This window comes from Gimibacter soli, from assembly GCF_028463845.1.
Taxonomy (GTDB): domain Bacteria; phylum Pseudomonadota; class Alphaproteobacteria; order Sphingomonadales; family Kordiimonadaceae; genus Gimibacter; species Gimibacter soli.
The window spans coordinates 3196367-3311709 of the sequence record NZ_CP116805.1; the positions used below are offsets into that span (position 1 = coordinate 3196367).

Genomic DNA, 115343 nt, shown 5'->3' on the forward strand with positions numbered 1-115343 from the left:
GTGATGTCGAGCAGGCGTTGCAGCGCCGGGTCGATGACACCAACCCCGAAGCTCGCGCCCGTGTCGCCGAAATAGCCGTTCTTTTCAGCCGATACGTCGATATTGACCAGCTCGCCTTCCTGCAGCGGCCGGTCATTCGGGATACCGTGCGCCACAGCGTCGCCCACCGAAATGCAGGTGAAGCCGGGGAAATCATAGGCCAGCATCGGGGCCGAGCGCGCACCGGCGGCCTTCAGCAACTGGCCGCCCATGATATCCAGCTCACGCGGGGTGATGCCGGGGCGGATTGCCGCCGCCATGGCATTCAGCACATCGCGGCAGATACCGCCGATTTCCCTGAGGCCCGTCAGGTCGTCGTCATGATCAACCGTCATGGCGTCTCGCCGTCCCTGATCTGCTCGTGGTGGCGGATCACTTCCTTGATGATGAACTGCAAGAACTTTTCGCTGAATTCCGGGTCCAGATTGGCGGAATTGGCGAGCGAGCGCAGGCGTTCGATCTGCAATTGCTCCCGCGCTGGATCGGCCGGTGGCAAGCTGTGCTCTTTCTTGTAGAAGCCCACCTTTTTGGTGATCTTGAAACGCTCGGCCAGCATGAAAACGAGGGCTGCATCGATATTGTCGATGCTTTCCCGATATTCTGTCAGTTTGCGCTGGTGATCTTCCTGCATATAGCCTGCCTTATAGTCCGAACCTGTTCCAGAAAAGCCGTTCCTCGATGGCGGCCAGAAGCCCGCCCGCCCAGTCGGCCGGGGCCGGAGCCTCACCCGACGAGGAACCGAGCCCGAAAAGCGCGCCAAGGCGCGGCTTGCGTTCGCCGATCACGCGGAAACGCACCCGCTTGCCGAAGCGCGTGCGCATCAGGCTCCGCACATCGCCGATCCCGTCGATGAGGCCAAGCTTGACGGCTTCCGCGCCTGTGAACACATCGCCCGAGAAGATTTGCGCCCGTGTGCCCTTCAGCCGCGCGCCGCGCCGGTCGCGCACCATCGCCTTGAAATTCTCGTGGATCGCCGCCTGGATATCCTTCAGCCGCGCCACATCCTCCTCCTTGGTTTCGGAGAAGGTATCGAGCATGGCCTTGCGTTCGCCCGCTGTATAAAGCCGCCGTTCGATCCCGAACCGCTCGATCACCGCTTTCAGCCCGAAGCCCGAGGAAATAACCCCGATGGAGCCGACGATGGACGCTTCGTGCGCGAAAATCTCGTCGCCCGCCAGCGCCAGCATATAGCCGCCGGATGCCGCCACATCTTCAGCAAAGGCAATCACCGGCACATTCTTTTCAACCGCCATGGCACGGATGCGCTGGGCGATGAGCGCCGATTGAACGGGCGAGCCACCGGGCGAATTGATGACGAGCGCCACAGCCGCGAGGCCGGAGGTCGAAAAGGCCTGTTCGATCGGCCCGGCAAGGCCCGCCATATTCAGGGTGCGCTGGAAACGGCCGCCACCGGGCGAGATCACGCCGGTCAGCCGCAGCACCGCCACGCGCGGGCGAGGTTCGCCAAAAAAGCCACGCCACAGGCCTTTCACCGTGTCACGGGCCTTTTCATAAGGGGTTTGCGGCAGATCGGAGCCGCTATCGTCCACATGTTCCTGCATCAGAGTTGATTAACCGCTTTGCCGGCCCTTCGCAAAGGCTTTCAGGTCCAGCGGTTGCATCTGACGCAGGATTGATTCCGCTTCCGGCGTATTCAGCCCGTCGGCGCCGTGCATCACCATGCCGGGCAGCAGGTGCGCCACCCCGCGTGTGCCCTTGCGCGCCTGAATGATCACACGCTTGGCCGGGATACCGACCTTGGGCCACATCGGGAAGATCGTCACGTCCCCCGCCTGCCGGTGAAGGTGCGCGATCACCTCGTCCATCCGGTCGGCGCGGTAAACGATGCTGATGGTGCCTTTCGGCTTCACCTGATGCAGACAGAACCTGATCCAGTCCTTCAGGCTGCCGGTCAGTTCCATATTGGCGAGGCCCTTGTTGACGCCGGGCGAGCGCAGCGCCGTGCCTGCCGCCAGATAGGGCGGATTGACCATCGCATGGTCGTAAGTACCTTCGGGGCCAGCAAGATCGGTGATGCAGCCCTTGCGGACACGCACCTGCGCGCTCAGCCCGTTCAGCTCGATATTGCGGCTGGCGAAGGCGAGCATTTCGTCCTGCAATTCAACGCCTTCCACCATCACGCCCGGCACCCGGCGCGCGAGGCAAAGGGATGCCCCACCCGTGCCGACGCCGCCTTCGATCACCCGTTCGCCGGGCTTCGCGGGCACAGTGGCGGCGAGCATCACCGTATCCATCGAAACGCGATAGCCATCGCGCGGCTGCAGGATGCGGATGGCCCCGCCCAGAAGATAATCGAACGAAGTCCCTGCCTCATCGAGGCCGGGGCGGCTTTCGTCGTCACTTGCGGGCCTTGTATCGGGCACGGGGAAAGGTTCCTCGCGGAAGATTGATGCTGGGCCGGAGTGTAGCCTGAAAGGCGGGCACGTCAAAGCCAACTCGCGTGCGCAGCGGTGAGGTACCCTGCGGCAATGGCGCACATCTTGGCCGCTTATTCTTGCAACGCGCGGGCGGCAGCCTTATTGTCCAGCCCGAAGCCAACCATCCAGTACCGCTTACAAGAGGCCCAACATGCCCGCCAGTCTTGCGCCCGTTCAGAGTGCCGAAAAAGTCAAAGCCGCCGCTGCCGCGATCGATGCGCTGCAAGCCCTGGTGGCTGACGACATGCGCGAGGTGAACAAGACGATCATCGACCGCATGCAAAGCCCGGTCGTGCTGATCCCGCAACTGGCCGGCCACCTGATCGCCTCGGGCGGCAAACGCCTGCGCCCGCTCCTCACCCTCGCCTCCGGCCAGCTGATCGGCTACGAAGGCCGCCGCCATATCAAGCTCGCTGCCTGTGTGGAATTCATCCACACCGCAACGCTGTTGCATGATGACGTGGTGGACGAATCGAAACTGCGCCGGGGCCAGGAAACCGCGAACGAAATCTGGGGCAATCAGGCGAGCGTCCTTGTTGGCGATTTCCTTTTCTCCCGCGCGTTCGAACTGATGGTGGAAGACGGCAATCTCCGCGTCCTCGCCATCCTGTCCCGTGCCTCCTCGATCATCGCCGAAGGCGAGGTGCTGCAGCTGACGACCGCGAATGACCTGTCGACGAGCGAAGACACCTACCTCGAGGTGATTGCGGCCAAAACCGCGGCGCTTTTTGCCGCGGCCTGCGAGGTAACCGGTGTAGTTTCCGAACAGGGCGAAAAAGTCGAGGAAGCCCTTGCCGCCTACGGCCGCTATCTCGGTATCGCTTTCCAGATCGTTGATGACGCGCTTGATTATTCCGCCAAGCAGGCAACGCTCGGCAAAACCGTGGGCGACGACTTCCGCGAGGGCAAGGTGACGCTGCCCGTGCTGCTCGCATGGCGGCGCGGCACCGATGACGAGCGCACCTTCTGGCGCCGCACGATGGAAGACCTTGACCAGCAGCCGGGCGACCTTGAGCGCGCCATTCACCTGATGGGCCAGCACAACGCCCTGACCGATACGCTGGAACGCGCCCGCCACTATGGCGCCATGGCCAAGGATGCACTGGCCATCTTCCCCGCTTCCGACGCCAAGCAGATCCTGATGGGCGTCGTCGATTTCTGCATCGAACGGGGTTATTGAAAAAGCATCACAAGGGGTGAAAAAGCCCCTTGCGCACCCCCGCCCCGGACGTTATACAGACGCCCGCGCTAACACGCACCCTCGTCCCAGTTCGACTATACCATCGGGGAATAGCTCAGCCTGGTAGAGCACTGTGTTCGGGACGCAGGGGCCGGAGGTTCGAATCCTCTTTCCCCGACCAATATGGAAGCCGCTCCTTTTCGAAGGGGCGGCTTTCGTGCTTTAGGGGGCTTCAATCCGTCCCCGGATCGACCACGGTTTCCATCACCGCGAAGGTGGAGGTGTGGGAAACGTGCGGCAGGGACGAGATTTTCTCGCCAAGCACGGTGCGGTACTCGGTCATGTCCTTGGTCCGCACTTTCAGAAGATAATCGAAGCTCGCCGCCATCATGTGGCACTGGGTGACCTCGGGTATCTTGCGGACGGCGTCATTGAAGGCATTCAGGGCTTCGGACCGCGTGTCCGACACGGTCACCTGCACATAGGCGATATGGCCGGCCGCAAGCTTGGTGTGGTTGATCAGCGCCGTATAGCCGAGGATATAGCCGTCCCGTTCCAGCCGTTTCAGGCGGTTCAGGCACGGGGTTTTGGATATCCCCACCTTTTCAGCAAGGTCCGTTACCGTGATCCGCGCATTCTGGCGCATCTGGCGGATGATATTCTGGTCTATCTTGTCGAGTTGCACTGTATTGCCGGCTTTCATGGATCAAAGTATGCATCATGATAACCAATAATAGTCCATTCGTCCATTTTTTGACGCACTATGGCGCAAACGCACCGGAAGGTTTCTGATATGATGACGGCCTGATTTTCCCCTGCCTGCCGGAGACCCTCGCCATGGCCGACAACAACAAGAAGCCGAGCCTTACTGACCGCCGCGCCGCCATCCGCGCCCATTATCTGATGGACGAGGCCGAGATGGTGACGACGCTGCAGTCGATTGCCGATTTCACGCCCGAGATGCGCGGCCGGATCGCAGCCGCCGGCGCCGAGCTTGTCTCGCAGGTGCGGGGCACCACCACACCGGGCCTGATGGAAGCGTTTCTGGCAGAATACGGCCTTTCAACCCGCGAGGGCGTGGCACTGATGTGCCTGTCGGAAGCCCTGCTGCGCGTGCCCGACAGCACCACGATTGACGAACTGATCGAGGACAAAATCGCCGGCGGCGCGTGGGACGACCATCTGGGCCAGTCGATTTCCGGTATCGTCAATCTGTCGAGCTACGGCCTCAAGATCACCGCCGGGCTTTTCGAGGAAGGCACCAGCGACCTGACCGACACCCTGCGCGGCCTTGCGCGGCGCCTCGGTGCGCCTGCCGTGCGGTCGGTCGTGAAACTCATCATGAAAGAACTAGGCCGCCAGTTCGTGCTCGGCGAGACCATCGAAAAGGCCACAACCCGCGCCCGCACGCGGGAGGCCGAAGGCTTCCGCTACAGCTATGACATGCTGGGCGAAGCCGCCAAAACGGCTGCTGACGCCGAAACCTTCTTCAAGGATTATATGAAGGCAATCCGGCACCTGACGCCGATCTGCAAGGGCGATCATGCCTCCAACCCCGGCATTTCAATCAAGCTTTCGGCGCTGCATCCCCGGTATGAATGGGCCCACCGCGAGCGCGTGATGGCTGAACTGGCGCCCAAGGTGCTCGATCTCGCCATCGCCGCCAAGGCCGCCAACATGGGCCTCAATATCGACGCCGAGGAAGCCGACCGGCTCGATCTTTCGCTCGATATTATCGAACACGTGCTGGCGAGCCCTGCGCTGGCCGGGTGGGATGGTTTTGGCATCGTCGTGCAGGCTTACGGCAAGCGCGCGATGTTCGTGCTGGATCACCTGTATGATCTTGCCACGTCGCTCGACCGCAAGATCATGGTGCGGCTGGTGAAGGGCGCCTATTGGGACGCCGAAATCAAGCGCGCACAGGTTCTGGGCCTCACCGGCTATCCCGTTTATACAAGGAAGCCGCATTCGGACATTTCCTATGCCGCCGGTGTCCGCAAGCTCAGGGGCATGCTGGACCGCATCTACCCCCAGTTCGCCACCCACAATGCCCACACGGTCGCGACCGTGCTGGAGCTGTTCGACGGGGTCGACACGGGCAAATACGAATTCCAGCGCCTGCATGGCATGGGCCAGTCGATCTATGACGTGATGCGCCGCGACCGGGGCATCAACTGCCGCATCTATGCGCCCGTCGGCGTGCACCGCGACCTCCTGGCCTATCTTGTCCGCCGCCTCCTTGAAAACGGCGCGAACTCGAGCTTCGTAAACCAGCTGTATGACGACAAGGTCTCGCCCGAAAAGGTGGCAAGCGACCCGTTCGAACTGGCGGCTGTGGCACCGAAGGCAAGCCTGCCGCTGCCGCCGGCGCTGTTCGGCGAAGACCGGGTCAATGCCAAAGGGTTCGATCTCAACGATCCGACCACGCTGGATGCAGTGGAGGCAGCCCGCGGCGCCTTCCGCACCCACCAATGGCAGGCCGGCCCGCTGGTCGCCGAGATGGCGGAGGTGAAGCGCCCGAGCCACCATCTGATCAACCCGGCGGACCCCAAGGATGTGGTCGGCACCGTCACCGATGCCGTGGCCGCCGATATCGACGCTGCCTTCAAGGCCGCAGCGGCTGCCCGCCCCGGCTGGACCGCCCGCCCGCCTGCCGAGCGCGCTGCGCTCCTCGACCGCGCTGCCGACCTGATGGAAGCCCGCTCGGGCGAGATTTTCGCCCTCCTCGCCCGCGAGGCCGGCAAGATCATGCCGGACGCTGTGGCTGAACTCCGCGAAGCCGTCGATTTCCTGCGCTATTACGCCAAGGAAGGCCGCCGCCACCCGAGCTACCGCAAGCCGCGCGGCACCTTCGTCTGCATTTCGCCCTGGAATTTCCCGCTCGCCATCTTCACGGGCCAGATTGCAGCGGCGCTCGCCACTGGCAACACGGTGATCGCGAAACCGGCGGAACAGACGCCGCTCATCGCCTTCCTCGCTGTTTCGCTGATGCATGAAGCCGGCGTGCCGCTTGCGGTGCTGCAACTGCTGCCGGGTGACGGGCCGACCGTTGGCGCGCCGCTTACCTCGCATCCTGACGTGGGCGGGGTTTGCTTCACGGGCTCGACCGATACCGCCCGCGCCATCAACCGCTCGGTCGCTGGCACCCGCGACGGCACAGTGCCGCTCATTGCCGAAACCGGCGGGCTGAATGCGATGATCGTGGATTCGACCGCGCTGCCCGAACAGGCGGTGCGCGATATCCTTGGCTCCGCGTTCCAGAGCGCAGGTCAGCGCTGCTCGGCCCTGCGCATCCTTTACCTGCAGGAAGATATCAAGGACCGCTTCCTGACGATGCTCTACGGCGCGATGGATGAGCTCTCCATCGGCCTGCCGTGGCACCATATCACTGACGTTGGCCCCGTGATCGATGCCGAAGCCTATGAAGGCATCATGGGCTATATCCGCGAACAGGCGGCTGCGCGCCGCGTTGTCCGCTCGCTTGATGTGCCTGACGCCGGCTTCTTCGTGCCGCCAACTGTCGTAAAGGTGAACGGCATCGAGGATATGCCGCGCGAGATTTTCGGCCCCGTCCTCCATATCGCCACCTTCAAGGCCGAAGAGCTGATGGATGTGGTGGAGGCGATCAATGCCAAGGGCTTCGGCCTCACCATGGGCCTGCATTCGCGGATCGATGACCGCGTGGCAGCCGTGAAGGCCGCCGCCCATGTCGGCAACCTCTATATCAACCGCAACCAGATTGGTGCTGTTGTCGGCTCACAGCCTTTCGGCGGTGAGGGCCTTTCGGGCACCGGCCCCAAGGCGGGCGGTCCGAACTATCTGTTCGCCTTCACGACCGACAAGCCGGCCCTGCCCTTTGCGATGCCGAAAGTGGAAGCCCTGCCCCAAGGCGAGCTTCTGAAGGCGATGGAAGCGCTGCTGCGCCGCCGCGTCCAGCGCCGCCCGGACCCCAAGGCACTGCTTGCCGCCTTCGCGTCGGCCTTCCCTGATCACGCCCACGAGCTCGCCTCCGTGGTGTCGGACCTGACCGAAATCTTCCCCGAAAGTGTCAGCCTGCCGGGGCCGGCGGGTGAGGACAATACCCTCACCTATCACGCCCGCGGTCCTGTTGTGGTGTTGGGGCCGGACAGTCGCTCGCTGATCCTGCAGGCCTTCCAGGCCCTGTGGTTCGGCAACCCGCTGCTGGCGGTCGCCAATGAGCTACCGACAGCCACCGGGCTGATGTCGCTGGTGCTAGATTTCCCTGTCGAGGTGCGCCACGGCAAGGCGGACGCGGCGGCTGTCGCCAAGCTCCCCGGCATCACAGCGGTTGCCTATGCCCGCCCGGATGACCAGTCAGCAGCGCTGCGGCTGGCCCTTGCCGACCGTGATGGTGCCCTCGTGCAGCTGATCGACATGCCCTTCATGCCGAACCGCTATGTGCATGAGCGCCACCATTGCACCGACACCACGGCATCGGGCGGCAACGTCACCCTCATCGCGGCTGGCAGCAGCCTATAACAGACGCCGGGGCTTCGGCCCCGGATATCCCCGGACAAGCTGGTTACCGCGCGCGGCGGAAGGTGAGGTTGATCCGCATCTCGCCCGTGCGCGGATGGCTCTCCTGCGCCAGCTTCTTCACGCCGTGATAGACATGCCGCGCCAGCCCACCGAAGACGAGCACATCGCCGTCATACAGCGGGATTTCGGTCGGCGTGCCGCCACGCACATTGCCGTAAAGCTGGAACACCGCCGGGATACCGAGCGACACGGAAACAATCGGCCAGCTTTTGTCGGCCTCATCCTGATCGATATGCGGGCTGAGCCTTGTGCCCGGCAGGTAACGGTTGATAAGGCAGACGTCAGGCTCGAAGGCTGAGAATCCTGCCGCCCCAGCCGCGCGCGCCGCGAGGTCTGCCATCACTGCCGGCATTGCGGGCCACGGTTTGCCGGAAAGCGGATCGGTCGGGCTGTAGCGATATCCCGAAGGCTCGGACACCCAGCCGAGCGCGCCGCAATTGGTCATCGCCACCTGCATCTGCCGCCCGCCGGGTGTCGTCATGTGCCGGAAGGGTGCCGCCGCCACCAACGGGGCAACGGCATCCAGCAGCACCTCGCTGTCGGCAAAACCGGCAAGCAGCACGACACCCTCGCGGATCACCTCGCGCTCTGGGCGAAGGGCTGTGAAAAGATCAGCCATCAATCCTCCTAGCGCGCATCATGGAAGATGATCCCGAGCGTGGCGCGGTGCCCAGAAAGGATATCGCTGACCCCGTGGCGCAGTGTGGCGCGGTGATAGCCCCGGCTGCCAAGGCGCGGGCGCTCGTTCACCGCAAACACCACGGCCTCACCCTGCCGCAAGGGGACGACCGAGGTGCGCGATTGCATGCGCGGGGTATTTTCCACCAGCACAAATTCGCCGCCCTCGAAATCCCGTCCGGGTTCAGACAGAAGCACCGCGACCTGGAAGGGGAAATAGATATCCCCGTAAAGGTCCTGATGCAGCCGGTTATAATCCCCCGCCTTGTAGCGCAGCACGAGCGGCGTGGGCCGCACCTGCCCGTTCGCATGGCAGAGCGCGGCATAGTCCGCATGGCTTGCAGGGTAGGAAGCCTCCACCCCCAACCGTTCAGCCCATGTTTCAGCGGCGGGAACAAGCTGTTCATACAGCCCGGCGCGCAAATCGCCGATCAGGGCAGGCAGCGGATAGGAGTAATATTTGTACTCCCCCATCCCGAAGCCATGCCGGGCCATATGGATATGGCTGCGGAAACCAGCTTCATCGTCAAAGCCCGCCTGCAGCCCCTCGCATTCGGCGCGCGAAACGAGGGGCCCGAGGGGCGCGAAGCCCCGATCAAGCAGCGTCGCGCGGGCAGCCGCCCAGTCGATAGTTTCAATGCGGCTGGCGGGCGTCAGAGCAACAGGCGCGTTCATTGGCCGCCCTCCCGGTCCAGTAGTGTGCGCTTGCGTGCCACGCCCCAGCGGTAACCGCTCAGCCCCCCATCAGCCCGCACCACCCGGTGGCAGGGGATGGCGACGGCGATCCGGTTGCTGGCACAGGCCCGTGCCACAGCGCGGACTGCGGCGGGTTCACCGATCGCTTCGGCCACTTGCTTGTAGCTCACGGTTTCCCCTGCCGGGATCGCCTGCAAGGCAGCCCATACCCGGCGCTGGAAGGCGGTGCCGGCGATATCGAGCGGCAGTTTCGCTGCCCCCTCACCCGTTTCCACAAAGGCGAGTGCGGCCTTCACCCAGTCGCCGAAGCGTTCGGTGGCGCCTTCGAAACGAGCTTCCGGAAATTCCGCCACGAGGGCGGCCTGCAGTGCCTGCTCGTCATCGCCGAACTGGATGGTGCAAACGCCCACATCGGTGGCACCCACGAGCATCAGGCCGAGCGTGCAGGGCAGGATAGTGTAACGGATCGTTTTGCCTACCGCACCACCACGATATTCGCCGGGTGTCATGCCGAGCATGTCTTTCGCCCCTTCATAGAAGCGGCTGCTGGCATTGAAGCCCGCATCATAAAGCGCCTCGGTGACCGTGCGGCTGCCTTTCAGGCTGCCTTTCACGCTTTTCGCCCGGTGGCTGGCGGCATAGGCCTTCGGCGTCACGCCCGTTACCTGTTTGAACAGGCGGTGGAAATGATAGGGGCTGAGGCCCGCGTCCGCCGCGATCATATCAAGCGTTGGCGGTGTCTCGGCATCCTCGATGAAGCGGCAGGCACGGGCGACCATCTTTTCGCGCGCATGCCACGCCGGTGTTTCATCCGGTTTGCAGCGTTTGCAGGCGCGGAAGCCGGCAGCTTCGGCCTCTGCCATCGTCGTGTGGAACGCCACATTCTCGCGGCGTGGCTGGCGGGCAGCGCACGAGGGCCGGCAATAGACGCCCGTCGTCGCGACCGAGAAATAGAAGCGCCCGTCGGCCCGTGCGTCACGCGCCAGCAGCGCCCGCCAGCGGGCGTCGTCCGTCTCATAGTCGGCAGCGGGCACCAGCGGGCTTCCCTTCAGATTGGCCATGTGTTTCATCCTTGTCTCCTCCTATCGGATGTCAAGCAATGCCTGACATCTAACAGGGGGACTGGCACACAGGCGTTCCGATCCTTGCTGCCGAATTCGGAAAGTTCAAAGGCGCCCTTCTGGCTATTTGCAGGCGCCGCCATCCGGCCAGCCGGTCCAGCCCGGCCCACGTACCGCGCGGCCCGGCTTGGCGCCGGTATGGGTGCCGTCTTGCACCACCTGCACGCCGTTCACGAACACGTCGCGCACGCCGGTGGCATATTGGGCGGGTTTGTCATAGGTCGCATGGTCGCTGATCGTTTTGGGGTCAAAAACCACCACATCGGCGAAATAGCCGGGGGTGAGGAGCCCGCGTTCCTTGAGGCCAAGGTTTGCCGCCGGCATGCCGCTCATCCGGTGGATCGCGCTTTCAAGCGTCGTCACGCCCTCGTCCCGCACATAATGGCCGAGCAACCGGGCGACATTGCCATAGGCGCGCGGGTGATTGTTCGATTGCAGGAACACACCTTCGGTCGCGGGGGCCGCCTCATCCGAGCCGAAGCTCATCCAGGGCAGCGCCACGGCGCGCTTCACATTCGCCTCGTCCATCAGGAAATAGATGGTGCCGACGCGGGAATTATCCTCCACAACCAGATCCATCGCCGTTTCCTCGGGGCTTTTGCCGCGCAGGGCTGCAACTTCGGCCAGCGTCTTGCCGGTAAGGGGCTTCAGGTCCGGATTCTTGAACCCGGCAAGCAGCACACGGTCCGCCCCGCCTGCCGAATAATAAAGGTTTTCCCAGCCATCACCCTTGGCCTGCATTTCGGCCGCCACACGCGCACGGATTTCGGGGTCCTGCAGGCGCTTGCGCCATTCCTCCAGCCCGCCGGCTTGCACCCAGGTGGGCATGGCGGCATCAAGGCCGGTGGCGCCTGCCGTGTAATTATACATATCGGCCGTGATGCGCAGGCCCTCGGCACGGGCTTTCTCGACCCGCTCGATTGCCGCATCGATCTTGCCCCAGTTGTCGCGTCCGCCCTGCTTGAAATGATAGATTTCCGCCGGCGCCCCGCTTTCGCGCGAGATGGTGATCAGCTCGTCGATGGCTTCCAGAAGCTGGGTGCCTTCCGACCGCATATGGCTGATATACATGCCGCCGCACGCCGCCGCTTCGGACACAAGCGCCACCAGCTCGTCGGTTTCCGCGAAAGTGCCGGGGGCATAGATGAGCGACGAGCCCACCCCCATCGCGCCTTCCTTCATGGCATCGCGCACCAGCGCGCGCATGGCGGCAAGCTGCTCGGGCGTCGGGTCCACATCACCTTCGCCCAGTTCATGCACCCGCACGGTGGCAGCGCCCACGAACGAGGCGATATTGGGCGAGACGCCGGCCTTTTCCATCCGGCTGAAATAATCCCCAAGCGTCGTCCAGTCGATGTCATACTTGATATCGCCTTGCCGCTCGGTCTCCAGCCGTTTCATCTCGTCACTCAAAGGCCCCATCGAGCTTCCCTCGCCCATGACCTCGAGCGTGACGCCCTGCAGCACGTCCGACATGGCACGCCCATCGGCAATGAGGGATTCGTTCGCCCAGCTGAGCATATTGATAAAGCCCGGCGCCACAACGAGGTCGGTGGCATCGATCTCGCGCTCGCCCTTAGCGGGGCTGGTGCCCTTCACGACCGCAACGACTTTGTCACCGTCGATCACCACATCGCCCACAAAGCCCGCCGCACCCGAACCATCGACAATCTCGCCGCCGCGGATGATGAGGCTATGGCTTTCCGGCGCCTTCTCGCCGCAAGCGGCAAGCGACAGGCCAAACGCAAACAGGAACGGCAAAGGCCGCGCAATCGACATTTTCATGGAAACTCCCCCAATCCACAGAAGCCAAAGGCAATCGCCACAGGCTGCCGCGCGGAGGGCATTGATTGCAATGATTTTCTGGGGAGAAATCCACAAGACACCCCCAAGCCGATTGCTTCAGTAGTGAACCAGCGATACATAACGAACAGCTGAAATTTCTGCAGGTGGCGATGCCCTACTTCAAAGACATGGCAGCGGATATGCTGCGGGAAACCGCCCGGCTTCTGGAACAGGCAAGCTCCAGTGCGGCGGGGGGCAATGCGGCGCTTGCAGAAAATGCCGGGATTTACCGCGACATGGCAGACGCCGTCTCCAACGCCCCGCTTGCCTCCCTTGATGGCACTGATGTCTACAGGATTGCGGCAAGCCTGCTGATCGAAAGCGCCAACTTCGCTGCCCGACTGAAAGCGCAGCCCGGTGGCATTGCCCTTGACCTTGCAGGCTTCGAGGACAATTGCCGCCAGATAGCTGCACTTCTCCTAGCGGACCCGACCGGCCAAACCCGACCCTGACGCCTGCCGGCGGCCTGCCCCAAACAGCAAAAAAGCCGTTGGCGAACCAACGGCTTCATGGGGCGATATTCGGAAGCAGGAGGTGATCTGCTCCAAAACTTCCCGACCTGGGTGTCAGGCGGTCGCCAGTCGTTTGCGGCTTGCTGCTACACCCACGAGGCCAAAGCCCATGATCATCATGAGCCAGGTAGCGGGCTCAGGCACGCCGCCCTCAATTGAATCTACACGGAAGAAGGCCCCGCCACTGCCGTAGGCTGCACCGGAAGCGTCTACCGCAGACTGATAAATGCTGAAGTCGATCAGGTAGGACCCGGCAGACAAATAGAAGGTGCCCTGACTGAAACCATTGGAAATCGCCGACTCCATGTTACTGCCCACATTCGGTTTTCCAGCATCATAGCTAGGCACAATAGAGGTCAGACCAAGGGACGAGCCATCATCAAACACCTCGAAAATGTCGCCGTAACTGTATGCGTCGGTAAGGGTCAGCTCAGCTGCACCCACCACATCGAAGGTAAAACCGCCTTCAGACGTGAAAGTTCCCTCGTTGCCCGACCAGCTGAAAGCGCGCCAGCCACTGTCAACGGTATAGCTGACCGATGCGCTAGCACCCGTCGCAAGGCCCAATGCCAGCCCCAAGCCTACAAGAGCTTTCTTGATCATTTGAAATCTCCATTTTTCTAAATGTGCAATACTCTCCAAACACGACCCAAAGGTCCGTGCATTCAGGCTTCGTGTCAAAACTGGTAAACGATTTATTAACAACCCGGGGACAACCTCCCGGTCGTTCGTGTTTTTGCAGGAAATTTTCGCCTTTTTTCAAAAACGAGAACCAAAGTTCCTGTATAAATTCATTTTTAGCATAAAGATTCCCGAGCGAATCAAATTCCAAAAAAGGTAGAACGAATACAATCATATGTTTCAAGGGGCGTTTTTTGAAAGAATTACGCCCCGTTTCGCCTTATGCGCGATTATCTTAAATGAAAAACAATTTAAAAAGGAAGCGTGGTATCCGGAACCAACTGCGAAGGCAGTTCGTGCATCGATCGTTTTTACGGCGTTCGGGAAAGCCGGGAACGAGCAACAAAAAAGCCGTTGGCGAACCAACGGCTTCTTTAATCATTCCGCTACGAATGGCGGAGAGGACGGGATTCGAACCCGCGAGGGGCGTTAGCCCCAACTCGCTTAGCAGGCGAGCGCCTTAAGCCACTCGGCCACCTCTCCGCCGCCGTGGATACAGAAGGCGAAACCCCAAGTCAACGCCAGAAGCGCGAGGGTGCGACAAATATTTGAAAGGCAGGGTTCGGCTGGCTTGCGAGCAGGTGACATGCCGTAGAAACCCACGGCATGTCACCCGACAGGGACCGAGCGACTAGGGGAAGCTGGTGCGTATTCGGCCCCTGACGTCATCGGGATTTCCGCCAGGAGGACCCCTTTGACCTGCCCACTATGGCGCGGGCCGGGATGCGTTTCTTTGAGCTTTGTCAAATCTTGCCGTCAGGAAGCGACAAAAGCTTCGATCAGGCGGCGGATCACCGGCTGCACCTTTGCGGCCAGTGCGGGGTCGTACGCAAAGGGCTGGCTTTCATCCATATAGGTGCACTGGGCGAGCTCCAGCTGGAAGCTTTCCACCGGGCTTGCCGCGTGCCCATAGCGGCGGGTGATATAGCCGCCCTTGAAGCGACCATTGAGCACGGCGCTATAGCCTTCGGCAGCTTCAGCGGCTGCCGCCACGCGCCGTTCGCGTTCATGCCCGCAAGTGGCGCCAAGGTTGGTGCCAAGGTTGAAATCCGGCAGGCGGCCTTCAAAGAAGCGCGGCACGCGGGAGCGGATCGAATGCGCGTCCCATAGAAGCGCATGGCCGTGGCGCGCCACCACCCGCGCAATCTGGGCCTTCAGCGTTTCATGATAGGGCTTCCAGATCAGGTTCACGCGGCGCTCCACCTCGGCAGCGTCCGGTGCGCGGCCGGGCAGATAGAGTGGTTCTTCGGCGAAGGTCGAAGTCGGGCAAAGCTCGGTCACATTCTGTCCGGGATAGAGGCTGGCACCCGATGGATCACGGTTGAGATCAATCACATAGCGGCTGTAGCGGGCGATAAGGCGGGTCGCCCCCATTTCGGCGGTGAAGTCATAGAGCCGCGGCAGGTGCCAGTCGGTATCGGCCAGCACCGGGGCCGCCGCCGTCATGCCCTCCACGAACTCGCCAAGCTCCGTCCCCACATGGGGGAAGGAGACGATGAGCGGGCTTTCGCCTTCATGGAGTTCAAACGGATCGGTCATCAAAGCGCCTCGCTGCCCATATGGTCGGACGGCAACAGGCCGTCTACCGACAGGTTGAAGCGCCCTTCGGCCACGAGACGACGGACCCCTTCGATGTCGGGCGCGAAATAGCGGTCCTGCTCATAGGTTGCGGCAATCGCCCGCACGGCGGAATAGCCATCTTCAATCGCCGGGCTTGAGGTCAGCGGCCGGTGGAAATCAATGCCCTGGGCGGCTGCCAGCAGCTCGATCGCGATCACGGTATCGCAGTTGAAGGCGATTTCCGCCAGCCGCCGGCCAGCAAAGGTCGCCATCGAGACATGGTCTTCCTGCCCCGCGGATGTCGGGATCGAATCCACGCTTGCCGGATGCGCCAGCGTCTTGTTTTCGGAAACAAGAGCCGCCGCTGTTACCTGCGCGATCATGAAGCCGGAATTGAGCCCGCCTTCCTTCACCAGAAACGCCGGCAGACCGGAAAGTTTGGGATCCACGAGCAGCGAGGTGCGCCGTTCGCTGATGGAAGCGATTTCGGAAGCCGCAATCGCCAGCATGTCGGCGGCCATCGCCACGGGTTCGGCGTGGAAGTTGCCGCCCGAAAGAATGTCCTTTTCATCGGCGAAGATGAGCGGGTTATCGGTCACGGCATTGGCTTCGGTCAGCAGGGTTTCTGCCGCTTGCCGCATCACGGTGAGCGCCGCACCCATCACCTGCGGCTGGCAGCGCAGGCTGTAGGGGTCCTGTACCTTGTCGCAGTCCGCATGGCTTTCGCGGATGGCGCTACCTGCCAGCAAGTCACGGTAGGCTGCTGCCACATCGATCTGTCCTTTCTGGCGGCGCACCGCCTGGATACGCGGATCAAACGGCACGTCGGAGCCCTTCATGGCATCAACCGACATGGCACCCGCCACCATCGCGGCGGCGAACATATTCTCGATCTCGAAAAGGCCGGCAAGGGCAAGGGCTGTGGAGACCTGCGTGCCATTGAGGAGGGCGAGGCCTTCCTTGGCTTCCAGCACCATGGGCTGGAGCCCGGCATCGGCGAGCCCTTCACGGGCGGGTTTGACGCCGCCCTTGGAGCGGACCTCGCCGACGCCGAGAAGAACGGCGCTCAGATGAGCCAGCGGTGCAAGGTCACCCGACGCACCAACCGACCCCTTGGCGGGAATTAGAGGATACACTTCATGCGCCAGCAAGGCCAGAAGCGCATCGATCACGCATTGCCGCACGCCCGAAAAGCCCTGCGCAAGGCTTGCCGCCTTGGTGGCGAGGATGAGGCGTACGACACCGTCATTCAGCGGCTCGCCCACGCCCGTTGCATGGCTGAGGACAAGGTTTTCCTGCAGGCGCTGCACATCTTTGGACGCGATGCGGGTGGACGCCAGAAGCCCGAAGCCGGTGTTGATGCCATAGGCGGTTTCGCCGTTGGCGATCAGTTCCGTCACCGTTTGCCGGGCGGCGTCAAGGGCATCGCTGCCGCCGATCAGGCGAAGCTCGGTCGGGCGTTCATAGATATGGCGCAGGTCCTTCAGGCTGAAGGTGCCGGGGGCGCGGTCCATCACGTGATGTTGCATCATGCTTTCTCCCCGCGTGCCAGCATCGGCAGGTCGAGGCCTTTTTCGGCTGCACAGTCACGCGCGATATCATAGCCCGCATCGGCGTGGCGCATCACGCCGGTCGCCGGATCGTTCCAGAGCACACGACCAATACGCTTCGCGGCCGCTTCGGTGCCATCGCACAGGATGACCACACCCGAATGCTGGCTGAAGCCCATGCCGACCCCGCCGCCATGATGCAGGCTGACCCATGTCGCCCCCGAAGCGGTATTCAGAAGCGCGTTCAGAAGCGGCCAGTCGGAAACGGCGTCCGAGCCGTCCTTCATGGCTTCGGTCTCGCGATTGGGGCTCGCGACCGAGCCACTATCCAGATGGTCGCGGCCGATCACCACCGGGGCTTTCAGCTCGCCGTTCTTGACCATCTCGTTGAAGGCAAGGCCAAGGCGGTGCCGATCCCCGAGCCCGACCCAGCAGATACGCGCCGGCAGCCCTTGGAACTGGATGCGCTCGCGCGCCATATCCAGCCAGTTATGAAGGTGCGGATTATCCGGGATCAGTTCCTTCACTTTCTGGTCGGTTTTGTAGATATCCTCGGGGTCACCGGATAGCGCCACCCAGCGGAAGGGGCCAACGCCACGGCAGAAAAGCGGGCGGATATAGGCGGGCACGAAGCCGGGGAAATCGAAGGCATTCTTGACGCCTTCGTCGAACGCCACCTGCCGGATATTGTTGCCGTAATCCACGGTCGGCACGCCGGCATGATGCCAGTCCAGCATCGCCTGCACATGCACCGCCATCGAGGCTTTCGCGGCCTTGGCAACGCCTGCGGGGTCGGTCTCGCGGCGGCTGACCCATTCGTCGACCGTCCAGCCGATGGGCAGATAGCCGTTCACCGGATCATGCGCCGAGGTCTGGTCGGTCAGCATGTCGGGGCGGATTCCGGCCTTGACCATCGCAGGCAGGATTTCAGCGGCATTGCCAAGCACCCCGACCGAAATGGCCCGGCCTTCGGCGTGCGCGGCCTCGATCATGGCAATCGCGGCCTCGACTGTGTCGGCCTTGGCGTCCAGATAGCCGGTCTTCAGGCGGAAATCGATGCGGCTGGCCTGGCATTCGATGGCAAGGCACGAAGCCCCGGCCATGGTGGCGGCAAGCGGCTGGGCGCCGCCCATCCCGCCAAGGCCGGCGGTGAGGAGCCATTTGCCCTTCAGCGACCCGCCGAAATGCTGGCGGCCCATCTCGACAAAGGTTTCATAGGTGCCCTGAACGATGCCCTGGCTGCCGATATAGATCCACGAGCCCGCCGTCATCTGGCCGTACATCATGAGGCCTTTTTTATCGAGCTCGTTAAAATGTTCCCACGTGGCCCAGTGCGGCACGAGGTTCGAATTGGCGATCAGCACGCGCGGCGCATCCTCATGGGTGCGGAACACACCAACCGGCTTGCCCGACTGAACAAGCAGCGTTTCATCCGCTTCCATGCGCTTCAGCGTATCCACGATGGTATCGAACGATTGCCAGTCGCGCGCGGCCTTGCCGATGCCGCCGTAAACAACAAGGTCTTCGGGGCGTTCGGCCACTGCCGGGTCCAGATTGTTCATCAGCATGCGCAAGGGGGCTTCGGTCGCCCAGCTTTTGGTGTTGAGATCGCTGCCTGTGGGGGCGTGGATATCGGGTCTGTTTTTCATTTTTCTGAACACTCACACTTTGAATTGTTGGCCCGCATTGGTGAATTGGGCGGTCAGTTCGTAACGGTCGCCGGGGTAAAGGAGCCGGGCGAAGCTTGCGGGCACCGCGCCTGTCCAGGTGCGGCGGGTGATTTCAAGGCAAGGGCTGTGGCGGTCGATCTTCAAGGCCACCCGGTCGCCGACAAGCGGCAGCACAGCGCGCACCGTATGCTCCGCCGACAAGACCGGCGCCACGCGCAGAAGGTGATCGGTGCTGGTGGTGTTCCTGTAATCTTCCGTCAGGAAATCGGGGGCAATCGCCGGGTTCACCCAGCGTTCTTCCAGTTCCACCGGTTCGCCGTCGCCGAAATGCACAACGCGCAGGAAGGCGAGCGGCTTTTCGGTTTCCATGAAAGCGGCGATATCGACGGGGGCGGCGATCATGCCCTGCTCCACAACCTCAGCCGACCATGCCCGCCCGCGCGCCGCGAGGTCATCACGGATCGAAACGATATCGATGGCCTTGCCCCGCATGCGGCCGGGCGCCACGAAGCTGCCGAGCCCCGCACGGCGGATCACATAGCCTTCGTCGGCCAGTTCCCGAAGCGCGCGGTTCACTGTCATGCGCGATATCTTCAGGTCGCGGACCAGTTCATGCTCGCTCGGCAGGCGGTCGCCCGCCACATAGTCGCCAGCGCGGATCGCGGTGACGATATGGTTCTTCACGATTTCATAGCGTGACTTGGGTGTGCTCATCCCTCAGTCCTCCAGTTCCAGAAGCGCAGCCAGCCGCTCGAGCGTTGCCCGGAAGCGCCCCATGATTTCGTCTTCGCGTTTGTGCCGGCCCTCGCTGATCAGCCAGTCGCCCGCCCGCATCACATGAGTGATGCCGATGGGCGCACCCCGGAACACGAAGGCATCGGCCACCTGCCCGTAGCGCGGCCCGGCAAGGGCCGGCGCGTCAGCATCGAGCACGATAAGGTCAGCCCGTTTGCCAACCTCGATCTCGCCGCCATTGATACCGAGTGCCGCGGCACCACCCGCCGCCGCCCGCGCCCACAGGCGCTCGCCCGTGTGGCCGCCAGTGCGCGGTGCCAGAACCGTGCGTTCGCGGCGGAACAGGCGCTGGCCATATTCGAGAAGGCGAAGCTCCTCGCGCGGATCGATACTGACATGACTGTCCGACCCGATGGCAAAGCGTCCACCGGCGTTCAGATAGTCAAAGGCCGGGAAAAGCCCATCGCCAAGATTGGCTTCGGTGGTGGGGCAAAGGCCAGCAATCGCGCCGCGCTCGATCATGCCTTTCCACTCCGCCTCCGAAACGTGTGTTGCGTGGATGAGGCACCAGCGGGCATCGACCGGCAGGTGATCGAGCATCCATTCGACCGGACGCTTGCCGGAATATTTGAGACTGGCTTCCACCTCGCGCAGTTGCTCGGCCACATGGATATGCACGGGGGCACCGGGCGAAAGCGCGTCCATCACCGCAATCGTCGGCTCGAAACTGTCGGGCTTCACGGCACGCAGCGAATGGAAGGCAAGGCCGAGCTTCGCCTCTCCGGTCTGCTTGCCCGCCACATGATGCAGAAAGCCCGCGAATTCGGTGGCGCTGTGCAGGAAGGGGCGCTGCCCATCGGTGGGGGCCGCACCGCCAAAGTCGGAGGCTTCGTAAAGAACCGGCATATGCAGCAGCGAGATGCCGGTTTCCGCCGCCGCCGCGAAAATCGCGTCCGACATTTCAGCCGCATGATCGAGGTGGCTGTGGTGCAGATAATGGAATTCGGCAACAGCACCATAGCCCGCCTTCAGCATCTCGAGATAAAGGCCGGCGGCGATATCCTTCAGCGTCGATGGTGTCATCAGGCGGGCGGCCTGATACATCAGCGTCCGCCATGTCCAGAAATCCGAGGTGCCCATCGTGTAATATTCGGTAAGGCCCGCCACAACACGCTGGAACGCATGGCTATGGACGTTCGCCATCGCAGGCAGCACCGGGCCGTAAACCGTTTCGGCAAGCTCCGGCGCCGCGCCCGTTTCGATCATCGAAATACAGCCGGCATCCACATGCAGACGCACATTTTCAGCCCAGTCGCGCCCCAGCAGGGCCGATTTGAAGAAATAGGATGGCATGGGAATCCCTCTTGCTTGTATATACAGGTTTATACAAGGCCTCTTTCCTGTCAAGCCATGTCCATGCTAGGCAGGTGAAAACCGACCGACCGGAGTGACCGATGCCCGTGTTTGACCGCCTGATCCGCGATGTGACCCTTGCCACCATGACCGGGGGCGGCGCGCCTTATGGCCTGATCGAGCAGGCGGCAGTCGGCATCACGGATGGCCGGATCAGCTTTGCGGGACCGGGGTCCGCCGTCCCCAAGGATGCCATCACGCCGGAAACGCAAGTGGAAAGCCAGCCGGGCCATCTTCTGGCCCCCGGCCTGATCGACTGCCACACCCATCTGGTATTTGCGGGCAACCGCGCGAACGAGTTTGAAGCGCGGCTGACGGGCGTCAGCTATGCCGATATCGCCAAGGCGGGCGGCGGCATCAAGGCCAGCGTCGCTGCCACCCGCGCCGCAAGCGAAGACGAGCTTGTCGCACTTGCCCTGCCCCGGCTCGCCCGTCTGAAAGCAGGCGGGGTGACGACGATCGAAATCAAATCCGGCTATGGCCTCACGCTTGAGGACGAACTGAAGATGCTGCGGGCCGCCATCCGGCTGGAGGAAGAAACCGGCGTAACGGTGCTGACCACGCTTCTCGCCGCCCATGCCATGCCGCCCGAATATGCCGACCGCGCCGACGCCTATGTCGATCATATCTGCGCCGAGATCATCCCGGCGGCTGCCGAGCTGGCCGATGCGGTGGACGCTTACTGCGAGACCATCGCCTTCAGCCCCGAACAGGTGAAGCGCATCTTCGCCCACGCCATCGCCGAAGGCATGGATGTGAAACTGCATGCCGACCAGTTGTCGAACCTCGAAGGCGGGGCGCTTGCCGCCGAATATGGCGCGCTTTCAGCCGACCATCTGGAATATCTGAGCGACGCCGGTGTAGCTGCAATGGCGGAAGCCGGCACCGTTGCCGTGCTGCTACCCGGCGCCTTTTATAACCTTCGGGAAAAGACCCTGCCGCCTGTTGAGAAGCTCCGCGCCGCCGGCGTGCCGATGGCAATCGCAACAGATATGAACCCCGGCACCTCGCCAGTTGCCGACCTTGCCCTGATGCCCCACATGGCCTGCACGCTTTTCGGCCTGACGCCCGAAGAAGCCCTCGCTGGTGTCACCATCAACGCCGCCCGCGCGCTCGGGATCGAGGATGATCGTGGCAGTATCGAGGAAGGCAAGGCCGCTGACCTTTGCCTCTATCCCGTATCGCATCCGCGCGATCTTGTTTACTGGATTGGCGGCGTGAAGCCCGTGAAGGTCATCAAGGACGGCGAGGACTTCTAGTTCCGCGCCCACCAGGCGCGCGGCAACGGCCAGTCGCCGATCCGGCCCACGGGTTCGACCCGTGCTTCCACAAACGGCTGCACCGAATATTCGCTGAGGCGCTGGGCAAGCAGCGCCGCCCGCGGTGTTTCCCCGCCGATCTGGTTATAACGATTGAGGGCAGCGAGCGTCTCACTTGCCCCTTCTGCGTCGGCAAGCCCCAGCTGCACGGCGTGATCCAGAAGGGCAGTGTCGTTCAGGCAAAGGGCGGCGCGGCGCACGGCGCGGTAAGCGCGCCCCCCGGAATTGACCAGAATGTCCAGCCGCTGCCGCGCCTCGGTGCCCCGGTTCATTTCCTCAAGCGCACAGATGCCGGTGGCAACCGCGAGTGCCCTGTCAGTCGGCAGGATCATCGCATCCTCAAGCGCTGCCAGCCGGTCGGCCAGTTCAAGCGCTTCCTTGTCTTCCGCCATCAGCCACAGCAGCTGCGTGGCCTCCGCCCCCATGGTGGCGAAAACCCGGCCTTCGGTCATATCGAATTTTGCCAGCGCGCGAACCGTGGCAAGCGCGATATCGGTTTTGCCCGATTGCAGATGCGCCTTGGCATGCAGGATCGCCACTTCAAGCTCCGACCGGGTGAAATCGGCAGTTGGCGACAGGACAGGCAGATAGCCGCTTGTCAGCGACGCTGCATCTTCGGCCATCCCCGCAGCCAGCAGGGCCTCGCCAAGGATCACAACCGGCACCAGATTGCCGTCGGCGCGGCTGGCGTTCCCCATGGCAGAGATAAACTCGAGCGCTGCGCGGCGGGGCATATTCTGGGGCACGAACATATCGGCCAGTTCGCTGTCTGCCCATACGCCGACAAAACGCCGTTCCTGCCAGATGCGCATCACCTGCCGGGACCGCATCACCTGATCCAGAAGGATCGTCTTGGCGTTCGCCAGATCGCGGCGGCGCAGATAATCCGCTGCGAGATCAAGATAGAGCGTATCGATCCGCCCCCCATCCGAGCCGAAGCTGTAGCCGGCTTTCCAAAGCCGGTCGGCGATGGCGAGCGCGTCCTGCGGGAAGCCTGCAGCCACGCGGTCGCGCACCAGCATGGCAAGCGGTACGGCGGCGATGCGGTCGATATATTGCGGCCAGCCATCGATGATCGCGGTGTAGCTGGCGCCGTATTCACCCAGCATCGTCCCGTCACGGGTCAGCATCAGGACAGTGAGATGCGCTTCAAGCGGCGAGCGGACAAGAAGCATGTTCATGTCACGGTGCAGCCGTTCGCTTTGCCCGCTTACCCGCAGGGCATCAAGCCGCACGAAATGCAGAAAAGCCGTATCTTCGGGCGCCAGTTCGATATTGGCGGCAAGCGTGGATTCCGCGAGGCGCGCGGCGCCTTCGAAATCCTCGACATCGCGCAGCGAGCGGATGGCGGCAACGGGATTGTCCGGGGCACGGTGCTCAAATTCGAGCATCGAACTTTCATCATCGGGGCCGGTGATCTGATCGGAACTGGAGTCCTGCGCCGCAACATGCGGAGCTAAAAGCGCCATGGCGATGATCAGACAGCCAAGATTGAGGCGCACGCGATAACCCCTTCAAAATCCCCTCAATTCTGATTAGCCGCTTTGCGTCCGCCGTGCAACTATCAGCATCAATTCACTGGCGGCGGGAAACACACTCTTTTATAACGCCTTCCATGGCTTACGATTCGCTCAGAGACTTTATCGAACGGCTGGAAACCGAGGGCAGGCTTGTCCGGGTGACGGCACCTGTTTCCACCGAACTCGAGATGACCGAGATCCAGACACGGGTGCTGGCCGAAGGCGGCCCTGCGATCCTTTTCGAGAATGTGGTGAACGAAAAAGGCGAGAAGGCTTCGATGCCGGTCCTCGTCAACCTGTTCGGCACTGTCGAACGCGTGGCGTGGGGCATGAACCGTGAGCCCGCGGAGCTTCGCGAGGTTGGCGAAACGCTTGCTTTCCTCCGCCAGCCCGAGCCGCCAAAGGGCGTGAAGCAAGCGCTTGAAATGCTGCCGCTTGCCAAACAGGTCCTTTCGATGCGGCCCAAAACCGTGAAGAAAGCACCGGTGCAGGAAGTGGTGCTGACAGGCGACGATATCGACCTCGACACGCTGCCGATCCAGACCTGCTGGCCGGGAGAACCGGCGCCGCTCATCACCTGGCCGCTTGTTGTCACCAAAGGCCCGTCTGACGCCCGCGAGGATGCCTTCAACCTCGGCATCTACCGGATGCAGAAGCTTTCCAAAAACGAGACCCTGATGCGCTGGCTGAAGCATCGGGGCGGCGCCCAGCAATATGCCCGCTGGAAAAAGGAAAAGCGCGAGCCCGTACCGGCCGCCGTTGTGATCGGCGCTGACCCGGGCACCATCCTTGCCGCCGTCACGCCCGTGCCCGATACCCTCAGCGAATATCACTTCGCCGGACTGCTTCGCGGCAAGCGGGTGGAGCTTGTCGACTGCAAGACCGTGCCCCTGAAGGTGCCGGCCACCGCCGAAATCGTGCTTGAAGGCTATGTCAGCCTTGATGATTACCGCGACGAAGGCCCTTACGGCGATCACACCGGTTATTATAATTCGGTCGAGAAATTCCCGGTCTTCACAATTACCGCCATCACCATGCGGAAAGACCCGATCTATCTTTCGACCTACACGGGCCGCCCGCCGGATGAGCCGAGCGTGCTGGGTGAAGCATTGAACGAAGTCTTCATCCCCTTGCTGCAGCAACAGTTCCCCGAAATCACCGATTTCTGGCTACCACCCGAAGGCTGCAGCTACCGGATTGCCGTGGTTTCGATGAAGAAGGCCTATGCCGGGCACGCCCGCCGCGTGATGATGGGTGTCTGGTCCTTCCTCCGGCAGTTTGTTTACACCAAGTTCGTGATCGTGGTGGACGACGATATCGACGCGCGCGACTGGAAGGATGTGATGTGGGCCATGTCCACCCGCATGGACCCGGTGCGCGATATTGTGACCGTGGAAAACACGCCGATCGACTATCTCGATTTCGCGAGCCCGGTTTCGGGCCTTGGCGGCAAGCTGGGGCTGGATGCCACCAACAAGCTGCCGGGCGAAAGCGACCGCGAATGGGGCCGCGAGATCGCCATGGATGACGCGGTGGTGGACCGGGTCGATTCCCTCTGGTCGTCGCTCGGGCTGCCGGGCAGCGGGCGTTCCATCTGGAAAAAACGCTGAGCAACTGCGGTTCTTTCTTCGCTGGTTGATCCCTTTGCCGGCATATGGTTAGTTTCCCTGTTCCGAATCGCCCCGACCTTTTCTGCCAAAAGGCCGCATCGGGGGACGATGCGTGGCGATTTCAGGAATGGGAAGAGATAGAGCCCGGCGTTAACAGGGCCTTCATGGGGGAATATCGAATGTCCAGTAGAAACGGACATGGAACGCGGTTTCACTGTCCGTATTGGACGGGTGCGTATGCTTCCGCGCTGTTGCCCGCCTCCCGGCAAACGGTTTCAGTGTTCCGAGGACCCGATGTTTTCATTTGATGTTGTGATCAGGAAAATTGCCCTGCTAGCCTGCGTCGGCTGGTCTTTCGCCGCCATGGCGGATGAGCCCCTGGGTGAAAAGCTGCGCGTGCTGCGGCAGGATTCGGTGCCGAAATACGGCCTCTACCCGAGCGAACCCGGCCTTTGCGACGAGATTTACAGCGCCATCGGCGCCGAACTCGCGAGCGAAGGCGTGAATCTGGAAGTCAATCCACAGCGCTTGCCGATCCAGCGGATCGTTGCCCTCCTCTTGCGCGGCGACGCCGATGCCTATTGCGGTGCCGGCACCACCGAGAAGCGCGAAGAGACCTTCACCTATTCCGCCCTGCCCGTTTACCACACCCGCAATGTGCTGGTCGCGCGCGTCAACGACCCGTTGCAGCCGAAGCATCTTGAGGATCTGGTGGGCACCGGCGAGCCTGTGATGGCCTTTTTCGGCACCTCGGCCGCCGCCAAACTGAAGGCGGTGGACGGGCTGATGGTCGATGATGGTTTCTCGGATGTTGCTGCCACGCTGAAGCTGCTGGCATCGAAAAGCCGCTACCGATTCTTCTATTATCACGACCTTGGCGTTGAATATCTGATTCAGGAACACAAGTTGCCGTTGAAGGTCATCTATCTTGACGCGCCCGCGATTCCACAATGGATGATTTATTCGCCCACTCTCGATGCGGGAATTCGATCAAAAGTCGAACAAATTATTGCGAGATTGTCAGAAGACGGTACGCTCGACACAATCAATAAGCGTTATTAGAGCAGCCGGTTACTTCACTGGCCGCTGAAACGGGCCAGGGTTTTCATGTCGTACAAGTTTCGTTTAACCGGGACCGTCTCGCTTTTCGCACTGTTCGCGCCGCTGCCCCATGCAGCCCAGGCGGACGATATAGTCGAGGAAATCGAGATCACCGGCACCCGCCTCAGCCAGATCGGCGCAGGCAAACTGCTTCCCGTGCTGGAAGTGGACCGCGCTGCTATCGAAGCAACTGGTGCCTTTTCCGCCGACGAGGTTTTCCGCACCCTGCCGATGAGCGACTTTGTCGGCTTCCAGAACCAGAATACCGTGGGCGGTGTAAACTCGGTGCGCGGCGATGCGGCATCGGTCAACCTGCGCGGCCTTGGCACCGGCAACACGCTCCTGTTGATGAACGGCCGGCGCATGGTCATGAACCCGACCTTCCAGACGGAAGCGCTGGTCCCCGTTATGACCCCGAACGCCAACAGCCTGCCGCTTGAAGCACTTTCAAGCCTGCGTGTGCTGAAGGATGGCGGCAGCGCCATTTACGGCGCCGATGCGGTGGCAGGCGTCGTGGATGCCCAGTTCACCAACGATGTGGATGGTGTCACCCTCAAGGCGCGCTACGGCCTGTCGGACGGCACCGACTATCACGAGGCCGACTTCAGCGTGAAGGCAGGCGACGATTTCGCCGGCGGGCGCGGGCATGTCAGCCTTTATGCAAGTTACAGCCGCGCCAACAGCGTGCGGACAAGTGCGCGCGACTATGCCGCCTCGTCCGACATGCGGCGCTTCCTTGAAGGCACCCCGTTCGAAGGCGACGGCAGCTTCAACATGACAAACGTTTCAAGCCCGTGGGCGGAGCTTGATATCGTGCAGAATGTGGTGCCGACCCTGAACGGCACGCCGATTGCCAACAGCTCCGGCGTTTTCCACATCCAGCCCGCCACCAACAGCGGCTGCGTCGCGCAGCTTTCGGGCGGCATCTGTATCGACGACGGCACGCTGTCGTCATCCGACAGCGCTGACGGCGACCGCAATCTTTTCTACGACATCATGTCGGGCTGGACGCTGATCCCGAAAGTGGAACGCGTGAATGCGCTGGCGCTTGTTGATTATCAGATCACCGACGAGATCAGCTTCTACGGCGAGGCCGCCTATTATGGATCGAGCTCGGTACGCAACCGCGAGCCTGCCTCGATGCTGTCCACCGCGCGGGTGATCGTGCCGAAGGAAAACTACTGGAACCCGCTTGGCGCCACCACGCTCGCGGATGGCAGCCCGAACCCCAACCGGATCGCCGGCCTTGTGGGCGTACCCGACGAAGGGCTTGATGTCGCGCTCAGGAACTACCGGATCACCGATACGGGTGAGCGCACCATCGATGCCGATGCCGACAGCTACCGCCTGCTGGCGGGCCTCAAGGGCAAGCTCGGCAGCTGGCACTGGGATAGTGCTGCCCTCTATTCCCGCGCGACGACGACCGACATCACCCACAACCGGGTTTCAAACACGCTTTTGCAGGCTGCCCTCGCCGACATCACGCCGAGCGCCTACAACCCGTTCAACGGCGGCAGCCTGACAACCCCTTCCATCGGCGACGACACGCCGAGCCCCGAGGCTGCCCTTGACCGCATCACCATCGATGTGCGCCGCAAGGGTGTCGCCACACTCGCAATGGGCGATATCCACCTGACGAATGACGCGCTCTTCCAGTTGCCGGGTGGCGGCGTGGGCCTTTCGGTCGGCGGTGAAGTGCGCCGGGAAAGCTATTCCGACGACCGCGACGACCGGCTGGATGGCACCGTCATCTTCACCGACATGGTCTCGGGCGCCATCAGCGAATCCGATGTGGTGAGCTCCAGCCCCACCGCAGACACCGGCGGCCACCGCACGGTAACCTCGGCCTACAGCGAGCTTGCCGTTCCGCTTGTCTCGCCCGACATGAACATTCCGTTTGTTGAAGCCGCGACCCTGCAGTTTGCCGGCCGGTTCGAGCATTTCTCGGATGTGGGCGACACCTGGACGCCGAAGGTGGCAGGCGCATGGACGGTCACGCCCGGCCTCACCGTCCGGGCCTCATGGTCCGAAGGCTTCCGCGCACCGAACCTGGTGCAGATCCATGATGCGGGCGTCAGCCGCGTGAACAACCGGCTGGATTATGTGCGCTGCGACGCGCTGGTACAGCAGGGCCAGATCACCGGGATCGACCAATGCGCCGCCACCGGCACGCTTTCCACCCGGTCGGGCTCGGAAACGCTGCAGCCCGAGAAATCGGAAAACACCTCGATCGGGTTGCTGATCGAACCCGTGGCCCTGCCCGGCTTCCGCTTCAGCATCGACCGCTGGACGATCCGCCAGACCGACATCGTTGGCGTGTTCGGGGATCAGAACCATCTGGCGCTGGATTATCTGCGGCGCCAGCAGGGCTCATCGAACCCCGATGTGGTGCGCGCGGCCCCGACGGCGGCCGACATCGCGCTTTTTGCGGGCACCGGCCTGACACCTGCGGGCGAAGTGCTCTCTGTCGCTGACACCTATGTGAATATGGACGCGCGCCGTGTGGCGGGCATCGATATCAGCGCGTCCTACCGCCATGAAATGCAGGACGGCGCGACGCTCGATCTCAGCTTCAATGCCTCGCGCTATACGAAGTTCGAACAGGAAGCGGGCGAGCGCAGCCAGCAGCTTCTGGATGCCGTGGCCGCCGGCGACCTGCCGGGCGATGTGACGCCCACAGGCTTCGGCGATATCCTCGGCCTCGACGGCCGCGCCAAATGGCGCTGGAACGCCAACCTCGCCTATGCGCGTGGGCCCTGGAGCGCCGGGCTTTTCGCCACCTATATCGGCTCCTTCAAGGATACGACTTCGGTGAATGATGAAACCGGCGACTTCTGGAAAGTGGACAGCTGGCTCACCCTCAATGCCTCGCTCGGCTACGCCTTCACCGCCGACAACTGGCTGAAGGACACGGCGGTCAAGCTGTCGGTCACCAACCTCACCGACGAAGCCCCACCCCTCGCCCCTGAATCCTTCGGCTTCCACGGCAGCATGCACAATCCCAAAGGCCGCATGATCTACCTGACCCTGACGAAGGGATTTTGAGGCCTTCAATCTCGTCACCCCGGACCTGATCCGGGGTCCAGAGACTGGCCCACAATCACTGGATGCCGGATAGCGCCGCGCGATGCGCCAGCTGCGCAAACCGGCATGACGCATCGGTCTTGACCAGACCTGCGAGACGCCGCCTAATAAGAGACGAATTGCTATCATCAATTAGGCGCATATGTCAGAAACCGGCACCAAAGAGCCTTCGTTAATTGCCGCGATACTTGTCAGCGGATTGATCTTTCTATCTATCCTTGGCTCTTACAGTGCCGTCCTGACTGTCTGGGATCGCCCTTATTATGCGTTCGGGCATGACGAAACCATACTCTCATTTGTGGCTCGTGGATTTGCGCTGATCGCTGCTTTAACGACCCTGATGCGGTGGTCTGATCGATATACATCAGCATATTCAATCGTATCCTTCCGCGCGGTACTAGTAGGCTTCAATTTCCTATTGTTGTTTCAGGCATTTCTGAACGTCATGGCCTATCTGAACTCGACGGGCACCGAACGGAACTCATGGTCTGTCCCCAGCCAACCAAGCGTGGCCGAACCGCTTATAGCCATCAGCTACACGTTGCTCGTCATCAGCATTTCCCTTCCAGTGTTTTTAGGGCGCAAATCTCTAAAGCTGGTCTTTCTGTTTGTCCTATCGGGTCTGGCCGCGATCGGAATGAGTTTCGAAAAGACCGGCGACCCTGCGGGGCTTGTTTTGCTAATCTTTCTCCTATTGGCCGCCAGCCTTGCCGGGCGCCTCAACAATCAGGACTAGCTCCAGCCCCATCCCCCTTGCCCCCGCCCCCCTTTCTGTGGCTAAAGTAGCGGCAACGCTATTCTCCCGCCTTCAAGGACCCTTCCTTCATGACCGATACGCTGAATATCCTTGCCGACCTGATCGCTGCTGCGAAAAAGGGAGGGGCGGATGCGGCGGATGCCATTGCGGTGGAGGCCACCTCGCGCGGGGTTTCGTGGCGCGAAGGGCGACTTGAGGATGTGGAAGGCTCGGAAGGCGAGGATATCGGCCTCCGCGTGCTGATCGGCCGCCGTCAGGCTATCGTTTCCACCTCCGACCGGCGCCCTGAGAGCCTGAAGGCGATGGTCGCCCGCACGCTCGATATGGCCCGCGCGGTGCCCGAGGATGAATTTTGCGGCCTCGCGCCCGAGGAACTGCTGCTGAAAGGCCCGGCCCCCGCGCTGGACCTTCACGACCCGACCGAAATCTCGGCCGAGCGGCTGGGCGAAATGGCTGCCGAGGCCGAAGCCGCCGCGCGCGGTGTGGCGGGTGTCACGAATTCGGATGGCGGCGGCGCCAGTGCGGGCTCCTATGCCGTCACCCTGATGACAAGCCACGGCTTCGCCGGCGCCTACCGAGGCACCAGTTTTTCGGCTTCCGTATCTGCCGTGGCCGGCACAGGCACCGGCATGGAACGCGACTATGATTTCACCTCCGCCCGGCATTATGCTGACCTCAAAGGCATGGCTGATGTTGGCCGCAAGGCGGGCGAGCAGGCAGTGGCGCGGCTTGGCGCTGCCAAGCTGAAAAGCGGCTCGATGACCATCATCTTCTCGCCGCGCGTATCAAACAGCCTTGTCGGGCACCTTACCGGTGCCATCACCGGCACGGCGGTGGCGCGCGGCACCAGCTTCCTGAAAGACCAGAAAGGCAAGCCGGTTTTTGCACCCGGCGTGAATATCTTCGATGACCCGCTCATCGTGCGCGGCCTCAAATCCCGCCCGTTCGACGGCGAAGGCCTTGCCGTTGGCAAAAAGGCGCTGATCGAGGACGGGGTGCTCACCGGCTGGCTGCATAACGCCGCTTCCGCCCGGCAGCTGAAGGAAAGCCTTACCGGCCATGCCTCGCGCGGCACATCCGGCCCGCCGGGTATCGCCACCAGCAACCTTTACCTCGCCCCCGGCGCCCTGTCGCCCGAGGAACTGATGGCCGACATCACGGACGGCTTCTATGTCACCGAACTGATCGGCATGGGCGTGAACGGCGTGACCGGCGATTACAGCCGCGGTGCATCGGGTTTCCGCATCCGTAACGGGCAGATCGAGGGCGCGGTGAACGAGGTGACGATCGCCTCCAACCTTAAGGAAATGTTCAGGCGTATGGTGGTAGCTTCGGATCTTGAGTTCCGCTATGCGGTGAATGCCCCGACCGTCAGGATTGACGGCATGACAGTGGCCGGGGCCTGAATGCGCCAAGCGGTGAAGCAGAAAGCTTGAGGATCATCCGTCGTGTATCTGCCCGCCCTGCCCTTTGACGATAACAGCTGCCCCTGGAGCCTCGAGGACGATATTCGTCTCGTGCGGCAGGTGACCGAAGAAGCAGGCCGGATCGCCCTTTCCTATTTCGCGCGCGATTGCCGGGCGTGGGACAAGTCCCCCGACAACCCGGTTTCCGAAGCCGATCTGGCGGTAGATGAATTCCTGCGCACCACGCTGATGTCCAACCGCACCGGCTATGGCTGGCTTTCGGAAGAAACCGAGGACCAGCCGGAGCGCCTGCGCTGCGGCCGACTGTGGATCGTCGACCCCATCGATGGCACCCGCGCCTTCCTGCGCGGCGGCGATGACTGGGGGGTATCCGTTGCCCTCATCCAGGACGAACGCCCGGTGATCGCGGCGCTTTATGCGCCCGCCAAGGACGCCTTCTATTTTGCCGAGGCCGGCAAGGGCGCCACCAAGAACGGCAAGCCGATCATGGTGAACGAAACCCGCCACGTCACCGAAGCCCGCATGATGGGCGAGCCCTGCGCCTTCAAATCCGAAAAACTGTGGCCGACGCCGTGGCCCGACAGCATGTATGTGGAACAGGCCAACTCCATCGCGCTGCGCCTGTGCCAGATCGCCGATGGCCAGTTTGACGCCTGCGTCACGCTCCGCCCCAAGAATGACTGGGACATGGCCGCCGCCGACCTGATCTTGCGCGAAGCTGGCGGCACGGTGATGACAGGGCGTGGCAACAGCCTCATCTATAACCGCGAAAAGCCGCTGCATGACCATATCGTCGCGGCCTGCCCGACCCTGATCCCCGAGATCATGGAACGCGTCGAACCCGCCATAAAAGCCTGGTGTCATCTGGCTGCCTGATTAACCATCTTTCGCGCTTCCCATATCTGTACCGACCGGTCTAGGATAGCGACCGGGAGATTGGGAGGTTTTCTTGGAACGGGCAGTCGTTGAACTGGGTGCCGGGGCGCAGGCCCTGATGGCCTTTTCAATCGCTTTCACGATGTTTTCGGTGGCTCTTGGCCTGCGGCTGGCGCATTTCCGGCCGCTGGCAGCGCGTCCGCATGCGCTTCTCGCGGGCTATGCCACACAGCTGATCGGCCTGCCTCTCCTCACCCTTGCCCTCGTGTGGCTCATTCGCCCGGACCCGAGCCTCGCCTTCGGCATGATCCTGGTGGCAAGTTGCCCCGGCGGCAACGTCTCCAACTTCTACACCCTGATGGCGCGCGGCAATGTGGCCTATTCGGTGACGCTGACCGCGCTTTCAAGCGTGCTCGCAGCCCTCACCGTGCCCCTGTCGGTGCTGTTCTGGGGCGGGCTCTACCCGCCGGTTGCTGCTCTTCTCGATGAGATCGATATCAACGGCGCGAGCTTCCTGATGCAGACCGCGCTGATGCTCGGCCTGCCGCTGGTGCTTGGCATGACGCTCGCCGCGCGCTTCCCGAAGGCGACCGAACGCCACCGGCCGCTGGCGCTGCGTATCTCGCTCGCGCTGCTCCTTGGTATCGTCATTTTCGGGCTTTATACAAATGCCGGCCTGCTGGCAGAATACTGGACAGATATCGTGCCGCTGACGGCGGTGCATAACCTGCTGGCCTTCGCGCTTGGCGCCGGTGCGGGTGCCCTGTTCCTGCGCGATGCGGGCGACCGGCGGGCGCTCGCCTTCGAGGTCGGTATTCAAAACAGCGCGCTCGGCCTTGCAATTCTCATGACCCAGTTCGGCGGCATCGGCGGTGCCGTGATGCTGACGGCGACCTGGGGCATCTGGCATTTCATCGGCGGCTTTATCACGCTTGCCCTTTACCGTTTTGCGGATGCGCGCTTCTCGCGCCCGCTACATGCGACCCAAGGAGACTGACCCATGTATGACCTTCTGATCACCGGCGGCACGATTTTCGATGGCACGGGGGCGGCCGGCCGCAAGGCCGACGTTGCCGTGAAGGACGGCAAGATTGCCGCCGTCGGCGAAAATCTGGGCGCGGCCCGCCGCACCATCGATGCCACCGGCCATATCGTCACCCCCGGCTTTCTGGATGTGCATACCCATTATGACGGGCAGGTCTCGTGGGACGACAAGTTTGAACCTTCCTGCTACCACGGCGTGACCACCGCGGTGATGGGCTCGTGTGGTGTCGGCTTCGCGCCCGTGAAACCCACCGATCACCAGAAGCTGATCAGCCTGATGGAAGGCGTGGAGGAAATCCCCGGTGCGGCCCTTGCCGAAGGCCTCACCTGGAACTGGGAATCCGTGCCGGATTATATGAATGCCATCGATTTCCCGCATGCCATCGATTTCGCGGTGCAGGTGGTGCACGACCCTTTGCGCATGTATGTGATGGGCGACCGCGCGGTCGTGAACGAACCGGCGACCCCCGCCGACATTGCCGAGATGAAGCGCCTGACGCGCGAGGCGCTGGAGGCCGGTGCTGTAGGGCTTTCCATCGGCCGGTCGGACGTGCACCGCACATCGGAAGGCCAGTGGACGCCCTCGTCCGAAGCCGGCAAGGATGAACTCGCCGGCCTCGCCGAAGCCTTCCGGGGCCTCGACCACGGCGTGCTGCAGGCGGTGAACGATTTCGATCTGGAACGCGATGACCCGAACGCTTTCGAGTATGAGTTCGACCTTCTCGAGGCCTTTGTCGAGGCGTCGGGCGGCAGGCCCTTCTCGATTTCGCTGATGCAGCGCGATTTTGCCCCCAAACAGTGGAAAGACATCATCGCACGCGGCGAGGCGGCCAAGGCGCGCGGGCTCGATATGCATTTCCAGGTGGCGCCGCGCGGCATTGGCGTGACGCTTGGCCTCACCTGCACCTTCCATCCCTTCATGGGTTTCCCGAGCTACAAGAAGATCAGCCACCTGCCCATCGAAGAACGTGTGAAAGTGATGCGCGACTCCGCCTTCAAGGCGCAGATGCTGTCGGAAAAGCCCGACCAGCTGGCCGGGGACGGCACGCCGATCCCGCCCCTCGCCGACAAGCTCCTCGGCATGATCGATTTTGTCAGCTGCAAGCTTTTCCGGCTGGGTGACAATCCGGACTATGAACAGTCGCCCGAAACCTCGGTTTACAAGCTGGCGGTCGCCGACGGCGTGATGCCCATCGAAAAGATCTATGATCTGCTCCTCGAGGACGACGGCCACGCCTTCCTCTATTTCCCGATCTATAATTACACCGATCTCAACTTCAATGCGGTCGAGACCATGCTGAAGCATCCGCAGTCGATCATGGGGCTTTCGGATGGCGGCGCCCATGTGGGCACGGTGTGCGACAGCAGCTTCCCGAGCTATATGCTGGCCCACTGGTCGCGCGACCGCAGCCGGGGCGGCAAGCTTGAACTTGCGGAAGCCATCCGCAAGCTGACGTCCGAGCTTGCCGACTATATGGGCTTTGCGGATCGCGGCCGGATCGAGGTGGGCAAGAAGGCTGACCTCAATGTCATCGACTATGAGGGCCTTAAGCTTCTGGCCCCGCGCATGGTTCATGACTTGCCTGCAGGCGGCGCACGCCTTATCCAGAAGGCCAAGGGCTACAAGGCAACCATCGTCTCGGGCGAAGTGATCGTCGAGGACGGGGTGCTGACGGATGCCCGGCCAGGCCGTCTGGTACGTGGCGGCGCACAAGGAAAAGAGAAAGCCGCTGCCTGATGCAGGATATGCCGTTCGATGTTGTTTCCGCCGTCTTCATGATGGCGGCTGTGTTCCTTTCGTCCATCCTGCGCGCCTTCACGGGCTTCGGCTTCGCGCTTGCCGCCATCCCGGTGCTGGCGCTTTTCCTGCCGCCGTCGACGACCGTTGCGGTCGTCGCGTCGCTCACGCTTCTTGTCAGCCTGCAAACGGTGAAGGAATTCTGGGACCCGGTGGAGGTAAAACGCTCCGCCGGGATGATCGGCGCCAGCATCCTTGGCACGGCGGCGGGGGCGGTGTTCCTCGGGATGCTGTCCGTGTCGCTGTTCCAGCTGATTGTCGGGGTCACCGTGATCGCGGCAAGCCTGATGCTGAATTTCGCACATCCGAAGGAACGTGAAGTCGGCAGCGGCCTCAAGGCTTTGATCGGCTTCCTGTCGGGCATCATGAACGGGCTGCTGGCCATTCCCGGCCCGCCCGTCATCATCTATGCACTGTCGGCCTACGCGACACCGGCGCGCAGCCGCGGCTTCCTGATGATCTTCTTCCTGTTTTCAGCGGCCTTCGCGCTCACCGGTTTCGGCGTGCAGGGCTTCATCGGGGTGACCGAGCTGATGTATATCGCCGCCGCCTACCCGGCCATGTATGCCGGCAACCGCTTCGGCAACAAATGGTTCCAGACCCACGGCAGCGCCACCTACCGCCGCATCGCCAACGCCACCCTGCTGCTCATCGGCGTCAGCGCGGTGGCGAAGGCATTGGCGGGGTAAGGGTCAGGCTGCAAGCGCCCGACGACGACGGACAGCAAGGCCCGTAAGGCCGAAGCCCATGATCATCATCAGCCATGTGGCGGGTTCAGGGATTGCAGATACATCAGGCAGCCGTTCCATGGAGACGCTCCATAAACGAACTTTGCCGACCGCGTTTCCCTGACCATCTTTAAGATTGATGTACCCTTGGTAGACATTTTCACAGATGCCATTGAGCTTGTTTAAATGGTACGCATCTGCGCTATCAAACGTATCAGGATTGTAATTTGTGCATTCTATAGAAGACGCCGTTACAGTCAGTCCATTGGAGATCTGCTGATCTCCATCCGCATAGATTTGTATAAGATCGGCCGAGGAACTGGTTCCGCTAGTCCCATCATAGATGGCGACGTAAGAGCCAGCCAGCTCAGAAGGAGATGGATATGCCCCCAAATGTGTCCATGTCTGATCACCTACAGTCCACTCAATGGTATCATATAAATAGTGAGCCATAACATAATTATACGCTGAACCAGAGTACCAATTCACATACATCGCATCATCTACCATCTGCGTATCATCGAAGGTGAGAACAGCCCTGAAGGTAGTGTCGTATGGTGTATTGAAAAGTTGAGCCAGCTCCTCCCGATTATCGCCACTGTATGAAGCATCCCCAGTAAACACATAGGTGGCGGCATCCGCTGAAACACTGGCCGCGAGGGCGGTAAACACTGACAATAGTGAGTTCCGAAGCATCAAATTCCCCATGCGAGAAGCCCAGAGCGCTTTTCGCTTAAACTGCCTAACCATTTGAATTGGTGGACGGCTGCGCATCGCACACCGAAGTCACCTTTGCCTGACACAACCTCAAATATCAGTGCAACAATGGGGCGAGCAAGAGTAAATTTAATATATTTTTAATACTTTTCCTTGTCGCGGCGCCGAGGCGAGGGCAGCGCCATGACAAGGCAGACCCTTATGCCGGACCTGATCCGGCATCCATCCTTGCGGCGGCGAACATGGACCCCGGCCCGAAGGCCGGGGTGACGGGAACAGGCGTGGATTACACGCTCAAGAGCAGATGCTCGCGCTCCCAGCTTGAGATCACCTTGTTATAGGCGGCGATTTCGAGCGATTTGACCTCCACGAAGGCGTCCACGAAACGGCTGCCGAGCATGGCGCGGACGGCGTCTGATGCCGCCATGCGGGCCAGCGCTTCCGGCAGGTAGCGCGGCAGGGTGAAAGGCAGCTCGTGCGCGTCGCCCGGCACCACTTCTTCGGGCTCGATCTTTTCGATCAGGCCGATAAGGCCGCAGGCGAGCGTGGCGGCAAACGCGAGATAGGGGTTGCTGTCCACCCCCGGCAGGCGGTTTTCCACCCGGCGGGCATTGGGGCTTGAATGCGGAACCCGAAGCCCGCAGGTGCGGTTGTCACGGCCCCAGTGCAGATTGATCGGTGCGTCGCTCTCCAGCCGCATGCGGCGGAAGCTGTTGACGTTCGGATACATCAGCGGCGTCACCGCAGCCAGATGCTTCTGCAGGCCGCCGATATAGTGGTAAAGCGCCGGCGTATCCTCGCCCTTTTCATCGGCAAAGATGTTGCGTCCGGTTTTGATATCCACCAACGACTGGTGCACATGCATGGCCGAGCCCGGCTCGTCCTGGTGCGGCATCGCCATGAAGGTGGCATACATGCCGTCTTTCATCGCTGCCTGACGCACCATCCGCTTGAAAAGGAAGACCTGATCGGCGAGTTCGAGCGCGTCGCCGTGCGTGCAGTTGATCTCCAGCTGCGCCGGGCCTTGCTCGTGCGCCATTGTGCCGATCTTCTGGTGCATCACCTCGGCATAATCATAGATGCGGTTCACGACGGGGTCGAAATCGTTGGCGGCTTCGATGCCATAGGGCTGGCGGCCTGCTTCGCGGCGGCCCGTCAGGCCCACCGGCGGCACCAGCTTCAGGTCGGGGTCGATATTCTTCTCGACGAGATAAAATTCCAGCTCCGGCGCCACGATGGGCTTCAAGCCAAGGGCTGTGTATTTCGCGAGGATATTTTTCAGAAGGCTGCGGGCCGCGAAATCGACAAGCTCGCCGTCCTTGTTCTTCACGTCGCAGATGATCTGGGCGACCGGCTCGTCATACCAGGGCACCAGCCGCACGCTTGAAGGATCAGGGATCATGCGGACATCGGCATCGATCGTTTGCGCGACGGATTTTTCGTAATCATAGTCCCCGGTCACCGACTGGACGAGGACGGCTTCGGGCATGCGCAGGCCTTCGCTATCAAGGGCGGAGATGAACTCCTCGCGCGGGACGATCTTGCCGCGCATCACGCCATTGAGATCGGGGACAAGGCATTCCACCTCATCAACCCGGTGGCCGCGCAGCCACTGGATCAGGGCGGGGTTGCTGGTTGGGAAAGCCGAGCTATCGGCAGCAGACTGGTCATTCACGGAACACCTCTCGTGTGCGAGCCACCGAGCCATTTCGGCGGCTCCGGGTACGATAGGCGCACCAAATGTGATCACAATCAAGCAAATCCTTCTTAACGATCACCGTGAAAGCCTTGCATCACGGGCTGTTCAAGCCTGCCTTTCCCCGGTATGAAAGGCCAAAGACCCAGAAGGATTTGCACGCCCCATGACCCGTCCGCCCATCCCGTTTCCGCCGGCTCTCACCAGCACCCAGAATGCGCGGGTGAAGCATGCGAAGGAACTGCGGCTGAAGAAATACCGGCAGCGACACGGCGAATTTGTGGTGGAAGGCGAAACCTTCCTGCGGCAGGGCCTGAAGGCCGGCTTTACGCTAAAACAGGCTTTCGTGCTGGATACCGCCTTCGATAACCGCCTGATGGCTGATCTTTTCGAGCAGGCCGTGCTGGCGCCCAGAAACACGGTACTGACCAACAGCCATGTGCAGGCGGCGGTGGCGGGCAAGGATAATCCACAGCCGGTGATCGCCATTTTTGCCGAGCCGAAACCGGTGCTGGATGACCATCCGCTGGAGACCGGCCAGCTGTGGGTTGCCCTACAGGAACCCCGAGACCCCGGCAATGTGGGCACCGTGATCCGCACAGCAGATGCCGTGGGGGCGGACGGTGTGATCCTCCTTGGCCCCAGCGCCGACCCTTGGAGCAGCGACTGCGTGCGCGCTTCGGCGGGGTCGGTCTTCTCGCTGCCCGTCATCGGCGCGAGCCTTGAAGATTTCAACATCTGGCGCGCCGGTGGGCCCGAAAGCCAGTGCCTCGGCCTCGCGCTTGAGGGCAGCGAGCCTTACCAGAAGGCCAGCTACAGCGCGCCCCTCATCCTGATGGTCGGCAGCGAGGGCAGCGGCCTGCCGGACCGTTATATGGAAGCCTGCGACGGCCTTGTGCGCATCCCGATGCCGGGCATGGCAGAATCGCTCAATCTTGCGGTTTCCACCGCCGTGGTGCTTTATCATGCCGCAGGCGCGCTCGGGCGGCTCGACAGCGACGGCGTGAAGCGCTCGCCGCTCGCCTTCAAGAACACCAAATAAACGGGCGGAAACCGGTGGCCATTTAGCGCCTATTAACCGGTTTTCTATATGCTTCGATTCGGACCGGGGGGTCGGGATTGTTGCACATCGTTTGTATGTCCGGTGTTTACCTTGGCCAGTCGTTTCCTGAAGTTCCTCGCCGCATGGCAGAAAGCCCGCAAGGGCAAGATCGCCCCTTATCGTGGCGACCTCAGCGTTCTCAACATGATCGATGAATCGCGCCAGATCATCACGATCGACATGTCGCGCCGCTCTCCCCGCATCATGTTTGCAGGCTCGATTGCCTCGAAGGGGTTCGAGATGGACCCGATTGGCGAAGAGATGCGCAAGGTGATGTCGCCCGCGCTGATCGACCCCATCCTTGCCGACTTTGAAAAGATGCGGGCGGGCGACACCGGCATCGTTGGCACGTTCGGATATGCCAGCGAACAGAAACAGGCGACCATGCATTTCATCGCGCTGCCGCTGATGAACCACAAGGGCGAGACCAACCTTGCCATCGTTTACGGCATCCTGAGTGAAGCCGTCGCCAGCCGTGAAGACCTTTTTCCGCTGATGGCGAAGGCCAATATCTATCAGGCCGAAACCTTCCCGATCGAACCGCCCACGCGCCAGCGCAAGGCAAGTTGATAGGCCTGCCGCCACGCCCCTGTTGACCCGCCCGCCTTCCTGTCAGACGATGCCCCACCTGACAGCAAGGATTCGACTATCATGAGACCCGTTGAAATCGTCGAAGTGGGCGCCCGCGACGGCCTGCAGAACGAAAAAGTCCATTTCACCACCGAACAGAAACTGCAGCTGATCGGTGGTGCACTGAAGGCTGGCGTGAAGCGGCTGGAAGTCGCCAGTTTCGTTCACCCCAAGCTGGTGCCCCAGATGGCCGACGCCGAAGCGGTGATCGCGGCCCTGCCAGACCTCAAGGACGTCACCTATATCGGCCTTGTGCTGAACAAGCGCGGCCTTCTCCGCGCCTTTGACACGCGCGAGGGCAACAAGCGCGGCGTGGATGAAGCCGGCGCCGTTGCCGTGGCGACCGACACGTTCGGCCAGAAAAACCAGGGCCAGACGAGCGCGGAATCGGTGGCTGTGACGAAAGAGATCGTGCGCCTCGCCCGCGAGAATGGCATGGCCGCACAAGTCACCATTTCCACCGCCTTCGGCTGCCCGTTCGAGGGCCGGGTCGATCCCGCCCGGGTGATCGCCATGGCCGAAGATATCGCCGAAGCCGGGCCCCGCGAGATTGCGGTCGCCGACACCATCGGTGTCGCCAACCCGCGGGCCGTGTTTGATATGGTCACCCGCCTCCGCGAGCGCCTGCCGGGCCTGCCGATCCGGGCGCATTTCCACAACACCCGTGGCAGCGGCATCGCCAACGCCTGGGCGGCCTATCAGGCCGGCGCCGAGGTACTGGATGCCTCCATCGGCGGACTTGGCGGCTGCCCGTTTGCGCCAAAGGCCACCGGCAATATCGCCACTGAAGACCTTCTCTACATGCTCGAAGAATGCGGCGTGGATACCGGCGTCACGCTGGAAACACTGATCGAAACCGCGCGCTTTGTGGAAGGCGTGCTTGGCCGCCCGGTGCCCGCAGCCGTCACCCAGGCCGGTGGCTTCCCGGTCCCGCGCACCGAATGACGGGCGTCACCAAACTTTCCTACATGGAAGCGCTGCAGATCATTCGTGCAGCAGCGCGTTCCCTGCCCGCCATCACTGTGCCCCTCGGCCAAGCGACCGGGCTGGTGCTCGCCGCCGACGTGGTGGCGCTGAACGCCAACCCGATGTTCGATAATTCGGCGATGGACGGTTTTGCCCTGCGCGCGGCAGACGCGGCAGGTACTCGCCTCACCATCACCGGCACCATCGCAGCCGGCGACACCACAACACCTGCACCTGTTCGTGCGGGTGAAGCCGCTGCCATCATGACAGGGGCAAGAGTGCCCGAAGGTGCGGATACGGTCGTACCGGTCGAGGATACCGAACGCGACGGCGCCACGCTGATCCTGAAAGCACTGATTGAGGCTGGTCGTCATATCCGCAAGGCGGGATCGGATTTCAAGGAAGGCGATCTGCTGATGCCCATCGGCAGCCGGCTTGCCGCCAGCACCATCCCGGCGCTTGCTGCTGCCGGCATCGGCAAGGTGCAGGTCATCCGCCGCCCGGTGCTTGGCTGGATATCGACGGGCCGTGAGCTGGTGGACGACCCCGATGCCCCCCTCGCCCCCGGCCAGATCCGCAACAGTTCAGGTCCCTACGGCGCCGCGATCACCGCTGCCTTCGGATGTGACCTCGCGGCACAGCGCACCGTCGGCGACGACGGCGACAGCTTCCGCGCAGCGCTCGAGGCCATGCTGGAAGCCGGCATCGACATGGTTGTCTCCACCGGCGCTGTCTCGGTTGGCCAGTTCGATTTCGTGCGCAGCGTGCTTGAGGCCATGGGTGCCGAAATCCTGCTGCACCGGGTGAAGGTTCGCCCGGGCAAGCCCGTCCTGTTCGCGCGCCTGCCCGACGGACGCCCCTTCTTCGGCCTGCCCGGCAACCCGGCATCGACAGCCATGGGCTTCCGCATGTTTGTGGTGCCCTATCTGCGCGCCGCGATGGGGCTGCCTGCCGAGGTGCCCATCGTTGCCCGGCTGGCAGCAGAGGCCGCCGCACCTGAAGGGCTGACCGTTTTCCTGAAAGCCCGGCTTCGGCTTGGCGCCGATGGCGTGCTGGCCGCCACACCGCTTGCCGGCCAGGAATCATACAAGATCGCCCCGATGACCCGCATGAACGCCTGGCTAGTCCACCCCGAAGGCTGCGCCACGCTTGCCCCCGGCACGCTTGTCTCCTGTTATCCCGCAACCCCCGATTGGCTGACAGGGTAAAAAGCCGCTGGCCTTTGCCCTAAGCGCTTACTAGAGTGGACGGAAACCGTTTACCTTGAGGCAGGGACTTGGCCAGTTCAGACGAAAAGCCGGATGATTCCGACACCGGACTAGGGCGCCCCGGCGCGCGCCGCAAGCCCAAGATCACTATCAATGATATCGCCCGCATGGCCGGCGTTTCGAAGAAAACCGTGTCGCGCGTCATCAATGATGCAGCAACGGTAAAGGCCAGCACGCGCGACAAGATCAAGGCGCTGATCAAGGAATATGATTTCTCGCCCGACCCGCAGGCCCGCGCGCTTGCCTTCCGGCGGTCCTTCCTTGTCGCGATGATCTACGATAACCCGAGCCCGCAATATATCGTGAATATGCAGCGCGGCATTCTGGATGCACTGGCAGGATCAAGCTGCCAGCTGGTGATCCGCCCGTGCGACCGGAACGCCCCCGATTTTTACGACATGATCAGCGAGTTTATCGAGCAGCAGCGCTTGTTCGGTGCCGTGCTGCCGCCTTCGGTTTCCGAGGACGATCATATCGCCGAAATGCTGAGGGAGGCAGACTGCCCCTATGTAAGGATTGCCTCGGTGGAGCTTGACGAACCCCACCGCATGATCCGCACGCGGGAAGCGCACGGGGCCGCCGAAGCTGCCCGCCATCTGGCCCGGCTCGGCCACCGGCGCATCGCCCATATCCGGGGCCCGGAAAGCTTCCGGTCCTCGCACGAGCGCCTGCGCGGCTTCCAGGACGGCCTTTCGGAGTTTGGCCTGCACCTCAAGGACGATGACATCGTGTTTGGCGGCTATACCTACGAGACCGGCTATGAATGCGCCCGGCTGCTGCTCGCGAAGCCCGAACGCCCGACCGCGATCTTTGCCGGTAACGACGAAATGGCGCTGGGTGTTTACAAGGCCGCGCGCGAGATCGGCCTTACGGTCCCTGCAGACATTTCCGTTGTGGGCTTCGATGACACGCCGATTGCATCCCGCATTGCGCCTTACCTGACGACTGTTCACTCGCCCATCCGCGATATCGGCTATCTGGCCGGCAAGCTGCTGGTTGAAGGCCCCAAGGGCGCCAAGGGCGGCCTGACCTCGATCACGCCCGAACTTGTCGTCAGGGAATCGACCGCCGCCCCCGCCTTCTGATTTTCAGATCAATCAGCCCTTCAACAGGTGCGGCAGCCACAGGCTGAAGGCCGGCACGAAGGTGACCGCCATGATCGCGCCGAAGTGGGCAAAATAGAAGGGCCACACGCTTTTCACCACCTGTTCGATCCGCACCTTGCCAACCGAGCAGCCGACGAAAAGCGCGGTGCCGACCGGCGGGGTGATGAGGCCGACCCCGAGGTTCATGATCAGCATCACGCCGAACTGCACCGGGTCCATCCCGAACTTCATGGCAATCGGCAGGAAAATCGGCGTAGTGATGATGATCAGCGGCGCCATATCCATCACGGCACCGAGCATCAGAAGCGCGATATTGATCATCAGGAACATGATGATCGGATTATCGGTAATGCCGCCCATCAGGTCGCTGACCATGGTGGGCGCGTCCGATGCCGCGAGCACCCAGCCAAACGCCGAAGCCGCACCGATCAGGAACAGGACCGAAGCCGTGGTGCGCGCTGCATCGCGGGTGGCGGCCATGAAAGCGCGCCAGTCGAGTTCGCGGTACACAAAGGCGGTGATAGCAAGGCCGTAAATCACGGCGACGGCACTCGCCTCGGTCGGTGTGAAGATGCCAAGCCGGATACCGCCGACGATGATCAGGATCATCATCAGGCCGGGCATGGCGGCCACAAAGCAGCGCAGCACATTGCCCCAGCCGCCGAACGGCTTCACCGGATAGCCGCGCTTGACGGCGATCCAGTAGGCCGCAATGGCGAGAAGGGCAGCGGTCAGAATGCCGGGCACGACGCCCGCAAGGAACAGGTCACCGACGCTGAGGCTGCCGCCAGCGGCAATCGCAAAGAGGATCATATTGTGGCTTGGCGGGATGACGAGACCAAGGACGGACGAGGCAACGGTGACGTTGACCGCATAGTCGGCACTGTAGCCTTCCTCCTTCATCTTGGGGATCAGCACACCGCCCACCGCCGAAACACCGGCAATGGCGGACCCCGAAATCCCGCCGAACAGGAGGGACGTCAGCACGTTGACCTGCCCCAGTCCACCACGCTTGTGCCCGACAAGCGACTGCGCAAAGGCGACGATCCGGTCAGCCGCCCCGCCGCGCAGCATGATTTCCCCCGAATAGATGAAGAAGGGGATGGCAATGAGCGCAAAGACGCTGAAGCCCGACGACATGCGCTGCAGCACCACAAGCGGCGACAGGTCCATGAAAAGGATGGCGGCAAGCGACGACAGCGCCAGCGAAAAGGCGATCGGCATCCCGATCACAAGGAACACGACAAAGGCGATGGCCAGAACGACAAGGCTCATGACTGGTTATCCCGGTGCAGATGGGCTGTCAGGAAGCGGCGCGAGGCGATCCGGCGCAGCGTGAAGAAAAGCATCATGGCCCCGGCTATCGGGAAGCCCCAGTAGTTGACGGACCGCGACAGGCCAAGCGTCGGCACCGTCCAGGCTTCCACCAGCATCGCCATGCGGGCACCGTGCACGATCATCAGAATGGCGAAGGCAAGGATCAGCAGCTCGACAATCAGGCGGCAGGCGATCTGCAGCTTCACCGGAAATTTGGCGAGAAAGGCATCGAGCGCAATGAGACCGTCGTTGCGCACCGCCACCGCCGCACCGATGAGGGTCAGATAGACCATCAGGATACCGGCGAGCTGTTCGGACCATTTCGGCGTGTCATTGAGGACGAAGCGCCCGAACACCTGCCAGCCGACGATCACGGTCATGACCACAAGGCAGACAACGGTGATGATCTCGGCGCCTTTCACAATCAGGCGGTCGGCGCCGTCGCCCGGGATGGGCTTCTCGGAAATCTGGTCGCTCATTCGGTTTCCTCCGCGCGGCGCACAAGGTCCGCAAGGCGCGGCGTGCCGGCAAAGCGTTCATAAAGGGGCTGAAGGGCCCGGCGGAAAGCGTCGCGGTCCGGCACGTCATTGATCTTGTTGCCCGCCCCTTCGACGCGTTCGCGGGCTTCCTGCACCTGCGCCTTCCAGAGCGTTGACATATAGCGCGCGCTTTCACGGGCTGCCTCGCGCACGCGCTTCTGGTCCTCGGGCGAAAGCTTGTCCCAGGTCAGCTTCGAAATGACGAGGATTTCCGGCGTCATCGAATGGCCGGTCAGACTGTAGAAGGGCGCTACCTCGAAATGGCGGGTATCGGCATAGGACGGCCAGTTGTTCTCAGCCCCGTCCACCGTACCGTTCCGAAGCCCTTCATAAACCTGCCCCAGTTCCATCGGCGTGGCATTGCCACCCAGAAGCTCGATCATCGCGACATTCATATCAGAGTTCGGCACCCGGATACGCAGGCCCTGCAGGTCGGCGGGCGTCAGGATCGGGCGGCGGGTATTGTAGAAATTGCGGCTGCCGGATTCATAGAAGGTGAGGCCGACAAGGCCGTAAGGCTCAAGGCTCGCCAGTATCTCGTCCCCGACCGGGCCATAAAGCACCCGGTCGCGATGCTCTTCCGAGCGGAAGAGGAACGGCAGCGACGGAATGATCGTCTCAGGCGCCACATTCTGAAGGGCCGCCAGGAAAACCCGGTTGATATCCACGGCGCCAAACACCGTCTGTTCCAGCGTGTCCCATTCCTCGCCAAGCTGGCGACCGGGATACATGGAAATGCGGATACGGCCCTCGGTCGACTTCTCCAGAAGCTCGCCCATATGCTGGACGCTTCTCACCGTCGGATAACCATAGGGGTGCGTGTCCGCCGCCCGCAGGACAAGATCGGCAGCCGCAAGCGGGGCGAACCCCGCCATCAGCGATACTGCAGCCGCCAGAAACAGACGATACATGGCTCAGGTGCCCTTCGCAGTGTAGCTGTGATCGAGCACAGCCGGGTTCTTCGGCTCCATCGTCGCCAGATCCCAGTCGTCCGGATTGAAGGGACGGCGGGTTTCCGGCATCACCGGATAGCCGCCAACCTCGGTTTCGCGGTCGATGATCTTGCCGCGACCTTCGCCGGCATTCATCACGATGCGGCGATCCTGCACATCGCGGTCCCACGGGCGGGCACCAACATCTGCGAGCAGGCTGCGTTCCAGTTCATCCGTCCGCATCACCTCCAGCCCTTCGGGCCAGACGGGCGGCTTTTTCACTTCGATAACCTTGGCGGACGACATGGTGTAACGGCCGATCATCGGCAGCGGTTCGCCGATCCGGTTCACCGCCACGTTATCCTTGCCATAGTAGCGCAGGTCGCCGTAGCCGCCGATCATCAGGAAGGCGATCTTGGGCGCCGTGGACGGGCCTGCCCGCATCACGTTGCCAACGGCGCTCAGGAGCCCGTCCTGATAAGCATAGCCATGCCATTCTTCTTCCATCAGATTGTAATGGATGGCGCGCTGGCCGGGGTCATAGATGATATTGTTCACGACCGCCGCATGGACCCCGCCCTTGAGGTGCGGGTTGCGCTCGTAATTGTGGGCGTAAAGGTTCCGGTAAATCAGCACATTCGCGACATTGTCGTGAATGAGCGAACCTTTTGAATGCTCGAACTTGCCGTGCGTGGCGTTGGCCAGCCCTTCGGCGATGATATTGTTCGAGAAAGTGATGCTGTGCGAGGCATTCTTGCGCCACTCATCCGGCGTATCGCCAATGAAACGCTTGCCCGAGGCCGAGAGATTTTCGTCCGTCCCCCAGGTGAGCGTGCAATGATCAACGATCACATTGGACGCACCGAAGTTCGAGATACTGTCGAAATCGACACCACTGAACTGTTCGGCACCGGCCCAGCCGGGGCGCACACGAAGGTGGCGCACAATCACATCATGGGTGGTGATATCGATGCCGCCCTTGATGAGCGTGATGCCCGGCGACGGCGCCGTCTGCCCGGCGATGGTGAGATAGGGTTCCTCGACACGCAGGGTTTTCTGCCCGAGATCGATCACCCCGCCCACTTCGAAAACGATGATGCGCGCGCCTTTGGTCTGTACTGCCTCAGCAAACGAGCCGGGGCCATCGGTGTTGAGGTTGGTCACCCGGATGATCTGGCCGCCCCGCCCGCCCGGCGTATGCTTGGCCCAGCCGACAGCTCCCGGAAAGGCAAGCTCTGCGCTTTCGGCGGCGGTTGCAGCCGGCAGCGCGGCGAAGATAGACGAAAACACGAAGGCAGCCGCAACAAGCGGGCGCCCGACAATACTGGTTACTGACATCCAGAAACTCCCTCTTCCAGCCGGATTACCCTGCGGTTTTCCAGCTGTCTCTCTCCCTGTCATTCAAAATGACACCGGTTTCCTTCTGGCGCAACCCCCAAGTCCCGCCAGAAGGGTGAAAAGCATCAATCCCCTGAGATTGCGGCCTGCCGGGCGCTGCCCCACGCAGCATCCGGCGCGCCATCTTGCCACAGAAAACGGGATTCGAGCACGATATCCCGGTCGCCCGGCACCGGCACCGTCTGCCGGCCCGGCCAGGCGCAATTCTGCATGCTGAGCTCGTTACGAAGAATCCAGCGGGTGACCGGCACGCCGTCCACGGCGCAGGTCATCAGCGCCGTCCAGTCTGGGTGCAGGAACTGCATCCAGCCCGACGCTGTCACCGCATTCATTTCGGCCTTCACCGCGCCCTGCCCGCTTTCGAATGACAGGCGCGGTGCATCGGGCAGCCGCCACGACGGGCCGCTATAGCCACGTTCATTGTCGCTGCCCCCGATGGCGACACCGGGCAACAGCGCCTTCAGGCGGACTTCGGCGTCCATCCGGCGCACGCCCGCCTCGGTCGCGTGGATGGTGAAATGGTCTTGCTCGCGGATCAGGGCCGTGCCGTCTTTCAGCACCCAGCGCAGTTCAACATTCAGGCGGACTTCACCCCCCGTGACGGTGGCGTCCAGACGGTCCACCACCCAGTCGATATCCTTCATGTCCCAGCCGTCGGCGACCTTGACTCCGTCCTTGACGATCTGGTGCCAAGCCCAGAAAAGGCCCCGGTGATGGGGATGGTCCTCGGGCGCATTGAGCGTCAGCGCCGTGCCAGAAGGGGTCAGTATCGGGTGAATATAGGTGCCGCGCTCGGCAGGGGCTGCACCCGGCATGGGGGCACCATGGAAAAAGAGGACCGGGGCGCCGTCTTCCAGCACCCAGATGCCGTCACTTTCGGTGCGGGTTGTCAGCTCCCCTGCGGTGCCGGGCAGGCTGCCGGCTGCGAGAAGCAGGATGGCAGCCAGCGTACGCATCAGTCGGCCTTGGCTGCCGTGATCCGGCAGCCCACACGGAACTCGCTATCAAACACGGCTTCAACCTCGTCACCCGGCTTCACATTGTGGACCCCGGTGATGGCACCTGCCGACACCCATGTGCCCGGCTCGATCCGGCGGCCACGGCGTGCCATCAGCTCGAGGAGGAAACGAACCGACCCGAACGGGCCATCAAGCATCGTGGCCATGCTGGCCTCGCCGATCACCTGACCGTTGATCGCAAACGATACCGGCATGTTGATCAGGTCCCGACGCTGCCAGTTCGGCACTTCGGGGCCAAGAACGAGGCCGTTGTTGTTGCCAAAGTCGGAAGCGGTGACCGCCGCCCCCAGATCATTGATCGTCGGCAGCGGCGAGGACGCAATCTCGATCCCCACCCGCACCGATTTCACGAGTGCCTTGGCGGCATCGAGGGTCCAATGCAGGCGGGCTGGATCCGGCGCTTCGCCGATTTCCAGCAGAACCTCGGCCTCTGCCGCCCCGAAACCATCGGGGAAAATGCTCATATCCAGCTTGCCGACACTCGGCGCCTTGACGATGCGATCCGTGAAAATCGGGCCGGTCAGGCGGGTCGCCCCCAGCCTTTCAGACTGCGGCGGATGGATGCGCCCCAGTTTCCAGCCACCGACTCGGCCACCGAAGAGGCCGATGGCGATATCCTGGATGGCATATGCCTCCGCCAGCGTATCGGGCTGGGCGCCCGGATAGGCCGGAAGGCCGCGGGCCGCATGGCGTGCGTCCACGAAAGCTTTTGCAATCGAGCTGAATTGATCGCGCTCTTCGACGTGCGACATACTGTCCCCTCGGTGCTCAGAAATCTCTCCCACTCCCGAAGATGGCATAAAGGAAACCGGTGTCATTTTCAAGGGGGGAGGGAATTTTCACGTCTTTTTGCCGTCTTGCGGCAGTTTTCTGCGGGTTTGACCTTCTCAAATGTGTGAGGGACTCAGTCGAACTCGGGACATTGGGCCTGCCTCCCCCATATCAGCCTTGCAATCCATTTTGACACCGGTTACCTTTTTCGGCGAGAGGGGATGGCCAGACGCATGCCGCTGAGGGGTGGCATCCGTGTTTTTGCCCGCCAAAAAGGTTATGCTGACCCGGTTGCCGGGCCATTCCCAATATCCATTGACCGCCAGAGAAGCCGGCAAAAAGGCCCCGATGCCTTCTGCCAGCCCACGAAGGAGAGACCATGTTCCAGAAAACCTTCTATGCGACGCATCCCGATATGATGGACTGCGCCACCAATGACGAACTGCGCGACCGCTATCTCGTCACCGGCATGTTCGAAGAGGGCGAGGTTGTCCTCAACTACAGCCACAACGAACGCTTCGTGATTGGCGGCGCCGTGCCGGCCGGCAAGGTGCTGACCCTGCCCGCCCAGACCGAGCCGAAAAGTGCGGCTGGCCATCCGTTCCTCGAGCGCCGCGAAATGGGCGTCGTGAACATCGGCACCAAGGGCAAGGTCACCGTTGATGGCCAGGCCTTCGAACTTGATAACAAGGAATGCCTTTATGTGCCGATGGGCTCGAAGGACGTAACCTTCGAAGGCAATGGCGCGCGCTTCTATATCGCGTCGCTGCCGGCCCACAAGGCCTGCCCGATCAAGAAGATCACGCTCGCAGAAGCCAATCCGCTGGAGCGCGGCGACCTCGAGAATTCGAACCACCGCACCATCTATCAGCTGGTGATCCCGGGCGTGTGCGAAAGCGCGCAGCTGCTTCTCGGCCTCACGGTTCTCGAAACCGGCAGCGTCTGGAACACCATGCCCCCGCACCTGCATGACCGTCGCAGCGAGATCTATCTCTATTTCGACCTGCAGGGCGGCGACCGCGTGTTCCATTACATGGGCGAGCCCGACGACATGCGTCATATCGTGATCCAGAAGGAAGAAGCCGTGATCAGCCCGCCGTGGTCGATCCATATGGGCTCGGGCACCAAGTCCTATGCCTTCATCTGGGCGATGGGCGGGGAAAACCTCGACTATACCGACATGAATGTCCTCGATATCTGCCAGCTGAAGTGATCCGATGAGCAATCCGTTTGACCTGACCGGCAAAGTTGCCGTCATCACGGGCGCCAACACCGGCATCGGTCAGGGCATTGCCCTGGCCCTTGCCGCAGCTGGTGCCGACATCGCGGCTGTCGGGCGCACGCCCGCCACCGAAACCGTCGAGAAAGCCCGCGCCCTTGGCCGCCGCGCCGAGGTCATTTCGGCTGACCTTTCGACGATCGATCCCGTTGGCCGCGTGGTGGACGAGACGGTCGAAAAGCTCGGCGGGCTCGATATCCTCGTCAACAATGCCGGGATTATTCGCCGCAACGATTCGCTCGACTTCACGGAAGAAGACTGGGACGCGGTGATGGACACCAACCTCAAGTCCGTTTTCTTCCTGTGTCAGGCGGCGGCGCGCCATATGGTCGCCAAGGGCGGCGGCAAGATCATCAACATCGCCTCGATGCTGACCTTCCAGGGTGGCATCCGGGTGCCGAGCTATACGGCATCCAAATCCGGGATCGGCGGGCTGACGAAGCTTCTGGCGAACGAATGGGCCGCCAAGGGCATCAATGTGAATGCTATTGCGCCCGGCTACATCGACACCAACAATACGGCAGCGCTGCAAGCGGATGAAACACGCAACCGCCAGATCCTCGAACGGATCCCCGCCGGACGTTGGGGCTCACCAGAGGATATGGGCGGAGCCGCTGTGTTCCTTGCTTCCCGCGCATCGGATTATGTGCAGGGCCACATCCTTGCCGTCGATGGCGGCTGGCTGGCCCGCTGAGGGGAGACCTGATCGATGGCCGAACGGATTGCCTTTTTCGGCGAGCTTTTGCTGCGCCTGACAACACCGGGACACGAGCTTTTGCTGCAATCCCCTTCCCTTTCCGTCCATGTGGGCGGGGCGGAAGCGAATGTTGCCGTGGGGCTCGCCTCGCTCGGTCATGACACACGGATGATCAGCCGCGTGGCAGATAACCCGCTTGGCCGCGCCGCAATTGGCGAAATCCGCAGGCACGGCGTCGACTGCGCGACAATCAGCACTTCTGACGGCCGGATGGGGCTGTATTTCCTGACGGTCGGTGCAGGATGGCGCGCCTCCGAGGTCGTGTACGACCGCGCAGGCTCGGCCTTCGCTGCTGCCGATCCGGCAAGCTGGGACTGGGACAGCCTCCTTAAGGGCTGCACCCGCCTGCATCTTTCAGGCATCACACCGGCCCTCGGGCACGACCCCGCCGCTGCCGCCATTGCGGCCGCCGAAGCGGCACAGGCGAAGGGCCTGACCGTTTCGTTCGACGGCAATTACCGCGCCCGCCTCTGGGAAGCGTGGGACAGCAAGCCGCGCGAGATCCTGACGAAACTTGTCAGCCTCACCGATATCCTGTTCGGCAATCACCGGGATATTTCGCTGCTCTTGGACGAGCCCTTCTCGGGCGACGGCCCGGCCCGGCGGCGTGAAGCAGCAGAAGCTGCCTTCGGCGCCTTCCCGCGCCTCCGATATATCGCTTCCACCGCGCGGCAGGCCGACGGCGCCGACAGCAACCGGATCGCCGCGCGGATCGATACACCTGATACGTTCGAACAAACCGACGAGATCGAGATTTCCAGCATCGTCGACCGGATCGGTGCGGGCGATGCCTTCGCCGCCGGCGTGCTGCACGGGCTGCTGGACGGCCTGTCGCTGGAACAAACGGTTCAGGCCGGTCTCGCGCTCACTGCGCTGAAACACAGCTTACCGGGCGACGCCAGCCTCTTCACCCGCGCTGACCTTGCCGCTTTCGAAGCGGGAGGACGCGATGTCCGGCGGTAGGTTCCTCATAAACCGCCGTAACCTGCTGGCCGGGGCCACCGCCCTGCCCTTCATCGCCGTGCCCGGTGGCCTCTCTGCCGCCCGCGACCCGGAAGTCGATACTGCCGAAGGCCGTATCCGGGGCCTCCGCGAAAATGGCGTGCTTGCCTTCAAGGGTATCCCTTACGGCGAGGACACCGCACGCTATCGCTTCCGCGCGCCGGTTGCCGCAAAGCCGTGGAACAGTGTTCAGACAGCGCAGGCCTTCGCCCCCATCTGCCCGCAGCGCCGGGCAGGCAGCGAGCCCGCCAGCGAAGACTGCCTTTTCCTGAATGTGTGGACGCCCGAAGCGCATCCGCGTGCCAAGCGGCCGGTCATGGTCTATTTCCACGGCGGGGCTTACTCGAACGGTACGGTGACGGACCCGCTGACCCACGGCCAGCATCTGGCCGCCAGCGGCGATGTGGTGGTGGTGACCATCAACCACCGGCTCAACGCGCTCGGTTACCTGTATCTCGCCGAGTTTGACAAGCGCTTCGCCGATAGCGGCAACCTCGGCCAGCTTGACCTGATCCTCGGCCTTCAATGGGTGCAGCGGAATATCGCCGCCTTCGGAGGCGATCCCGCACGCGTGATGGTTTTCGGCCAGTCAGGCGGCGGCGCCAAGATCGCCACCCTGATGGGCATGCCCGCCGCGAAAGGCCTGTTCCATTCAGCGGCGACCATGAGCGGCCAGCAGGTGACCGCCTCCGGCCCCGGCAATGCAGTGGCCCGCACGCGTGCCTATCTTTCGGCCCTCGGGCTATCGGACGCACAGTTCGCGAGCCTTCTGGACCTGCCGGTTGAAAAGCTGGTCGAAGGCCTTGAGGGCCACGACCCGGTCCTTGGCGGCAGCCTGTATTTCGGGCCGGTCCTTGATATGAAATGGCTGACCCGCCATCCCTTCTGGCCAGATGCGAACCCGCAATCGACCGGCATTCCGATGATCCTTGGCAACACGCGGGAAGAAACCCGCGCCTTCATCAATCCACGCGGCGAAAAGCTCGCGGGGCTCGACTGGGGCAATATCGCCGCGCGCCTGCGGCCGGAATTGAAGATCGATCTGGATCCCGACTGGATCGTGAAATCCTACCGCGACGAATATCCCGACTGGAGCCCGGTCGAGCTTTTCTACCGCGCCACCACCGCCGGGCGCAGCTGGCCGGGCCAGGTGATCGAGGCCGATGCCCGCGCCGAGGCCGGCGCCAAACGCACCTGGGTTTACCAGCTGGACCACGATTCGCCGATCGACCCCTTGCGCAAGGCAGCCCACACCGACGATATCCCGTTCGTGTTCGGCACGCTTGCCGCCGAGGGATCCTATTCCGGCACCGGCGAAGCCCAGCGGAAACTGAGCGACCAGATGATGGGTGCCTTTGTGGCGCTGGCAAGGACCGGCGACCCCAATCATGCAGGGCTGCCCGAGTGGCCTCATTACGAATTGCCCGAAAGGGCGACCATGCGTTTCGATCTCAACACCCGTGCCGAGAACGATCCACGCCGCTTCGAACGGGAGCTTTTCGCCCGTGCACCCTATATCCAGCCGGGCAGTTGAGGCGGTTTCAAACCAGCTTGCGTTAGGGACTTGACAGATTGGTCTTATCGTAGCAAGCTAACAATGACACCGGTTACCATACGGGACAGACGGCTGAGGGGCCAGACATCCACGATACCGGTTGTTGGGGAGAGTGGCCCGGTTTGGGCAATGTGTGAAATCTCGAGCGGCAAAGAATCGGCCTGCCAGCCAAGCTGGAGGCCTTGTTTGATTGCCGCATTATTTTGCGCCACTAGGTAACCGGTGGCATAAACAGGGAGTACCGCCGGGGAGGCGGTTGGAAGGGGAGACACCATGGAAAAGATTTCCGGCAGTGCAGCCGTTCATCTGCGCATGACGAAACTGCTCGCAGCAGCGTCCTTGATCAGCGTTGCCATCACCGGCGCCGCACTGGCACAGGACGGCGCGGGCGCAGCAGAGGATGAAGCTGACGTTCTCGACGAGATCGTCGTGACCGGCTTCCGCCAGTCGCTGACAGCCGCCATCAATGTGAAGAAAAACTCGACGTCGGCAGTGGATGCCATCGTGGCCGAGGATATCGCCAAATTCCCGGATCAGAACCTAGCCGAATCGCTGCAGCGCATCCCCGGCATCTCGATCCAGCGTGACGCGGGCGAAGGCCGTTCGATCACAGTTCGCGGCCTTGGAGCGCAGTTCACCCGCGTTCGCCTGAACGGGATGGAGACGATCACGACCTCCACCGACGGTGCGTCGGCCAACCGCGACCGGTCGTTCGACTTCAACGTCTTCGCGTCGGAACTGTTCAACTCGATCGTTGTTCGCAAAACCGCTGAAGCTTCGCTTGATGAAGGCTCGCTCGGCGCGGTGATCGACCTCAATACCGGCAACCCGCTTAGCTACGATGAAGGCACCACCTTCGTGGCGTCCGCCAAGGCCCAGTATAACGACCTGAGCGAAGATCTTTCGCCCCGTGTCGCCGCCCTTGGCGCCTGGGTGAATGACGAGAAGACCTTTGGTATTTCCGCCTCGGTTGCCTTCTCCGACTATGAAACGCTCGAAATGGGCAACAACAGCGTACGCTGGCAGCAAGCCCGTTTCCGTTCAGTCGGTGGTGTTAGCTGTGCTGATGCGAACGCCGCTTGCGACGAAGTCGCCAATGCCTTCCACCCGCGCATTCCGCGTTATGGCGAAGTCGGCCATGACCGCCAGCGTCTCGGCGCCACCGCGTCGATCCAGTTTGCGCCTTCGGAAGCGACCAAGGTCTCTATCGACGGTCTCTATTCGAAATTTGAAGAGACCCGCACCGAGAAATGGGGCGAAGTTCTGTTCCGCGGCAACGAAGGCACCATGGACATCCGCGATTATGTGATCCAGGGCACCAACATGATTTCTGCCACGGTCGATAACGCCTGGGTACGGATCGAGGATTACCGCCGCGACAGCTCGACCGAGTTCCATCAGCTTTCCGCCAAACTCGAACAGGACATCACCGACACGTTCCGCATCGAACTTCTCGGCGGCTTCTCGCAGTCGGACGCCGATATCCCGCTTGAAACCACGATTATCTTCGATGACCGCGACACCACGGGCTATAGCTACGACTATTCGAACATGAAGACCCCGGTCCTGTCGTTTGGCCCCGGCATCGACGACCCGACCGCCTTCCAGTTCGCCGAGTTCCGTGACCGTCCGTCCTTCCTGACGAACAAGTTCCGTAACCTCGCGCTTGATGCCGAATGGGATGTGAACGACAACATCCAGCTTGTCAGTGGCGCCATGTACCGCCGCTTCAGCTTCGATACCGTCGGCTATCGCCGCGACAGCACCTATTGCTCGGCCTTCACTTGTGAGCCTGGCACCTATGGCGCACCGGTAACGGCTGATCTCGCAGACATGTTCGAACTTGGAGACGCTGGCCAGCCTTCGGGCAACACCAACAGCTGGGTTGTGCCGAACATGGCAGCGGCCGCTGACCTGATCGATCTTTACGGCCGCGAAGCAGCCCTGCGCCAGGCAGAAGATCGCGGTGTGATCGAAACTGTGAAGGGCGGCTTCCTGCAAGCCAACCTGACCGGCGAAATGGGTAACATGGCCATTTCGGCAAATGCCGGCATGCGCTACGCGCACACCAAGCAATCGTCGACCGGCTTTAATAACGGCACGGAAGTGACCGTGGAGCGCACCTATGACGACTGGCTGCCGTCGGCAAACCTCGCCATCTTCCCGACGCCGGAATTTGCAATCCGCGCGGCTGTTGCCAAGGTGATCACCCGCCCGACTCTCGGCAGCCTTACCCCTGGCGGTTCGGTTGACGGCTTCAACTACCGCGTCACCTCGGGCAACCCGTTCCTGACGCCCTACCGCGCCACGAACTTTGACCTTGCGTTCGAATGGTACTTCATGGACGACGCAATCGCTTCGGTCGCCCTGTTCAAGAAGGACATCAAGAGCTTCCCGATCAGCACCACGACAACTGGCACCTATGCCTCGACCGGCCTGCCGCTGTCGCTGATCGATCCGGGCTCACCGGCTGCTGCCAATCCCGAAGGCCGCCCGTGGGAAATCCGTTCCACCGGCGATGGCCCCGGTGCCAACGTGAAAGGTGTTGAATTCTCGGTTCAGACCCCCTTCACCTTCCTGCCGGGTGTCTGGTCGAACTTCGGCACGATCCTGAACCTGACCCTGGTGGACAGCGACGTCGATTACGAGATTGGCGGCAACATCTATACCGAACCGCTCCTTGGTCTGTCGAAGAAGGCTGCCAACGGCACGCTCTATTATGAAGACGAGAAATTCTCGGCTCGTGTCTCGGTTGCCTATCGCGGCGGTTATATCGACGGCACCAGTGCAACGAACAACATTTTCGAGGGCTACAACAGCTCGATGAACGTCGACGCATCGATCCGCTACGAGATCATGGATGGCCTCGAAGTCTCGCTTGAGGGCATCAACCTCACCGACGACTATCGCGACCGCTACACCGATCTCTATGAACAGCGGAACTATGAGTACAACCATTACGGCCGCGTGTTCATGTTTGGCGTCCGTTACAAACTCTAGGCCAGATCCCTCCCCCCTCAGGTATTTCCCTCCAGAGGGGCCACGGCCGGGGTGCAACGCACGGTGCACCCCGGCCTTCTTTTTTCTGGCCAACCGGCCATAGAATAAGACCGGAAAGGAGTGTTTCCCCGTCATGTCGATCGAACGCCGGACTTTGCTGAAATTCCTGATGGGCGGCAGTGCCCTCGCCCTGATGCCCGCGCGCCTGATGGGCGGCGCCGCCTTCGCGCAGGGCTCGCGCTCCATATCATCCCTTGATCCCTATGCCGATATGCGCTGGGGCAAAGGTTTCGAAGGGCAGCGCAAGGCCGACCTCGGCAACGGCACCTTCCTCAATCCCGTGTTCGCCGGCGACCATCCTGATCCGTCGATCCTGAAGGACGGGGACGACTATTATCTGACCTTCTCCAGCTTCGACAGCTATCCCGGCATCCTGATCTGGCACAGCCGCGACCTGGTGAACTGGACGCCACTGACAGCCGCCCTCACCAAACCCATCGGGTCGGTCTGGGCGCCGGACCTGATCAAGCATGACGGTCGCTATTATTGCTATATCCCGGCGCGCTTCCCCGATTACCGCTCGATCTATGTGATCCACGCGGACAGTATCGAAGGCCCGTGGTCGGACCCCATCGACCTGAAACTGCACCAGCATATCGACCCCGGCCATGCGGTTGCCGAAGACGGCACACGCTACCTGTTCCTGTCGGGCGGCGACCGGGTGAAACTCACCCCTGATGGCCTCGCCACCGACGGCGGGGTTGAACATGTGTACGAGCCCTGGCGCTACCCGAGCGACTGGGTCGTCGAGACCTTCGCCCCCGAAGGCCCGAAGCTGATGAAGCGCGGCGAATACTATTATGTGGTCACGGCCGTGGGCGGCACCGCCGGCCCGCCGACCGGGCATATGGTGATCATGGCGCGCTCCAAATCACTCGATGGCCCTTGGGAAGACGCCCCCAACAATCCGGTGATCCGCACCGAAAGTGCGACCGAGAAATGGTGGTCGCGCGGGCATGCCACCATTATCGAAGGGCCAGATGGCGGCTGGTGGATGATCTATCACGGCTATGAAAACGGCTACTGGACGCTCGGCCGCCAGACGCTCCTCGAGCCCGTGGAATGGACTGCCGACGGCTGGATCAAACCGCTTGGTGGTGATCTTTCCTCGCCGATCAAAAAGCCTGTCGACCTTGGCCCCCAGCCGCACGGGATGCCGCTCAGTGACAATTTCACAGCGAACCGCTTCGGCGTTCAGTGGGCCTTCTATGACCCGGCACCCGATGAAATGAGCCGCGTGAATTATGGCGACCGCAGCCTGACGCTGAAGGCCAAGGGCACCTCGCCCGCCGACTGCGCGCCCATCACCTGCATCTGCGGGGATCAGTCCTACCGGATCGAAATCGATCTCGAGATTGACGACGCCACCGAAGCAGGCTTGCTCCTTTTCTATAACCGGCGCCTCTATGCCGGGCTCGGGCTTGGGCCTGACGGTTTCATGATGCACCGCTATGGCCTCAGCCGCCCGCGCGGTGCCATCCCCGGCCAGCGCGACCCCGGCAAGCCGGCCAAGCCCGTTCGAGCCATGCGGCTGCGCCTCACGAACCGCCAGAATATCCTGACGATCCATACGAGCCAGAATGGCGGCAAGACATGGGACAAGTTCGACGTGCAGATGGAAGTTTCAGGCTATCATCATAATGTGGCCTATGATTTCCTGAGCCTGAGGCCTGCCTTCTATGCCGCTGGCAAAGGTGAGGCCCGCTTCCGCAACTTCACCTATGAGACCCTCCATGACGATTGAGCAGTATCTTCGCCCGCTCGCCCTCGGCCTCGCACTCGCCTTGGCACCGGCGGTGAACGCGCAGACCTCGGCGCCTACGACACCGGCAGCGGTGCCGACCGCAACGCCAGATCCTGCCGAGACCATCGACCTGTGGCCGGTGGGCGCCCTGACCGTCCCCGCTGGCCTCACCGAAACAGTGGACGAACGTAGCACGGAAGCCGGGATCAGCGACCGCGCCGTGAAGGGCATCAGCGTGCCGCGCATGGTGGTGTTCCGCCCCAAGGTGCCGAACGGCGATGCGCTCCTCATCACACCCGGTGGCGGCTACAAGCATGTGGTTGTCGACAAGGAAGGCTATGAGGTCGCCCGCGAACTCAGCGCCGAAGGCGTCACGGTCTTCGTGCTTTTCTACCGCTTGCCGGGTGAAGGCTGGGAAGGCCGGTCCGATGTGCCGCTTGCCGATGCGCAGCGCGCCATGCGGCTGATCCGCGCGCGGGCGACAAGCTACGGGATCGATCCGGAACGTGTCGCCGCCATGGGCTTCTCGGCCGGGGGGCATCTCTGTGCCGATCTTGCCACGCGCTTCGACACACCGGTCTATGCCCCTGTCGATGCCGCTGACGAGCAATCGGCGAAGCCCTTGTTCGCAGCCCCTATCTATCCGGTTGTCTCGATGAGCGCCCCTGCCGCCCATATGGGTTCGCGCCATTTCCTGATCGGGGATGAGGCCACAAAGGCGCAGGAAGAAGCACATTCACCGCAGTTTCATGTAACTGCAAAGGTTCCGCCCGTCTTCCTGCTGCATGCGGAAAATGACGAGGCCGTGCCGGTGGATAACAGCCTGATGCTGCGCGCCGCACTTGTGGCCCATGACGTGCCGGTTGAAACCCACCTTTTCGAGAAAGGCGGCCATGGTTTCGGCCTCCGGAAGGCTACCGGCCTGCCGGTTGCCGACTGGCTCGACCTCTTCCGGGCCTTTGCCCGCGACCATGGCTGGCAGAAGCCTGATAGCGTTCACAAATAATTCACGAATGTGAAACTCATTCGCAACACGGCCCAGTGACGGTCTCCCTCGAAGGCGGAGGATCCAATCGATCCTCCGCCCAACTATATATCAGGGAGCCCATCAATCATGTCGAAGATCATGTCGCGTCGTCGCGCCTGGCTTGCCGCCACGGCCCTGACCACCGCCATCGTTGCCACCCCCGCCGCCCTCGCCGGTACTGTTACCGGTAAAGTCATCGATGCCTCGGGCACCAGTGCCCTGCAGGCCGCGCAGGTCACCATCGTTGAATTGCGCCGTGTGACGAACACCGCCAGCGATGGCACCTTCCGTTTCGTGGATGTACCCGCCGGCACCTATACCGTGCGCGTTCGCTACGCCGGTGCAGGCGAAGAAACGCAGCAGATCACCGTCAGCGAAAGCGGCGATGTTTCGGTGCAGGTAACCCTCGCCGCCGCCGGCAACGGCGATGTGCGTGAAGAGATCCTTGTTGTTGGCCAGCGCGCCAACCTCCTCTCCTCGCTCGCCCGCCAGCGCGCCTCCGACACCGTCGACAGCGTCCTGACCCGCGACGCCATGGGCCAGTTCCCTGACCAGAACGTGGCGGAATCGCTGCGCCGTGCGCCGGGCCTCAACATCCTCAACGACCAGGGCGAAGGCCGCTTCGTGTCGGTTCGCGGCCTTGACCCGAACCTCAACGCTGCCTCGATCAACGGCAGCCGCGTACCGGCGCCCGAATCCGATGTGCGCTCGGTCGCCCTTGATGTGATCCCGTCGGAACTGATTGAATCGATCGAGGTGAAAAAGTCGCTGACCCCGGATATGGACGGCGACACCATCGGTGCCTCGATTGAGATCAACACCACGAGCGCCTTCGACCGTGAAAAGCCCTTCGTGACCGTGAAGGCCGAGGGCTCCTACAACGACCTCCGCGATACCGCGACCCCCAAGGGCAGCGTTGACTTCTCGACCCGCATCGGCGAGCGCTTCGGCATCGCCGGCGGTGTCAGCTATTACAAGCGCAAATTCTCCACCGACAACGTCGAGATGGACGACTGGGAAGAAACCGACGACGGCGACGCCTATGCCGAAACGCTTGAATACCGCGACTATGATGTCGACCGCGAGCGCATCGGCGCCACCCTCTCGCTCGATTTCAAGGCAAGCGACAGCACCACGCTTTTTGCCCGCGGCCTCTATAGCCGCTTCGAAGACCAGGAATTCCGCCGCCGCCTGACCATCCAGGTGAACGAGGAACCCTCAGCGGTCAGCGGCAGCACCGCGACCTTCCTGTCAGACGACGGCGAGATCGAGGTCGAGCGTGACCTGAAGGACCGTTTCGAGGTCCAGAAGATCGCTTCCTTCACTGCAGGTGGCAAAACGGTCAGCGGCCCGTGGGAAATCAAATATGAAGGCAGCTACTCGGAAGCGTCCGAAAAGGAAAACGGCTCGGTTGACCCCGTTGTCTTCAAATCCAGTTGGGAAGATCCGGGCCAGCTTGGCGTGATGTTCGATTATTCGAACCTGCAACGCCCGGCCTATTCGATCCTCAATGGCGGCGATCTTTTCACCGACGCCTTGTCCTACGAATTCGACGAACTGGAGCGCACCACGCTCTCGGACGCGAAAGACAAGGAATATGGCTTCAAGATCGATATGAAGCGCACCTTCGTATTGGATAGCGGCGAGTTCGACCTGCAAGCCGGCGTCAAGCCACGCTTCCGCAAGAAACGCTACGACGCCAATATCGATGTGTTCGATGGCTATGATGGCGACCTGACGCTCGCCGACGTTGTTGGCAAGCAGAGCTACAGCCTTGCCGATATCGAGCCGGTCGTTGGCACCGACGCATGGCGGTCGTTCCTTGATGCCAGCGGCTATGGCGCCTTCGAGCTGAACCAGTTCGACACCGATGCCGCCTCGGCCGAAGCCGACTATTCGGCCAAGGAAAACATCCTTGCCGGTTACCTGATGGGCCGCTTCGATAATGAAGCGATCCGCGTGATCGGCGGTGTGCGTGTTGAACGTACCAAGACGACGCTCAACGGCAATGTCCTCGAGATGATCGAGGAAGGCGCCGAAGTGGACGGCGTGCCGCTTGAAGAAGACACCGTCTTCGTCACGCCTGTCTCCTTCAAGAATGAATATACCGACTGGCTGCCGAGCCTCAATATCCGCGCCAATGCGGCAGAAGATGTTGTCCTGCGCTTCGGTGCCTACAAATCGGTTGTTCGCCCGAACTTCGGCCAGATGGCCCCGCGCTTCCTTGTTGAAGAAAACGACGAGAACGAGCGCGAAGGCGAGTTCGGCAACCCGAACCTGAAGCCCTACAAAGCCTGGAACTTTGACGCCAGCGCCGAATATTATTTCGACAAGAACGCAGGCGTCACCGCCGGCATCTTCTACAAGTCGATCAAGGACTTCATCGTGGATGCCGAGTTTGAGGAAGTCACCTTCAACGGCGTTTATGCCGACGAAGCGCTGATCCGCATCAACGGCGACAAGGCGAAGGTCAAAGGCTTCGAATTCTCGTACCAGCAAGCCTTCACCATGCTGCCGGCACCTTTCGACGGGCTGCTGACCAACATCAACTATACCTACACCGACGCTGAAGGCGACGTGCTGGACCGCACCATCGCGCTGCCGTCCGCTTCGAAGCACACCTTCAACATGGTGCTTGGTTACGAGAAGGACCGCCTGAGCCTGCGCGTTGCCGGCACCTACCGTGACGGGTATCTCGATGAGCTCGGCGGCGATCCGGAAGAAGACCGGTATGTGAAGGATCACTTCCAGGTCGACGTCAGCGCCAAGTATGAAATCATGGATGATGTTCAGCTCTTCGCCGAGCTCGTGAACCTCAACAATGCGAAATACACGGCCTACCGCAAGGGGCCAGGGGCTGACCGCCTGCTGCAGTTCGAAGAATATAAATGGACGGCCAAGTTCGGCGTTCGCGCCACCTTCTAAGCCGTTTATGATCTGAAGGGTTACGCCACCCCCTGCAACGCTCGGGGGTGGCGCAGCCTTATCCTCAAGGGGAAGATAATGTTTTCGAAACAGACCATGATCGATCTGGCAACCGCCGCCCTCCTTGCCGGGCTCGCCAGCGCCTGCATGCCGGAAGTCGAGCATGACCATTTTGCCGTCGGCCCCGGCGTCGGCGTACCGGCCGCCGTTGAAACTGCACCCGTGGAAGCAGGTGACGACGCAGCTGACGATCCGGCCATCTGGGTGAATCCGGCTGACGCTTCGGCGAGCCTTGTGCTTGGCACCAACAAGAAAGGCGGGCTCTATAGCTACCGTCTGGACGGCACGGTGCATCAGTTCCTGCCGCTTGGCCGCCTGAACAATGTGGACCTGCGCCCGGATGTGACGGTTGGTGATGCCACCATCACGCTCGTCGCGGCCACAAACCGCACGGACCAGAGCATCACGCTTCTGACGCTTGACCCGGCAACCGGCATGATGGCGGACGCTGCGGACGGCGTACAGGCCACCGGCTTTGCCGACCCTTACGGCCTTTGCCTCTATACCAGCCGCACATCGGGCAAATCCTATGTCATAGCGAACGACAAGGACGGCACCTACAAACAGTGGGAAGTCACCGCAGGCACTGCCGGCAAGGTGAAGCTGCAAGAGGTGCGCACCTTCGCAGTCGGCAGCACCGCCGAAGGCTGTGTGGCGGACGATGAAACCGGCATGCTTTACATCAACGAGGAAGATGTTGCGCTTTATGCCTACAAGGCTGAACCGGATGCCGGCAACGACCGCAGCGTGATTGCCACGGTGGCTGACACGGCTGTCCTCAAAGACGATCTGGAAGGTGTGGCACTTTATGACGCCGGCAACGGCGAGGGCTATATCGTGGCCTCAAGCCAGGGCAACAATAGCTATGCGCTGTTCGACCGCAAGGCCCCGCACGCCTATGTGGGCTCGTTCCATGTAACGGCCAGCGCCGACGGCAAGGTGGATGGCACCTCGGAAACCGACGGGCTGGAAGTCACATCCGCCGCCCTTGGTGATGCCTTCCCCGAAGGCCTGTTTGTGGCGCAGGACGGCCTCAATACCGATCCCGAAGCCCGCCAGAATTTCAAACTGGTGTCGTGGGCCGGGATTGCGGCGGCACTCGAAGCCGCCAAGCAATAATCTCGCTTTCGGAAAATCAGAAACGGCGCCCGTGATATCACCGGGCGCCGTTTTTGTTGGCGCTCAGAACCAGTCTGTGAAGGTCACGTCCGTTCTGCCTGCGGGCAGCGACACCGCCATGCCGTCTTCCGCCACACGGATGGGGCCATCAAAGCGTGCGCCCGCCTCTCCCACAAAGGCCGGATACAGGATTTTGGAAGGCAGCGCCGGCACCACATGGGTCAGCACCAGCGCCTTCGCGCCAGCAGCCGTTGCCGCGTCCGCCGCTTCTTCGGGCGTCGTGTGATAATCAAGGATATCGCGGGTGATCTTTGCGAGCCGCGTATTGCCTGTGGCCTCCGCGCCTTCTGTAATGCGTGCAACGAGCTTCGGCTGCAATGCTTCGACGATCAGGAGATCCGCCCCCGCTGCCAACGCCTTGAAACCGGCCGAGGCTTTCGCATCCAGATCACCGCTCACCACAAGCGACCTGCCGCCATAATCGAAGCGGTAGGCAACGGCTGGCTTCACCGGATCATGGTCCACAAGCACGGCACGAACCGTGAGGTCGCCCGCGTCATACACGATGGCGGGGGCCATGCCCTGCAGGCTGAAGGACCGCGCCACCATCCCCGCGCCCGAGGGCGGCACGATATCTTCGCCGTGATGCGCCGGCCGGTAGATATCATCCAGTGCATAGGCCTTGTTAAAGCCTTCAACCACGCCTTCCACACCGTCCGGGCCATAAACGGGCAAAGGCGCCGTATTGCCGGTGCCGACCCAGCGCTGCATGGCGAGGTCGCCAAGGCCGCCGATATGGTCGGAATGATAATGTGTCAGGAAGGCCGCCTCGATCCGCCCGGCGGACAGGCCCATCATCAGTATGTTGGCCGTGCTGCCTGCCCCCGAATCCACCACAAAGAGATGGGTTCCGGCGATCACGAGGGTGCAGGCAGGCGCGCGGGTGGGGTCGGGGAGCGGCGATCCCGTTCCGCAGAAGGCCGCATGCAGGCCGTCCTTCAGGCCCGCCAGATGGTCGCGCCCCATGCGTTCCTTCACCTGCTTCGCATAAAGCCGGTCAGCAATCGGTTCGCGGTAGTGGTGGAACACTGCAGCCGCCACAGCGACAACGGCAACGACGCCGATGATCAGCTTGCCCATTTTCATGCCATGCCTTCCCCTTTCGCCGCGATGCGGGCGAGTTCTTCTTCCACGAGCCACAGCCGGTCCTGCCCCCAGACGGCAAGATCGCCGACATGGAAGGACGGCACACCCCAAAGGCCGAGAGACAAAAGCCGCGCCCGGTTCATTTCGGCCACCTTGCGCCAGCTATCATCGGCAAGGGCGGCTTCCACCGCAGACCAATCGATCCCGGCACGGGCAGCGATCCGCTTGAGGCCGGCGTCCGACCCCGCGTCGATGCCCTCGGCCCAAACCCCTTTCAGGAAGCTGATCAGGAAGTCCCGCCCCTTGCCCGCCAGGATGGCGTGATGCAAAACGGCAAGGCCACGCTCTGTCGGGCGGCCGACGGGGTCGCAGATATTCCCGAAGGGCAGACCAAGCCTTTCGGCTTCGCGTTTGGTATCGACAAGGAAATAGCGGCCCTTGCGCGGCGGCACCGGCAGGTTGCGCATCACCATCGGCAGCACGAAGCGGATTTCGGGCGTCGCGCCCCAGCGCTCGGCAAGTGCGAAGGCACGCTCCATGGCGATCCATGTATAAGGGCTGCGTAGCGAGGGATAGATTTCCAGCACCACCCCGCGCGCATCACCCCGCGCCTGCGTTTCCAGAAGCGCCGGGGCAAGCGGTGCCGCACCCTCCCGGCCCTGCCGCCGCACTTTCAACCCGTCCAGCCGGGCTTCCAGATAATGCAGCCGGTCCGCCCCCCAATACCATTCGCCACCATAATGGATGCTGCCCGCCTGAAAATGGCCGAGCCCGTTGCGTCGTTCGGTCCCCTCCGCCACGGCCTTGGCCGTCGCCTCCGCGCTCGCCTCGCCGTGCCGGTGCGCGAGTTCATCGAGCGCCACCGCATCGCCTGACCACACGGCCTTATCGACCGCGGTGGTAGCGGTAAGCGGATCAGGCCCGGAAAGCGCCGCCACCAGAATGGCCGTCGCACGCGCCATCAGGGCCGCATCCGGCGCATGGCCCGGATCGGTGAAACCAAGCCCGAACTTGCGGGCAAGCCTTGCGGCATCCAGCCGGGCGTAAGCGATCAGCCTTTCAGGCTCCGGCGCCACGGCAAGCTCGGGCGCGCCCACCGGCATCAGCTCGACTTCGATATCGTAACGCTCCCTGAGAGCCGCGACGAGGCCAACCATCAGGGCGCTGGTCGGATCGCCGAACCGGTGGAAATAGGCGATGCGGTGGGCGCGTCCGTCCCGGCGGCGGCGCCTTTCGGCTGACCAGCGCCGGAAGCCACGGCGTCTGCTGCTGGTCAGCAAACGGTAGACCTGACGGCGGAGCCATACTTTCGGTCTTTGCATGTCAGTTCGCCCAGTTCACATACTCGTCCTCGGGGGTTTTTTCCTCGAGGATATTCTTGTCGATATAAACGGGCGGCGCTACGAGGCTCGGCCAGATCGGCGTAGCCTGCTCGGCGTTCAGGGCATCAAGGGCTGCCCTCATCGCGGCGAGCCGCGCGGGCTCCCGCTCCGCCAGATTGACCTGTTCGGTCGGGTCTTCATTCAGGTTGAACAGCCAGGTCTTTTTCGGCAGCTCCGACACCTGCAGTTTCCAGCCCTTGTGCAGGAGCACACGGTAATGATCCGACCGCCAGAAAAGTGCGCGGTCGGCGGGCGGCGCATCGGGATTGGCGATCCGCGCCAGCATGTCCTGCCCGTCGATCTGCCGGTCAGTCGGGAGCGGTGCTCCGGCCGCGGCGGCAGCCGTCGCGAAGATATCGACATGGGCGGCGGGCTCATCAATCACAACGCCCGCGGGGATGCGATCCGGCCAAGAAACCAGCATCGGCACCCGGATACCGCCTTCAAAGAAGCTGGCCTTCCAGCCCCTGTAAGGCTTGTTGATATCAGGAAAGCCGATATAGCTCGCCCCGCCATTGTCGCTCGTGAAAATCACCATCGTGTTGTCGGCAATGCCTGCTTTATCGAGTGCAGCCTCGACCTTGCCGACGGCACGGTCCACGGCGCGGATCATGGCGCCATAGACGCGCAGGCGGTGGTCGGCGATGCCGGACAGGGCATCATAATCCGACTTCAGCGCCTGCAGCGGCGTGTGCGGGGCATTCAGCGCCAGATACATGAAGAAGGGCCGTCCGGCATTGGCCTCGATTGCCGACACGGCCTGATCGGCCAGATAATCAGTCATGTATCGGTCAGGGTGGAAGCGCTGCCCGCCATTATGGCTGACAGCATAGGTCAGGTTCGCCCAGAGGAACCGGTCAATGGGATCAAAATCATGGACCGAATTGACCACATCAGGGTGGTCTTTCGGCAGGAACATCGCGGCACCGGGCATGAAGCCCAGCCATTCGTCAAAACCCTGATTGTGCGGCCGGAACTTCTCGGCCCCGCCCAGATGCCATTTGCCAAGGAACAGGGTGCGATAGCCCCTCTGCTGCAACAACTCGGCGACGGTGATTTCCTCGCTCGGCAGCCCTTGGTCATCCAGCGGGATCGTATCGGCCTCGCGGTCAGCGTGGTAAACGGCCTGCTGCGGGCCATAGTCGAAGGAGCCGAGCAGCCGGTGGAATGGCACGGGCGCGGGCGTGAACTCAAATCCGAAGCGGGTTGCAAACCGCCCTGTCATGATCGCCGCACGTGACGGGGCGCAGGTAGCGTTCCCGGCATAGCCTGACGTGAAGGTCGCGCCTTCGGCCGCGATGGCATCGATACTCGGTGTCTGCACGGCACCGTCCGCAACGCCGCCGCCAAAGGTCGAGATATCGTTGATGCCCAGATCATCCACCAGAACGACAATGATGTTGGGCGGGCCTTTCTCGCCGGTCGGCGTCGGGCCCTTCTCCCACACCACCGGTTGGTTTTTGGCAATCGGGTCGCTGATCCGATCGATAATACCGGGGATGTAGATGCGATACTGGTAAAGCGCGCCAAGCCCAGCAGCGACGACAAGCGCCGCGCCGGCCAGCCACGCGGTGCGGGTACGGATCATGGGGCTATTCCTTGGCGTCGCCGGTATTCACAAGGGTGCGGGCCTGTTTGACGAAGGCATCCGTCTTTTCCTCTTTGCTGGAACCCGCCGAGGAAAGGAGCGCCGACATGTCGTAAGGCACCTTGATACCGGCCTGCGCCGCCGGGCGCTCGGCAATCTCGGCGATCCAGCGTTTCATGTTCGGGAAAGGATCGGTATCGACCCCCGACCACGCTGCCGTGCGCGCCCAGCACCAGTTGGCGATATCGGCAATCGAATAGTCGCCGGCCAGATACTGGTGATCCGCAAGCCGGGCATCCAGAACGCCGAAAAGCCGGGCGACCTCGCCCTGATACCGCTTGATGGCAAGGTCTATCTTTTCAGGCAGATAGCGGTAAAAGACATTCGCCTGCCCCATCATCGGCCCCACACCGCCCATCTGGAACATCAGCCACTGGATGACGGTCGAGCGGCCCTTCGCGTCCGCCGGCATCAGCTTGCCTGTCTTCTCGGCCAGATAAATCAGGATGGCACCGGACTCGAAGACCGCAAAATTGCCTTCTTCTCTGTCCACAATGGCCGGAATTCGTCCATTGGGATTGATTTTGAGATAATCGGGAGCCCGTTGCTGACCTTTCATCAGATCGATGGCATGCACCTCATAGGGCAAGCCGGTTTCTTCAAGCATTACCGAGGCTTTCCAGCCGTTTGGCGTTGGTGCCGTGTAAAGATCAATCATCGCTTCCTCCCTCCCGATCCGGTCAGACGGGACCCCTCCCCATACCGGTCATGGGAAGAACGATAAATTATGTCATAGCATGTGTCAATTGTTTGACGTGTGCGAGCGAGCGCGTTAAAAGTAACCTGTCGCGCCACGAGAAGGAATGAGTATGACTGACCTGCAACAAACCCGTGTGAGTACCGCTGACCTCGCCGGGATCGAAGACGGGCGCAACCGTCGCCGCGCCGCCAACCGCGACAAGATCGTGACGGCGTTTCTCACACTCGTGCGCGAAGGCAACCCGACACCGAGCGCGCAGGCCGTGGCCGAACATGCGGATGTGAGCCCGCGCACCGTTTTCCGTTGCTTCCAGGACATGGAAACGCTGTACCGCGAAATCTCGGTCCTGCTGCGCGAGGAATTCCTGCCCCGCGCCACGCTGAACCTGAACACGCCGGACCGGCGCGAGCGGCTGACCCGGCTGGTTTCGAACCGCACAAAGCTTTTTGAAGATATGCGCCCGTTCCGGCAGGCGGCCGAAGCTCAAAGCCATCTCTCGCCCACCCTTGCCACCGACAAGGCCTTCGTGACGGCGATCGAGAAGGAGCGCCTGCGGCAGGCCGTCAATCCCGATGGCAAGATGGACAAGACCCTGATGGACGCGCTGACCGCTGCCACCAGCTTCAATTACTGGCTGCGCCTCAGGGCCGAGCAGGAACTTTCGCCCGAAGATGCTGCCAAGGCTATGACCTTCGCGGCCTTCGCCATTTTCGATGCGGGCGCGGACGCAGGCCCCATCGCGCTATAGAAAGAAGCCCGGATGACCGATCCCTATATCCTCTATGGCGTGCCTGCCTCTTATTACACCGGCAAGGCCCGCGCCTATATGCGCAAGCAGCGCATCGATTTCGAGGAACGGTCATCCGCCCATCCGGCCTTTGCGAAGGATATCCTGCCCAAAACCGGGCGTATCCTGATCCCCGTGTTGCAAACACCAGAGGGCGAGGTCATCCAGGATTCGGATGATATCATCGGCTGGTTCGAGGATCGCGGCCTGTACCGGGCGAGTGCCCATCCCGCAGGCGCCTTGCAGCGTATCCTGTCGCACGCCTTCAATCTATTTGGTTCGGAGGGGATGACCCGCCTGGCCATGCATTACCGCTGGAGCGTGCTTGGCCAGCAGGAAGCTTTCATCGCGGCCGGTTTCGCCCATGGTGTTGCCCCGGAACTGAGCCCCGAAGCGGCGCTGCAGATGGCGCGACCGGTGATGGACAAGCTGGCGGGCTACCTGCCCGGGCTTGGTGTCACGCCGGAGACCATCCCGCTGGTGGAAGCCGCCTACCATGAGATGCTTGCCATCCTGCAGAAGCATTTCGAGAAGCATCCCTGCCTCTTTGGCGCATGGCCTTCGCTTGGCGACTATGGCCTGTACGGCCCCTTGTTTGCCCACCTCGGGCGCGATCCCGTGCCCGCCTTCGAGATGAAGACCAAGGCGAGTGCGGTGTTCCGCTGGACCGAACGGCTGAGTGCACCGAACCTCGATATCCCTGAATTCCCGAGCTATAGGGTGACCGGCTTTTTGCCGGACGGCGAGGTGCCCGCCACCATCGATGCCTTCTGCCGTTTCATGGCGGATGAAATGCTGACCGAACTGGCCGATCAGGTCGCAGCCCTTGCCCGCTGGCTGGAGGCAAACGACGCAGCGGAGGGCGCGCCGGTTGTCGACAAGCCCCACAAGCGCTCCATCGGCCGGGTCGAGACACACTATCGCGGCAAGCCCATCACCACGGGCCTGTCGCCCTACCGGATGCTGTTGTTGCAGAAGCTGCAGGATGCTTTTGATGCCCTGACGGCGGATGAACAGGCGAAGGTGCGGGACTATTTCGCGAAAGTGGGGCTCGCGCCCCTCCTCACCCTGCGCCCGGCCCGCCGTGTGGAGCGGCGCGGCAATATCGAGGTTTGGGGGAAGGCGGCCTGAGCCGCCCTCCCGTTCGCTCCCTTGAACTAGTGCCGGCGGATCAGCCGGATGATCCCCCAGACCAACAGGCCCAGAAGCCCCAGAGCGCCGGCAAGCACCAGCGCGAAAACCCAGCCATAATATTTCAGTTGCTTCAGCATCGCGTTCTTGGCGATCTGCTTGTGGATATTGTAGCCCGCTGGCAGTTCCTGCACGCCGTTCACCTCAGCATAGGTCGCATAGTCGGCATGCATCGCGGCCACAACATCCGGATGGCTTTCGCTCAGGTCCGTCGTCTCGCCGGGATCGGTCGCCATGTCAAAGAGTTGCCATGTGCCGTCGCCCCACGGCGGCATGTTGCGGACGAGCTTCCAGTTGCCCTTATAGAGCGCCGCATTGCCTGAAACTTCCATCCCGACTGCATCGTCTGGGCCATAGGCATGGCCACCATCGTTGACGACCGGACGCAGGCTGCGGCCCGTCATGTCGCCCGCCTGTTCACCAGCGCCTGCGTAATCAAGGAGGGTCGGCGCGATATCGGTGACAAAGCCAAGCGCGCCGGTACGAGCACCCGGCACCACACCCGGCCCCGCCATCACGAAGGGCACCCGCATGCCGCCCTCGGACGCATAGAATTTAAAGAGGCTATGGGGAGCTGCAGCCGCCGTCGCCCACTCCGGCCCGATGAAGGCATAGCTGCCCTCTTCACCAAGATTATCCAGCCGGCGGTCATAATCGTTGAAATACATCCAGGTGGTGAAGCCCGTCTGCGCCACCGGATTGCTGGGCTCCGGCCCGTTATCCGAGGTGACGATAATGACGGTGTTCTCCAACTGACCGGTGGCGCGCAGGTGATCGATCAGGCGGCCCAGATGATGGTCCATCGCCTCGATCATGCCGGCATTCACCGCCATCGAACGGGCATAGATGGCGCGGTCTTCATCGCTCAGGTCCGCCCATTTGCGCAGGCGGTCCGGCATCGGCTTCAGGGGCGCCCCTTCAGGCGCCAGCCCCAGTTCGCGAGCGCGGTTGAAACGTGCTTCACGGAGGTTTTCCCAGCCCGCCTCATAGACGTTTTCATAATGGTCCGTATATTCCTTCGGCGCCTGCACCGGGATGTGGATGGCCTGAAAGGCAAGATAGGCGAAGAAAGGCTTGTCCTTGTCGGCGCCCGCCTCATCCAGATAGTCGATCATCTTGTCGACAAGGAATTCGGACGAATAGAAATCATCCGGCAGCGTGGTGCGCTTGTCGCCTTCAAACCAGTCTGCGGTTTTGTAATAGGGCATGTAGGACTTCTGTTCCCAGTTGTCCGCCCCCGAAGCATCAAGGATGAAGGACCGGTCGAAGCCATGGTCCACCGGCAGGTCACCCTTTTCGTGGCCGAGGTGCCATTTGCCGGTCATCAGCGTGCGGTAGCCCGCGCCCTTCAGCCGCGTGGCAATCGTCGTCACGCCGGGTTCCAGCCGCATGGCATAGCCGGGTTTGCCGACATGCTCTGGCGGCAGCACTTCAGGGATGGTGGCAAGCCCCGTGCGGTGGTTATCAAGCCCGGTCAGCAGCATGGCGCGCGACGGAGCACACAGCGGCGAGGTGTGATAATTGGTGAACATCGTGCCGCGTTCGGCGATCTCGTCAATCGTCGGTGTGTGCGCTTCGCCGCCATAAGTGCCAAGATCCATATAGGCGGCGTCATCGATCAATACGACCAAAAAGTTCGGGCGCGCAGGCACCTCATCGTCCGCCGCTACTCCCACAGCGAAAAGAAGCGGCACCATCAGCCGCGCCAGCCAGCCACGCGTCATCCTTCGTCTCCTCCATCTCTCCCGGCGCCAATGTTATGTCATATAGTGTGACAATTCAATCCCGCATGTCCGCCTGACGGCTTCGTGACACAAGGGGGCTGGATTTGACGGCCAAGGTCCGCCATGCTCGCGCCGGGAACCCGGATAGCCGGGAGTGGAAACGCGACGACACGCGAGGGAGATTTATATGGTTCAGGAAAAGGCCCGGAGCCCGCATCTGGTGCTGGCGATGCTGCTCCTTGTTTATGTGTTCAACTTCCTGGACCGGCAGATTCTCGGCATCCTTGCCCAGCCCATCAAAGCCGACCTTGGCCTTTCGGACACCGAGCTTGGCGCACTTGGCGGCATTGCCTTCGCACTTCTCTATTCAGTGCTCGGTGTACCCTTCGCCGTGATTGCCGATAAAACCAGCCGCAGCGGCGTGATTGCCATTTCGCTCGCGGTATGGAGCGGCTTTACCGCCCTTTGCGGCCTCGCCACCGGCTTCTGGCAGCTGTTCCTGTTCCGCCTTGGGGTCGGGGTCGGGGAAGCGGGCGGCGTGGCGCCATCTTATGCGCTCATCGCCGATTATTTCCCGCCGCACCAGCGCGCCCGGGCATTGTCGATCTATTCGCTCGGCATCCCCTTGGGGCTTGCCGGCGGCGCCTTCTTCGGTGGCTGGATCGCCGAAACCGTGGAATGGCGGGTTGCCTTCATCACTGTCGGTATTGCCGGGGTCGTGATCGCGCCCGTGTTCAAATATCTGGTGAAGGACCTGCCCCGGCCGGCACCCACAGCGGCCGCAGCGCGCGTGCCGGTTTCGGCCGTGTTCAAGATTGTCGCCAAAAAACCAAGCTTCTGGCTGATGGCTTTCGCTGCATCCTGCAGCTCGCTTGTCGGCTACGGCCTCGCCTTCTGGGTACCGTCGGTGATGATCCGGTCCTTCGGCTTCAGCCTTCTTGAGGCCTCGCAATATATGGGCTCGCTGCTCCTCGTGGGGGGCACCGCCGGCGTGTTCGCGGGCGGATGGCTTGCCGACAAGCTCGGCAGCAAGGACCGAGGCGTCTATGCCCGCCTGCCCGCCATCGCCTGGCTGATCTGTGCGCCGCTGTTCGCGACCGCTCTCCTCTCGGATTCGCCCTTCATTGCCTGGTTCCTGCTGGTGATCCCGAACGGGCTGAACCTTCTGTGGCTTGGCCCCATCACGACGGCAATCCAGCATCTGGTGCCGCAGGCGATGCGGGCCACTGCCTCCGCAAGCTTCCTCTTCATCAACAACCTGATCGGCCTTGGCCTCGGCTCGCTGGTGATGGGCACGATGTCGGACATGATGACGGCGCGTTTCGGCAACGATTCTTTGCGCTACAGCGTGGTCGCGGCGCTTGCCTTCTATCTCCTCGCGGCGTTCCTGATCCTCTTTGCAGTCAAGACCCTGCGCAAGGACTGGGAAGACGAGCCGCAGCAGGCCTGACGATACTTATCCGGCAGCGGCCATGGCGGCTGCCGGATCTGCCTCCAGCCCACCGAGCATCATGGTGACGATCGTGCCTTCAAGGCTTTCGACCGTCAGCCCCTCCACAGCCGGAATCCATTTCGCCAGCCAGATGACCATCCCGATGATCAGCTGGGCCGCGATCCGCGTGTCGCAAGGCACGATGGAGCCGTCCTTGATTCCGTCCTTCAGGATATGCTCGAGCATGCCTTTCAGCCGGTCGGCCCACTGGGTGATCTTCCGCCGCTGTTCATCGCCAAGATAGGAATAGTCACCGAAATAAAGCTGCGGCCCGTTTTCAAACTGGTCTTCGAGCACGCGCCTGATCAGGCACCGCATGCGCGCGGCACCCGTGCCTTCGGCGTCTTCGGCATGCTTCAGAAGCTTCTCGAAACGCTCGAACGAACGGCAGTGGCAGGCATAGGCCAGCGCCACCTTATTCGGGTAATAATAGTAAAGCGTGGCATCGCGCAGATTGAGCGATGCAGCGATCTCCGACATGGTCGCCCGTGCGAAACCCTTGGCGTTGATAACGCCAGTGGCCGCATGAACGATTGAGTCGCGCTTGCCGTCAGACTTACGGCTTCGCGAAACGGCCATGGGCATTCCCCTCCCCGACAGCCCTCCCTGGCCGTCAATTGCCCTCTCTCGACGCCGACTTTCCCTGATTTTACGGGTGATTGGCAAGCCAAAGTGTGGACCAAACGAAAATTCTTCTAGTCAACATTAGAATTTAAGGCTCTAATCGGGTCATCGCGTCGTGGGGACGACGCAAGGGAGGAATTCATGATCAGGAACCAGTATTTCGGGGCCTCTATGCTCGCGCTTGTCGCCAGCATGCCGGCTTTCGCTCAAGACGCTGCCGGCCAGGCCGGCGATGACTTTGCAATCGACGAAATCGTCGTAACCGCCCAGAAGCGCGAACAGACCCTTCAGGATGTTCCGATCTCGGTTGCGGTGACCAGCCAGGCAACGATCGAAAAGGCGCAGGTGCGCGACATGATCGACCTGCAGACGGTTGTACCCTCGCTGAGCGTTTCGCAGCTCAACGCCACGGGCCAGACCAACTTCAGCATCCGCGGCTTCGGCAACGGTAACGGCAACGACGGTATCGAAGCGTCGGTCGGCGTCTTCATCGACGGTGTTTACCGCTCGCGCACCTCGTCCGCCCTTGATGACCTGCCGGAAATCGAGCGCGTCGAAGTGCTGCGCGGCCCGCAGTCGACCCTTTTCGGCAAGAACGTGTCGGCCGGTGCCATCAGCATCGTCACCGCCAAGCCGCAGTTTGAATTCGGCGGCAAGGCCGAAGTCAGCGTCGGCAACCTTGACCAGCGCCTTGTCAAAGCCTCGATCACCGGCCCGCTCAGCGACACCGTGGCTGTCCGCGTTTCGGGCAACTACAACAAGCGTGATGGCTATTTCGACAATCTGACGACCGGTACGGACGTGAACAACCGCGACCGCTGGTCGGTTCGTGGTGACCTCCTCTGGAATCCGAACGAGGATTTCACGCTGCGCGTCATCGGCGACTATAACGAGATGAACGAACGCTGCTGCGGCGTGGTCACCATCCTCAACGGCCCTGCCACCCAGTTCATCGGCGCACCCTCGCCGTTTGGCCTCGGCAAGCCGATTGGCGACCCGGATGCCATCTTCGACCGCGACGTGATCTTCAACGCTGACCCTGCAAACAAACTGAGCGGCAAGGGCATTTCGGCCCAGGCTGACTGGCAGTTTGACGGCATGGCGCTGACCTCGATCACCGCATGGCGGAATCAGAAAAACGCCTCGAACCAGGATATCGACTTCACCGGCGCCTCGATTTCCGAGAACGCCACCCAGAACGATATCAAGACCTTCACCCAGGAACTGCGCCTGACCTCCACGGGTGACGGCCCGCTGACCTGGCAACTTGGTGCCTTCTATCAGGACGAGAAGATCAACACCGGCCGCGACATCAGTTATGGCACCGATATCCGTGCCTTCGCTGATGGCCTTTCGGGTCAGGTTCCGGCGACCCTGCTCGGCGCCCTGCCGCCGCCGCTTGCGGCCGCGCTCAACGGTCGTTCGAACATCTTCGCCCTCGAATTCCTGCAAAGCCTCGTCAACCCCAGCATCGTGCCGGGCGCGACCTACTTCCAGGCGGGCGACGGCATCCATGACTTCTACGACATGGACCAGCGCTCTTACTCGCTCTTTGGCCAGTTCGACTATGAAGTCACCGAGCGCCTGACCTTCACCGGCGGCCTCGCCTACCTCAACGACCGCAAGGAAGTTGTGTCGGACGTGGTGCTGAACGATCCGTTCTCGTCGCTTAACCTGCAGGCTGTGCCCGAGTTTCCGTTCCTCGGCCTGCCGGGCAACATCTATGGCGGCCTTGGTGCCCTGCAGTTCTTCTATGGCAACACGCAGAACCACGCGCCCGTCAACTTCCCGAACTCGGATGAAGACGGCATCCTTAAAGGTGACAAGCTCACCTATGCGGCCCGTGTCTCCTACGATATCGGCGATGTGAACACCTACATCAGCTACGCCAAGGGCTGGAAAGCCGGTGCCTACAACCTGTCGTCCGACAGCCGCCCGGCTGACGTGAACGGCGTTGGTCGCTCGGCTGGCCCCGAAGATGTGACTGTGATCGAAATCGGCGCGAAAGCCCGCTTCGAGCGCGGCTTCATCAACGTTGCCCTCTTCGACCAGCAGATCAAGGGCTTCCAGTCGAACGCCTTCACCGGCCTCGGCTACAGCCTGGTGAACGCCGGCAAGCAATCCACCAAGGGTGTCGAGGTCGATGCCTCTTACTTCCCGGTTGACTGGATCGCGCTGACCGGTGCTGTCACCTACCTTGATCCGACCTACGACAGCTTCCCCGGTGCCGCTTGCGTATCCTACGACACCGTCCGTTGCCCGGTTGACCCGGCGACCGGTCGCCGTCCGAACTTCCGTGACCTGACCGGCGACACGCCGGCCGGTATCCCGGAATGGACCTTCTCGACCTCGGCTACCATCACCCGTCCGATCACGGACACGATGGAAGGCTTCCTGCGCGTCGAATACTATTATGTCAGCGACACGCACCTCACCGAGACGACCCCGCCGGAAGTTGCCACCTACGGCACCAACCAGATCAACGCCAGCTTCGGTATCACCAACGAGGAACTTGGCCTCGAGGTCATGCTGTGGGCCCGTAACCTGACGAATGACGAAGCACTTATCTCGTCCTTCCCGACGGTTGCGCAGGACGGCAGCTATAGCGGCTACCCGAATGCACCGCGCACCTGGGGCGTGAATGTGAAGAAAACCTTCTAAGCGGTCAGCCTCCGCTTGAAAAAGAACCGGCCGCCCTGAGACACCCAGGGCGGCCGGTTTGCATTTCGGGGGATGATCCCTCGTGGCGGCGGATCAGGCCACCGCCGGTTCCTTGACGATCCAGCCGAGCGATCGGGCACGTTCAGCCGCCAGCGCCGGGATGTCCGTCGCGATCAGCTTGCGGTGCAGGATCTGCACACCCAGCATGTGATTGAGCATGGCATCGAGCTGCACCAGCCGCGCCCGGCTGGTGTTTTCCGATTGCGCCTCAGCCAGCAGGCGGCGCACGCCGGCACCATCCAGAAGGCCGCTGTCGAGGATCGCCTGATCGTTCAGGTGATCCTGCGCCAGTTCCATCATCGCAGACCATTTGTCCTTGTTGGTGGTGGCGGGCGGCGCCATGAAGGCAAACTTCTCGCGCTCGTAAAGCGTTTTCGGCAGCAGGCCCTTCATCGCTTCCTTCAGCACATATTTCTCGCGCCGGTCCTTGATCCGGTGCAGCGGCGGAATGCGCGTTGCGGCCTCAGCCAGATGGTGATCAAGGAAAGCGGGCCGTGCCTCCATCGAGTTCGCCATATCGACCCGGTCACCGCCCCATGTCAGGATCTGGCCTTCGAGCATCGTCTTCGACCACACATATTGCGCGCGGTCCAGCGGGTGACGGCCATCAAGCTTGGCCCTGTCCAGCCGCTCGGCAATCGCATGGCCGGGCTTATAGTCGGCGAGAAGGCCAAGGCGGTCACGGTTCAGCACATCACGCGCCGTTTCCTCGCAGGCGAGCCACGGCTGCAGGCAGGACGGCGTGAAGCCGACCCGGTCGGTCAGGAAGGGATCGTCCAGCTCGTCGTCCGCCAGCATCGCGCCCTTGAAGAGCTTGTTGCTTTCGCCAAGCATCGCTTCCCAGCGGCGCCGTTCGGTTTCCGGCAGGTCATCCAGCCCGTGCAGGAACAGGTCGCGCCGGAACGACGGATAGCCGGCAAAAAGCTCGTCCGAGCCTTCGCCCGTTACAACCACCTTGTAACCTGCCTCGCGCACATGGCGGCTCATCAGGAACTTGGCGACAGCCAGCGTGTTATAGATGGTGCGTTCGGTGTGCCAGATCGTTTCCTCGAAATGGCCGTAAAGCGCATTGGCATCAAGCCGCAGGATATCCTGATCGGCCCCGGTCGCCGCTGCCATTTCCTTGGCAATCGGCGTCTCATCGTAGGCCGCATCCGTGAAGCCGATGGTAAAGGCCTTCACCGGCTGCTGGCGCATGGCGGCCGAAAGGCCAAGGATCGAGCAGCTGTCGACCCCGCCGGAGAGGTAGCAACCGACCGGCACGTCGGCCTCAAGCCGCAGGCGCACTGCCTCGGTCAGCCCCTCGCGGACGGTTTCGCTGCTTTCCTCTTCGCTTTTCGGGCCCTGGTGGAAGCTCGCGTCCGGGAACTCGACATCCCAATAGGGGCGATCCTGGATCTCGTAGCCAAGGCCCTGACGGCGGAAGGTCACCACATGGCCCGGCTTCACCTGCGTGATGCCTTCATAGGCCGTGGTGCCCGGTACCATCACCTGCATCAGCTGGTGCAGGAGCCCCTGATTGTTGAAGCGGCGCGGCACAGCGGGGTGCGCCATCACCACCTTGATCTCGGACCCGAAGACAACGCCCTCGTCGCTGGCATGATAATAAAGCGGTTTGATGCCGAAGCGGTCACGCACCAGATGCAGCGCATCTTCCTTGGCATCATACAGCGCGAAAGCGAACTCGCCGCGCAGGCGCCGCAGCGTTTCATCAAGCCCGAACCGCGGGAACAGGTGCAGGATGATCTCGCTATCCGACTTTGTGCGGAAGCGCGCGCCCCGGCTCGTCAGGTCTGTCCGGATGCGCTGATAGTCATAAAATTCGCCATTGTGGGCGAGGAGAAGCGAGCCGTCGGCGCTCTTGAAGGGCTGCCGTCCGCGGTTCTCGTTCAGGTCGATGATCGAAAGCCGGGCGTGGGAAAAGCCCACCCCCTTGCCATTCATCATTTCGACACCGAAACCATCGGGGCCACGGTGGTACTGGATCGCCGCCATATTGGCGAGCAACTGGGGATCGACAGGTTTTTCAGGCTCACGGTGAAAAATACCGGCAATGCCGCACATGGGAGACCTTTCTTTTTATCATTCCTTGTAGTTTTGAAGTCCGGGCAAAGGCTCAGACAATGTCCATGACCATTTCGGTCCGCTGCACCATGCAGGTCAGCAGCGCCATCCGGATGAACACGGCACCCCGCGCCTGCGCGAAGTACCAGTTGTGGGGCGTGTTATCGAGCGAGGTGCAAAGCTCAGGCCCGCGGGCCAGCGGATGCAGCACAATCGCGCTCGACTTGAGCGGGGAACTGGCATCAAGCTTCAGTTCCTCGCCCATCACCTCGAAGCTGTCCTTCACCCATGCGATCGCGTTGATATAGACAACGTCAAGGGTCGGCAGGACGCCGTTGAGATCAGACGTTTCGCTGATCGTCAGGCCGTCCCGCATCAGGTTTTCGCGCTGCTCGGGGGCGAACAGCGGTTCCTGCTTGCCATCATGGACCACCACGACTTCCTCGATTGCATCCGAGAAACGGCTGAGGAGCGTGAGCAGGCTGCGCACCGTGCGCATGCGCTCCGGCACGCCAACAATACCGATGCGGATCGGGTTTTCCGGCTTGTCGGCCAGGAGGTCCGGCCGCCATTTCATGATGGCATAGAGATCGGCCAGCGCCTGTGTCGGGTGCTCATCGCAGCCATTTCCCGCATTGATGATGGGAATGCGCAGCGAGTTCATCATTTCCATCACGGATTCGGCGCGGCTGTCGCGGAGTACGACGCAGTCGCCATAATTGTTGAACATCTCGGCCACGTCCGAAAGGCTCTCGCCCTTGGCGATACCGGTTGTCGAACGGTCGGTGATCGACATGATATCGCCGCCAAGCCGGTGCCACGCGCTTTCGAATGAAAGCCGGGTACGTGTGGACGGCTCATAGAAGGCGCTGATCAGCAGCTTGCCAGCCAGCGGCTTCAAAGGCGTGCCGTAGCGTTCCGGGTTGGCCTCATATTTCGCGGCCAGCCGGAAAAGCTGCATCAGGAGCGGGCGCTCAAACTGCGCGGCAGACGCAATATGGCTGTGCGCGAGGGCCCGCAGATAGTCATGCTCCTCATGGATCGCACGCAGCAGATCACGCGGATGGGCGTCGCCGTAAACGTCCGGCCGGGTCGGCTCGAACGAGGCGGCGCCTTCGAAGATCGCGGCTTCAGCCCTTACCATAGCTTGTTCTCCTTCACGTCGCGCCAGACCAGGGTGACAAGCACCGCGGGCGCAATCGCCGTCATCACAAGGGCGGGCATCACAAGGGATGCGAGGGTCGAAGCGGAAATCATGACAAGTCTCCTGTGGAGCTTTGGCGGGCAGCCGTCAGGTTTGCCCAGTCGAAGGAAGGCCGCTGGAGGAAGGCAAGTGCCATCACGGCCATCGAGATGCCGGCGGATACAAGCGCCGCGACATAGAAACCAATGGTGAAATAGGCAGCAAGGCCACCGACAGAGCCAAGAAGCATGGCAGCGGTCGCATGCACGCCGTTGCCGCGCTTGTAAAGTAGCCCCACCGCAATCGGCCAGATCGTGCTTGCCACAAAGGCACCGGTGAAATGTAGAAGCGAGCCGAGTGTCGCCAGCCGCATCAGGCTAAGGGCCCATGTCGTGGCACCAAGCCCGATGATGATCCAGACCGCCGCCTTGCGAAGTTCTGCGTCAGATGCCGCCGGACGGATATGGCCTTTGTAGATATCCTTGACGATCAGGTCGCTGGTGGCGGCGAGAACGCTATCGAGGCTTGAGGCAAGGGCTGCAAACACCACGACAAACACAAGGATACCGCCGAACAGGCCGAACAGTTTGCCGGCGACAAGCGGTGCGACCATATCCGGCGACGGCACATTGATGCCAAGTGCCGGAGCTGCAAGGGCAATCAGCCCCGCCACAATCGGGATCGGCAGCCAGAAGACACCGGCAGTGAGGTAAGCCCGGAAGCCTACACCCGGCGCGAAGGCAAAAGCGCGCGACCACCAGACGTTCGAGTGGAAAATCTCCCCCACCCCGAAGAACAGGTTATTGAACAGGAACATGATCGACGCCGGCAGCAGCATGTTCAGAAGCTCGGGCCGTTCTTCTGAAAGCGAGGCGTGAATCGTCTCGAACCCGACTTCGTCAACCACCAGCACACCAAGGGCGACGACGCCGACAAGGATCAGGATCGTCTGGATGAAATCGGTGCCGATCACCGCCTTCAGCCCCCCGAACACGGTGTAAAGCGTGCAGATCGCCACGATCACCGTCATCCCGTACGCATAGGGAATGCCGGAGAGCGCGTTGATGAGGAGCCCGCCCGCCATGCCAAGGCTGATCAGCCAGCCGAGGCTGTAGAAAAAGGAAATGCCCAGAAACACGCGCCACGCCGTGCGGCCATAACGCAGGCGGATGAAGTCACCGCTTGTATAGCCCTGCGGCATCAGGGTGCGGATCCGCCGGGCAAGCGGCGCGAACAGGATGAGCCCGACAGCGCCAAGCGAGTAACCGACCATGCCCCAAATCCCGAGCTGATAAGTCAGCTGCGGCGCCGTCATGGTGGTGTTCGACGTCACCCATGTTGCCATCGCGGTGGCGACGGCAAAGCCCATCCCGACCTTGCGGCCCGCGAGCATATAATCTTCAAGCGAATTATTGTTCCGCCCGAGCCACCAGCCGATCAGCACCCACAGCACCGAAAAGGCGCCGATGATGATCCAGGCGTCATAGGCTGGGAGAACCGCATTGGCATTCATGACGGCTCTCCTTCACCATCTTCATGCCGCTGCGTGCCCACAACAAGCAGCACAACAAGCACGGCCAGCATCACAGCACCTGCCGCGAAAAAGCCGAACGCCCGCGACAGCGGATGATGGGCAACCGTCAGGCCGAACTCCGGCCCCGGCGGGCCGTTGTCGGCGCTCAGCCGGAAACGATAGTCGCCATCCGCAAGGCCGCTGAGGGTCGTTGCCCGGTCGCCGCCTTCATAGATGATACGCCACTCATCCCCTTCATATTCTTCGAGAAGGAAGGAGTTGCCCTCCACCACCGGCCACGCGAGTGTCGCATAGCCCGCACTTCTGCCGTCATCCGCCAGCGTCAGCGTCTGACCAAAAGCCATCGGCGCCGATGCCGAAAAAACGGTCATTAGCATTAGAATTCTAAACAACATTGGACTTTGAAAGCTCGCTTTCCATTTCCCTGCTATCAGGCGAAAACAGCGCCATAAGTTCTCCCTATGGCGCCGTGTGCGAGCCGGAATCATACACAAAATTACTTCGATTTCAAAATATTTGTTCTGGAAATAGGCTGCACGCTCCGGCAGAGTCCGGCGCGAGGGGCCAGAACAGAAAGGACGGACAGCCATGCCAACCGTTTCGATCGACCGTATCGAAAATGACCTGATGACCCTTGCCAAGATCGGCTTCAACGAACAGGACCGGGGGGTCTACCGTCAGGGCTTTTCAGACGCAGACATGGAAGCCCGGCGCTGGCTGATGGCCCGCATGGAAGACGTAGGCATGACGGCGCGGCTGGACGGCGCCGGCAACGTGGTCGGCCGGATCGGCCCCGATGACGCGCCCGCCGTGATGATCGGCTCGCACCTCGATTCCGTGCCCGCCGGCGGCATCTTTGATGGCACGCTGGGCGTGATCGCGGGCCTCGAATGCGTCCGCGTGGTGCAGGAAGAAGGCTTGCCCCTGAACTGCGCCATCGAACTGGTGGCAACGAGCGAGGAAGAAGGCCGTTTCGGCGGCATGCTTGGCGCACAGGCCTTGGCCGGCTGCGTAACGCTCGACTGGCTGGAATCAGCGAAGGATTCGAAAGGCAACAGCCTGAAGGATGCGATGGCCGCCCAGGGCCTTGATCACCGCGCCGCCCTCCATGCCCGGCGCGACCCCGAAAGCCTCAAGGCCTATCTTGAACTTCATGTCGAACAGGGGCCGGTTCTTGAGGCCGAGGGCAAGACAATCGGCGTGGTCGAAGGCATCTCGGGTGTGTTCAAATGGATGGTGCGGCTGATCGGCAAGGCGGATCACGCCGGCACCGCGCCCATGGAACTGCGCAGCGATGCCTTCCAGGGCCTTGCCGACTTCGCCCACGAAATCAAACGCATCATCGAGGAAGACGGCACCGACAAATCCCGCATCACCATAGGCTATGTGCAGTTGAAGCCGGGTTTCGCCCACACGGTGCCGGGCGAGGTGGATTTCACCATCGTTGGCCGCGATCTTGACCCCGAGGTGATGAAGGCCCTTGCTGCTTCCTGCCGCCGCGTCCTTTCCGCCATCGCGCGCCGCCACCGGCTGATGTTCGAATATGAGCAGATGAGCTGGCTGGAACCGCAAGCCTGCACGCCTGCCATCGTCGATCTCATCGACCGCAAGACCAAGGCACGCGGATACAGCCACATTAAGATGCCTTCGGGTGCCGGGCATGATGTGCAATTCCTCGCCCGCGTAACCGATGCCGGGCTCATCTTTGTGCCAAGTGTGGGCGGCGTCAGCCACGCCCCCGACGAATGGACCCACTGGGGCGATGTGGAGAAAGGCGCCAATGTCCTCCTTGATTGCCTGATCGACCTGATAAGCGATGGCAAAGCGACCTGAGGCCGCCATTGCCTCCGGCCCGCCCTTCGGGCTAGATGAGGCTATGAGCGATTATGATGATATCCTGATTTCGATCCGCCGCATCATGCGCGCGGTCGACCTGCAATCGAAGCAGCTGATGAAGGCCACCGGCCTCACGGCACCGCAGCTTGTCGTCATGCAGGCCATCCGCAAGATCGGCAAGGCAGCCCCCTCGAATGTGGCGCGCGAGGTGGCGCTCAGCCAGCCGACCGTGACGACAATCCTCGAGCGGCTCGAAAAAGGCGGCCTTATCCGCCGCGAACGCAGCGAGGACGACCGCCGCGTCGTCTTTGCCTGCCTCACCGCAGAAGGTCAGAAGCGGCTGGAGGAAGCGCCGGAGCTGTTGCAGGCAGGTTTCCTGCGCCGCTACCGCCGACTGGATGAATGGGAACGCACCATGCTCGTCAGCGCCCTGCAGCGCATCGCCGCGATGATGGACGCCGAAGATCTTGATGCCTCGCCGATCCTTGACACCGGCGAGATCATCGACAAGCCGGACTGAGCCTTCTTCAGATATCGATCACCGAAGATGTTCCCGTCGCCGGGAACACGCAGTCATAGCCATATGTGCCCTGCAGGCTGGCCCTGTCCCACAATCGGGTTTCGGGCGACGTGTAATTGAAATGGATCTGCTTGCGCGCGGCGGTGGGCGTTTTGAGGATACGGGCCATCGCTTCGGGGTCGGGATGATCGAACCGGCTGCCGCTGGTCGAGACCGCGAAACGGTGGCACGCGACAATATCCAGCAGCTCACGCGTCACATTGCCCTTGCTGCCGTGATGGGACAGCTTGAACAGATCGACCGGGCATTTGCTTTGGACCGAAAAACCGAGCCCTTCGAGACTGGCCAACAGGACATCCGGATGTGCATCCCCGGTCAGGAGAACCCGCTTTCCGGCAAATTCCGCAAGGAAGGCTATACTTGAGCCATTGGGAACTGCATCGTCGATAGGCGTCGGCGCAGCAAGTGCCTCAACGTCCGGATCAGCCGTCAGAATGGCCGGCCCGAGGGGGAAGGCCGCAGCGGGAATGTCCAGCTCTTCAGCCACAACGATTGCTTCAGCTTCACGCCGGTACTTTTCCCAGTCTTTCCTGAGCGGGGCCAGATGGGCGCCATCGGGCGAGAGGATCGTCAATTTCAGCCCGGCGATATCGATAGCTGTGCCCACTGTTTCCACCGCGATGGCACTGCCCTGGAAACGCGCATTGATCGGCCAGTCATGCGCCTTGAGCGCCTTCGTATAGGCGTCCGCCTGCTTGATCCCGAGGATACCCAGAAACGGCATGAAGGCCATCTGGTCGAAGCCGTTAAACCAGACCTCCCTGGGTTTCAGCACCGGCGGCGCCTCATTCACCAGTTCCAGCAAGCCTTCGATATGATCGGCATCGATATGGGTCAGAACCAGAAGCTCCAGCCCCTCGCCCCGCGCTTCGATGGCTTCAAGCGCCGCTTTCAGGCCACCCTTCTTGAAGGTTGCCTTTCTGCCGCCGTCGATAAGCACATGACGCAGGGCCGCCTCCTGCCCGTAACTGAGCAGGAGGCAATCGCCTTCGTTGGCGGGAAACATTGTCAGGCGGAAAACCGTCATCCCGTCACCCTTTCTGTCATCAAGGCGCCATGGCCCGGCCACGGCCATAATCGCGAATGGTGAGCGTTGGCTTGAGCTGGCCAAGGGTTGCGCTGGCCAGCACCAGTTCCTTTATTCGGGTGGCTGTTGCCAGTCGGCCGGCACCCGCTTCCCTTTGCCACCACAGGGCGGCAAGGCCTGCAACATGGGGGCACGCCATGCTTGTCCCGCTCATCGTGGCAAGACCGCCACCGAGTGCCGCCGAGGAGATAGCAACCCCCGGCGCGGCAATGGCCGGGTCGCTGTTCGAAAAGGTTGCGATATCGTAGTTCGGTGTACCGTCTGCATAGGCGGCGACAGAGACCACGCCTTCCGCCGCCGCGGGAAGCGACGCAGAGATCACATAGTTGGCATTCTGGTTGCGCCGGCTTTCATTACCCGCTGCCGCCACCACCACAGCATTCTTGTTGAAGGGCTCCATCGCCTTGAAATAATTGACGAGGGCATCGAACGCCCGAAGGTTCTGCCGGTACCCGACAAGGCCCTGCGAGGTGGCAAGATCGATGGGCAAGCCCTGATTTTGCACCAGCCAGGCCACCAGGCCCGGAAAGTCGAACCCGAGCGACATGGAAAGGACCTGCGCACCTTCGTTGACGACGGCCCATTGCATGGCCTGGAACAGGGCATCCGACGAGCCGCCGCCGTTATCCGCCAGCACCTTGCCGATTACAGCCCTCGTGACGCCCGGCGCCACCCCGATACGGGTATTTTGCACGTCGCGCCCGAAAACCGTACCGGCGCAATGGGTGCCATGACCGTGGCCATCTGCTGCATTCGGGGCAGTCCCGGTGAAATCGCGCGTGATCAGATTGACCCCGGCAAACGCCGGGTGGGATGCCTCGATCCCTGTATCCAGCACTGCAACTGTCACGCCTGCCCCGGTTGCTGTCGAGACATCGGCCCCGACCGCACCGACGCCCCACGCAGTATTCACTGCTGCAACGCCGGGACCACCGACCTGCGCCTCGATCAGCTTGATCGGCATCGACATAACGGCGCTGTCGTTGCTGTTGCTGGCATTGATTTCAGCGGCTTCCTTGTCGGAAAGCTCCGCAGGTTCCACCGACAGTTCAGGCTTTTCATCCATCCCTTCCGTCATCATGACGGGCCCGAACGCGGTGGCATCGAAAGCTGCAGGCCCCAGTCGCGGGGCGGGCGGCAGGTTCCTTGGCAACCTCAGACGGAAAACGGTATATTTGGCAAGAGACATGGACTTTCTCCTTTCCTTGCGGGAATGAAATACTCCTTCCTGAACTTACGCACGATGCACGCAGTACATCAGCGACCCGTGCCACCCCATCGTACCGACCCGAACGGTCAAACGTTCTATGGCAGATGCTGTGTTTTCTGCTGGAACTCGAGCGCCGCCTTCGCGAACTCAACGGCCTTTGTCACACAGTCGCGGTCAACAATGAGCTGGGCTGTGGCATCGGCACGTCTTTTTGCCTCGGCAATTTCTTCAGGCGTCGGTGGCACTATCAAGATGCCGGTCGATTTCCGCGCATCGTATTTCGCCTGAATGAGCGCCTTGTCATGCGTCAAGCGGATGATCACCAGATCGATCTGGGCCTCTTCTCCTGGGGTCGTATCGGCCTGATACCGACGGATTTTGGCTTTTGCGATCGCCTCGATATGGGTCTTCATATCCTCGACATTGGCGAGCACATAGGCAGCCTTTTCTGCCTTGCTCATGTCTTTCCAAGGTATCATCGGTTGCTCCTATGGCCGCGCGGGATGGCCCCTCCATACAGTCGCGGCAACTGCCGGTAATCCCTCACTGCGACGCGTCGGCCGTCAGCTTCCGGGCTTCGTCGTCGGCCTTGTCATCCGCTTCAGCCCCGGCCTTTTCCGCTGCTTCGCGAAGCGCCTTATAGTCTTTCCCGGTTTGCTTGACGAAGACGAGGAACTGTTTGGCCCGGGTCTTGAAGCTGCTTTTCACGCCAAGTTCGGCCAGCGCCTTCTGGGTCGCCGCCAGTTCATGCGTCGGCACCACCAGCTTCCTCAGGTTGGCGCGCTGCTCACTTTCAAGCGCCACTTGCCGGGCCAGCGTTGCATCCCAACGCTTTGTGGATTCCTCGGCCTTGCCCTTGACGGAAGCGAACAGCTTGCGGGCGGAGCCCACCTGCCGGTTCACCCGCCGCTCCAGCACATCATCAACGGTACGATGCATCTCCAGCGCCCGTTCCAGGCGTCGCTCATCGGCGATGGCTGTTGCTGCTGCATACTGGTTCAGGCCATTCGACACCTTTGTCAGGCTGGCCGCAGACGCATTCGCCTGATCCCGGATGGCGTCCGGAGTGGCGCAGGCGGCAAGTGCACAGGCCGCAACGATGACGAATATGACTTTGCAGGAAGCGGCCGTCATTCATTCACTCCCACGGCTGTCGCGGTGAGGGCGATCAGTTCGGCCAGCTTTTCGGGCCGGATGCCGCCGCTGTGATAGGTGGCAAGCTGATTGACCTGCGGTTCGATGATGGCGTTCCAAAGGGCGATGGACGCATTTGATGCCTGCATGGAAAGCTCATAGGAAAGCGCCACTTCCTGCCAGGCTGCAGCCCTGTACTGCCCCTGCCCCAACGCGACCGACAGATAATAATAGGCAAGGGACGTTTCGAGATATTCGCGGAAGTCCCGTTCACTCAGCGATTTCGAATCTGAGGGCAACTCGGCCTCGATCAGGCCAGCCAGATTGCGCACCCGATATCCTTTTGCGTCCGCGGGCATACCCGAAAGCTTCTTGTTGAGGACACATGCTGCAGATGCCACGTCTGCGCAGGCCCAGCGGGCATATTTCAACGCGTCCCGCAGCAGCGACAATTCCAGCTCAATCGCCTTCTGCCGCGCTGCGATCAGCTTGACCTTCTGCTCTTCAATCGCGACGCGCTGCTCGGCGAACGCCTTGTTCACTTCCAGCCGCCTCTTTTCGATCAGCAGCGCATTCACGGGCGGGGCATCGTCCTTCCTGGACATTTCATAGATTTCGTCCGCCATATCAAGGAAGGCCGCCGCAAACTGGCTGGCGCGATCCGGCACTTCATCTGCACCGTCGCCCTCGTCCGGCTGCGGGTCTGTGGAAAGGCTGGTCAGGAAGGTATCAAGGCTGTCGAGCCGGGCTTCGATGATACCAAGTTCACTGAATGCCTTTGCACCAAGGTTGGCGCTTTCCTGCACTTTCCCGATAATTTCCTTGGCTTCGGCGACGCGCAGATTGAAACGGTCCGAAGGTTTCTGGTCGCTCTCCTTCTTGCTGCCTTTCAGGGGGGAAGCCGCACAGGTCAGCTTGCCAGCCGAGACAAGCATCTTATCCGTCACGGTGGCAGCATCCGCCGGAATTTCGAAATTCTCGATACCCGGCATTTTCAGCGTTTCCGCACCGGTCTCGATGGCGCAGGTCGCCCGCCGAAACCGTGCCACTTCAAGGAAAGCGTCCTGCTTGCTTTTCTTTATCGCCTGCTGCGCCGTTTCGAGCTCTTTGCCGAGAAGCCCTTGGAGGCCATCACCGGACCCCATAATCTGCTCATATTGAGCATAGGCCAGTTTGCGTGCATCACATGCTGCCACGGCTTCAGCCCATAAATTGTACTCGTCACTTCCAGGCTCCCCGCCAGTCTCTTCACGCACACTCTCGCACGTGACCGCCTTTTCAATGACATCCTGATACCGGCTCAATAGCATTTTTGAGATGGCATCTTTGGCTTCGGCGTCTTCAAATCTGGCGCCTGTTTTTTCAACCTTCTCGTTCAGGCAAGCCAATGGATCCCTGTCGGGGGCCGTGCACTTGCTGCCGGTTATTTGATCGTAGCGGGCCGCGATCTTGTTCCTGATGAACTGACTGGCCAGTGTCGCTTCACCCTTATCCTGCTCGAGGAGTGCGGAAAGGTCGGCATCGGCTTCTGCCGCCGTAATCCGGACCACAGCCTCAAGCTCGGTTTTCAGGAGTGCGGCCTGGTTGTCCTTGCGGGCGGGGATGACCTCCAGCAACTTGGCGGCGGTATAATGCTCTTGGGCGGCGCTGGCGGTTTCATCGAGCCGGGCATTATAGAAAGGCGAGCCCCCGCATCCGGCAAGACTGACAGCAGCGGCGATCCCTGCCGCCAGCCTGATGGCGGCGGCGCTGCGACCGTATTTTTTGTCTGGTTTCATCCGCCCCCCTGATGCGCGAATGACATGAGGCTTTTCGTCAGCTCAGAACAGACAACCGGATTTGAGATAGGCGATGGCGTGAAGTTTCACAATTTTAGCGAGATTCAACGCGAAATACAATCATAGCATTATAAAAATCTACCCAAGAGCACGAAAGCTTTCGGGCTCGCCAGCGCGCGCGAAATGCGCTGCTGGCGAGCCCGAGCCTGTCTTTTAAATCCGTCAGTCCGCGCGCCGTTCGCCAATCAGGCTTTGCAGCACGGGCAGCACAAGAAGCGTGAGGAGCGTGGACGAAATGATCCCGCCGATCACCACGGTCGCCAGCGGCCGCTGAACCTCGCTGCCGATCCCGACATTGAGCGCCATCGGCACGAAGCCGAGGCTGGCGACAAGGGCTGTCATAAGGACCGGGCGTAGGCGCACAAGCGCCCCTTCCCGGATCGCTTCTTCTACCCCTTTGCCTGCCTTCTGCAGGGACCGGATGAAGCTGACCATCACGACACCATTGAGGACCGCGACGCCCGAAAGCGCGATGAAGCCCACAGCGGCCGAGATCGAAAACGGCATGTCCCGCAGCCACAAGGCCGCCACCCCGCCGGTGAGCGCGAGCGGGATGCCGGACGAGACGACGATCACCTCCCGCGCTGACCCAAAGAGGCCGTAAAGTAGGACAATGATCAGCAGAAGCGCGGCAGGCACCACGATCCGCATCCGTTCGGCGGCTGAGATCAGCTGCTCGAACGTGCCGCCATAGGTGACCCAGTAACCTGCGGACACATCGACCTCAGCCTCAACAGCGCGTCGCACATCGGCGACGAAACTGCCAAGGTCGCGGTCACGGACGTTGGCCGTCACCACCACCCGCCGCTTGCCGTTTTCGCGGCTGATCTGGTTGGGGCCGATGGTCACCTCGATGGTCGCAAGTTCCGAGAGCGGGACGAAGCCAAGCTCGTCTTCATCCTGCGCTCGGATATGGGCAGGAAGCGGCACGGGCAGCCGGCTGATCGCGGCCAGACTGCCGCGCAGGTCTTCCGGCAGCCGGACGACGATATCGAACCGCCGGTCGCCTTCGAAAATCTGCCCGGCAACACGCCCGCCAACAGATGCTGCCACCACATCCTGCACGTCGCCCACCGAAAGCCCGTAACGGGCGAGCGCTTCCCGGTTCGGCAACACCGAAAGGACCGGCAGGCCCGTCACCTGCTCGACTTGGATGTCAGCCGCCCCCGGCACCTTCGCCATCGCCTGTTCCACGGCATTGGCGGTGGCCAGAAGCGTGTCCAGATCGTCCCCGAACACCTTCACGGCAAGATCGGCCCGAACACCCGAGATCAGCTCGTTGAAGCGCATCTCGATAGGCTGGGTGAACTCGTACTTGTTACCGGGATAGGTTTGCATCACCGCCTTGATCTCCTCGATCAGCCGGGTTTTGCTTTTGCCCGGATCCGGCCACTCGCCTCGTTCCTTCAGAAAGATGAAAGTATCGGCCACGCTTGGCGGCATCGGGTCGGTCGCCACATCCGCCGTCCCGATCTTGCCGACAATCTCGTCAACCTCCGGAAAATCGCGCAGGCGCTTTTCAAGGGTCATCTGCATGTCGATGGCCTGCGCAAGCCCCGTGCCCGGAATGCGCAGGGCATGCATGGCAATGTCCCCTTCATCAAGGCTCGGCACAAACTCCGCCCCCATGCGGGAGGCAAGATAGCCGCTACCCACAAGGAGCAGGACAGCCGCTGCAACAACCGGTGTCCGCGCCTTCAGGACGGCATTCAACACCGGCGCATAAACCGCCCGCGCACCACGCACCACGGGGCTTTCCTTTTCCTCGACCTTGCCGGTGACGAAGGTGGCCACCGCCGCCGGCACGAAGCTGATGGAAAGCACAAGCGCCGACAGGATCGCCATCACCACGGTGAAGGCCATGGGGTGGAACATTTTCCCCTCCACGCCGGTGAGCGCGAAGATGGGGATATAGACGACCGCGATGATGAAGACGCCGAAGAGGCTTGGCCGAACCACTTCAATCGTCGCGCTTGCCGCCAGACTATGGCGTTCCTCCGCTGTCAGCAGCCGCCCGAGCCGGTGTTGAGCCTCCCCGAACCGTCGCAAGCAGTTTTCCACGATGATTACGGCCCCGTCGACAATGAGGCCGAAATCGAGCGCCCCGAGGCTCATCAGGTTGCCCGACACGCGGTTTTCGACCATGCCGGTGATGGTCATCAGCATCGAAAGCGGAATGACCATCGCGGTGATGATCGCGGCCCGCACATTGCCCAGCATCAGGAGAAGGATGACGATCACCAGAAGCGCGCCTTCGACGAGGTTCTTGGCAACCGTGTTGATCGTCTTGTCGACAAGCGTTGTCCGGTTGTAGGCCGGGCGGATGACGATCCCTGCCGGCAGGGTTTTGTTGATTTCCGCGATCCGGGCATCCACCGCTTCCGATACGATCCGGCTGTTTTCCCCGATCAGCATGAAAACGGTGCCAAGCACCACTTCATGGCCGTTCTGGGTTGCCGCCCCGGTGCGAAGTTCTTCACCAAGCCCCACGCCGGCCACATCGGTCAGCCGGATGGAAACCCCGTGGCGCTGGGTGATGATGATGGATTCAAGATCAGCCAGCCCTTCGGCCTGCCCCGGCACGCGCACCAGATACTGCTCGCCCGAGCGTTCGATATAGCCTGCCCCGACGTTCGCATTATTGCGCTCCAGCGCTTCAATGATATCGCTGAGGCCAAGGTTGTAGGCCGACAGCCGGTCCGGCCACGGGGTGACATGGAACTGTTTGGTATAGCCCCCGATGGTATTGACCTCGGTAACCCCCGGCACCGTCACCAGCTGCGGACGGACTGTCCAGTCATGCACGGTCCGGAGGTCCATCGGCGTCCAGGGCTCGCCCGCTGCATTCCGGGCACCGGGCTCCGCGTCCACGGTGTACATGTAAATCTCGCCAAGACCGGTCGCAATCGGACCGGGCTCGGGTTCGATACCCGGCGGCAGTTTGCCTTTCGCCGTTTGCAGCCGTTCATTCACAAGCTGCCGGGCGAAATAGATATCGGTGCCATCCTCGAACACCACCGTCACCTGCGACAGCCCGTAGCGCGAGATCGACCGCGCATAGGAAAGCTTCGGCAGCCCCGCGAGGGCGGTTTCAATAGGGAAGGTAACGCGCTGCTCGGCTTCCAGCGGCGAATAGCCCGGTGCCTCGGTATTGATCTGCACCTGCACGTTGGTGATATCCGGCACCGCATCGATCAGGAGGCGCTGGAAATTCCAGACCCCGAAGGCGGCGATCAGGGCCACGATCCCGAGCACCGCCCAGCGGCGCCTGATGGCCAGCGAAACAAGTTTGTCTAACATGATATGTCCTGCTCCCCGGCCTCAGTGGTCGTGCGAGGCGCCGGACTTTTCAATGTCGGCTTTCACAAGGAAAGAGTTCACGGTGACATAAGGCTGGCCCGGCTTGATCCCGCCCAGTACTTCAGTCCATTCCGGTGTCTGGCGGCCAAGATCGAGCATGCGAACCTCGTATTCTTCTCCGACCTGCGCGAAGACGACCGTGAAATCACGGAAGCGCTGCAGGGCATCCGTGCGAACGGCCAGCGGCACTTCCTCGCGGGAGACAACCACATTGCCTTTCACTGTCATGCCCGGCACCCAGCGCTCGTCGGGGTTCATGAGCGGCGCATGGACGATCATGGTTTGCGTCGCGCTTTCAGCGGTCGGCAGATAGGCTTCCAGTTCGGTTTCAGCAGTCCGCCCGCCATCAATCGAACGTACGGCTACCATCTGCCCCGGCTGCACAATGCCAAGGTCACCGGGATAGACATGGAAATCGACCCGCAGGCGGGAAAGGTCGCCGATCACGAAAAGCGGGGTATCGTAAACCACGTCACCCACCTGCGCGGTGCGCTTCACCATCACGCCGTCCATCGGCGCGACAATATCGTAGGGCTTCAGGCTGTCATTGCTTTCAACCCGTGCCAGCAGCTCGCCCTTCTTCACCCGGTCGCCTTCGGATTTGGTCACCGCCAGCACCTTGCCGGGGAAACGGGCGCGAAGAGTTGATTCCGCGTCCGGCGCGAACTCGACGCGTCCCAGAAGCTCGATCGTTTCCTCGATCATGGCAGGCCCCACCGGCGCTACCTCGATGCCAACCTCGGCAGCCATCCCGGCGCTGATCGCCGTGCGCCCCTCGTAGGAACCGTAAGTCCAGCTATGCGCATGGCCGGCGTGGCGGGCTTCCACCTTCACATCGAAGGAATGCGGCTCCGTAACCACGCCGTCACCCGAAAGGTGATCGGCTTCGGCTGCAAAGGCGAAGACATTCTCTTCCCCGTCCAGTCGGGTGAGCGTCACCTTCGCCTCCACTTGCGCCGGGTCAAGAAGTGCGCCGTCCTTATAGGCAAAAAGCCTGAATTGCGGCGGGCGACCTGCTTCGAAAATGGTGACCTCGATGGCGAGATCACCGTCTGTCAGCAGGCGGCCATTGTGCGGTCCGCGCGGGAAGTCGGCGGCTTCTGCCTCATGCCCGTCGCCAGCCGCATGCGAATGATCGTCGGGTTCGCTGCTGCATCCGGTGATCAGGAGGCCGGAAATAAGGGTTGCCGCAAGGCGGTTCCGGAATTGATTGTTTTTCATGTCAGTTTCCTTGCGCATCGAAGGCGCTGTCGTGTTCGGCATTGAGGCGGGCAAGACCGGCGCGGGCCATGTGATAAGCCGCAAGCGCATCGATCAGTTGCCCCTCGAAATCGGCAACAAGCTGTTCGGCCGCAAACACATCAAGGTGCGAGGCCGCCCCCTTGGCGACCTGCGCCCGGGCGAGATCGACCGTTCTCGCCACCTCGGCGATGCTTTTCCTGAGTTGCCCAGCTTCCACGAAGGCAGAGGCCATATGCTGCCGCTCCAGCAGGAAGCGGGCATTCAGCCGCCGTTCCATTTCAAGCGTCTCGAACCGGCTCTGGTTGAGGTCAGACTTGGCGCGGGCGATATTGCCCCGGTTGGTGTCATAAAGGGCGAAGGGAATGGAAATGCCCGCCACCGCCGCCACTTCCCCGGAATCCTGCAGATACCGCAGGCCGAGCCGGACCGTCGGGTCCTGCACGCCCCTCGCCTGTTCGAGCGCCACCATGGCCGACTGGCGATCCTCGCGCAGTCGCCAAAGTACCATGTCGGGCGTGTCCGCACTCAAAGCCGCAAGGGATGGCAGGGCGGCAGGAAGGGCTGCAAAGAAGCCTGGCTCAAGGACAAAGCCGGCGTCCGCCCCACCCCAAAGGCCCGCGAGCAGCAACTTGGCTGTTTCGGCCTTGAGGGCCGCTTCCTTCATCGCATTTTCTGCCCGAAGCGTGCGGATACGCGCTTGCGACACTGCCAGATCGGACTCCCGCCCGGCTGAGGCACGCTCCGCCAGCAGGCGTTCGGTTCCGGCAAGCACGCTAGCCTGTCGCACCAGCGCATCGTGGCGGGCTGTTGCCGCCACGGCCTCGATAAAGGCACGTTCGGCCTCGTAGGCGAGATCGAGCCTGCGAACGCGAAGTTCAGCGGCGGCGATCCGCTTGTCTTCTTCAGACACAGCCACCCGCCGCGCGCGCTTGCCGCCGCGTTCGATCAGCTGGGAATAACTCGCCGTCGCCTCGACCCGGTCCAATTCGGTATAGGGCCCGGTGCCGGTGAAGTTTTCGACCTCAAGGCCGATATGGGGATTGGGCCGGGTGCCGGCCTGATCGACAAGCGCGTTCCGCGCCTCGACCGCCGCCTTTGCAGCCTCAAGGGCCGGTGCGGCATTGAGGACGCGGGCAATTGCCGCCACGCGGGTAAGCGGCGATTGGCCATCCTCGGCAGATACGCCGATGGACCAAAGACCGCAGGCAGCGGCCAAGGCCACCTGTTTCAGTTTCATGATGGGATACTCTCTTCAAAATATCGGAAGCGCCAGGGCACGAAGCCCGGGACGCGAGGGATCTATTTCAAAGAGAGGGATATAGGGGCGGCGGGACCGGCGGGCTTGGCACTTCGGTCAGCGCGGACTCGTTCCGCAGCCGGCGGAAAACCGTCGGCTGTGCATCCGCGAATTCGACCCCAAGGTCCGGTGCGCCCATGACAGCACAAAGCAGGAGATGAAAGGCAAAATGCATCGTCATAGAAGCGACGCTGTCATGGGAGGCAAGCTCTGCTGCCGTGTGCGGGTGATCAATCCCCGCCACATGCATTGTCACATGCGGCCCGAAATTGTGATCCTGCCTGGCATCAAGAAGCGCGAGATCAACCATGCGAATGACGACAAACGCCAGAAGCGTCATCATCATAAGAGCCCGGATTGTCCAGCGCTGTGCCATGGCGTCCCGCGATTTGTGCAGATGAACCGATACTAGTGCCCAACGGCGACATGATCAAGCAAGCATGGCATTCATCATGCACCGATCCACATATGATCGAAGCACAGATGCTTTCAAGAGGGTGCATTCAGGGAAATGGGTTTCAAGCTGGCGGAGAGAGAGGGATTCGAACCCTCGAAACCCTTGCGGGTTTAACGGTTTTCGAGACCGCCCCATTCAACCACTCTGGCACCTCTCCGCGCCTCGCTTGAGCTGTCGCCCATGGGGTTGGCGACGGGGGCGGAACCTATAGCAACAAAGGGGGTGCCGCAAGAGGAAAAATACGCTTTTTTGACGGCATGCTTTTCCTTGCTTGAAGCCTGCCCCGCCCTTTGCGAGGCTTGGCGCAATCGCATGCCTGAGGAGCCCCGCCATGCTGCCCGAAATGAGTATCCTGATCCCCTTCATGCTGGCCGTTTTCGCGCTGTCGATCACGCCCGGCCCGGACATGACCTTTGTGGCGACGACCTCGGGCCGCAGCGGCATGAAGGCGGGGCTGATGGCCGCACTTGGCGTGGCGGTCGGCTGCCTTGTACATGCGGGCCTCGCGACCTTCGGGATCACGGCACTCCTCGCCACACTGCCGGGCGCGCTGACCGTCCTCAAGATCGCCGGGGCGCTTTACCTCGGCTTCATGGCATTCCAGATGCTGAAGCCGGCGAAGAAAGTGGAGGCGCCGGAAGCTGTGGCCGAGCCAGCACCTGCCCGCCGCGGAAACCCGTTCCTGCAGGGGCTGATGGTCAATCTCCTCAATCCCAAGGTCGGGCTTTTCTTCCTCGCCTTCATCCCGCAGTTCGTGCCACACGAGGCCGCGCACCCGGCGCTGATGACCATGACACTTGGCGTCCTGTTCAATCTTTCGGGCACGGCGGTGAATGTGACGGTTGCCATTGTGGTCGCGCGTTCGGCCGCCAAAATCGCTGCCACACGCCGCGTGAAGGCGGTGCTGCGCTATATCACCGGCACCATTATTGGCGCCTTCGCGGTCCGGCTGGCAGCGAGCGACCTTTAACCCGCCGGCGTCAGCGCCAGCATCGTTGTATTCTTGACCGCCGTCAGCGCGATCGAGGAACTGATCTCGCGCACGCCGTCAATCTGGCTGAGCTTGGTCCAGAAGAAGGTTTCATAGGCCGTCACATCCTTCACGCGGATCTTGATCAGGAAATCGATGTCGCCCATCAGGGTGTGGCATTCGATCACTTCCGGGAACTCGCGCACCTTCTCCAGGAAATGCGGCAGCAGGTCGCGGCTGTGGGCCTGCATCTTGACGCTCGCGAACACCATGACGCCAAGGCCGACCTTTTCGGGGTCGAGGATCACCGTATAGTTTTTGATCACCCCGTCCGCTTCCATCTTCTGGATGCGCCGCCAGACGGCCGAGCGCGAGGACGCCACCTTTTCGGCAAGGTCATTCAGCGGAATCCGCGAATCTTCCTGCAGTGCGGTCAGGATACGGGTATCGAGAGCATCAAGCGACATGACACATATTTCCCACATATGGATATAGATCGGAACATTTTCTCACAACATGGTCGATTATCGCCTCATTCAGGGACCTTTTCCACCACAAATGTGCTTATGATCCCGGCCATGACGAGAAGCGCCCAGGGAGAGCCCGAGGGCGGCAGCGAGCCAGAGAAGGAGATAGTCATGGTTTTCACGAGCAACACCCGCGCCCGGTTTTCGGTGCAGGCCGAATATGAGCCCTCGACGCTGGCGCGCATTCTCGAGATTTTCAACGTCAAGGGCGTGCCCTGCGACAGCCTGATGGCGCGCATGAGCCAGGACGGCCAGCAATATATCCAGCTGGATACCCACGATGTTGCCGACGACACCGCCACCAATCTGGCCAACAAGATGCGGCAGATTGTGTCGGTCCGGAGCGTCCGCTCCGAAATCCTGGTTTGCCTGCCGAAGGCAAGCTGACCGCTTTCCTTTCTATTTAAAAACCCCAACCTTGAGGACGGTTTCGGCGCACGGCCGGTACCGTCCCTCTTTTTTGGGCTTGCCGCCTGCCCCGCCCCAAACTAGCCTCGTGCCAATTACTGGTCAGGGGAGTTTGATAAATGTCGATTGCCGAGAAACTGAAAAGCCGGATGCGGCTGCCTGTCATTGCGTCGCCCATGTTCATCGTATCGGGGCCGGAGCTGGTGATTGCCCAGTGCAAGGCCGGTGTGATCGGCTCTTTCCCCGCGCTCAATGCCCGCCCGCAGCCGGTCTTTGAAGACTGGCTGAAGCGGATCGAGGACGAGCTTGGCGAGTGGGACGAGAAAAATCCCGACCGGCCCTCCGCCCCCTTCGCGGTCAACCAGATCGTCCACAAGACGAACGACCGCCTGATGGAAGACGTGGAACTGTGCGTGAAATACAAGGTGCCGGTGATCATCACCTCGCTCGGAGCGCGCGAAGACGTGAACGAGGCGATCCACAGCTATGGCGGCGTGGTGCTGCATGACATCATCAATAACCGCTTCGCCAAAAAAGCCATCGAGAAAGGCGCCGACGGCCTGATCGCGGTGGCGAGCGGAGCCGGCGGCCACGCGGGCACCCTGTCGCCCTTCGCGCTCATTCAGGAAATCCGCGAATGGTTCGACGGCCCCCTGGCGCTTTCGGGCTCCATCGCCACGGGCGGCGCCGTACTCGCGGCTGAAGCCATGGGTGCCGATTTCGGCTATATCGGCTCGGCCTTCATCGCGACCGACGAAGCCAATGCCGATGCCGCCTACAAGCAGATGATCGTCGACAGCATGGCGGACGATATCGTCTACACCAACCTCTTCACCGGCGTGCATGGCAACTATCTGAAGCCATCGATCGTCAATGCCGGCATGGACCCCGACAACCTGCCGGTCAGCGACCCATCCGCCATGGCGTTCGGTTCGGGCGGTTCGTCCAAGTCGAAAGCATGGCGCGACATCTGGGGCTGCGGCCAGGGGATCGGCGCGGTGAAAGCCACCGTTCCGGCAGCGGCGCTTGTCGACCGGCTTGCCGCCGAATATCAGGCAGCCAAAGCCCGCATCTGCAAATAAAATCTCCGCTGCCGCCAAAAATTAGCACTTGAGCCTAATTTCTGCCGAATTGACTGTTTAACCTTTCATTAACTGCCGCCGCCGGATCGTCGTCTCCTCACACGGGACCCTTCCGGCGAATGGCAGTTTCGCATGGAGGCGTCAGTATCAATTTTTCGGAGACAGATGATGGCAGACATCGAAGGCACGAGCGGCGACGACACCCTCACCGGCACGGACGCAAACGAGAAGATTGAGGGCGGCGATGGCGATGACCTGATTTCAGCGCTGGGCGGTAACGACACACTCGAGGGCCAGAACGGCGACGACACGCTGACCGGCGGCGACGGTGCCGACAAATTCGAGTTCGGCGCGGGCCACGATGTGATCACCGACTTCAATATCGCTGCAGGCGACGTCATCGACCTTGATGGCCTTGCCGAAATCACCAGCTTCGAAGCACTGATGGCAACTGGCGCCGATACCGATGGCGGCGTCGTTTTCACCTTCTCGGACACCCGCAGCCTGCGCCTTGAAGGCTTGACGCTTGCCGATCTCACCGCAGCCGGGTTCGACTTCGACGATGACGACGAAGATGATGAGGACGGCGAAGAAGTCCATTTTCAGGGCACCAATGGCGACGACGACTGGGATGGCACCGAGCTTGACGAGATCAGCCTCGGCAACGCCGGCAACGATCATCTGGACGGCCAAGGCGGCAATGACAAACTGTGGGGCGGCGCGGGCGATGACACCGTCCTTGGCGGCACCGGCGACGACCGGATCGCGGCAGGTTCTGGCGCCAAAACATCAAACGATATCTACGCGGGTGGCGACGGCGATGACCTCATCAATGGTGGCCACAGCGACGATATCCTGATTGGCGACGATTTCGGCGACAACACCGGCGTCGGGGTCGACCAGATGTATGGCGGCCTTGGTGACGACTTCCTTGTTGCCGGCAGCTGGACCGACACCAATGCCGACAAAAAGGTCGATATTGATGAAATCGACTTCAGTGAAACAGGCGCCAACACGATGTATGGCGGCAAGGGCGACGACACCCTCGTCGGCAGCGACGGCGACGATGTGCTCGGCGGCGGGCTTGGCGACGACATCTTCATCGGCAACGGTGGGCACGATGCCGTGTTCGGGTCGCTTGGCGATGACTTGCTGATCGGCGGCAGTTGGACGGATACGAACGGCAACGGGCAAGTCGACCTGGATGAAATCGTTGCCGGCGACACGGTAGGCAACCATATGTACGGCGGCCAGGGCGATGACACGGTGATCGGCACCGACGGTGACGATGAACTCGGCGGCAGCTGGGGCGATGACATCCTGTGGGGCAACGGCGGCAACGACGGGCTCTTCGGCGGTGATGGTGACGATTCCGTCAACGGCGGCGCCGGCGATGACACCCTGTATGGCGGCAAGGGCGACGATACGCTCGTCGGCGGCGAAGGCGCCGACCTGTTTGCCGCTACCCGCTCCCCCGGCGACGATGTGATTGCCGATTTCGAAATCGGCATCGATACGCTCGATCTCTCGAACAGCACGCGCGACTTCGGAACCATTGAAGATCTGCTTGCGAATGCCGAGGAAATCGATGTGGACGGCGAGGTCGCCCTTTCCGTCGACACCGGCGGCAATACGAGCATCGTCCTGATGGGGTTGACACTCGAAACGGTTGTCGACGCGGACATCATCTACTGATCCGCATCAGGCTTACCTGAAACGATTGGGGCGGCGGGAACATATCAATGGTTCCGCCGCCCTTTTCACAAGCCCTTGCCCGATCACGCCGCCATGCCTAAAACTGGTGGCTTGAACCATATGATCCAGAATTCATTGATCGGACTTTTCCATGAACACCAAGCTTGATTCCCTGACATACGCCGGCGCGTTTCTGCTCGTCCTTGGCTGCTTCGTACCCATGTTCGATTTCCGCATGGTCGGCACCGTCAGCTATTATGACATCAACAATCCCGATGTTTATGTGCTGCTGGTGGCTGCGGCCCTCGCGCCAGCTGTTATCCGCCTGCGCAAGCGGTCGCTCGCGATCCTCGGGCCGGTGCTTGCCTGGGCCGTGCTTCTGTGGCCGATGCTGAAAAACATGGGCAAGGAAGACAATGCCCTGATGGACAAGCTGAAGGACGCGGTTTCCGATCCGCTTCGCCAGTATGCCGGCAACATTTTCGAGCATATCGATGCCGATGTGCTGGCCTGGGGTGGCTATGTGTTTCTGGCGAGTCTCGTGCTCTACACGCTCGGCGGCGTGCTCGTCAGCGCCACAGCGCGCAAATAAGCATCAAATAATCCGCGCTCTCGCTTGACTTTGGGGGCGTTATCCGTATAGTCCCGCCGGTTAGCGACGGGGCACATGTGCACTCGCCGCTGCTTTTGCTTTGAAAAAAGCCTGCGGAAACCGCCCAAAGTGCGGGGGCGCCCGGGAGAAATCCCGGCAACCATCAGGGTTCTAGACCCGCCCGGTTTGCTGCGGCGATATATGGAAGGAACAGACATGTTCGCAGTCGTAAAGACGGGCGGTAAACAATACCGCGTTGCCGAGGGCGATGTGATCAAGGTTGAGAAACTGGCGGGCGACGCTGGTTCAACCATCACCCTCGATGAAGTTCTGATGGTCGGTGACGACAAAGGCGTGAAGGTTGGTGAACCCACCCTCAAAGGCGCTAACGTGACCGCTACCGTTCTTGAGCAGAAGAAAGACAAGAAGATCATCGTCTTCAAGAAGAAGCGCCGCCAGAACTACCGCCGCAAGCGTGGTCATCGTCAAGAGATCACCGTTCTGCGCATCACTGGTATCGCTGGCGCTGCTGCCAAGAAGACCGCAAAGAAAACCGAAGAAGCTGCAGCTGAGTAAGCGGCTGGTATTGAAGGAGTAACCAAATGGCTCACAAAAAAGCTGGTGGTAGTTCCCGTAACGGCCGCGACTCTATCGGTCGCCGTCTGGGCGTGAAAAAATTCGGCGGTGAAAATGTTCTCGCCGGCAACATCCTCGTTCGTCAGCGCGGTACCAAGTGGTATCCGGGCGAGAACGTCGGCATGGGCAAGGACCACACCCTGTTCGCGCTGATCGAAGGTCAGGTGAAATTCTCGAAATCGACGGGCGGCAAAGCCTACGTTTCGGTTTACGGCACCGACGCCTGAGGCGCGCGCTGCTTCGGCAGCACCTGAAGTTTCGGAAGGGGTGGGCAAACGTCCACCCCTTTCCTTATGATACGGGTGCGATGCGCCCCGAGTACCGGATGGAACAAACGCCATGAAATTTGTCGATCAAGCGCGAATCTTTGTGAAAAGCGGCGATGGCGGCAACGGCTGCGTTGCCTTCCGGCGCGAAAAATTCATCGAATACGGCGGCCCCAACGGCGGCGACGGCGGCAAGGGTGGCAATATCATCCTTGAGGCGGTCGACGGCCTCAATACGCTTGTCGATTATCGCTATGCCCGCCACTTCAAGGCGCGCAAGGGCGAGAACGGCTCGGGCCGCGACCGCACCGGTGCCTCGTCTCCCGATGTGATCCTGCAGGTGCCGGTCGGCACCCAGATTTTCGATGAGGACGAAGACTTCCTGATCGCCGACCTCGACAATCTTGGCGACCGTATCGTGCTTTGCAAAGGCGGCGACGGCGGCCTTGGCAACACGCATTTCAAAACGTCGACAAACCGCGCCCCCCGCAAGGCGACCCCCGGCCATCCGGGCGAGGAACGCTGGGTAACGCTGCGCCTGAAGCTGATCGCGGACGCCGGCCTTGTAGGCCTGCCGAACGCCGGCAAATCGACCTTCCTGTCGGTCGTATCTGCCGCCAAGCCGAAGATTGCCGACTATCCCTTCACCACGCTTGCCCCGCAGCTTGGCGTTGTCGGCTTCAAGAGCCACGAGTTCGTGCTCGCCGATATCCCGGGCCTGATCGAAGGCGCCAGCGAGGGCGTGGGCCTTGGCCACCGTTTCCTTGGCCATGTTGAACGCTGCGGCGTTCTCCTGCATCTGATCGACGCCACCCAGGACGATATCCAGGGCGCCTACGAAACGATCATGGAAGAGCTGGACCTCTATGACGCCGGCCTGCTGGACAAGCCGATGATCATCGGCCTCAACAAGTGCGACGCCATCCCGGAAGAGTTTATCGAGGAAAAGATGAACGAGCTGGCCGAGGTCACCGACTGCGAGGTTATCCCGCTTTCGGGCGCCACCGGCTTCGGTGTACAGAAGGTGCTGGCGGCCCTTTGGGAAGTGGTTGCGGATGACCGTGCCCGCCGGATCGCCGAGCGTGCGGCCAAGGAAGGCGAAAAGGCTGTAAAAACAGTCAGTGAGGACGAAGATTCCTCTGGCGGCTGGTCGCCCCTCTGATTAGGCTGTGCCCCCGTAATTTCGAGGGGCCACGGCCAAATGACCACATTCAGCGACAGACTAAAGGACACCCGCCGGATCGTCCTGAAGATCGGTTCGGCATTGCTGATCGACGGCAACCGCAGCGTCGTGCGCGAGGCGTGGCTAAACTCGCTGGCCGATGACGTGGCCGCCCTCAAGGCGCGCGGCATCCAGGTGATCCTCGTATCCTCCGGCGCCATCGCCATGGGGCGTGAAGCCATCGGCTATTCCACCCGCCCTGACCGGCTCGAAGACGCGCAGGCCGCCGCCGCCGTCGGCCAGATCCGCCTCGCCCGGGCCTATCAGGATGTGTTTGCCAAGCGCGATATCGTGGTGGGGCAAATCCTCCTCACCCTTGATGACCTTGAAGAACGGCCGAGTTACCTCAACGCCCGCAACACGCTTGAGACACTCCTCGATCGCGGCATCGTGCCGGTCATCAATGAAAACGACACGGTGGCGACGACCGAAATCCGCTTCGGTGATAACGACCGCTTGTCAGCCCGCGTTGCGCACCTCACCGGTGCCGATCTCCTGATCCTGTTCTCGGATATCGACGGGCTCTATGAGACCGACCCCAGAAAAAGCCCCGATGCGCCGTTCGTATCGGTCGTTGAAAAGATCACGCCTGCAATCGACGCAATGGCCGGCCCGCCGGGTGCGACAACTGCCGGAACCGGCGGCATGATCACCAAGCTTGCCGCCGCCAAGATCGCCATGGCGGGTGGCTGTTCGATGATCATCGCCAAGGGTGAGGCCGAACGCCCGGTCGGTCGCCTGATCGACGGCGAACGCCACACGATCTTTATCGCCAGCGAAGACCCGCTGACCATCCGCAAGCGCTGGATCAGGGGCCTGATGGCACCGCAGGGCTTCGCGCATCTCGATGACGGCGCCGTTGCCGCCATCCGGAGTGGCGCCAGCCTGTTGCCGGCGGGCGTGACCGGAGTTGACGGCAATTTCAATCGCGGCTCGCTGATTGCCCTTCTTGACCGCCACCAGCATCTGGTGGGGCAAGGGCTCGCGGCCTATGGTTCTGTCGAAGCGGACAAGATCAAGGGCTGCCAGATCAAGGAAATCAGCAGTATCCTTGGCTATTCGGGGCGTTCTGCCCTCGTCCACCGCGACGATATGGTGATATTCTAGTCCGGATTTTGAGGAGGCGACCATGACTGACGCTGCAACCACCGTGGATATGGAGGCCATGGGCAAACGCGCCCGTGCCGCCGCACGCGTGCTTGCAGACGCGCCAACGGAGGCCAAGAACCTCGCCCTCATCGCTGCCGCCAAACTGATCCGGCAAGGCAAGGCCGACCTTCTGGCTGCCAATGCCCTCGACTGCTTTGCTGCCGAAGCAAAGGGCCTGACGCCTGCGATGATCGACCGGCTGAAGCTGGATGACGCCCGCATCGAAGGCATCGCCAAGGGACTGGAGGCTATCGCTCACCTGCCCGACCCGGTTGGTCAGGTGACAGCGAGCTGGACACGCCCCAACGGCCTGAATATCGCCCGCGTGCGCACGCCCCTTGGTGTGATCGGTGTGATCTATGAAAGCCGCCCCAACGTGACGGCCGATGCCGGCGCCCTGTGCCTGAAGGCCGGGAATGCCGTGATCCTGCGCGGCGGCAGTGAAAGCTTTGAAAGCTCCAAAGCCATCCATGCCAAGCTCGTCGAAGGCCTTGGCCACGCCGGCCTGCCTGAAGACGCCATCCAGCTGGTGATGACGCGCGACCGGGCAGCCGTTGGCGCCATGCTCGGCATGTCCGATTATATCGATGTGATCGTGCCGCGTGGCGGACGCTCGCTTGTCGACCGTGTGCAGAAGGAAAGCCGAGTTCCCGTCTTCGCGCACCTTGAAGGCATCTGCCACGTTTATGTGGACGGCGCGGCCAACCCCGACATGGCGGAGAAAATCCTCGTCAACGCCAAGATGCGCCGCACCGGCATTTGCGGCGCCGCTGAAACGCTGCTGATTGACCGCCGTGCCCGCGATTTCGCCCCGCGCCTTGTGAAGGCGCTGCTGGACGCCGGCTGCGAAGTGCGCGGCGACGAGGAAGTCGTCACGCTTGACCCCCGTGTGAAACCGGCGACGGATGAAGACTGGCGCACCGAATATCTGGACGCCATCATCTCGGCCAAATTTGTGGGTGGGGTGCCGGGGGCTGTGGAACATATCGGCGCCTGGTCATCGGGCCATACCGAAAGCATCCTCACCGAGGATATCGCCGCCGCCGAACAGTTCCTGAAACAGGTGGACAGCGCCATCGTGATGCATAATGCCTCCACACAGTTTGCTGATGGCGGCGAATTCGGCATGGGCGCCGAGATTGGCATCGCCACCGGCCGCATCCATGCACGCGGCCCCGTGGGGCTGGAACAGCTGACAAGCTTCAAATATCAGGTGCGGGGCACCGGGCAGGTCCGTCCTTGAAAGGCGGCTTATCCCTTTACCGTGATGCGGCCCGGGCACGCGGTCGCACCATCGGGCTTTATGGCGGCAGCTTCAACCCGGCGCACGATGGCCATTCCCATATCGCGAAGGCAGCGCTCACGCGCCTAGGCGTTGACGAAGTGTGGCTGATGGTCAGCCCCGGCAACCCGCTGAAGGATGCGGCGAGCGACATGGCCCCCTTCCCGGAACGGCTGAAATCGGCAGGCAGGATCGCCCGCCCGCCCCGCATGCGCGCCACCGATATCGAGAAGCGCCTGGGCACCCGTTTCACCGCAGACACCATAGAGGCATTGAAGGCCCGCATGCCGCTGACGCGCTTCGTGTGGCTGATGGGCGCCGACAATATGGCAAGCTTCGACCGCTGGCAGCGCTGGACCGAGATTCCCCACGCTGTCACCATTGCGATTTTCGACCGTCCGGGCTATGCTCGGCACAGGCACGGAGGCAGGATTGCCCGCCGTTTTGGCCGGTTTCTTGTGAAGCCCCAAAGACTTGTCCGTGCCCGGCCGCCCGCATGGTGTTTTGTAACACTTCCAAGGCATCCTGCATCGGCCAGTGCCATCCGCCGCCAATCGGGTCCAAAATGGTATGCGGAGGCTTTATGAAAGGAGAACTCATTGCTCGCCAACATGGAGACGCATAGCGTCAACAACGGCCCGGTCCTTTCCACGAAGGACATCCTCAGCACCGTCATCGACTGCCTTGACAACAACAAGGCGACCGAAATCAACGCAATCGATCTCAAGGGAAAAACCTCCATCGCCGACCATATGGTCATCGCGAACGGGGGCTCGCAGCGCCATGTCGCCGCACTTGCCGATTATGTCGTCAAGGGCCTGAAGGCAATTGGCCACAAGGGCATTGCCGTCGAGGGTCTCGAACAGGCCGACTGGGTCCTGATCGATGCCGGCGATGTGATTGTGCACATCTTCCGCCCTGAAGTTCGCCACTTCTATAATCTCGACAAGATGTGGGCGACCGATCTTGAGGGCAGCGACGCGATCAACTGACGCGGTCGCCAGTGGCAGGAAGGAAACGGATGCCGCACCGGGCGGCACCGATGAAGACCTGACTGCCACGGAGAGATGAGACGTGTTCATTACCCTGATAGCCGTCGGCCGCATGCAACGCGGGCCGGAGCAGGACTTGGTTTCGACCTATCAGAAACGCCTGCCGTGGCGGCTCGATATCCATGAAATCGATATCAAGAAGCCCGCGCAAACCGCCGACGAGCGGAAAGCGCGCGAGGCCGAACGCATCCTCGCCGCCGTGCCGGACGGCGCGGTGGTGGTGGCACTGGATGAGCGCGGCAAACACCTTTCCTCCCGCGATCTCGCGAAAAAGTTTGACGGCTGGTCGGGTCAGGGCTTTAACAGTCTTGCGGTCATTATCGGCGGTGCCGACGGCCTTGATGAAAGCGTGCGGCAGCGGGCGGAACTCACCCTCGCGCTTGGCACGCTCACATGGCCGCACATGCTGGTGCGCGCGATGATTGCCGAACAGCTTTACCGGGTGTGGTCGATCACGGCCGGACACCCGTATCACCGGGACTGACGCCCGGGAACGAACAGGGGGCCGGCCCTCCCCGCCGCCCCGAACGAGGAGAGATGACCGTGGCTTACAAGACCGTGGTTCTGTGCATTCTGGATGGCTGGGGCTACCGCGAGGAAAGCGCCAACAACGCAATCAAGCTGGCCAACACCCCGACCTACACCCGCCTCTGGAACAGCGTGCCGCGCGCCTGGCTTGCCACATCCGGCCTCGCTGTCGGCCTGCCGGACGGACAGATGGGCAACTCGGAAGTCGGCCACATGAACCTCGGCTCCGGCCGCGTGGTGATGCAGGACCTGCCCCGCATCGATGCCGCGATTGCCGATGGCAGCCTTGCCGGCATGCCGGTGCTTGATAGCTATATCGCCAAGCTCAAAGCATCGGGTGGTGCCGCCCATGTGATGGGGCTGCTGTCGCCCGGCGGGGTACACAGCCATCAGGACCATATGGTGGCGCTCGCCAAGGTGCTGTCCGCTGCCGGCATCCCGGTGCGCATCCACGCCTTCCTCGATGGCCGCGATACGCCGCCGCGCTCGGCCGAAGCATTCCTCAAGGATTTCGAAGCCAAGATCGCCGGCTGTGCCGATACCGCCATCGCCACCGTCACCGGCCGCTATTTCGCGATGGACCGCGACAAGCGCTGGGACCGCGTTTCGCAGGCCTACAATGCCATGGTGAAGGGCCAGGGCATCCATTCGGCACCAAGCGCGCTTGAGGCTCTTTCAGCTGCTTACGAGCGGCAGGAAAATGATGAGTTCGTCAAGGCAACCGTGATCGGCGACTATGCCGGCATGAAGGACGGCGACGGCCTCCTGATGGCCAATTTCCGCGCCGACCGTGCCCGCCAGATACTGACCGCGCTTGTTGACCCGGCCTTCGATGGCTTTGACCGTGGCCCCATCGTCAGGTTCGCTGCTGTTGCCGGCATGGTCGAATATTCGGTGGCGCTGAACGAGTTTGTGCCAGCTATTTTCGCATCGGAAGAACTGACAAACAGCTTCGGCGAAATTCTGGCGCGTAACCATGTCCCGCAGCTTCGCATCGCGGAGACCGAGAAATATGCCCACGTCACCTTCTTCTTCAACGGCGGCTCGGAAGCCGTGTTCGAAGGCGAAGACCGCATCCTGATCCCGTCGCCCGATGTTGCGACCTACGACCTGAAGCCTGAAATGTCAGCCCCCGAAGTGACCGACCGGCTGGTGGAAGCGATTGAAAGCGGCAAATACGGCGCGATCATCGTCAATTATGCGAACGGCGACATGGTCGGCCATACGGGCGACCTTGGTGCCGCCATCAAGGCTGTGGAAGCGGTCGACGGCTGCCTTGCGCGGCTCGAGGCAGCGATCAAGAAGGTGGACGGCGCGATGATCATCACCGCCGACCATGGCAACTGTGAGGAAATGCTGGATGAAGCAACGGGCCAGGCCCACACCCAGCACACCACAACCGATGTACCCGCCCTTCTTGTGAACCGCGATGTGGCATTCCATGACGGCGCCCTTTCGGATGTTGCTCCCACCATGCTGATGCTGATGGGGCTTTCCCAGCCCGCCGAGATGACAGGCAAAAGCCTGATCGGCGCCAAGGCAGCGAGGGCCAGCGCCTGACCATGCTGCAGCGCCGCCTCGCCCTTCTGTTCCTCAGTACCGGCCTCGCGGCGCTTGGCAGCCTTTCGCTGCCCGCCGCAGCGCAGGAAAGCGGCGATCCGGCAAGCAAGCTGAAGTCGATCGAAGGCGAGATCAAGACCGCCGAGGAGCGCAAGGCAGCGCTTGAGAAAGCCGCCGCCAAGGCTGAGCGCGAAGCAGCGGAGCTTGCCGCGCGGATGGTGACTGTCGCCAAGCGAATCCAGACGACCGAATCGTCGGCGACCGACCTTGAAGACAAGATCGCGCTCCTTGAGGTCGAGGAAAAGAACAAGCGCGAAGCCCTTGGCAAGCGCCGGGATGAGCTTGTGGGGCTGCTCGCCGCCCTTGAGCGTCTGGCACTGAAACCGCCGGCCACCGCCCTTCTGCAGCCCAATGAAGCCATCACAACGGCGCGCAGTGCCGCCGTGATGGGCACGCTGGTGCCCGAGATCGACCGGCTGGCCGGCGCCCTGAAAGCCGAGCTTGAAGCCCTGAATGCCGTGCAGGCCGACCTGTCGGCTGACCGGCTGTCACTCAAAGGCACGGTCGAAAAGCTTGCCGGCGAACGCGCCGAGCTGGCGACACTTCATGAAGAACGCGCCGCAGTAGCGGCCGAGGCCAGTGCCGCCGCCAAAAGCGAGGCCAACAAGCTTGCCAAACTGGCGCGCGAAGCCACATCGCTGCGGGACCTGATCGAAAAACTTGAAGCCAAGGCCGCCGAGGAACGCGCAGAAGCCGAGCGCCTTGCGCGTCTGCAGGATGCCCCGGTGCCGGTGCCGCGCCCGGTGGCGCCCCTGGATGGCAAGGAGTTTGCTTCGGCCCAAGGGACCCTCCCCTATCCCGTCACCGGCCGGATCAAGGTCCGCTTTGGCGAGGTCGAAGGTGTGGGTCACGCGCGGGGCATCCGGATCGATGGCCGGGCGGGCGGGCAGGTGGTTGCCCCCCACGATGGCCAGATTGTGTTTGCCGGACCCTTCCGGGGCTATGGGCAGCTCTTGATTATCGCCCACGGCGGCGGCTACCATAGCCTGATTGCCGGGATGCAGATTCTGACGGTCGAAGTTGGCCAGAAGGTGCTGAGCGGTGAACCTGTCGGAACCCTTGGTGACGGGACCAGCGGACCGACGGAATTGTATCTGGAATTGAGGCAGGGCGGGAAACCAGTGGACCCCGAACCCTGGCTCGCCAAGCGAACGGCAGCGGCCGGACGGGGCAAACGTTGATCCCACGCGGATCACGGCGCCCTCAAGAAGAAAGAAGGTTGTAGGCAATGAGGACTTCATTCAAACGGGCTGCAGTTGCGCTGATGATGGCGCCCATGGCCCTTGGCGCTTTCCCGGCGATGGCCGAGGAAACGGCAGCTGCCAAATCCTCCGAAGATGTCTATGAGCAGCTTGACCTTCTGATGCGCGTGTTCCAGCGCGTCCGCAGCGAATATGTGGACGAGGTGGACGACAAGGAAGTGATCGAGGCGGCAATCCAGGGCATGCTCCGCTCGCTTGATCCTCACTCCACTTACCTGAACCCCGAAGTTTTCCAGCAGGTCCGTGTGCAGACCGAGGGCGAATACGGCGGGCTCGGCCTTGAAGTCCAGATGGACAATGGCCTTGTGAAGGTCGTCTCGCCCATCGACGACACCCCGGCCCAGAAGGCCGGCATCAAGGGCGGCGATTATATCACCCATATCGATGGCACATCGGTGATCGGCAAAACGCTAACCGAATCGGTGAAAGAGATGCGCGGCCCCGTGGGCTCGATGATCAAGATCACCGTGGTGCGCGAAGGTGAAGAAGGCAGCCATGATTACGACATCATGCGCGACAAGATCCTCGTGCGGTCGGTGCGCCACCGCGTGGAAGACGAAACCATCGGCTATCTGCGCATCACCACCTTCAACATGCAAACCGGCGACGGTGTTGAAAATTCGATCAAGGAACTGAAGGCCCAGCTTGGCGACAAGATGGACGGCCTGATCATCGACCTCCGGAACAACCCCGGCGGCCTTCTGAACGAAGCGATCCGGGTATCCGACGACTTCCTTGATCGCGGCGAGATCGTCTCCACCCGTGGCCGCCGCCGCCAGAACAATAACCGCTGGTACGCCACCGCCGGCGATATGCTGGATGGCATGCCCATCGTGGTGCTCGTCAATGCCTACTCGGCCTCGGCGTCCGAGATTGTGGCGGGCGCCCTGCAGGATCACCGCCGCGCGGTACTTGTGGGCGACCAGACCTTCGGCAAGGGCACGGTGCAAAGCGAAATCCGCCTCGGCCGCAATGGCGATCAGGCCCTGCGCCTGACCACCGCGCGCTATTACACGCCGTCCGGCCGGTCGATCCAGGAACGCGGCATCGAGCCTGATCTTTATGTCTTCAACGATGGCCACCGCCCGAACCTGCGGCGCGAAAGCGACCTCAACAACTCGATCCATAACGAGCAATCGACCGTGGACCGCACCGGTGAAGAAGAAGATGAAGATCCGAAGCTGAACCCGATTTCGGCGACGCCCGAACCTGCGGAAGGCGAAGCCGCCACCCCGCCGGTGGACCGCCAGCTGAAATATGCCATCAAGCTCCTGAAGGATATGTCGGCGCTGCCCACCCCGCAGGTGGCGGAAGCCCGGCCCCATGACGAACAGGGCTGACAAGCCTAGCCCGAAGCCGCCAGCCAGAAGGAAGCCTGCCGCGTGCCGTCCAGCCTCAACGCCATCCTGATCGCGTGGGCACTCAGCCTGATCCTCGTCCTCGGCGGGTTCATGGGGATCGAATTCCTCGCGGCCCCGCCTGCCGCCCATGACGAACCGACGCATGAGCCTGCACCCAAGCCCAAAGGCGACGACCATGGCAAGGCCGATGCGCCCGCCACGACGGAAGAGGGTCATGATGCACCGGCTGAGACGCATCAGGCCGAAGATACAAGCCACGGCGAGCCTGCCTCGGTTCCCGGCCCCGGCCCGGCGACCTTCGCCGATGACGCATTGATCGAGAAAAGCCCGCTTGGCCCCCTGCCCAAACGCAGCAATGACGGCATGACTCCGATGGAGCGTTATGCGAGCCCGCACCCGGCAGACGACAAGACGCCGCGGATCGCCATCATCGTCAGCGAAATGGGCCTTCGCGCCAGAACCACAGAAGCCGCGATCACCGGCCTGCCCGGCCCGGTGACACTCGCCTTCTCGCCCTATGGCAGCGACCTTGACCGCTGGACGAAAGCCGCGCGCGAACACGGCCACGAAACCCTGCTGCTGCTGCCGATGGAACCCATCGAATATCCGCAGATGGACCCCGGCGCGCTGGCACTGCTTACCGGCAATAACCTGCGCCAGAACACGCGCCTTCTGGAAACCAGCATGGCCAAATTCACCGGCTATGTCGGGGTCGTCAACCAGATGGGTTCGCGCTTCACGGCAGCAGCAGACTCGCTGAAGCCGATCCTAGAAGCCGTTGAACGGCGGGGGCTTCTGTTTGTGGACGCCCGCACCACGCGCTATTCCCGCGCTGCCACCATGGCCCGCGGCATGGGCCTGCCGATTGCCATCAACAACGGCTTTGTGGACGAGACGCTTGAAGCCGCCGCCATGCGGCAGGAACTGCTGCTCCTGGAGAACCGCGCCCGCACGGTGGGGGCGGCGGTCGGCATCGCCCGGCCCTATCCGATCACCGTCGACGTGCTGAAGGAATGGGCGGAGGGTCTGTCCGAGCGAGGCTTTGTCCTTGTGCCTGTCACCGCCATTGCCGACCGCCAGCCAGTCAACTGAGGACCATGCCATGAGCGACCTGCCCTATCGCCCTTGTGTCGGTATCATGCTGATCAATGCCGAGGGCGAGATTTTCGTCGGCGAACGGATCGACACGCCGGGCGCGTGGCAGATGCCGCAAGGCGGGATCGACAAGGGCGAGGAAGCCGACGTGGCGGCCCTGCGCGAGCTTGAGGAAGAGATCGGCGTTACGGCAGCAGCGGTGGAACTGATCACCCGCACCCCCGCCCCGCTCGCCTATGACCTGCCCCCGCATCTTCTGGGGAAGGTTTGGGGCGGCAAATACAAAGGCCAGATCCAACACTGGTATCTGATGCGGCTCACGGGGGACGAGGCCGGGATCAATATCGATGTCGAGCATCCCGAATTCAGCCGCTGGCGCTGGACGGATGCAAAAGCGCTTGTCGATGAAATCGTGCCCTTCAAGCGCCCCATCTATGAGGCGCTTGTCGATGCCTTCGGCATGTATCTGAAAGGCGCCTGAGCGCCCTTCCTGCCTTCAATCAGAGATTATCGATCAGCGCGACAATCGGCCCCTGGTGGAAGCCGTTGAACTGCGTGGTCATGGTGAGGCCGTAAGCACCCAGCCCGATCACCTCGACCCAGTCACCTTCCTGCGCGTTGGCCGGCAGCATGAAGGGGCCTTCCATGCGGTCGATACTGTCGCAGGTAGGACCAAAGAAGCCGAAGGCCTCCTCATCGCCTTCCACGAGCTTGCCGTCGCGCCACAGACGGGTCGAGAAGCGCCAGCGCGGCGTACCGGCATCGAAGAGGCTGCCATAGACGCCGTCGTTCAGATACAGCATCTGGTCGCGGCGCATCTCGATGCGGGCAAGCGTGGCGCCGCCATCGGCGACGAGCGCGCGACCGGGTTCCAGCGCCAGCGACAGGTGCGTCAGGCCCTCTTTCTTCACGGCTGCCTCGATGGCATCGAAATAGTCCTGCAGCGGCGGCGGGGTCATGCCCGGATAGGTGACGGGGTAACCGCCCCCGACATCCAGCATGTCTACCTTCACACCAGTCACGCTGATCAGCTCAGCCGCGATGGCAATAGCGGAGGCATAATCCTCGGGGATCATGCACTGGCTACCCACATGGAAGGTCAGGCCCAGACGGTCGCACAGCGGGCGGGCCTTTTCCATCAGGAGCTGGGCTTCCATCACGGTCGCGCCAAATTTGCCGGCAAGCGCATAGGCCGCACCCGACGAACGCGGCGACAGGCGCAGGAACAGGCCAAGGTCTTTGGCACCGCCGGTCTCTTCCACAATCTTGGTCAGTTCGTCGATATGGTCGAACGCATAGTCACGCACACCCAGCGCATAGGCGCGGCGGATCGACTGGCGCGACTTGATCGGGTGCATGAAGCACATGCGAGCAGTGGGGAACAGGCTGTGCACCAGTTCAATCTCGCCCATCGAGGCCACGTCAAAGCCGCGCACACCAGCTTCCCAGATGGTTTGCAGCACCGCCGGATGCGGGTTCGCCTTCACGGCAAACAGCACCTCGCCCGGCGAGCCGGCAACGAAGGTGCGGGCGCGTTCGGCGATCACATTGGGGCGGATCACATGCACCGAATCGTCATCGGCCACATCGCCAATGATTTCGGCAACGGAATGATAAAGCGGCGCACCATGATAAAGGGCGCGGCGGTAGGCGTTCACTCGGCGTCGGCTGCGTTCGGATTGAAGGGCGTGAGCCATGACATTCTTCTTCCTGGACCAGTGTTATCTTGTGGGGTCTGTTGCCCCTTGTCGAATGGTCGGCAGCGTCGCGCTGCCTTGACGCCCACCGCTTAACGGCAGGCGGTGGCACTATAGGAAATATGCATAGGGCCAGTATAACGCACGAAACCGCGCGCGACACCGCCTGTGGCAAAATCCTGACCGGAAAGGATGACGACATCAGGGCAATGTTGCCCTTTTACAAGGTTCGGGGACACTACGGGGCCTCCAAAAATCAGACCGGCCAAGTGGCGACCGGAACCAACTCGCGAAAGCTCGCCGTGTCGTTGCCCGTACTGACCTTGCGGAAACTAAGCGCCGTGGCACGTGCACTTTGAGATACCCCGCATATGGGGCAAATCGCCCCCCCTGACAAGGCCCTTTTTACGCATGCCCGGAATTCCTTCCCACCTGTCTGATTTGACACCGGGCGCATCTTTCAGGATCATATCGCCCAAGGCGGGAGGTACTTATGGCAGCGAAGGCAGTCCACCTGGCCCATCGCACTCATTGGGTCGATTTCGACGACGAAGACATTCCCTGGCTCGCGGGCCAGGAATTTTTTCGGCTGTGGCGCGACCGTTGCGGCGACCGTGACTTTCCCATGCGCGCCGACTTTACGCCGATGGAGCTGAAACGCTGGCTGCCCCATGTCGTCCTCCTTGATTATCTGCCGGAAAAGCAGGATTGCAGCGTCCGCCTTGTCGGCA

The 115343-nt window shown here is 61.9% G+C and carries 97 protein-coding genes and 3 tRNA genes (2 of these 100 running past the window's edge); 53 read left to right on the top strand and 47 right to left on the bottom strand.

The genetic code is table 11. The annotated features are described in order from the left end of the window. The 4 genes in view from map to PH603_RS14760 are tightly spaced (at most 10 nt apart) and all read right to left on the bottom strand, a layout consistent with a single transcriptional unit that may run on beyond the window. Positions 1-374, bottom strand: the 5' portion of a protein-coding gene (map, locus tag PH603_RS14745) for a type I methionyl aminopeptidase (RefSeq protein WP_289503407.1). The gene continues 367 nt to the left of window position 1, outside the view; the window shows 374 of its 741 coding nt (coding positions 1-374); it begins with the start codon at positions 372-374; its stop codon lies off the left edge, out of view. Continuing rightward, on the bottom strand, positions 371-670 hold the full coding sequence (locus PH603_RS14750; RefSeq protein ID WP_289503409.1) for a chorismate mutase: 300 nt from the start codon (positions 668-670) through the stop codon (positions 371-373). The genes map and PH603_RS14750 overlap by 4 nt, the downstream gene beginning before the upstream one ends. 10 nt (positions 671-680) lie before the next feature. Further along, on the bottom strand, positions 681-1601 hold the full coding sequence (locus tag PH603_RS14755) for a S49 family peptidase (RefSeq protein ID WP_289503411.1): 921 nt from the start codon (positions 1599-1601) through the stop codon (positions 681-683). Positions 1602-1610: 9 nt separating this feature from the next. Continuing rightward, positions 1611-2423 (bottom strand): tRNA1(Val) (adenine(37)-N6)-methyltransferase, encoded by an 813-nt coding sequence (locus PH603_RS14760; RefSeq protein WP_289503412.1) that lies wholly within the window; start codon positions 2421-2423, stop codon positions 1611-1613. Positions 2424-2628: 205 nt separating this feature from the next. Here PH603_RS14760 and PH603_RS14765 point away from each other — a divergent pair, with 205 nt between their 5' ends. Further along, on the top strand, positions 2629-3657 hold the full coding sequence (locus PH603_RS14765; protein ID WP_289503414.1) for a polyprenyl synthetase family protein: 1029 nt from the start codon (positions 2629-2631) through the stop codon (positions 3655-3657). Positions 3658-3761: 104 nt separating this feature from the next. Continuing rightward, a tRNA-Pro gene (locus tag PH603_RS14770) sits at positions 3762-3838 on the top strand. A gap of 51 nt (positions 3839-3889) precedes the next feature. Here PH603_RS14770 and PH603_RS14775 read toward each other — a convergent pair. Further along, positions 3890-4360, bottom strand: a complete 471-nt coding sequence (locus PH603_RS14775; protein WP_289503416.1) for an Lrp/AsnC family transcriptional regulator — start codon at positions 4358-4360, stop codon at positions 3890-3892. A gap of 134 nt (positions 4361-4494) precedes the next feature. Between PH603_RS14775 and putA the strand changes: the two genes are divergently transcribed. Next, positions 4495-8157: a bifunctional proline dehydrogenase/L-glutamate gamma-semialdehyde dehydrogenase PutA gene (gene putA, locus PH603_RS14780; protein WP_289503418.1), complete on the top strand. Its 3663-nt coding sequence runs from the start codon at positions 4495-4497 to the stop codon at positions 8155-8157. A gap of 43 nt (positions 8158-8200) precedes the next feature. On the opposite strand, the gene alkB is transcribed toward putA, so the two are convergent. The 4 genes from alkB to PH603_RS14800 form a co-directional block, all read right to left on the bottom strand. Continuing rightward, the gene (gene alkB / locus PH603_RS14785; RefSeq protein ID WP_289503420.1) at positions 8201-8836 is read right to left on the bottom strand and encodes a DNA oxidative demethylase AlkB; all 636 of its coding nucleotides are present in this window, start codon (positions 8834-8836) and stop codon (positions 8201-8203) included. 8 nt (positions 8837-8844) lie between these two features. Then, positions 8845-9570, bottom strand: coding sequence for a 2OG-Fe(II) oxygenase (locus PH603_RS14790; RefSeq protein WP_289503422.1), 726 nt, complete (start codon positions 9568-9570; stop codon positions 8845-8847). Continuing rightward, entirely contained in the window at positions 9567-10652 is a 1086-nt protein-coding gene (gene ada, locus PH603_RS14795; RefSeq protein WP_434783329.1) for a bifunctional DNA-binding transcriptional regulator/O6-methylguanine-DNA methyltransferase Ada, read from the bottom strand. The genes PH603_RS14790 and ada overlap by 4 nt, the downstream gene beginning before the upstream one ends. A gap of 123 nt (positions 10653-10775) precedes the next feature. Next, on the bottom strand, positions 10776-12497 hold the full coding sequence (locus PH603_RS14800; RefSeq protein ID WP_289503425.1) for an N-acyl-D-amino-acid deacylase family protein: 1722 nt from the start codon (positions 12495-12497) through the stop codon (positions 10776-10778). A gap of 170 nt (positions 12498-12667) precedes the next feature. On the opposite strand from PH603_RS14800, the gene PH603_RS14805 reads away from it, so the two are divergent. Then, on the top strand, positions 12668-13009 hold the full coding sequence (locus PH603_RS14805; protein ID WP_289503427.1) for a hypothetical protein: 342 nt from the start codon (positions 12668-12670) through the stop codon (positions 13007-13009). Between the two features lie 114 nt (positions 13010-13123). Here the strand turns inward: PH603_RS14805 and PH603_RS14810 are convergent, their stop codons facing one another. From PH603_RS14810 to PH603_RS14840, 7 genes are all read right to left on the bottom strand, one after another. Continuing rightward, the gene (locus tag PH603_RS14810; RefSeq protein WP_289503429.1) at positions 13124-13672 is read right to left on the bottom strand and encodes a PEPxxWA-CTERM sorting domain-containing protein; all 549 of its coding nucleotides are present in this window, start codon (positions 13670-13672) and stop codon (positions 13124-13126) included. A 471-nt stretch (positions 13673-14143) separates the two neighbouring features. After that, positions 14144-14233: transfer RNA gene (locus tag PH603_RS14815), tRNA-Ser, on the bottom strand. Positions 14234-14506: 273 nt separating this feature from the next. Next, positions 14507-15289 carry an N-formylglutamate deformylase gene (gene hutG / locus PH603_RS14820; protein ID WP_289503431.1) on the bottom strand — a complete coding sequence of 261 codons (783 nt, stop codon included), beginning with the start codon at positions 15287-15289 and terminating at the stop codon, positions 14507-14509. After that, complete coding sequence (gene hutH / locus PH603_RS14825) at positions 15289-16842, bottom strand: histidine ammonia-lyase (protein ID WP_289503433.1); 1554 nt, start codon at positions 16840-16842, stop codon at positions 15289-15291. The genes hutG and hutH overlap by 1 nt, the downstream gene beginning before the upstream one ends. Beyond that, positions 16839-18509: a urocanate hydratase gene (gene hutU, locus PH603_RS14830; protein WP_289503435.1), complete on the bottom strand. Its 1671-nt coding sequence runs from the start codon at positions 18507-18509 to the stop codon at positions 16839-16841. Before hutU ends, hutH begins: the two co-directional genes overlap by 4 nt. Positions 18510-18521: 12 nt before the next feature. Next, positions 18522-19244, bottom strand: coding sequence for a histidine utilization transcriptional repressor HutC (hutC, locus tag PH603_RS14835; protein ID WP_289503437.1), 723 nt, complete (start codon positions 19242-19244; stop codon positions 18522-18524). Positions 19245-19247: 3 nt separating this feature from the next. After that, a complete protein-coding gene (locus PH603_RS14840; RefSeq protein WP_289503439.1) occupies positions 19248-20618 on the bottom strand; it encodes a formimidoylglutamate deiminase in 1371 nt (456 codons plus the stop codon). Positions 20619-20719: 101 nt separating this feature from the next. Between PH603_RS14840 and hutI the strand changes: the two genes are divergently transcribed. Beyond that, complete coding sequence (gene hutI, locus PH603_RS14845; protein ID WP_289503441.1) at positions 20720-21937, top strand: imidazolonepropionase; 1218 nt, start codon at positions 20720-20722, stop codon at positions 21935-21937. Here the strand turns inward: hutI and PH603_RS14850 are convergent. Next, positions 21934-23499: a hypothetical protein gene (locus PH603_RS14850; RefSeq protein ID WP_289503442.1), complete on the bottom strand. Its 1566-nt coding sequence runs from the start codon at positions 23497-23499 to the stop codon at positions 21934-21936. The two genes, hutI and PH603_RS14850, sit on opposite strands and share 4 nt — an antisense overlap. A 113-nt stretch (positions 23500-23612) precedes the next feature. Between PH603_RS14850 and PH603_RS14855 the strand changes: the two genes are divergently transcribed. The 9 genes from PH603_RS14855 (at position 23613) to PH603_RS14895 (ending at position 35903) form a co-directional block, all read left to right on the top strand. Next, a complete protein-coding gene (locus PH603_RS14855) occupies positions 23613-25127 on the top strand; it encodes a UbiD family decarboxylase (RefSeq protein WP_289503443.1) in 1515 nt (504 codons plus the stop codon). 198 nt (positions 25128-25325) lie between these two features. Continuing rightward, the gene (locus PH603_RS14860; RefSeq protein WP_289503445.1) at positions 25326-26189 is read left to right on the top strand and encodes a substrate-binding periplasmic protein; all 864 of its coding nucleotides are present in this window, start codon (positions 25326-25328) and stop codon (positions 26187-26189) included. 45 nt (positions 26190-26234) lie between these two features. Then, positions 26235-29273, top strand: a complete 3039-nt coding sequence (locus PH603_RS14865; RefSeq protein ID WP_289503447.1) for a TonB-dependent receptor plug domain-containing protein — start codon at positions 26235-26237, stop codon at positions 29271-29273. 181 nt (positions 29274-29454) lie between these two features. Beyond that, positions 29455-30048: a hypothetical protein gene (locus tag PH603_RS14870; RefSeq protein ID WP_289503450.1), complete on the top strand. Its 594-nt coding sequence runs from the start codon at positions 29455-29457 to the stop codon at positions 30046-30048. 89 nt (positions 30049-30137) lie between these two features. Next, positions 30138-31475: a TldD/PmbA family protein gene (locus PH603_RS14875; RefSeq protein ID WP_289503451.1), complete on the top strand. Its 1338-nt coding sequence runs from the start codon at positions 30138-30140 to the stop codon at positions 31473-31475. 42 nt (positions 31476-31517) lie between these two features. Further along, positions 31518-32372 carry a 3'(2'),5'-bisphosphate nucleotidase CysQ gene (locus PH603_RS14880; RefSeq protein ID WP_289503452.1) on the top strand — a complete coding sequence of 285 codons (855 nt, stop codon included), beginning with the start codon at positions 31518-31520 and terminating at the stop codon, positions 32370-32372. 73 nt (positions 32373-32445) lie between these two features. Continuing rightward, a complete protein-coding gene (locus tag PH603_RS14885; RefSeq protein ID WP_289503455.1) occupies positions 32446-33369 on the top strand; it encodes a bile acid:sodium symporter family protein in 924 nt (307 codons plus the stop codon). A 3-nt stretch (positions 33370-33372) separates the two neighbouring features. After that, entirely contained in the window at positions 33373-35154 is a 1782-nt protein-coding gene (locus tag PH603_RS14890) for an N-acyl-D-amino-acid deacylase family protein (protein WP_289503456.1), read from the top strand. Then, positions 35154-35903, top strand: a complete 750-nt coding sequence (locus tag PH603_RS14895) for a sulfite exporter TauE/SafE family protein (RefSeq protein WP_289503458.1) — start codon at positions 35154-35156, stop codon at positions 35901-35903. The genes PH603_RS14890 and PH603_RS14895 overlap by 1 nt, the downstream gene beginning before the upstream one ends. 3 nt (positions 35904-35906) lie before the next feature. Here the strand turns inward: PH603_RS14895 and PH603_RS14900 are convergent, their stop codons facing one another. Both PH603_RS14900 and PH603_RS14905 read right to left on the bottom strand, forming a co-directional pair. Next, positions 35907-36620 (bottom strand): PEPxxWA-CTERM sorting domain-containing protein, encoded by a 714-nt coding sequence (locus PH603_RS14900; protein ID WP_434783311.1) that lies wholly within the window; start codon positions 36618-36620, stop codon positions 35907-35909. Between the two features lie 325 nt (positions 36621-36945). Next, a complete protein-coding gene (locus tag PH603_RS14905) occupies positions 36946-38334 on the bottom strand; it encodes a glutamine synthetase family protein (RefSeq protein WP_289503460.1) in 1389 nt (462 codons plus the stop codon). A gap of 187 nt (positions 38335-38521) precedes the next feature. Between PH603_RS14905 and PH603_RS14910 the strand changes: the two genes are divergently transcribed. From PH603_RS14910 to PH603_RS14930, 5 genes are all read left to right on the top strand, one after another. After that, positions 38522-39397 carry a TrmH family RNA methyltransferase gene (locus tag PH603_RS14910; protein ID WP_289503461.1) on the top strand — a complete coding sequence of 292 codons (876 nt, stop codon included), beginning with the start codon at positions 38522-38524 and terminating at the stop codon, positions 39395-39397. 111 nt (positions 39398-39508) lie between these two features. Beyond that, positions 39509-40027, top strand: coding sequence for a hypothetical protein (locus tag PH603_RS14915; RefSeq protein WP_289503462.1), 519 nt, complete (start codon positions 39509-39511; stop codon positions 40025-40027). An 81-nt stretch (positions 40028-40108) separates the two neighbouring features. After that, on the top strand, positions 40109-41032 hold the full coding sequence (locus tag PH603_RS14920; protein WP_289503464.1) for a hydroxymethylglutaryl-CoA lyase: 924 nt from the start codon (positions 40109-40111) through the stop codon (positions 41030-41032). After that, entirely contained in the window at positions 41029-42261 is a 1233-nt protein-coding gene (locus PH603_RS14925; protein WP_289503466.1) for a molybdopterin molybdotransferase MoeA, read from the top strand. Before PH603_RS14920 ends, PH603_RS14925 begins: the two co-directional genes overlap by 4 nt. Positions 42262-42329: 68 nt before the next feature. Further along, complete coding sequence (locus tag PH603_RS14930; protein ID WP_289503468.1) at positions 42330-43406, top strand: LacI family DNA-binding transcriptional regulator; 1077 nt, start codon at positions 42330-42332, stop codon at positions 43404-43406. Positions 43407-43418: 12 nt separating this feature from the next. On the opposite strand, the gene PH603_RS14935 is transcribed toward PH603_RS14930, so the two are convergent. From PH603_RS14935 to PH603_RS14960, 6 genes are all read right to left on the bottom strand, one after another. Then, entirely contained in the window at positions 43419-44702 is a 1284-nt protein-coding gene (locus PH603_RS14935; RefSeq protein ID WP_289503470.1) for a TRAP transporter large permease, read from the bottom strand. Then, positions 44699-45223, bottom strand: coding sequence for a TRAP transporter small permease (locus PH603_RS14940; RefSeq protein ID WP_289503472.1), 525 nt, complete (start codon positions 45221-45223; stop codon positions 44699-44701). Before PH603_RS14940 ends, PH603_RS14935 begins: the two co-directional genes overlap by 4 nt. After that, positions 45220-46194 carry a TRAP transporter substrate-binding protein gene (locus tag PH603_RS14945; protein ID WP_289503474.1) on the bottom strand — a complete coding sequence of 325 codons (975 nt, stop codon included), beginning with the start codon at positions 46192-46194 and terminating at the stop codon, positions 45220-45222. Before PH603_RS14945 ends, PH603_RS14940 begins: the two co-directional genes overlap by 4 nt. 3 nt (positions 46195-46197) lie before the next feature. After that, positions 46198-47553 carry a pectate lyase family protein gene (locus tag PH603_RS14950; protein ID WP_289503475.1) on the bottom strand — a complete coding sequence of 452 codons (1356 nt, stop codon included), beginning with the start codon at positions 47551-47553 and terminating at the stop codon, positions 46198-46200. Between the two features lie 125 nt (positions 47554-47678). Then, positions 47679-48569 (bottom strand): DUF6807 family protein, encoded by an 891-nt coding sequence (locus tag PH603_RS14955; RefSeq protein WP_289503477.1) that lies wholly within the window; start codon positions 48567-48569, stop codon positions 47679-47681. After that, positions 48569-49384: a 2-keto-4-pentenoate hydratase gene (locus tag PH603_RS14960; RefSeq protein WP_289503479.1), complete on the bottom strand. Its 816-nt coding sequence runs from the start codon at positions 49382-49384 to the stop codon at positions 48569-48571. Before PH603_RS14960 ends, PH603_RS14955 begins: the two co-directional genes overlap by 1 nt. A gap of 398 nt (positions 49385-49782) precedes the next feature. Here PH603_RS14960 and kduI point away from each other — a divergent pair, with 398 nt between their 5' ends. From kduI to PH603_RS15005, 9 genes are all read left to right on the top strand, one after another. Further along, positions 49783-50616, top strand: a complete 834-nt coding sequence (gene kduI, locus PH603_RS14965) for a 5-dehydro-4-deoxy-D-glucuronate isomerase (protein ID WP_289503481.1) — start codon at positions 49783-49785, stop codon at positions 50614-50616. A gap of 4 nt (positions 50617-50620) precedes the next feature. Further along, positions 50621-51376 (top strand): 2-dehydro-3-deoxy-D-gluconate 5-dehydrogenase KduD, encoded by a 756-nt coding sequence (gene kduD / locus PH603_RS14970; protein ID WP_289503483.1) that lies wholly within the window; start codon positions 50621-50623, stop codon positions 51374-51376. 15 nt (positions 51377-51391) lie between these two features. Further along, positions 51392-52402 (top strand): sugar kinase, encoded by a 1011-nt coding sequence (locus tag PH603_RS14975; protein WP_289503484.1) that lies wholly within the window; start codon positions 51392-51394, stop codon positions 52400-52402. After that, positions 52389-53975: a carboxylesterase/lipase family protein gene (locus PH603_RS14980; protein ID WP_289503485.1), complete on the top strand. Its 1587-nt coding sequence runs from the start codon at positions 52389-52391 to the stop codon at positions 53973-53975. The genes PH603_RS14975 and PH603_RS14980 overlap by 14 nt, the downstream gene beginning before the upstream one ends. Positions 53976-54269: 294 nt before the next feature. Continuing rightward, a complete protein-coding gene (locus tag PH603_RS14985; RefSeq protein ID WP_289503486.1) occupies positions 54270-56996 on the top strand; it encodes a TonB-dependent receptor in 2727 nt (908 codons plus the stop codon). A 133-nt stretch (positions 56997-57129) separates the two neighbouring features. Next, positions 57130-58800 carry a family 43 glycosylhydrolase gene (locus PH603_RS14990; protein WP_289503488.1) on the top strand — a complete coding sequence of 557 codons (1671 nt, stop codon included), beginning with the start codon at positions 57130-57132 and terminating at the stop codon, positions 58798-58800. Continuing rightward, on the top strand, positions 58790-59806 hold the full coding sequence (locus PH603_RS14995; protein ID WP_289503490.1) for an alpha/beta hydrolase: 1017 nt from the start codon (positions 58790-58792) through the stop codon (positions 59804-59806). The genes PH603_RS14990 and PH603_RS14995 overlap by 11 nt, the downstream gene beginning before the upstream one ends. 108 nt (positions 59807-59914) lie before the next feature. Further along, complete coding sequence (locus PH603_RS15000; protein ID WP_289503492.1) at positions 59915-62752, top strand: TonB-dependent receptor; 2838 nt, start codon at positions 59915-59917, stop codon at positions 62750-62752. A 78-nt stretch (positions 62753-62830) separates the two neighbouring features. Continuing rightward, on the top strand, positions 62831-63931 hold the full coding sequence (locus tag PH603_RS15005; RefSeq protein WP_289503494.1) for a phytase: 1101 nt from the start codon (positions 62831-62833) through the stop codon (positions 63929-63931). A 63-nt stretch (positions 63932-63994) separates the two neighbouring features. On the opposite strand, the gene PH603_RS15010 is transcribed toward PH603_RS15005, so the two are convergent. The 4 genes from PH603_RS15010 to PH603_RS15025 are packed head-to-tail and all read right to left on the bottom strand — an operon-like array spanning position 63995 to position 68765. After that, complete coding sequence (locus PH603_RS15010) at positions 63995-65077, bottom strand: MBL fold metallo-hydrolase (RefSeq protein ID WP_289503496.1); 1083 nt, start codon at positions 65075-65077, stop codon at positions 63995-63997. Next, positions 65074-66399, bottom strand: a complete 1326-nt coding sequence (locus PH603_RS15015; protein WP_289503497.1) for a DsbA family protein — start codon at positions 66397-66399, stop codon at positions 65074-65076. The genes PH603_RS15010 and PH603_RS15015 overlap by 4 nt, the downstream gene beginning before the upstream one ends. A gap of 1 nt (position 66400) precedes the next feature. Next, positions 66401-68047, bottom strand: coding sequence for a sulfatase-like hydrolase/transferase (locus tag PH603_RS15020; RefSeq protein WP_289503499.1), 1647 nt, complete (start codon positions 68045-68047; stop codon positions 66401-66403). A 4-nt stretch (positions 68048-68051) separates the two neighbouring features. Next, entirely contained in the window at positions 68052-68765 is a 714-nt protein-coding gene (locus PH603_RS15025; RefSeq protein ID WP_289503501.1) for a glutathione S-transferase family protein, read from the bottom strand. A 151-nt stretch (positions 68766-68916) separates the two neighbouring features. Between PH603_RS15025 and PH603_RS15030 the strand changes: the two genes are divergently transcribed. Both PH603_RS15030 and PH603_RS15035 read left to right on the top strand, forming a co-directional pair. Continuing rightward, entirely contained in the window at positions 68917-69555 is a 639-nt protein-coding gene (locus PH603_RS15030) for a TetR/AcrR family transcriptional regulator (RefSeq protein WP_289503503.1), read from the top strand. Between the two features lie 12 nt (positions 69556-69567). Beyond that, a complete protein-coding gene (locus tag PH603_RS15035) occupies positions 69568-70725 on the top strand; it encodes a glutathione S-transferase N-terminal domain-containing protein (RefSeq protein ID WP_289503505.1) in 1158 nt (385 codons plus the stop codon). Between the two features lie 26 nt (positions 70726-70751). Here the strand turns inward: PH603_RS15035 and PH603_RS15040 are convergent, their stop codons facing one another. Next, entirely contained in the window at positions 70752-72509 is a 1758-nt protein-coding gene (locus PH603_RS15040) for an arylsulfatase (protein WP_289503506.1), read from the bottom strand. Positions 72510-72696: 187 nt separating this feature from the next. Between PH603_RS15040 and PH603_RS15045 the strand changes: the two genes are divergently transcribed. Continuing rightward, entirely contained in the window at positions 72697-73959 is a 1263-nt protein-coding gene (locus PH603_RS15045; protein ID WP_289503508.1) for a spinster family MFS transporter, read from the top strand. Between the two features lie 6 nt (positions 73960-73965). Here the strand turns inward: PH603_RS15045 and PH603_RS15050 are convergent, their stop codons facing one another. Continuing rightward, on the bottom strand, positions 73966-74580 hold the full coding sequence (locus PH603_RS15050; RefSeq protein ID WP_289503509.1) for a TetR/AcrR family transcriptional regulator: 615 nt from the start codon (positions 74578-74580) through the stop codon (positions 73966-73968). A 186-nt stretch (positions 74581-74766) separates the two neighbouring features. Between PH603_RS15050 and PH603_RS15055 the strand changes: the two genes are divergently transcribed. Beyond that, complete coding sequence (locus tag PH603_RS15055) at positions 74767-77286, top strand: TonB-dependent receptor (protein WP_289503511.1); 2520 nt, start codon at positions 74767-74769, stop codon at positions 77284-77286. A gap of 93 nt (positions 77287-77379) precedes the next feature. Here PH603_RS15055 and asnB read toward each other — a convergent pair whose 3' ends face one another. The 4 genes from asnB to PH603_RS15075 form a co-directional block, all read right to left on the bottom strand. Then, positions 77380-79410, bottom strand: a complete 2031-nt coding sequence (gene asnB, locus PH603_RS15060; RefSeq protein WP_289503513.1) for an asparagine synthase (glutamine-hydrolyzing) — start codon at positions 79408-79410, stop codon at positions 77380-77382. A gap of 52 nt (positions 79411-79462) precedes the next feature. Then, a complete protein-coding gene (locus PH603_RS15065) occupies positions 79463-80554 on the bottom strand; it encodes an aspartate/ornithine carbamoyltransferase family protein (protein WP_289503515.1) in 1092 nt (363 codons plus the stop codon). 109 nt (positions 80555-80663) lie between these two features. Then, positions 80664-82106: a sodium:solute symporter family protein gene (locus PH603_RS15070; protein ID WP_289503517.1), complete on the bottom strand. Its 1443-nt coding sequence runs from the start codon at positions 82104-82106 to the stop codon at positions 80664-80666. Beyond that, positions 82103-82471, bottom strand: coding sequence for a hypothetical protein (locus PH603_RS15075; RefSeq protein ID WP_289503519.1), 369 nt, complete (start codon positions 82469-82471; stop codon positions 82103-82105). Before PH603_RS15075 ends, PH603_RS15070 begins: the two co-directional genes overlap by 4 nt. 244 nt (positions 82472-82715) lie before the next feature. Here PH603_RS15075 and PH603_RS15080 point away from each other — a divergent pair, with 244 nt between their 5' ends. Then, entirely contained in the window at positions 82716-83960 is a 1245-nt protein-coding gene (locus PH603_RS15080; protein ID WP_289503521.1) for a Zn-dependent hydrolase, read from the top strand. Between the two features lie 43 nt (positions 83961-84003). Then, positions 84004-84483: a MarR family winged helix-turn-helix transcriptional regulator gene (locus PH603_RS15085; RefSeq protein ID WP_289503523.1), complete on the top strand. Its 480-nt coding sequence runs from the start codon at positions 84004-84006 to the stop codon at positions 84481-84483. A gap of 7 nt (positions 84484-84490) precedes the next feature. On the opposite strand, the gene PH603_RS15090 is transcribed toward PH603_RS15085, so the two are convergent. The 10 genes from PH603_RS15090 to PH603_RS15135 form a co-directional block, all read right to left on the bottom strand. Continuing rightward, complete coding sequence (locus PH603_RS15090) at positions 84491-85570, bottom strand: ComEC/Rec2 family competence protein (RefSeq protein WP_289503525.1); 1080 nt, start codon at positions 85568-85570, stop codon at positions 84491-84493. Between the two features lie 19 nt (positions 85571-85589). After that, a complete protein-coding gene (locus tag PH603_RS15095) occupies positions 85590-86819 on the bottom strand; it encodes a S8 family peptidase (RefSeq protein WP_289503526.1) in 1230 nt (409 codons plus the stop codon). A 116-nt stretch (positions 86820-86935) separates the two neighbouring features. Then, complete coding sequence (locus PH603_RS15100) at positions 86936-87319, bottom strand: hypothetical protein (protein ID WP_289503527.1); 384 nt, start codon at positions 87317-87319, stop codon at positions 86936-86938. 64 nt (positions 87320-87383) lie between these two features. Next, positions 87384-87974, bottom strand: a complete 591-nt coding sequence (locus tag PH603_RS15105) for a hypothetical protein (RefSeq protein ID WP_289503528.1) — start codon at positions 87972-87974, stop codon at positions 87384-87386. Beyond that, positions 87971-89752 (bottom strand): hypothetical protein, encoded by a 1782-nt coding sequence (locus PH603_RS15110; RefSeq protein WP_289503529.1) that lies wholly within the window; start codon positions 89750-89752, stop codon positions 87971-87973. Before PH603_RS15110 ends, PH603_RS15105 begins: the two co-directional genes overlap by 4 nt. A gap of 222 nt (positions 89753-89974) precedes the next feature. Next, positions 89975-93112 carry an efflux RND transporter permease subunit gene (locus tag PH603_RS15115; RefSeq protein WP_289503530.1) on the bottom strand — a complete coding sequence of 1046 codons (3138 nt, stop codon included), beginning with the start codon at positions 93110-93112 and terminating at the stop codon, positions 89975-89977. Positions 93113-93133: 21 nt separating this feature from the next. Further along, positions 93134-94393: an efflux RND transporter periplasmic adaptor subunit gene (locus tag PH603_RS15120; RefSeq protein ID WP_289503533.1), complete on the bottom strand. Its 1260-nt coding sequence runs from the start codon at positions 94391-94393 to the stop codon at positions 93134-93136. Between the two features lies 1 nt (position 94394). Beyond that, the gene (locus PH603_RS15125) at positions 94395-95651 is read right to left on the bottom strand and encodes a TolC family protein (protein WP_289503535.1); all 1257 of its coding nucleotides are present in this window, start codon (positions 95649-95651) and stop codon (positions 94395-94397) included. A gap of 67 nt (positions 95652-95718) precedes the next feature. Then, complete coding sequence (locus tag PH603_RS15130) at positions 95719-96087, bottom strand: hypothetical protein (RefSeq protein WP_289503537.1); 369 nt, start codon at positions 96085-96087, stop codon at positions 95719-95721. A 148-nt stretch (positions 96088-96235) separates the two neighbouring features. Continuing rightward, positions 96236-96325 (bottom strand) — tRNA-Ser (locus PH603_RS15135). 174 nt (positions 96326-96499) lie between these two features. Here PH603_RS15135 and PH603_RS15140 point away from each other — a divergent pair. Then, positions 96500-97138 carry a LysE family translocator gene (locus PH603_RS15140; RefSeq protein WP_289503540.1) on the top strand — a complete coding sequence of 213 codons (639 nt, stop codon included), beginning with the start codon at positions 96500-96502 and terminating at the stop codon, positions 97136-97138. Here PH603_RS15140 and PH603_RS15145 read toward each other — a convergent pair. Then, positions 97135-97605, bottom strand: a complete 471-nt coding sequence (locus tag PH603_RS15145; RefSeq protein WP_289503542.1) for an Lrp/AsnC family transcriptional regulator — start codon at positions 97603-97605, stop codon at positions 97135-97137. The genes PH603_RS15140 and PH603_RS15145 overlap by 4 nt on opposite strands. A 171-nt stretch (positions 97606-97776) precedes the next feature. Here PH603_RS15145 and PH603_RS15150 point away from each other — a divergent pair, with 171 nt between their 5' ends. From PH603_RS15150 to PH603_RS15230, 17 genes are all read left to right on the top strand, one after another. Continuing rightward, a complete protein-coding gene (locus tag PH603_RS15150; protein ID WP_289503544.1) occupies positions 97777-98052 on the top strand; it encodes an ACT-like domain-containing protein in 276 nt (91 codons plus the stop codon). Positions 98053-98192: 140 nt separating this feature from the next. Beyond that, complete coding sequence (locus tag PH603_RS15155; protein ID WP_289503547.1) at positions 98193-99155, top strand: NAD(P)H-dependent flavin oxidoreductase; 963 nt, start codon at positions 98193-98195, stop codon at positions 99153-99155. 165 nt (positions 99156-99320) lie between these two features. Next, positions 99321-100850: a calcium-binding protein gene (locus PH603_RS15160; RefSeq protein WP_289503549.1), complete on the top strand. Its 1530-nt coding sequence runs from the start codon at positions 99321-99323 to the stop codon at positions 100848-100850. Positions 100851-101001: 151 nt separating this feature from the next. Then, positions 101002-101442: a hypothetical protein gene (locus PH603_RS15165; RefSeq protein WP_289503551.1), complete on the top strand. Its 441-nt coding sequence runs from the start codon at positions 101002-101004 to the stop codon at positions 101440-101442. Positions 101443-101658: 216 nt separating this feature from the next. Beyond that, a complete protein-coding gene (gene rplU, locus PH603_RS15170) occupies positions 101659-102018 on the top strand; it encodes a 50S ribosomal protein L21 (RefSeq protein WP_289503553.1) in 360 nt (119 codons plus the stop codon). A 26-nt stretch (positions 102019-102044) separates the two neighbouring features. Beyond that, entirely contained in the window at positions 102045-102305 is a 261-nt protein-coding gene (gene rpmA, locus PH603_RS15175) for a 50S ribosomal protein L27 (protein ID WP_289503555.1), read from the top strand. Positions 102306-102417: 112 nt separating this feature from the next. Beyond that, positions 102418-103506 carry a GTPase ObgE gene (gene obgE, locus PH603_RS15180; RefSeq protein WP_289503557.1) on the top strand — a complete coding sequence of 363 codons (1089 nt, stop codon included), beginning with the start codon at positions 102418-102420 and terminating at the stop codon, positions 103504-103506. Positions 103507-103545: 39 nt separating this feature from the next. Beyond that, positions 103546-104673: a glutamate 5-kinase gene (gene proB, locus PH603_RS15185; protein ID WP_289503559.1), complete on the top strand. Its 1128-nt coding sequence runs from the start codon at positions 103546-103548 to the stop codon at positions 104671-104673. 22 nt (positions 104674-104695) lie between these two features. After that, positions 104696-105958 (top strand): glutamate-5-semialdehyde dehydrogenase, encoded by a 1263-nt coding sequence (locus tag PH603_RS15190; protein WP_289503561.1) that lies wholly within the window; start codon positions 104696-104698, stop codon positions 105956-105958. Beyond that, entirely contained in the window at positions 105955-106584 is a 630-nt protein-coding gene (locus PH603_RS15195; RefSeq protein WP_289503564.1) for a nicotinate-nucleotide adenylyltransferase, read from the top strand. Before PH603_RS15190 ends, PH603_RS15195 begins: the two co-directional genes overlap by 4 nt. 12 nt (positions 106585-106596) lie before the next feature. Next, positions 106597-106989 (top strand): ribosome silencing factor, encoded by a 393-nt coding sequence (gene rsfS / locus PH603_RS15200; protein ID WP_289503566.1) that lies wholly within the window; start codon positions 106597-106599, stop codon positions 106987-106989. An 82-nt stretch (positions 106990-107071) separates the two neighbouring features. Further along, positions 107072-107533: a 23S rRNA (pseudouridine(1915)-N(3))-methyltransferase RlmH gene (rlmH, locus tag PH603_RS15205; RefSeq protein WP_289503568.1), complete on the top strand. Its 462-nt coding sequence runs from the start codon at positions 107072-107074 to the stop codon at positions 107531-107533. A 53-nt stretch (positions 107534-107586) separates the two neighbouring features. After that, the gene (gpmI, locus tag PH603_RS15210; RefSeq protein WP_353507356.1) at positions 107587-109137 is read left to right on the top strand and encodes a 2,3-bisphosphoglycerate-independent phosphoglycerate mutase; all 1551 of its coding nucleotides are present in this window, start codon (positions 107587-107589) and stop codon (positions 109135-109137) included. A 2-nt stretch (positions 109138-109139) separates the two neighbouring features. Then, the gene (locus tag PH603_RS15215; RefSeq protein WP_289503572.1) at positions 109140-110378 is read left to right on the top strand and encodes a murein hydrolase activator EnvC family protein; all 1239 of its coding nucleotides are present in this window, start codon (positions 109140-109142) and stop codon (positions 110376-110378) included. 47 nt (positions 110379-110425) lie between these two features. Further along, a complete protein-coding gene (locus tag PH603_RS15220; RefSeq protein ID WP_289503574.1) occupies positions 110426-111799 on the top strand; it encodes a S41 family peptidase in 1374 nt (457 codons plus the stop codon). Between the two features lie 42 nt (positions 111800-111841). Next, on the top strand, positions 111842-112912 hold the full coding sequence (locus PH603_RS15225; protein ID WP_289503576.1) for a divergent polysaccharide deacetylase family protein: 1071 nt from the start codon (positions 111842-111844) through the stop codon (positions 112910-112912). A gap of 10 nt (positions 112913-112922) precedes the next feature. Further along, positions 112923-113396: an RNA pyrophosphohydrolase gene (locus tag PH603_RS15230; RefSeq protein WP_289503577.1), complete on the top strand. Its 474-nt coding sequence runs from the start codon at positions 112923-112925 to the stop codon at positions 113394-113396. 19 nt (positions 113397-113415) lie between these two features. On the opposite strand, the gene PH603_RS15235 is transcribed toward PH603_RS15230, so the two are convergent. Further along, a complete protein-coding gene (locus tag PH603_RS15235) occupies positions 113416-114612 on the bottom strand; it encodes a type III PLP-dependent enzyme (protein WP_289503578.1) in 1197 nt (398 codons plus the stop codon). A 493-nt stretch (positions 114613-115105) separates the two neighbouring features. On the opposite strand from PH603_RS15235, the gene PH603_RS15240 reads away from it, so the two are divergent. Continuing rightward, positions 115106-115343, top strand: partial view of a PAS domain-containing protein gene (locus tag PH603_RS15240; RefSeq protein ID WP_289503580.1) — the 5' end (the start) only. The gene runs 254 nt beyond the window's last position; 238 of the gene's 492 nt are visible here — the first part of the coding sequence; the start codon lies at positions 115106-115108; its stop codon lies off the right edge, out of view.

Excerpts from the sequence above, each read along its gene's own strand:
- PH603_RS15220 (WP_289503574.1), top strand. The coding sequence starts at position 110,426 with ATGAGGACTTCATTCAAACGGGCTGCAGTTGCGCTGATGATGGCGCCC.
- PH603_RS14810 (WP_289503429.1), bottom strand. The coding sequence starts at position 13,672 with ATGATCAAGAAAGCTCTTGTAGGCTTGGGGCTGGCATTGGGCCTTGCG.
- PH603_RS14805 (WP_289503427.1), top strand. The coding sequence starts at position 12,668 with ATGCCCTACTTCAAAGACATGGCAGCGGATATGCTGCGGGAAACCGCC.
- kduI (WP_289503481.1), top strand. The coding sequence starts at position 49,783 with ATGTTCCAGAAAACCTTCTATGCGACGCATCCCGATATGATGGACTGC.
- PH603_RS15140 (WP_289503540.1), top strand. The coding sequence starts at position 96,500 with ATGCTGCCCGAAATGAGTATCCTGATCCCCTTCATGCTGGCCGTTTTC.
- PH603_RS15020 (WP_289503499.1), bottom strand. The coding sequence starts at position 68,047 with ATGATCCGTACCCGCACCGCGTGGCTGGCCGGCGCGGCGCTTGTCGTC.
- PH603_RS14960 (WP_289503479.1), bottom strand. The coding sequence starts at position 49,384 with ATGTCGCACGTCGAAGAGCGCGATCAATTCAGCTCGATTGCAAAAGCT.
- PH603_RS14865 (WP_289503447.1), top strand. The coding sequence starts at position 26,235 with ATGTCGTACAAGTTTCGTTTAACCGGGACCGTCTCGCTTTTCGCACTG.
- PH603_RS14975 (WP_289503484.1), top strand. The coding sequence starts at position 51,392 with ATGGCCGAACGGATTGCCTTTTTCGGCGAGCTTTTGCTGCGCCTGACA.
- PH603_RS14855 (WP_289503443.1), top strand. The coding sequence starts at position 23,613 with ATGGCTTACGATTCGCTCAGAGACTTTATCGAACGGCTGGAAACCGAG.
- rplU (WP_289503553.1), top strand. The coding sequence starts at position 101,659 with ATGTTCGCAGTCGTAAAGACGGGCGGTAAACAATACCGCGTTGCCGAG.
- rpmA (WP_289503555.1), top strand. The coding sequence starts at position 102,045 with ATGGCTCACAAAAAAGCTGGTGGTAGTTCCCGTAACGGCCGCGACTCT.
- PH603_RS14755 (WP_289503411.1), bottom strand. The coding sequence starts at position 1,601 with ATGCAGGAACATGTGGACGATAGCGGCTCCGATCTGCCGCAAACCCCT.
- PH603_RS15155 (WP_289503547.1), top strand. The coding sequence starts at position 98,193 with ATGTCGATTGCCGAGAAACTGAAAAGCCGGATGCGGCTGCCTGTCATT.
- PH603_RS15130 (WP_289503537.1), bottom strand. The coding sequence starts at position 96,087 with ATGGCACAGCGCTGGACAATCCGGGCTCTTATGATGATGACGCTTCTG.
- ada (WP_434783329.1), bottom strand. The coding sequence starts at position 10,652 with ATGGCCAATCTGAAGGGAAGCCCGCTGGTGCCCGCTGCCGACTATGAG.
- PH603_RS15120 (WP_289503533.1), bottom strand. The coding sequence starts at position 94,393 with ATGAAAAACAATCAATTCCGGAACCGCCTTGCGGCAACCCTTATTTCC.
- PH603_RS15070 (WP_289503517.1), bottom strand. The coding sequence starts at position 82,106 with ATGAATGCCAATGCGGTTCTCCCAGCCTATGACGCCTGGATCATCATC.
- hutC (WP_289503437.1), bottom strand. The coding sequence starts at position 19,244 with ATGAGCACACCCAAGTCACGCTATGAAATCGTGAAGAACCATATCGTC.
- PH603_RS14920 (WP_289503464.1), top strand. The coding sequence starts at position 40,109 with ATGAGACCCGTTGAAATCGTCGAAGTGGGCGCCCGCGACGGCCTGCAG.
- PH603_RS15010 (WP_289503496.1), bottom strand. The coding sequence starts at position 65,077 with ATGAAAATGGGCAAGCTGATCATCGGCGTCGTTGCCGTTGTCGCTGTG.
- PH603_RS14955 (WP_289503477.1), bottom strand. The coding sequence starts at position 48,569 with ATGCGTACGCTGGCTGCCATCCTGCTTCTCGCAGCCGGCAGCCTGCCC.
- PH603_RS14800 (WP_289503425.1), bottom strand. The coding sequence starts at position 12,497 with ATGAAAATGTCGATTGCGCGGCCTTTGCCGTTCCTGTTTGCGTTTGGC.
- PH603_RS14925 (WP_289503466.1), top strand. The coding sequence starts at position 41,029 with ATGACGGGCGTCACCAAACTTTCCTACATGGAAGCGCTGCAGATCATT.
- asnB (WP_289503513.1), bottom strand. The coding sequence starts at position 79,410 with ATGTGCGGCATTGCCGGTATTTTTCACCGTGAGCCTGAAAAACCTGTC.
- putA (WP_289503418.1), top strand. The coding sequence starts at position 4,495 with ATGGCCGACAACAACAAGAAGCCGAGCCTTACTGACCGCCGCGCCGCC.
- PH603_RS14910 (WP_289503461.1), top strand. The coding sequence starts at position 38,522 with ATGACCCGTCCGCCCATCCCGTTTCCGCCGGCTCTCACCAGCACCCAG.
- PH603_RS14950 (WP_289503475.1), bottom strand. The coding sequence starts at position 47,553 with ATGTCAGTAACCAGTATTGTCGGGCGCCCGCTTGTTGCGGCTGCCTTC.
- PH603_RS14890 (WP_289503456.1), top strand. The coding sequence starts at position 33,373 with ATGTATGACCTTCTGATCACCGGCGGCACGATTTTCGATGGCACGGGG.
- hutH (WP_289503433.1), bottom strand. The coding sequence starts at position 16,842 with ATGATGCAACATCACGTGATGGACCGCGCCCCCGGCACCTTCAGCCTG.
- PH603_RS15215 (WP_289503572.1), top strand. The coding sequence starts at position 109,140 with ATGCTGCAGCGCCGCCTCGCCCTTCTGTTCCTCAGTACCGGCCTCGCG.
- PH603_RS15040 (WP_289503506.1), bottom strand. The coding sequence starts at position 72,509 with ATGACGCGTGGCTGGCTGGCGCGGCTGATGGTGCCGCTTCTTTTCGCT.
- PH603_RS15235 (WP_289503578.1), bottom strand. The coding sequence starts at position 114,612 with ATGGCTCACGCCCTTCAATCCGAACGCAGCCGACGCCGAGTGAACGCC.
- PH603_RS15145 (WP_289503542.1), bottom strand. The coding sequence starts at position 97,605 with ATGTCGCTTGATGCTCTCGATACCCGTATCCTGACCGCACTGCAGGAA.
- kduD (WP_289503483.1), top strand. The coding sequence starts at position 50,621 with ATGAGCAATCCGTTTGACCTGACCGGCAAAGTTGCCGTCATCACGGGC.
- PH603_RS15110 (WP_289503529.1), bottom strand. The coding sequence starts at position 89,752 with ATGAAACCAGACAAAAAATACGGTCGCAGCGCCGCCGCCATCAGGCTG.
- obgE (WP_289503557.1), top strand. The coding sequence starts at position 102,418 with ATGAAATTTGTCGATCAAGCGCGAATCTTTGTGAAAAGCGGCGATGGC.
- PH603_RS15160 (WP_289503549.1), top strand. The coding sequence starts at position 99,321 with ATGATGGCAGACATCGAAGGCACGAGCGGCGACGACACCCTCACCGGC.
- PH603_RS14945 (WP_289503474.1), bottom strand. The coding sequence starts at position 46,194 with ATGTATCGTCTGTTTCTGGCGGCTGCAGTATCGCTGATGGCGGGGTTC.
- PH603_RS14750 (WP_289503409.1), bottom strand. The coding sequence starts at position 670 with ATGCAGGAAGATCACCAGCGCAAACTGACAGAATATCGGGAAAGCATC.
- PH603_RS15085 (WP_289503523.1), top strand. The coding sequence starts at position 84,004 with ATGAGCGATTATGATGATATCCTGATTTCGATCCGCCGCATCATGCGC.
- PH603_RS15050 (WP_289503509.1), bottom strand. The coding sequence starts at position 74,580 with ATGGCCGTTTCGCGAAGCCGTAAGTCTGACGGCAAGCGCGACTCAATC.
- hutI (WP_289503441.1), top strand. The coding sequence starts at position 20,720 with ATGCCCGTGTTTGACCGCCTGATCCGCGATGTGACCCTTGCCACCATG.
- PH603_RS15075 (WP_289503519.1), bottom strand. The coding sequence starts at position 82,471 with ATGGCTTTTGGTCAGACGCTGACGCTGGCGGATGACGGCAGAAGTGCG.
- PH603_RS15190 (WP_289503561.1), top strand. The coding sequence starts at position 104,696 with ATGACTGACGCTGCAACCACCGTGGATATGGAGGCCATGGGCAAACGC.
- PH603_RS14980 (WP_289503485.1), top strand. The coding sequence starts at position 52,389 with ATGTCCGGCGGTAGGTTCCTCATAAACCGCCGTAACCTGCTGGCCGGG.
- PH603_RS14940 (WP_289503472.1), bottom strand. The coding sequence starts at position 45,223 with ATGAGCGACCAGATTTCCGAGAAGCCCATCCCGGGCGACGGCGCCGAC.
- hutG (WP_289503431.1), bottom strand. The coding sequence starts at position 15,289 with ATGACCGATCCGTTTGAACTCCATGAAGGCGAAAGCCCGCTCATCGTC.
- PH603_RS14860 (WP_289503445.1), top strand. The coding sequence starts at position 25,326 with ATGGAACGCGGTTTCACTGTCCGTATTGGACGGGTGCGTATGCTTCCG.
- hutU (WP_289503435.1), bottom strand. The coding sequence starts at position 18,509 with ATGAAAAACAGACCCGATATCCACGCCCCCACAGGCAGCGATCTCAAC.
- PH603_RS15150 (WP_289503544.1), top strand. The coding sequence starts at position 97,777 with ATGGTTTTCACGAGCAACACCCGCGCCCGGTTTTCGGTGCAGGCCGAA.
- PH603_RS15025 (WP_289503501.1), bottom strand. The coding sequence starts at position 68,765 with ATGATTGATCTTTACACGGCACCAACGCCAAACGGCTGGAAAGCCTCG.
- PH603_RS14875 (WP_289503451.1), top strand. The coding sequence starts at position 30,138 with ATGACCGATACGCTGAATATCCTTGCCGACCTGATCGCTGCTGCGAAA.
- PH603_RS15045 (WP_289503508.1), top strand. The coding sequence starts at position 72,697 with ATGGTTCAGGAAAAGGCCCGGAGCCCGCATCTGGTGCTGGCGATGCTG.
- PH603_RS15015 (WP_289503497.1), bottom strand. The coding sequence starts at position 66,399 with ATGCAAAGACCGAAAGTATGGCTCCGCCGTCAGGTCTACCGTTTGCTG.
- alkB (WP_289503420.1), bottom strand. The coding sequence starts at position 8,836 with ATGGCTGATCTTTTCACAGCCCTTCGCCCAGAGCGCGAGGTGATCCGC.
- PH603_RS15100 (WP_289503527.1), bottom strand. The coding sequence starts at position 87,319 with ATGATACCTTGGAAAGACATGAGCAAGGCAGAAAAGGCTGCCTATGTG.
- PH603_RS15080 (WP_289503521.1), top strand. The coding sequence starts at position 82,716 with ATGCCAACCGTTTCGATCGACCGTATCGAAAATGACCTGATGACCCTT.
- PH603_RS15000 (WP_289503492.1), top strand. The coding sequence starts at position 59,915 with ATGTCGAAGATCATGTCGCGTCGTCGCGCCTGGCTTGCCGCCACGGCC.
- PH603_RS14990 (WP_289503488.1), top strand. The coding sequence starts at position 57,130 with ATGTCGATCGAACGCCGGACTTTGCTGAAATTCCTGATGGGCGGCAGT.
- PH603_RS14775 (WP_289503416.1), bottom strand. The coding sequence starts at position 4,360 with ATGAAAGCCGGCAATACAGTGCAACTCGACAAGATAGACCAGAATATC.
- PH603_RS14765 (WP_289503414.1), top strand. The coding sequence starts at position 2,629 with ATGCCCGCCAGTCTTGCGCCCGTTCAGAGTGCCGAAAAAGTCAAAGCC.
- PH603_RS15165 (WP_289503551.1), top strand. The coding sequence starts at position 101,002 with ATGAACACCAAGCTTGATTCCCTGACATACGCCGGCGCGTTTCTGCTC.
- PH603_RS15230 (WP_289503577.1), top strand. The coding sequence starts at position 112,923 with ATGAGCGACCTGCCCTATCGCCCTTGTGTCGGTATCATGCTGATCAAT.
- gpmI (WP_353507356.1), top strand. The coding sequence starts at position 107,587 with ATGACCGTGGCTTACAAGACCGTGGTTCTGTGCATTCTGGATGGCTGG.
- PH603_RS15095 (WP_289503526.1), bottom strand. The coding sequence starts at position 86,819 with ATGTCTCTTGCCAAATATACCGTTTTCCGTCTGAGGTTGCCAAGGAAC.
- PH603_RS14895 (WP_289503458.1), top strand. The coding sequence starts at position 35,154 with ATGCAGGATATGCCGTTCGATGTTGTTTCCGCCGTCTTCATGATGGCG.
- PH603_RS14995 (WP_289503490.1), top strand. The coding sequence starts at position 58,790 with ATGACGATTGAGCAGTATCTTCGCCCGCTCGCCCTCGGCCTCGCACTC.
- PH603_RS15055 (WP_289503511.1), top strand. The coding sequence starts at position 74,767 with ATGATCAGGAACCAGTATTTCGGGGCCTCTATGCTCGCGCTTGTCGCC.
- PH603_RS15105 (WP_289503528.1), bottom strand. The coding sequence starts at position 87,974 with ATGACGGCCGCTTCCTGCAAAGTCATATTCGTCATCGTTGCGGCCTGT.
- PH603_RS14790 (WP_289503422.1), bottom strand. The coding sequence starts at position 9,570 with ATGAACGCGCCTGTTGCTCTGACGCCCGCCAGCCGCATTGAAACTATC.
- PH603_RS14870 (WP_289503450.1), top strand. The coding sequence starts at position 29,455 with ATGTCAGAAACCGGCACCAAAGAGCCTTCGTTAATTGCCGCGATACTT.
- PH603_RS14935 (WP_289503470.1), bottom strand. The coding sequence starts at position 44,702 with ATGAGCCTTGTCGTTCTGGCCATCGCCTTTGTCGTGTTCCTTGTGATC.
- PH603_RS15035 (WP_289503505.1), top strand. The coding sequence starts at position 69,568 with ATGACCGATCCCTATATCCTCTATGGCGTGCCTGCCTCTTATTACACC.
- PH603_RS15125 (WP_289503535.1), bottom strand. The coding sequence starts at position 95,651 with ATGAAACTGAAACAGGTGGCCTTGGCCGCTGCCTGCGGTCTTTGGTCC.
- PH603_RS14985 (WP_289503486.1), top strand. The coding sequence starts at position 54,270 with ATGGAAAAGATTTCCGGCAGTGCAGCCGTTCATCTGCGCATGACGAAA.
- PH603_RS15005 (WP_289503494.1), top strand. The coding sequence starts at position 62,831 with ATGTTTTCGAAACAGACCATGATCGATCTGGCAACCGCCGCCCTCCTT.
- PH603_RS15090 (WP_289503525.1), bottom strand. The coding sequence starts at position 85,570 with ATGACGGTTTTCCGCCTGACAATGTTTCCCGCCAACGAAGGCGATTGC.
- PH603_RS15030 (WP_289503503.1), top strand. The coding sequence starts at position 68,917 with ATGACTGACCTGCAACAAACCCGTGTGAGTACCGCTGACCTCGCCGGG.
- PH603_RS14840 (WP_289503439.1), bottom strand. The coding sequence starts at position 20,618 with ATGCCATCCTATTTCTTCAAATCGGCCCTGCTGGGGCGCGACTGGGCT.
- PH603_RS15115 (WP_289503530.1), bottom strand. The coding sequence starts at position 93,112 with ATGTTAGACAAACTTGTTTCGCTGGCCATCAGGCGCCGCTGGGCGGTG.
- proB (WP_289503559.1), top strand. The coding sequence starts at position 103,546 with ATGACCACATTCAGCGACAGACTAAAGGACACCCGCCGGATCGTCCTG.
- PH603_RS15065 (WP_289503515.1), bottom strand. The coding sequence starts at position 80,554 with ATGGTAAGGGCTGAAGCCGCGATCTTCGAAGGCGCCGCCTCGTTCGAG.